At 62.5% G+C, this 112387-nt stretch carries 106 protein-coding genes, 1 other RNA gene and 1 riboswitch (2 of these 108 cut by a window edge); of the genes, 55 read left to right on the forward strand and 52 right to left on the reverse strand.

Features of this window, described 5'->3' with window-relative positions:
• Positions 1–1617 carry the 5' portion of a magnesium transporter gene (gene mgtE, locus O5O48_RS02335; RefSeq protein WP_228245436.1) on the reverse strand. The gene continues 6 nt to the left of window position 1, outside the view, so only the first 1617 of its 1623 coding nucleotides appear in the window; it begins with the start codon at positions 1615–1617; its stop codon lies off the left edge, out of view.
• Positions 1618–1753: 136 nt separating this feature from the next.
• Here mgtE and O5O48_RS02340 point away from each other — a divergent pair, with 136 nt between their 5' ends.
• The 4 genes from O5O48_RS02340 to creC all read left to right on the forward strand — a co-directional run bounded on the left by O5O48_RS02340 (position 1754) and on the right by creC (position 6534).
• On the forward strand, positions 1754–3730 hold the full coding sequence (locus O5O48_RS02340) for a marine proteobacterial sortase target protein (protein ID WP_269688048.1): 1977 nt from the start codon (positions 1754–1756) through the stop codon (positions 3728–3730).
• Entirely contained in the window at positions 3723–4289 is a 567-nt protein-coding gene (locus O5O48_RS02345) for a class GN sortase (protein WP_233048987.1), read from the forward strand. The genes O5O48_RS02340 and O5O48_RS02345 overlap by 8 nt, the downstream gene beginning before the upstream one ends.
• Before the next feature lie 80 nt (positions 4290–4369).
• The gene (gene creB / locus O5O48_RS02350; protein ID WP_269688049.1) at positions 4370–5074 is read left to right on the forward strand and encodes a two-component system response regulator CreB; all 705 of its coding nucleotides are present in this window, start codon (positions 4370–4372) and stop codon (positions 5072–5074) included.
• Positions 5071–6534, forward strand: coding sequence for a two-component system sensor histidine kinase CreC (gene creC, locus O5O48_RS02355; protein WP_269688050.1), 1464 nt, complete (start codon positions 5071–5073; stop codon positions 6532–6534). Before creB ends, creC begins: the two co-directional genes overlap by 4 nt.
• Before the next feature lie 11 nt (positions 6535–6545).
• Here creC and gcvP read toward each other — a convergent pair whose 3' ends face one another.
• From gcvP to O5O48_RS02400, 9 genes are all read right to left on the reverse strand, one after another.
• On the reverse strand, positions 6546–9431 hold the full coding sequence (gene gcvP / locus O5O48_RS02360) for an aminomethyl-transferring glycine dehydrogenase (protein ID WP_269688051.1): 2886 nt from the start codon (positions 9429–9431) through the stop codon (positions 6546–6548).
• Positions 9432–9509: 78 nt separating this feature from the next.
• Positions 9510–9890, reverse strand: coding sequence for a glycine cleavage system protein GcvH (gcvH, locus tag O5O48_RS02365; RefSeq protein ID WP_228245442.1), 381 nt, complete (start codon positions 9888–9890; stop codon positions 9510–9512).
• Positions 9891–9920: 30 nt separating this feature from the next.
• Entirely contained in the window at positions 9921–11006 is a 1086-nt protein-coding gene (gene gcvT, locus O5O48_RS02370) for a glycine cleavage system aminomethyltransferase GcvT (RefSeq protein ID WP_269688052.1), read from the reverse strand.
• A 74-nt stretch (positions 11007–11080) separates the two neighbouring features.
• A complete protein-coding gene (locus tag O5O48_RS02375; protein WP_410172312.1) occupies positions 11081–12652 on the reverse strand; it encodes an ABC transporter permease in 1572 nt (523 codons plus the stop codon).
• Positions 12653–12826: 174 nt separating this feature from the next.
• On the reverse strand, positions 12827–13828 hold the full coding sequence (locus tag O5O48_RS02380) for an extracellular solute-binding protein (RefSeq protein ID WP_228245445.1): 1002 nt from the start codon (positions 13826–13828) through the stop codon (positions 12827–12829).
• A gap of 101 nt (positions 13829–13929) precedes the next feature.
• Positions 13930–15156, reverse strand: coding sequence for an FAD-dependent monooxygenase (locus tag O5O48_RS02385; protein ID WP_269688053.1), 1227 nt, complete (start codon positions 15154–15156; stop codon positions 13930–13932).
• Between the two features lie 15 nt (positions 15157–15171).
• Positions 15172–16329: a 2-octaprenyl-6-methoxyphenyl hydroxylase gene (ubiH, locus tag O5O48_RS02390; protein ID WP_434006958.1), complete on the reverse strand. Its 1158-nt coding sequence runs from the start codon at positions 16327–16329 to the stop codon at positions 15172–15174.
• A gap of 29 nt (positions 16330–16358) precedes the next feature.
• Complete coding sequence (pepP, locus tag O5O48_RS02395; protein ID WP_269688055.1) at positions 16359–17699, reverse strand: Xaa-Pro aminopeptidase; 1341 nt, start codon at positions 17697–17699, stop codon at positions 16359–16361.
• A 10-nt stretch (positions 17700–17709) separates the two neighbouring features.
• Positions 17710–18282 carry a UPF0149 family protein gene (locus O5O48_RS02400; protein WP_228245449.1) on the reverse strand — a complete coding sequence of 191 codons (573 nt, stop codon included), beginning with the start codon at positions 18280–18282 and terminating at the stop codon, positions 17710–17712.
• A gap of 242 nt (positions 18283–18524) precedes the next feature.
• Here O5O48_RS02400 and O5O48_RS02405 point away from each other — a divergent pair, with 242 nt between their 5' ends.
• The 4 genes from O5O48_RS02405 to O5O48_RS02420 all read left to right on the forward strand — a co-directional run bounded on the left by O5O48_RS02405 (position 18525) and on the right by O5O48_RS02420 (position 19861).
• Positions 18525–18734 carry a TIGR02449 family protein gene (locus O5O48_RS02405; protein ID WP_088274507.1) on the forward strand — a complete coding sequence of 70 codons (210 nt, stop codon included), beginning with the start codon at positions 18525–18527 and terminating at the stop codon, positions 18732–18734.
• On the forward strand, positions 18731–19033 hold the full coding sequence (locus O5O48_RS02410; protein WP_088274505.1) for a cell division protein ZapA: 303 nt from the start codon (positions 18731–18733) through the stop codon (positions 19031–19033). Before O5O48_RS02405 ends, O5O48_RS02410 begins: the two co-directional genes overlap by 4 nt.
• A gap of 51 nt (positions 19034–19084) precedes the next feature.
• Positions 19085–19263, forward strand: a non-coding RNA gene (gene ssrS / locus O5O48_RS02415) — 6S RNA.
• 7 nt (positions 19264–19270) lie between these two features.
• Positions 19271–19861: a 5-formyltetrahydrofolate cyclo-ligase gene (locus O5O48_RS02420; RefSeq protein ID WP_269688056.1), complete on the forward strand. Its 591-nt coding sequence runs from the start codon at positions 19271–19273 to the stop codon at positions 19859–19861.
• Here the strand turns inward: O5O48_RS02420 and O5O48_RS02425 are convergent, their stop codons facing one another.
• Entirely contained in the window at positions 19862–19987 is a 126-nt protein-coding gene (locus O5O48_RS02425) for a hypothetical protein (protein WP_266101745.1), read from the reverse strand. It abuts the gene before it with no gap.
• Positions 19988–20137: 150 nt separating this feature from the next.
• On the opposite strand from O5O48_RS02425, the gene O5O48_RS02430 reads away from it, so the two are divergent.
• Positions 20138–20587, forward strand: a complete 450-nt coding sequence (locus O5O48_RS02430) for an EVE domain-containing protein (RefSeq protein WP_269688057.1) — start codon at positions 20138–20140, stop codon at positions 20585–20587.
• Positions 20588–20651: 64 nt separating this feature from the next.
• A complete protein-coding gene (locus O5O48_RS02435; protein WP_269688058.1) occupies positions 20652–22502 on the forward strand; it encodes a sensor domain-containing diguanylate cyclase in 1851 nt (616 codons plus the stop codon).
• A gap of 3 nt (positions 22503–22505) precedes the next feature.
• On the opposite strand, the gene ilvA is transcribed toward O5O48_RS02435, so the two are convergent.
• A complete protein-coding gene (gene ilvA, locus O5O48_RS02440; protein WP_233048977.1) occupies positions 22506–24020 on the reverse strand; it encodes a threonine ammonia-lyase, biosynthetic in 1515 nt (504 codons plus the stop codon).
• Positions 24021–24151: 131 nt separating this feature from the next.
• Between ilvA and rpiA the strand changes: the two genes are divergently transcribed.
• Positions 24152–24826, forward strand: coding sequence for a ribose-5-phosphate isomerase RpiA (rpiA, locus tag O5O48_RS02445; protein ID WP_233048976.1), 675 nt, complete (start codon positions 24152–24154; stop codon positions 24824–24826).
• 9 nt (positions 24827–24835) lie between these two features.
• On the opposite strand, the gene O5O48_RS02450 is transcribed toward rpiA, so the two are convergent.
• The 3 genes from O5O48_RS02450 to O5O48_RS02460 all read right to left on the reverse strand — a co-directional run bounded on the left by O5O48_RS02450 (position 24836) and on the right by O5O48_RS02460 (position 27917).
• Positions 24836–25729, reverse strand: coding sequence for an SdiA-regulated domain-containing protein (locus O5O48_RS02450; RefSeq protein ID WP_233048975.1), 894 nt, complete (start codon positions 25727–25729; stop codon positions 24836–24838).
• Positions 25730–25785: 56 nt separating this feature from the next.
• Positions 25786–26454 carry a fumarylacetoacetate hydrolase family protein gene (locus O5O48_RS02455; RefSeq protein WP_269688059.1) on the reverse strand — a complete coding sequence of 223 codons (669 nt, stop codon included), beginning with the start codon at positions 26452–26454 and terminating at the stop codon, positions 25786–25788.
• 71 nt (positions 26455–26525) lie between these two features.
• Complete coding sequence (locus O5O48_RS02460; protein ID WP_088274491.1) at positions 26526–27917, reverse strand: FAD-binding oxidoreductase; 1392 nt, start codon at positions 27915–27917, stop codon at positions 26526–26528.
• A 181-nt stretch (positions 27918–28098) separates the two neighbouring features.
• Here O5O48_RS02460 and serA point away from each other — a divergent pair, with 181 nt between their 5' ends.
• Complete coding sequence (gene serA, locus O5O48_RS02465; protein ID WP_228245566.1) at positions 28099–29328, forward strand: phosphoglycerate dehydrogenase; 1230 nt, start codon at positions 28099–28101, stop codon at positions 29326–29328.
• 64 nt (positions 29329–29392) lie between these two features.
• Here serA and O5O48_RS02470 read toward each other — a convergent pair whose 3' ends face one another.
• A complete protein-coding gene (locus tag O5O48_RS02470) occupies positions 29393–29872 on the reverse strand; it encodes a DUF523 domain-containing protein (protein WP_233048973.1) in 480 nt (159 codons plus the stop codon).
• Between the two features lie 33 nt (positions 29873–29905).
• Positions 29906–30541 carry a 2OG-Fe(II) oxygenase gene (locus O5O48_RS02475; RefSeq protein WP_228245458.1) on the reverse strand — a complete coding sequence of 212 codons (636 nt, stop codon included), beginning with the start codon at positions 30539–30541 and terminating at the stop codon, positions 29906–29908.
• Positions 30542–30707: 166 nt separating this feature from the next.
• On the opposite strand from O5O48_RS02475, the gene O5O48_RS02480 reads away from it, so the two are divergent.
• Complete coding sequence (locus O5O48_RS02480) at positions 30708–31454, forward strand: DUF2059 domain-containing protein (protein ID WP_228245459.1); 747 nt, start codon at positions 30708–30710, stop codon at positions 31452–31454.
• A 10-nt stretch (positions 31455–31464) separates the two neighbouring features.
• Here O5O48_RS02480 and O5O48_RS02485 read toward each other — a convergent pair whose 3' ends face one another.
• Complete coding sequence (locus tag O5O48_RS02485) at positions 31465–32397, reverse strand: alpha/beta hydrolase (RefSeq protein WP_269688060.1); 933 nt, start codon at positions 32395–32397, stop codon at positions 31465–31467.
• A gap of 182 nt (positions 32398–32579) precedes the next feature.
• Here O5O48_RS02485 and O5O48_RS02490 point away from each other — a divergent pair, with 182 nt between their 5' ends.
• The 3 genes from O5O48_RS02490 (at position 32580) to O5O48_RS02500 (ending at position 35519) form a co-directional block, all read left to right on the forward strand.
• The gene (locus O5O48_RS02490) at positions 32580–34757 is read left to right on the forward strand and encodes a malate synthase G (protein WP_228245461.1); all 2178 of its coding nucleotides are present in this window, start codon (positions 32580–32582) and stop codon (positions 34755–34757) included.
• Positions 34758–34880: 123 nt separating this feature from the next.
• Positions 34881–35186, forward strand: a complete 306-nt coding sequence (locus O5O48_RS02495; protein WP_233048971.1) for a DUF2845 domain-containing protein — start codon at positions 34881–34883, stop codon at positions 35184–35186.
• A gap of 15 nt (positions 35187–35201) precedes the next feature.
• Complete coding sequence (locus O5O48_RS02500; RefSeq protein ID WP_228245463.1) at positions 35202–35519, forward strand: antibiotic biosynthesis monooxygenase family protein; 318 nt, start codon at positions 35202–35204, stop codon at positions 35517–35519.
• Here O5O48_RS02500 and O5O48_RS02505 read toward each other — a convergent pair.
• Entirely contained in the window at positions 35516–36055 is a 540-nt protein-coding gene (locus tag O5O48_RS02505; RefSeq protein ID WP_228245464.1) for a DUF3087 family protein, read from the reverse strand. The genes O5O48_RS02500 and O5O48_RS02505 overlap by 4 nt on opposite strands.
• Positions 36056–36261: 206 nt before the next feature.
• Here O5O48_RS02505 and O5O48_RS02510 point away from each other — a divergent pair, with 206 nt between their 5' ends.
• Together O5O48_RS02510 and O5O48_RS02515 are read left to right on the forward strand one after the other, a co-directional pair.
• Positions 36262–37095, forward strand: coding sequence for a hypothetical protein (locus tag O5O48_RS02510; RefSeq protein ID WP_269688061.1), 834 nt, complete (start codon positions 36262–36264; stop codon positions 37093–37095).
• A gap of 10 nt (positions 37096–37105) precedes the next feature.
• Positions 37106–37801, forward strand: a complete 696-nt coding sequence (locus tag O5O48_RS02515) for a phosphatase PAP2 family protein (protein ID WP_233048969.1) — start codon at positions 37106–37108, stop codon at positions 37799–37801.
• A gap of 63 nt (positions 37802–37864) precedes the next feature.
• Here the strand turns inward: O5O48_RS02515 and O5O48_RS02520 are convergent, their stop codons facing one another.
• Complete coding sequence (locus O5O48_RS02520) at positions 37865–38413, reverse strand: cytochrome b (RefSeq protein ID WP_228245466.1); 549 nt, start codon at positions 38411–38413, stop codon at positions 37865–37867.
• A 198-nt stretch (positions 38414–38611) separates the two neighbouring features.
• Here O5O48_RS02520 and O5O48_RS02525 point away from each other — a divergent pair, with 198 nt between their 5' ends.
• Genes O5O48_RS02525 through O5O48_RS02540 form a run of 4 tightly spaced genes read left to right on the forward strand, consistent with a single transcriptional unit; the run spans position 38612 to position 41887 of the window.
• On the forward strand, positions 38612–39574 hold the full coding sequence (locus tag O5O48_RS02525) for a diacylglycerol/lipid kinase family protein (RefSeq protein WP_228245467.1): 963 nt from the start codon (positions 38612–38614) through the stop codon (positions 39572–39574).
• Entirely contained in the window at positions 39571–40374 is an 804-nt protein-coding gene (locus O5O48_RS02530) for a metallophosphoesterase family protein (RefSeq protein ID WP_269688062.1), read from the forward strand. Before O5O48_RS02525 ends, O5O48_RS02530 begins: the two co-directional genes overlap by 4 nt.
• Positions 40375–40433: 59 nt before the next feature.
• On the forward strand, positions 40434–41207 hold the full coding sequence (locus tag O5O48_RS02535; protein WP_269688063.1) for a sulfite exporter TauE/SafE family protein: 774 nt from the start codon (positions 40434–40436) through the stop codon (positions 41205–41207).
• A 59-nt stretch (positions 41208–41266) separates the two neighbouring features.
• Positions 41267–41887 carry a glutathione S-transferase family protein gene (locus O5O48_RS02540; RefSeq protein ID WP_233048968.1) on the forward strand — a complete coding sequence of 207 codons (621 nt, stop codon included), beginning with the start codon at positions 41267–41269 and terminating at the stop codon, positions 41885–41887.
• Between the two features lie 2 nt (positions 41888–41889).
• On the opposite strand, the gene O5O48_RS02545 is transcribed toward O5O48_RS02540, so the two are convergent.
• Positions 41890–42990, reverse strand: coding sequence for an MFS transporter (locus O5O48_RS02545; RefSeq protein ID WP_434006959.1), 1101 nt, complete (start codon positions 42988–42990; stop codon positions 41890–41892).
• A gap of 305 nt (positions 42991–43295) precedes the next feature.
• Between O5O48_RS02545 and O5O48_RS02550 the strand changes: the two genes are divergently transcribed.
• Positions 43296–43739 carry a YqaA family protein gene (locus O5O48_RS02550; RefSeq protein WP_228245471.1) on the forward strand — a complete coding sequence of 148 codons (444 nt, stop codon included), beginning with the start codon at positions 43296–43298 and terminating at the stop codon, positions 43737–43739.
• On the opposite strand, the gene O5O48_RS02555 is transcribed toward O5O48_RS02550, so the two are convergent.
• Positions 43714–43959, reverse strand: coding sequence for a VF530 family DNA-binding protein (locus O5O48_RS02555; protein ID WP_228245472.1), 246 nt, complete (start codon positions 43957–43959; stop codon positions 43714–43716). The two genes, O5O48_RS02550 and O5O48_RS02555, sit on opposite strands and share 26 nt — an antisense overlap.
• 174 nt (positions 43960–44133) lie before the next feature.
• Between O5O48_RS02555 and O5O48_RS02560 the strand changes: the two genes are divergently transcribed.
• Complete coding sequence (locus O5O48_RS02560) at positions 44134–45288, forward strand: NAD(P)/FAD-dependent oxidoreductase (protein ID WP_269688662.1); 1155 nt, start codon at positions 44134–44136, stop codon at positions 45286–45288.
• A gap of 134 nt (positions 45289–45422) precedes the next feature.
• Positions 45423–47156, forward strand: a complete 1734-nt coding sequence (locus O5O48_RS02565) for an amidohydrolase (protein ID WP_269688064.1) — start codon at positions 45423–45425, stop codon at positions 47154–47156.
• 29 nt (positions 47157–47185) lie between these two features.
• Here O5O48_RS02565 and lnt read toward each other — a convergent pair whose 3' ends face one another.
• Positions 47186–48832, reverse strand: coding sequence for an apolipoprotein N-acyltransferase (lnt, locus tag O5O48_RS02570; RefSeq protein ID WP_269688065.1), 1647 nt, complete (start codon positions 48830–48832; stop codon positions 47186–47188).
• Positions 48833–48983: 151 nt separating this feature from the next.
• On the opposite strand from lnt, the gene O5O48_RS02575 reads away from it, so the two are divergent.
• Positions 48984–49877, forward strand: coding sequence for an acyltransferase (locus O5O48_RS02575; RefSeq protein ID WP_228245476.1), 894 nt, complete (start codon positions 48984–48986; stop codon positions 49875–49877).
• On the opposite strand, the gene O5O48_RS02580 is transcribed toward O5O48_RS02575, so the two are convergent.
• The 3 genes from O5O48_RS02580 to O5O48_RS02590 form a co-directional block, all read right to left on the reverse strand.
• On the reverse strand, positions 49868–50188 hold the full coding sequence (locus O5O48_RS02580) for a TraR/DksA family transcriptional regulator (protein WP_228245477.1): 321 nt from the start codon (positions 50186–50188) through the stop codon (positions 49868–49870). The genes O5O48_RS02575 and O5O48_RS02580 overlap by 10 nt on opposite strands.
• A 61-nt stretch (positions 50189–50249) precedes the next feature.
• Positions 50250–51371, reverse strand: a complete 1122-nt coding sequence (gene ald / locus O5O48_RS02585; protein ID WP_233048965.1) for an alanine dehydrogenase — start codon at positions 51369–51371, stop codon at positions 50250–50252.
• Positions 51372–51457: 86 nt separating this feature from the next.
• A complete protein-coding gene (locus O5O48_RS02590) occupies positions 51458–52528 on the reverse strand; it encodes a GGDEF domain-containing protein (protein WP_233048964.1) in 1071 nt (356 codons plus the stop codon).
• Between the two features lie 261 nt (positions 52529–52789).
• On the opposite strand from O5O48_RS02590, the gene O5O48_RS02595 reads away from it, so the two are divergent.
• The 5 genes from O5O48_RS02595 to O5O48_RS02615 all read left to right on the forward strand — a co-directional run bounded on the left by O5O48_RS02595 (position 52790) and on the right by O5O48_RS02615 (position 58409).
• The gene (locus O5O48_RS02595) at positions 52790–53794 is read left to right on the forward strand and encodes a response regulator (protein ID WP_269688066.1); all 1005 of its coding nucleotides are present in this window, start codon (positions 52790–52792) and stop codon (positions 53792–53794) included.
• A gap of 21 nt (positions 53795–53815) precedes the next feature.
• Entirely contained in the window at positions 53816–54775 is a 960-nt protein-coding gene (locus tag O5O48_RS02600; protein ID WP_269688067.1) for a sensor domain-containing diguanylate cyclase, read from the forward strand.
• Positions 54776–54919: 144 nt separating this feature from the next.
• Positions 54920–55084 (forward strand): hypothetical protein, encoded by a 165-nt coding sequence (locus O5O48_RS02605; RefSeq protein WP_228245481.1) that lies wholly within the window; start codon positions 54920–54922, stop codon positions 55082–55084.
• A gap of 51 nt (positions 55085–55135) precedes the next feature.
• Positions 55136–56512: an ATP-dependent RNA helicase DbpA gene (gene dbpA, locus O5O48_RS02610; RefSeq protein WP_269688068.1), complete on the forward strand. Its 1377-nt coding sequence runs from the start codon at positions 55136–55138 to the stop codon at positions 56510–56512.
• A 28-nt stretch (positions 56513–56540) separates the two neighbouring features.
• A complete protein-coding gene (locus O5O48_RS02615) occupies positions 56541–58409 on the forward strand; it encodes an SLC13 family permease (protein ID WP_228245483.1) in 1869 nt (622 codons plus the stop codon).
• Positions 58410–58421: 12 nt separating this feature from the next.
• Here O5O48_RS02615 and O5O48_RS02620 read toward each other — a convergent pair whose 3' ends face one another.
• Both O5O48_RS02620 and O5O48_RS02625 read right to left on the reverse strand, forming a co-directional pair.
• Positions 58422–58589, reverse strand: a complete 168-nt coding sequence (locus O5O48_RS02620; RefSeq protein WP_088274437.1) for a rubredoxin — start codon at positions 58587–58589, stop codon at positions 58422–58424.
• A complete protein-coding gene (locus O5O48_RS02625) occupies positions 58586–59791 on the reverse strand; it encodes an alkane 1-monooxygenase (RefSeq protein ID WP_228245485.1) in 1206 nt (401 codons plus the stop codon). Before O5O48_RS02625 ends, O5O48_RS02620 begins: the two co-directional genes overlap by 4 nt.
• Before the next feature lie 198 nt (positions 59792–59989).
• Here O5O48_RS02625 and O5O48_RS02630 point away from each other — a divergent pair, with 198 nt between their 5' ends.
• On the forward strand, positions 59990–61018 hold the full coding sequence (locus O5O48_RS02630) for a helix-turn-helix transcriptional regulator (protein ID WP_269688069.1): 1029 nt from the start codon (positions 59990–59992) through the stop codon (positions 61016–61018).
• Between the two features lie 4 nt (positions 61019–61022).
• Here O5O48_RS02630 and O5O48_RS02635 read toward each other — a convergent pair whose 3' ends face one another.
• The 7 genes from O5O48_RS02635 to tkt all read right to left on the reverse strand — a co-directional run bounded on the left by O5O48_RS02635 (position 61023) and on the right by tkt (position 68533).
• Positions 61023–62117 (reverse strand): PQQ-dependent sugar dehydrogenase, encoded by a 1095-nt coding sequence (locus tag O5O48_RS02635; protein ID WP_269688070.1) that lies wholly within the window; start codon positions 62115–62117, stop codon positions 61023–61025.
• 19 nt (positions 62118–62136) lie between these two features.
• Positions 62137–62610: a hypothetical protein gene (locus O5O48_RS02640; protein ID WP_088274429.1), complete on the reverse strand. Its 474-nt coding sequence runs from the start codon at positions 62608–62610 to the stop codon at positions 62137–62139.
• 30 nt (positions 62611–62640) lie between these two features.
• Positions 62641–62925, reverse strand: a complete 285-nt coding sequence (locus tag O5O48_RS02645) for a hypothetical protein (protein ID WP_269688071.1) — start codon at positions 62923–62925, stop codon at positions 62641–62643.
• Between the two features lie 48 nt (positions 62926–62973).
• Positions 62974–64038, reverse strand: coding sequence for a class II fructose-bisphosphate aldolase (gene fba, locus O5O48_RS02650; RefSeq protein ID WP_228245490.1), 1065 nt, complete (start codon positions 64036–64038; stop codon positions 62974–62976).
• Between the two features lie 142 nt (positions 64039–64180).
• On the reverse strand, positions 64181–65341 hold the full coding sequence (locus tag O5O48_RS02655) for a phosphoglycerate kinase (RefSeq protein ID WP_269688072.1): 1161 nt from the start codon (positions 65339–65341) through the stop codon (positions 64181–64183).
• Positions 65342–65400: 59 nt separating this feature from the next.
• Positions 65401–66438, reverse strand: a complete 1038-nt coding sequence (gene epd, locus O5O48_RS02660; RefSeq protein WP_228245492.1) for an erythrose-4-phosphate dehydrogenase — start codon at positions 66436–66438, stop codon at positions 65401–65403.
• 94 nt (positions 66439–66532) lie between these two features.
• Positions 66533–68533, reverse strand: a complete 2001-nt coding sequence (gene tkt / locus O5O48_RS02665; RefSeq protein ID WP_269688073.1) for a transketolase — start codon at positions 68531–68533, stop codon at positions 66533–66535.
• 220 nt (positions 68534–68753) lie between these two features.
• Between tkt and O5O48_RS02670 the strand changes: the two genes are divergently transcribed.
• Positions 68754–69767 carry an ArsR/SmtB family transcription factor gene (locus tag O5O48_RS02670; RefSeq protein WP_088274417.1) on the forward strand — a complete coding sequence of 338 codons (1014 nt, stop codon included), beginning with the start codon at positions 68754–68756 and terminating at the stop codon, positions 69765–69767.
• Complete coding sequence (metK, locus tag O5O48_RS02675) at positions 69764–70948, forward strand: methionine adenosyltransferase (protein ID WP_088274415.1); 1185 nt, start codon at positions 69764–69766, stop codon at positions 70946–70948. The genes O5O48_RS02670 and metK overlap by 4 nt, the downstream gene beginning before the upstream one ends.
• A gap of 166 nt (positions 70949–71114) precedes the next feature.
• On the opposite strand, the gene O5O48_RS02680 is transcribed toward metK, so the two are convergent.
• Entirely contained in the window at positions 71115–71576 is a 462-nt protein-coding gene (locus tag O5O48_RS02680; RefSeq protein WP_228245494.1) for a c-type cytochrome, read from the reverse strand.
• A 103-nt stretch (positions 71577–71679) separates the two neighbouring features.
• Positions 71680–71762: riboswitch (S-adenosyl-L-homocysteine riboswitch) on the forward strand.
• A gap of 20 nt (positions 71763–71782) precedes the next feature.
• On the opposite strand from O5O48_RS02680, the gene ahcY reads away from it, so the two are divergent.
• The 12 genes from ahcY to O5O48_RS02740 all read left to right on the forward strand — a co-directional run bounded on the left by ahcY (position 71783) and on the right by O5O48_RS02740 (position 84596).
• Positions 71783–73186, forward strand: a complete 1404-nt coding sequence (ahcY, locus tag O5O48_RS02685) for an adenosylhomocysteinase (RefSeq protein WP_228245495.1) — start codon at positions 71783–71785, stop codon at positions 73184–73186.
• Between the two features lie 130 nt (positions 73187–73316).
• Entirely contained in the window at positions 73317–74162 is an 846-nt protein-coding gene (gene metF / locus O5O48_RS02690; protein ID WP_269688074.1) for a methylenetetrahydrofolate reductase [NAD(P)H], read from the forward strand.
• A 71-nt stretch (positions 74163–74233) separates the two neighbouring features.
• On the forward strand, positions 74234–74971 hold the full coding sequence (locus O5O48_RS02695; RefSeq protein ID WP_269688075.1) for a substrate-binding periplasmic protein: 738 nt from the start codon (positions 74234–74236) through the stop codon (positions 74969–74971).
• A 421-nt stretch (positions 74972–75392) separates the two neighbouring features.
• Entirely contained in the window at positions 75393–77030 is a 1638-nt protein-coding gene (locus tag O5O48_RS02700; RefSeq protein WP_269688076.1) for a DEAD/DEAH box helicase, read from the forward strand.
• Between the two features lie 133 nt (positions 77031–77163).
• Complete coding sequence (locus tag O5O48_RS02705; protein WP_228245498.1) at positions 77164–77763, forward strand: DUF3617 family protein; 600 nt, start codon at positions 77164–77166, stop codon at positions 77761–77763.
• A gap of 138 nt (positions 77764–77901) precedes the next feature.
• Positions 77902–78333, forward strand: coding sequence for a hypothetical protein (locus O5O48_RS02710; RefSeq protein WP_269688077.1), 432 nt, complete (start codon positions 77902–77904; stop codon positions 78331–78333).
• Positions 78330–78986: a CDP-alcohol phosphatidyltransferase family protein gene (locus tag O5O48_RS02715; protein ID WP_269688078.1), complete on the forward strand. Its 657-nt coding sequence runs from the start codon at positions 78330–78332 to the stop codon at positions 78984–78986. Before O5O48_RS02710 ends, O5O48_RS02715 begins: the two co-directional genes overlap by 4 nt.
• On the forward strand, positions 78986–79942 hold the full coding sequence (locus O5O48_RS02720) for a phosphatidate cytidylyltransferase (protein WP_269688079.1): 957 nt from the start codon (positions 78986–78988) through the stop codon (positions 79940–79942). Before O5O48_RS02715 ends, O5O48_RS02720 begins: the two co-directional genes overlap by 1 nt.
• A 7-nt stretch (positions 79943–79949) precedes the next feature.
• Positions 79950–80615: a lysophospholipid acyltransferase family protein gene (locus O5O48_RS02725; protein WP_269688080.1), complete on the forward strand. Its 666-nt coding sequence runs from the start codon at positions 79950–79952 to the stop codon at positions 80613–80615.
• 205 nt (positions 80616–80820) lie between these two features.
• On the forward strand, positions 80821–81708 hold the full coding sequence (locus tag O5O48_RS02730; protein ID WP_228245503.1) for an SH3 domain-containing protein: 888 nt from the start codon (positions 80821–80823) through the stop codon (positions 81706–81708).
• A gap of 12 nt (positions 81709–81720) precedes the next feature.
• Positions 81721–83562 (forward strand): hypothetical protein, encoded by a 1842-nt coding sequence (locus O5O48_RS02735; RefSeq protein ID WP_269688081.1) that lies wholly within the window; start codon positions 81721–81723, stop codon positions 83560–83562.
• Positions 83559–84596 (forward strand): hypothetical protein, encoded by a 1038-nt coding sequence (locus O5O48_RS02740; protein WP_104738723.1) that lies wholly within the window; start codon positions 83559–83561, stop codon positions 84594–84596. Before O5O48_RS02735 ends, O5O48_RS02740 begins: the two co-directional genes overlap by 4 nt.
• Positions 84597–84655: 59 nt before the next feature.
• Here the strand turns inward: O5O48_RS02740 and O5O48_RS02745 are convergent, their stop codons facing one another.
• The 3 genes from O5O48_RS02745 to O5O48_RS02755 form a co-directional block, all read right to left on the reverse strand.
• Entirely contained in the window at positions 84656–87463 is a 2808-nt protein-coding gene (locus O5O48_RS02745) for an FAD-binding and (Fe-S)-binding domain-containing protein (RefSeq protein WP_269688082.1), read from the reverse strand.
• 12 nt (positions 87464–87475) lie between these two features.
• Positions 87476–88630 carry an FMN-dependent L-lactate dehydrogenase LldD gene (gene lldD / locus O5O48_RS02750; protein WP_228245507.1) on the reverse strand — a complete coding sequence of 385 codons (1155 nt, stop codon included), beginning with the start codon at positions 88628–88630 and terminating at the stop codon, positions 87476–87478.
• Positions 88631–88702: 72 nt separating this feature from the next.
• Positions 88703–90397, reverse strand: coding sequence for an L-lactate permease (locus O5O48_RS02755; protein WP_269688083.1), 1695 nt, complete (start codon positions 90395–90397; stop codon positions 88703–88705).
• Positions 90398–90600: 203 nt separating this feature from the next.
• Between O5O48_RS02755 and O5O48_RS02760 the strand changes: the two genes are divergently transcribed.
• Positions 90601–91377, forward strand: coding sequence for a GntR family transcriptional regulator (locus O5O48_RS02760; protein ID WP_104738719.1), 777 nt, complete (start codon positions 90601–90603; stop codon positions 91375–91377).
• Here the strand turns inward: O5O48_RS02760 and O5O48_RS02765 are convergent.
• Both O5O48_RS02765 and O5O48_RS02770 read right to left on the reverse strand, forming a co-directional pair.
• On the reverse strand, positions 91367–92545 hold the full coding sequence (locus O5O48_RS02765; protein WP_332367349.1) for a CaiB/BaiF CoA transferase family protein: 1179 nt from the start codon (positions 92543–92545) through the stop codon (positions 91367–91369). The genes O5O48_RS02760 and O5O48_RS02765 overlap by 11 nt on opposite strands.
• A 174-nt stretch (positions 92546–92719) precedes the next feature.
• A complete protein-coding gene (locus tag O5O48_RS02770) occupies positions 92720–93904 on the reverse strand; it encodes an acyl-CoA dehydrogenase (protein WP_088274389.1) in 1185 nt (394 codons plus the stop codon).
• Positions 93905–94152: 248 nt separating this feature from the next.
• Here O5O48_RS02770 and O5O48_RS02775 point away from each other — a divergent pair, with 248 nt between their 5' ends.
• Positions 94153–95067 (forward strand): LysR family transcriptional regulator, encoded by a 915-nt coding sequence (locus tag O5O48_RS02775; RefSeq protein ID WP_269688084.1) that lies wholly within the window; start codon positions 94153–94155, stop codon positions 95065–95067.
• A gap of 193 nt (positions 95068–95260) precedes the next feature.
• Here O5O48_RS02775 and O5O48_RS02780 read toward each other — a convergent pair whose 3' ends face one another.
• The 8 genes from O5O48_RS02780 to rpe form a co-directional block, all read right to left on the reverse strand.
• A complete protein-coding gene (locus O5O48_RS02780; protein WP_269688085.1) occupies positions 95261–95836 on the reverse strand; it encodes a YceI family protein in 576 nt (191 codons plus the stop codon).
• Positions 95833–96408: a cytochrome b gene (locus O5O48_RS02785; RefSeq protein WP_269688086.1), complete on the reverse strand. Its 576-nt coding sequence runs from the start codon at positions 96406–96408 to the stop codon at positions 95833–95835. Before O5O48_RS02785 ends, O5O48_RS02780 begins: the two co-directional genes overlap by 4 nt.
• Before the next feature lie 527 nt (positions 96409–96935).
• Entirely contained in the window at positions 96936–97730 is a 795-nt protein-coding gene (gene trpC / locus O5O48_RS02790) for an indole-3-glycerol phosphate synthase TrpC (protein WP_269688087.1), read from the reverse strand.
• Positions 97727–98773 (reverse strand): anthranilate phosphoribosyltransferase, encoded by a 1047-nt coding sequence (gene trpD / locus O5O48_RS02795; protein WP_088274379.1) that lies wholly within the window; start codon positions 98771–98773, stop codon positions 97727–97729. The genes trpC and trpD overlap by 4 nt, the downstream gene beginning before the upstream one ends.
• Before the next feature lie 18 nt (positions 98774–98791).
• On the reverse strand, positions 98792–99388 hold the full coding sequence (locus O5O48_RS02800) for an aminodeoxychorismate/anthranilate synthase component II (protein WP_269688088.1): 597 nt from the start codon (positions 99386–99388) through the stop codon (positions 98792–98794).
• 12 nt (positions 99389–99400) lie between these two features.
• A complete protein-coding gene (trpE, locus tag O5O48_RS02805) occupies positions 99401–100879 on the reverse strand; it encodes an anthranilate synthase component I (protein ID WP_269688089.1) in 1479 nt (492 codons plus the stop codon).
• Between the two features lie 176 nt (positions 100880–101055).
• On the reverse strand, positions 101056–101736 hold the full coding sequence (locus O5O48_RS02810; protein WP_269688090.1) for a phosphoglycolate phosphatase: 681 nt from the start codon (positions 101734–101736) through the stop codon (positions 101056–101058).
• 1 nt (position 101737) lies between these two features.
• Positions 101738–102412: a ribulose-phosphate 3-epimerase gene (gene rpe / locus O5O48_RS02815; RefSeq protein ID WP_088274372.1), complete on the reverse strand. Its 675-nt coding sequence runs from the start codon at positions 102410–102412 to the stop codon at positions 101738–101740.
• Between the two features lie 96 nt (positions 102413–102508).
• Here rpe and O5O48_RS02820 point away from each other — a divergent pair, with 96 nt between their 5' ends.
• Complete coding sequence (locus O5O48_RS02820) at positions 102509–103468, forward strand: DUF3530 family protein (protein WP_269688091.1); 960 nt, start codon at positions 102509–102511, stop codon at positions 103466–103468.
• Between the two features lie 4 nt (positions 103469–103472).
• On the opposite strand, the gene O5O48_RS02825 is transcribed toward O5O48_RS02820, so the two are convergent.
• From O5O48_RS02825 to O5O48_RS02835, 3 genes are read right to left on the reverse strand one after another with little or no spacing between them, the layout of a single operon-like run.
• A complete protein-coding gene (locus O5O48_RS02825; RefSeq protein WP_228245517.1) occupies positions 103473–104261 on the reverse strand; it encodes a DnaJ domain-containing protein in 789 nt (262 codons plus the stop codon).
• 3 nt (positions 104262–104264) lie between these two features.
• The gene (murU, locus tag O5O48_RS02830) at positions 104265–104930 is read right to left on the reverse strand and encodes an N-acetylmuramate alpha-1-phosphate uridylyltransferase MurU (protein ID WP_228245568.1); all 666 of its coding nucleotides are present in this window, start codon (positions 104928–104930) and stop codon (positions 104265–104267) included.
• On the reverse strand, positions 104930–105925 hold the full coding sequence (locus O5O48_RS02835; RefSeq protein ID WP_269688092.1) for an aminoglycoside phosphotransferase family protein: 996 nt from the start codon (positions 105923–105925) through the stop codon (positions 104930–104932). The genes murU and O5O48_RS02835 overlap by 1 nt, the downstream gene beginning before the upstream one ends.
• Before the next feature lie 219 nt (positions 105926–106144).
• On the opposite strand from O5O48_RS02835, the gene O5O48_RS02840 reads away from it, so the two are divergent.
• The 6 genes in view from O5O48_RS02840 to O5O48_RS02865 are tightly spaced (at most 15 nt apart) and all read left to right on the forward strand, a layout consistent with a single transcriptional unit that may run on beyond the window.
• Positions 106145–108811, forward strand: a complete 2667-nt coding sequence (locus O5O48_RS02840) for an LPS-assembly protein LptD (RefSeq protein ID WP_269688093.1) — start codon at positions 106145–106147, stop codon at positions 108809–108811.
• Positions 108801–110090, forward strand: coding sequence for a peptidylprolyl isomerase (locus O5O48_RS02845; RefSeq protein ID WP_269688094.1), 1290 nt, complete (start codon positions 108801–108803; stop codon positions 110088–110090). Before O5O48_RS02840 ends, O5O48_RS02845 begins: the two co-directional genes overlap by 11 nt.
• The gene (pdxA, locus tag O5O48_RS02850) at positions 110087–111079 is read left to right on the forward strand and encodes a 4-hydroxythreonine-4-phosphate dehydrogenase PdxA (protein ID WP_269688095.1); all 993 of its coding nucleotides are present in this window, start codon (positions 110087–110089) and stop codon (positions 111077–111079) included. The genes O5O48_RS02845 and pdxA overlap by 4 nt, the downstream gene beginning before the upstream one ends.
• Positions 111076–111885, forward strand: coding sequence for a 16S rRNA (adenine(1518)-N(6)/adenine(1519)-N(6))-dimethyltransferase RsmA (gene rsmA / locus O5O48_RS02855; RefSeq protein ID WP_269688096.1), 810 nt, complete (start codon positions 111076–111078; stop codon positions 111883–111885). Before pdxA ends, rsmA begins: the two co-directional genes overlap by 4 nt.
• Positions 111882–112265, forward strand: a complete 384-nt coding sequence (gene apaG, locus O5O48_RS02860; RefSeq protein WP_088274363.1) for a Co2+/Mg2+ efflux protein ApaG — start codon at positions 111882–111884, stop codon at positions 112263–112265. The genes rsmA and apaG overlap by 4 nt, the downstream gene beginning before the upstream one ends.
• A gap of 15 nt (positions 112266–112280) precedes the next feature.
• A protein-coding gene (locus tag O5O48_RS02865; protein ID WP_228245523.1) for a symmetrical bis(5'-nucleosyl)-tetraphosphatase crosses the window boundary here: on the forward strand, positions 112281–112387 show its start. The gene runs 706 nt beyond the window's last position; the window shows 107 of its 813 coding nt (coding positions 1–107); it begins with the start codon at positions 112281–112283; its stop codon lies off the right edge, out of view.

Genomic DNA, 112387 nt, shown 5'->3' on the forward strand with positions numbered 1-112387 from the left:
CAGAAACAGCGTTGCCAGGCCAAGGAAGGCCAGAAAGCCCACCACGTCGGTCACCGTGGTCAGGATGACACTGCCGGCCAGCGCCGGGTCGACACCAACACGGCGCAACAGCAGCGGGATAAGCAGTCCTGATACCGCCGCGCACAGCAGGTTGAGCAAAATGGCGGCGGCAATCACTGCTCCAAGTTGCCAGCTGCCAAACCAGGCCACGGCCAAGGCGGCGACCACCAGCGCCCAGAGCACCCCATTGAGGCAGGCAATGCCGATCTCCTTGCCCAGCAGCAGCCGCGCGTTACCACCCTCAACCTGACCCAGCGCCATGCCGCGCACCACCAGCGTCAGCGTCTGACTGCCGGCAATGCCACCCATACTGGCGACAATCGGCATCAATACCGCCAACGCCACCAGCTGCTCCAGCGTGCCCTGGAACAGGCCGATAACCCAGGCCGCCAGAAACGCAGTAACCAGATTGATCCCCAGCCACACCGCCCGTCGCCGGCTGCTGGTCAGGACCGGCGCAAACATGTCGGCCTCGTCGTCCAGACCCGCCATGTTCATCATGGTGCGCTCGGAGTCTTCGCGGATCAGGTCCATTACGTCGTCCACAGTGATGCGCCCGAGCAACAGGCCGTCTTCATCGACCACCGCAGCGGAGAGAATATCCAGGTCCTCAAACCGGCGAGCCACATCGTGGCTTGGCAACATCACATCCAGCGGTTGAAAGTCGCTGTCCATCACCTCGCTGACAGCCAGTTCGGGGGCGCTGGTGACCAGTCGGCTCAGCCGCAGAACGCCCTGATAACGATTTTTGCGGTCTACCACCATCACCTTGTCGGTGTGGTCCGGCAGATCTTCAAGCAGACGCAGATAACGCAATACCGACCCCACCCGAACATCGGCGCGCACCGAAATATGGTCGGTGTTCATCAGGCCACCGGCCGAGTCCTCGGGGTAGGAGAGCATCGACAGCAACTGCTGGCGCTTGCGCACATCCATCGCCTGCAACAGCTGCCGGCCGCTGTCACTGGGCAGCGCCTGAATCAGGTCAACCAGATCATCCAGGTCGAGCTTGCGGGCGGCGGCGACGAGCTCGTCCTCGTCCATTTCCAGCGCCAGCCGGGCGCGGACCTCATCATGCAGGTGGACCAGGATCTTGCCAGCACGCTCGGCATCGAGCATCTCCCACACGGTGCTGCGCTCGGCCGGCGGCAAGGCTTCGAGCAGGCCGGCAGCCTTGGCCGGGTGCATCTGCCGGAACGCCTTGCCGACCCGTTTGAACTTGCCGGCCTCCAGCGCGTCACGGACCCGAGCGATCTGGGTAGCAGCACCCTCGCCTTCCTCATCTTCGTCGGTCAGGTCGGAGGTATCGGGCTCACGGCGCAGCTGGGCGCCGAGCAGTGGCGTCAGATGCTTCAGCACCTGCTCTTCGCGGTCATCATCAATATGCTGCCAAAGGGCAAGGCGCTCGGCGCCATCAAGCGCCTCCAGCAGACTGGCGACCTTACCGGGATGCATGCCACGCAACAGCTTGCGCACCCGCTTGCGCTTGTCCCGATGCAACGCCTCGATAATGGCGTCCAGCTCGGTGCGGGTGGTCTGGCTGTCGGTGTCGGTCATAGGCAGGCATGCTCCAGCAGCGTTTAACGTGATCGTTAATGTACCGTTCAGAGACGCCCCAAACCACACACAAACCACATAATCAGCACAAACAGGGTCGCCACACTGCCGGCATCGTCCATCAGGGAGGCCCGACATGAAAACCGCAATCACCTGGCTGCTGCTGTGTATCAGCCTGTTCAGCAACGCCACTCAGGCATCAACAGAAAACCCCGAGACAGGCATGTTCCTGCTTCGCTCGGACGACGGCAGCTGGCAACCGGCGCTGCTGCTCAATACCGACATGCAGGTGCAGATCAGCGGCCCGGTAGCCGAGGTGCAGATTCGCCAATCCTTCACCAACCCCGGTGGCGCCTTTGCCGAGGGTCGCTACGTGCTGCCGACCAGCGAGAGCGCCGCCATTCATGCCATGACCCTGGAAATCGGTGAGCGCCGGATCAACGGCCAGATTCAGGAGCGCGAGCAGGCCCGCAAGACCTATCAGCAAGCCCGTGACAACGGCCAGCAGACCGGCCTGGTCGAACAGCAGCGTCCCAACCTGTTCAGCACCTCGGTCGCCAATATCGGCGCAGGTGAAACCATCAGCGTCATCCTCAGCTACACCGAACTGCTGCAGCCGGATGCAGGACGCTACAGCCTGCGCCTGCCGCTGACCATGACGCCGCGCTACAACGCCCGCCCGCAGCCGGTCGACGGGCAGCAACGCAAACCGAACGCCAGCTCTGCCAGCCCGGAAGGCCCGATTGTCGCCAGCCTCTGGCGCAACGGCCCATCCCATCAGGCCGACATCCAGATCACCCTCGATAGCGGCTTTGCCCTGCACAGCCTGAGCAGCCCCAGCCACGCCATCAGCAGCCACTTTGACGGCCGCCGATACCGCGTTCAACTGCTGGAAAATCCGGTGGTTATGGATCGCGACTTCGTCCTCAACTGGCAACTGCCGAGCGAGGCCGGCAATCAGGTCGCCGTGTTCACTGAGCAGGTGGGCGAAGATCACTACGCGCTGATGATGCTGTCGCCTGCTGCCCAACCGGTCAGTCGCCAGCGCCAGCCGCGCGAAGTGTTTCTGATTCTCGACACCTCCGGCTCGATGCAGGGCGAGCGCATTCGCCAGGCGCGCAGCAGTCTGATTCACGCACTGAGCCGCCTGCAGCCCGAAGACCGTTTCAATGTGCTCGAATTCAACAGCGAGTACAGCATGCTCTATCGCGAACCGGTGCCGGCCAGCGAAGAGAACCTGAGTGAGGCCCGCAGTTGGGTCGCCGGGCTGCCGGCCGGTGGCGGCACCGAGATGTTGCCGGTGCTGCGTGCTGCACTGACCCAGCCCAATGAGGCAGGCTACTTGCGCCAGCTGATCTTCATCACCGACGGTTCGGTCAGCAACGAGCGCGAGGTCCTGCAGATGATCCAGCAGCGCCTGCGTCAGGCGCGGATCTTCACCGTCGGCATTGGCGCCTCCCCGAACAGTTTCCTGCTGCGCAAGGCAGCCGAAGTCGGCCGCGGCCAGTTCACCTCGATTGATGATCGCAGCGGCATTGAACAATCCATGGAGCGGCTGTTCGAGAAACTGGAGTCACCGGTACTGACCCACCTGCAGCTGGAACTGCCGGAAGGCATCGATGCCGAAATCTGGCCGCAAAAGCTGCCCGACCTGTACTCGGACCAGCCGTTGCTGATCGCCATGAAACTGAACCAACTGCCAGAGAAAGTAGCCCTGCACGGCCGCCAACCGGCGCTATGGGAGCAGCACCTGCAAATTCCCGAACCACAGCAGGGCAACGGCATCGCCCGGATCTGGGCACGCCGCAAGATCGAAGCCGCCATGGATCGCCTGAACGAGGGCGCTGGCGAGGACGAAGTGCGCGATCTGGTCCTGCCGGTGGCGCTGGAGCACCAGTTGATGAGCCGCTTCACCAGCTTCGTCGCCGTCGAGGAGCAACCGGTACGCGCCGCTGACGAGCCGCTCGACAGCCAACTGGTGCCCAACCTGAACCCGGTCGACCACCGCCTGTACCCGCAGACCTCGCTCGGCCTCAATGGCCTCTGGGCGCTGGCAATCGCGCTATTGCTGGCTGGCCTGCTGATCCTGAACTGGAAACCGCGCCATGCGTAAGCTGATTGCCGCTGCCCTGCTACTGGGTGCCGCGGCCGTCGCAGCCCAGGGCAGCTGGCTGCAGGCCAAGGCGTGGCTTGCCCAATGGTTGATTGCCGACGCCTGGGCCGAGCAACTGCAGGCTGGGACCCCGAGCAAGCCCTGGCCCTGGGCCGATACCTGGCCGGTTGCCAAACTGACCACGCCCGACGGCGAAGCCCGCTACGTGCTGGACAGTGTCAGCGGCCAGGCCCTGGCCTTCGGCCCGGGGCAACTCGATAACGGTGTGGCGCCCGGGCAGACCGGCACCCTGCTGCTGGCCGGCCACCAGGACAGCCACTTCGCCTTTGTCGAACACCTGCAGACCGGCCAGGTTCTCACCCTGCAGGACGCCAGCGGCCGCGAGTACCGCTATCGCGTGGCGACCCAGCGTATCGTCGACAGTCGCAAGGAGCCGATGGTGCTGCAGTACGACCGCGCCGAACTGCGGCTGGTCACCTGCTATCCGTTCCGCGCGCTGACCAGCGGCGGTCCCCTGCGCTATGTCGTCACCGCCTGGCTGGAGGAGCCTGCCTCGTGATTGCCGCAGGCCCCTGCATGATTGCACTGCCCCCGGCGAAACCGCCACAATCGGCGGACGATTCACGGACAGAGCAGACCATGCCGGACAGGATTCTGATTATCGAGGACGAGCCCGCCATCGCCGATGCGCTGGTCTACGCACTGGGCACCGAGGGCTTCGACGTGCACTGGTGCGCTCTGGCTGGTGATGGCATGCAGTGGCTGCGCGACAACCCGGTCGACCTGCTGGTGCTGGATGTCGGTCTGCCCGACGAAAGCGGCTTTGAAGTCTGTCGCCGCATTCGCCAGTTTTCCGCCCTGCCGATCATGTTTCTGACCGCGCGCAAGGAAGAGGTCGACCGCATCGTCGGGCTGGAAATCGGCGCCGACGACTACGTGGTCAAACCCTTCAGCCCGCGGGAAATCTCCGCCCGGGTGCGTGCCATCCTGCGCCGCACCCGAGCCGAGCCTGTCGCCAGCGAGCCGTCAGCGCCGGCCGAGCTGTTTCTGCACGACGCCGAGCGCCGGCGCATTCGCTACCACCAGCAGTGGCTGGAGCTGACCCGCTACGAGTACCTGATTCTCAGCACCCTGCTGCGCCGCCCCGAGCACGTGCTTAGCCGTGATCAGCTGATGGAGGCGGTCTGGGCCGACCCCGGTGCCAGCCTCGACCGGGTGATCGACACCCACATCAAGGGCATCCGCACCAAGCTCAAACGCATCCTCCCGAGCCACGACCCGATCGTGACCCACCGCGGACTGGGCTACAGCATCAACCCGCAGCTGCCGGGTGCAGACGGATGAGCCTGAGCACCCGGCTGCTGCTCGGGTGGTTCGTCATCGCCGGGCTGGCCACCGTGCTGTTTCTCAACAGCATCCTCAATCAGGTGCCCTCGTCGGTGCGCCAGGCCAGCGAGGAGGTCATGGTCGACAGCGCCAACCTGCTGGCCGAAATCGCCGAGCAGCACTGGCCGCAGGGTTTTGCCGCGGACAGCCCGTTTGCCGTCGCCGTTGACCGCTATCTGGCACGCCAGCTGAATGCCCAGATCTGGTCACGACACAAGACCGGCACCGAGCTGGTGATCTACCTGACCGACCTCAATGGCAGCGTGCTCTACCACACCGACCCTCAGCAGGTCGGCGAGGACTATTCACAATGGCGCGACGTGTCGCTCACCCTGCGTGGCGAGTACGGTGCGCGTACCACACGCATCGACCCCGAAGACGACACCAGCAGCCTGATGTACATCGCCGCACCGGTGTATCAGGGCGATCAGTTGGTCGGCGTGCTGACCCTCGGCAAACCCAACGCCAGTCTGCATCCGTTCATCACCCTCGCCCACGGCTATTTCTGGCAGCGCGGCGGCGTGATTCTGCTCGGCGCCCTGCTGCTCGGCGCCGGCATGGCCTTCTGGCTGAATCGCTCGGTCAGACGGTTGGTGGACTATGTCGAGCAAGTGCGCCACGGCGAGCGAGTCAGCCCGCCGCAGCTGGCGGACAAGGAGCTGGCCCGGCTGGCCGCCGCCACCGAAGCGATGCGCCGCGAGATCGACGGCAAGGCCTACGTCGAGCAATACGTGCACACCCTGACCCATGAGATGAAGTCGCCGCTGTCGGCCATCCGCGGCGCCGCCGAACTGCTGCAGGAAGGCAACGTGCCCGAACCCATGCGCGCACGCTTTCTGGCCAATATCGACGGCGAGTCGCTGCGTCTGCAACGGCTGGTCGATCGCCTGCTGTCACTGGCGGGGGTCGAGAAGCGCCAGCAACTGGAACAGACCGAAACCGTTGATCTGGCTGCAATTGCCGCCATCGAGCTGGAGGCCAAGCGCCCGCTGGCCGAACGCAAGGGCCTGACGCTCACACTGGAATGTGACGCTGACTGCTCACTGGCGGGGGATCGGTTCCTGCTGGAGCAGGCGATCAGCAATCTGCTCGACAACGCCATCGAGTTCAGCCTGCCCGATGGTGCCGTTGCGCTGCAGATCAGCGGCAGCGGCTCGACCCTGAGTCTGCGCGTGCGCAACGACGGGCCGGCGGTGCCGGACTATGCATTGGGACGGGTGTTTGAACGCTTCTATTCCCTGCCGCGGCCGGACGGCCAGCGCAAGAGCACCGGGCTGGGGCTGAGTTTTGTCAGGGAAATCGCCAGACTGCACCGCGGCCGGGTGAGCCTGTATAACCGCGCGGAAGGCGGCGTGGAAGTGGAGATGATGCTGAACAGAAACCACCAGGAGAGAGAGGACGCTGCCTCTCTCTCCTGACTGGGTCGATCTTAGCCTTCGTAGGCCTCGATCGGCGGGCAGGCGCAGAACAGGTTGCGGTCACCGTACACGTTGTCGATCCGGTTCACGCTCGGCCAGAACTTGTTGGCCGCGACCCAGGGCTGCGGGAATACCGCTTCTTCACGGCTGTAGGCACGCTGCCAGTCGCCGGTGATATCAGCCAGGGTGTGCGGCGCGTTGTGCAGCGGGTTGTCCTCTGCCGTCCACTCGCCCTGCTCGACCTTGTGGATCTCGGCGCGAATGGTCAGCATCGCGTCGATAAAGCGATCCAGCTCGGCCTTGGACTCACTCTCGGTCGGCTCGATCATCAAGGTGCCGGCTACCGGGAACGACATGGTCGGCGCATGGAAACCAAAGTCCATCAGGCGCTTGGCCACATCTTCTTCGCTGATACCCGAGGCTGCCTTGAGCGGACGGATGTCGATGATGCATTCGTGCGCCACCCGGCCGTTGCGACCGCTGTACAGCACCGGATAGGCATCACCCAGACGCTTGGCCAGATAGTTGGCGTTGAGGATCGCGACCGAGGTGGCCTGACGCAGACCGATGGCACCCATCAGGGCGATGTAGGTCCAGCTGATCGGCAGAATGCTCGCGCTGCCCCACGGCGCCGCGCTGACTGCGCCGTTTTCCGGGTTCGGGCCATCCAGCGGTACCACCGGGTGGTTGGCAACGAACGGCGCCAGATGCGCCTTGACGCCGATCGGGCCCATGCCCGGGCCGCCGCCGCCATGCGGAATGCAGAAGGTCTTGTGCAGGTTCATGTGCGATACGTCGGCGCCGATGTCGGCCGGACGGGTCAGGCCCACCTGTGCGTTCAGGTTGGCGCCATCCATGTACACCTGACCACCGTGCTGGTGGATGATCTCGCAGATCTCGCGGATACCTTCCTCGTAGACACCGTGGGTCGACGGGTAGGTGATCATCAGGCAGGACAGGTTGTCGGCGTTGTCTGCAGCCTTCTGACGCAGGTCAGCCACATCCACGTTGCCCTGATCGTCACAGTTGACCAGCACCACGCGCATGCTTGCCATCATCGCCGAAGCCGGGTTGGTGCCGTGCGCCGAAGTCGGGATCAGACAGACGTTGCGGTGACCTTCGTCGTTGCTTTCATGGAACTTGCGGATCGCCAGCAAACCGGCGTACTCGCCCTGCGCGCCGGAGTTCGGCTGCATGCAGATGGCGTCAAAGCCGGTGATGGTGCGCAGCATCGCTTCCAGCTCGTCGATCATCTGCTTGTAGCCCTCGGCCTGCGCCAGCGGGGCAAACGGGTGCAACTGACCGAATTCCGGCCAGGTGATCGGGATCATCTCGGTGGTGGCGTTCAGCTTCATGGTGCACGAGCCGAGCGGGATCATCGCGTGGTTCAGCGCCAGATCCTTGTTCTCCAGCGACTTGATGTAGCGCAGCATCTCGGTTTCCGAGTGGTAGCTGTTGAACACCGGGTGAGTCAGATAGGCGGACGTGCGACGCAGAGCCGCCGGAATGCCCATCTCGGTGGCGCTGACCTTGGCGTCCAGCGCGGCAATATCCTGACCGCGCGCGGCACCGGCGAAGGCAGCCAGCAGTTGGTCGATGGTAGCGCGGGTGGTGGTTTCATCCAGGCTGACGCCCAGGTGATCGGCATCGATCACGCGCAGGTTGATACGGGCGGCGCGGGCGCGTTCCAGAATCTCGCGGGCCTTGCCCGGCACCTTCAGGGTCAGGGTGTCGAAGAAGGTCGCGTTGCGACGCTCGATGCCCTGCGCACTCAGGCCTTCAGCCAGAATCGCGGTAAAGCGCTGCACCCGCTCGGCGATCTGCTTGAGACCCTGCGGGCCGTGGTAGACCGCGTAGAAGCTGGCGATATTGGCCAGCAGCACCTGTGCGGTACAGATGTTCGAGTTGGCCTTCTCGCGGCGAATGTGCTGCTCACGGGTCTGCAGCGCCATACGCAGGGCGCGGTTGCCACGGGTATCGACAGACACACCGATGATGCGACCCGGCATCGCACGCTTGTACGCGTCGCGGGTGGCAAAGAACGCCGCGTGCGGTCCGCCGTAGCCCATCGGCACGCCAAAGCGCTGCGCCGAGCCGAAGACCACGTCGGCGCCCAGCTCACCCGGCGGGGTCAGCAGGGTCAGGCCGAGCAGGTCGGCGCCCACGCAGGCCAGACCTTTCTGCGCCTGAACCTGTTCGATCAGCGGCTTGAGGTCGCGGATCTCACCCCAGGTTGTCGGGTACTGGAACAGCGCCCCGAACACCTCGTAGTCGCCCAGCGTAGTAACGTCGTCGACCACCACGTCAAAGCCGAAGGCCTCGGCGCGGGTCAGCACCACGGAGATGGTCTGCGGATGGCAATCCTGATCAACAAAGAACAGGTTGCTCTTGCTCTTGGCAACCCGCTTGGCCAGGGCCATGGCTTCGGCTGCGGCAGTGGCTTCGTCCAGCAGCGAGGCGCTGGCCAGCTCCATGCCGGTCAGGTCGATGGTCAATTGCTGGAAGTTCAGCAGCGACTCCAGGCGACCCTGGGCAATCTCCGGCTGATACGGGGTGTAGGCGGTGTACCAGCCCGGGTTTTCCAGCACATTGCGCAGGATCACGGTCGGCGTCAACGTGCCGTGGTAACCCATGCCGATGCAGGAGGTGAAGATCTGGTTGCGGCTGGCAACCTGCTTCAGATAGTCCAGCACCTCGGCCTCGCTGCGCGGGCCGTCCAGCGCCAGCAGATCAGTGCGCAGAATGCTCTGCGGCACGGTCTCGGCAACCAGCGCTTCCAGCGAGGAGGCGCCCAGGGTCGACAGCATGGCTTGCTGCTCTGCGGCGTCCGGGCCGATGTGACGACGAATGAAGGCGTCGGTCTGTTCCAGCTCGACGAGGCTCGGGGTGTGGCTCATGGGGTGTACCTGTGCAAAGTGTGAAAGCAAAAAGCCCCGACGCGAATCAGGGCTTCAGCACTACAGCAAAAAAACCGGTCAGATGGAGGCGCCGTAGGCTGCGGCGTCCATCAGCTTGTCCAGTTCGGCAGCGTCACTCGGCTTGATCTTGAAGAACCAGGCCTCACCGTACGGTGCGCTGTTGACCAGCTCGGGGGAGTCGGCCAGGGCGTCATTGACGGCGATGATTTCGCCACTGATCGGCGCGTAGATGTCGGAAGCGGCCTTGACCGACTCGACCACCGCGCACTCTTCACCGGCAGCGACTTCGCGACCTACCTCGGGGCACTCGACAAAAACCACGTCGCCCAGCAGGTCCTGCGCATGGTCGGTGATACCAACGGTCACGGTGCCATCGGCTTCCAGACGGGTCCACTCGTGGCTGGCGGCGTAACGCAGATCGGCGGGAATGTTGCTCATGGGAATATCCTCGGGGGTTGAACTTGATACTTATTCGATGACCGACTGGCCGTTGCGAACGAAGCAGGGCTTGACCACGCGCACCTTCAGCAGCTTGCCGCGAATCTCGACCTTGGCGCTGCTGCCGGTCGCACGTGGCACACGGGCCAGCGCGATGGAGTAACCCAGGGTCGGGGAAAAGGTACCGCTGGTGATTTCGCCCTCGCCGACACCGTCGACGATAACCTTCTGGTGGCCACGCAGCACCGCGCGTTCTTCCAGCACCAGACCCACCAGCTTGGGCTGATCGCCGGCGGCTTTCTGAGCTTCGAGCGCCTGACGGCCGATAAAGTCGCGCTCAGCCGGCTCCCAGGCGATAGTCCAGGCCATGTTGGCGGCCAGCGGCGAGATGCTTTCATCCATATCCGAGCCGTACAGGTTCATGCCGGCTTCCAGGCGCAGGGTGTCACGCGCACCCAAACCACAGGGTTTGCAGCCGGCGGCCAGCAGGGTTTGCCAGAATTCGGCTGATTGCTCGGCGGGCAGCATGATTTCCAGACCGTCTTCACCGGTGTAACCGGTACGACCGATAAACCAGTCACCCGAGGCCAGGCCCTGGAACGGCTTGAGGTCACTGATCAACGCCGCGCGATCATCGTTGACCACCGATTTGACCAGCTCCAGGGCCTGCGGGCCCTGTACCGCGATCATTGCCAGGTCGGCGCGCTCGGTCAGCTTCACGGCAAAAGACTCGGCCTGAGTGTTCATCCAGGCCAGATCCTTCTCGCGGGTTGCCGCGTTAACCACGACCCGGTAACCGTCGCTTGCCAGATAGACGATCAGATCGTCAATCACCCCGCCCGCCTCGTTCAGCATACCGCTGTAAAGCGCCTTGCCGGGCGTCTTCAGGCGGGCAACGTCGTTGGCCAGCAGGTACTGCAGATAGGCCTGAGCCTCGCTGCCAGCCACATCGACGACGGTCATGTGGGACACATCAAACATGCCGACAGCACGGCGTACCTGATGGTGTTCTTCGAGTTGGGAGCCGTAGTTGATCGGCATTTCCCAGCCGCCAAAATCGACCATCTTGGCACCAGCAGCAAGGTGCTGGTCGTACAGAGGGGTCCGCAAGGCCATTGCGCCGTCCTTCAATCAGGGGGTTGCAAAGGGCGAATTGTAGCCGCAAACCTGCGCTCTGTGCAGCCCGTCGATCAGCGCGTGCGGCGACTGACCGGCTGCGCGGAGCGACGTATCAAGATAATCACCGGCAGCAAGCCGGTCGCCACCAGTGTAATCGCCGGCAGCGCCGCCCGGGGCCAGTCGCCCTCTGCGGTCAGGCTGTGGATGCGCACGGCCAGGGTATCCCAGCCAAAAGGCCGCATCAGCAGGGTTGCCGGCATTTCCTTGAGCACATCGACAAACACCAGCAGACCGGCGCTGAGCAATCCGGGCACCAGCAGCGGCAAATAGACGCGCCAGAATACGCTGAAGCCGGAATGTCCCAGGCTATGTGCGGCTTCGGGCAGGGCCGGCCGAATGCGCGCGAGCGACGTATCGATCGGACCGCTGGCAACCGCCATGAAGCGAATCAGGTAGGCCAGCAGCAGCGCAAACAGACTGCCCAGCAACCAGGGCCGTGGCTCCTCAACGCCGAACCAGCCCTGTAGCGGAACCAGCAACTGATTATCGGCAAAACTGAACGCAAACATGATGCCGACCGCCAGCACAGATCCGGGCAGGGCATACCCCAGATTGGCCAGCGCGACCGCCGAGCGCACCCGACGCATCGGTTGCAGACGCCGCGCCAGCACCATCAGCAGCGCAACAGACACCGTCAGGAACGCAGCGATGGCACCCAGGCTCAGGGTATTGCGAATCAGCGACCAGTAGCGGTCATCGAAGTCATTGCGATCACTGGTCAGCAGCCAGTAGAACAGCTGTAACAGCGGGATCACGAACGCGATTGCCAGTACCAGCAGACAGTAACCGGTCGCCAGCCAGCCACGCGCCCCCCGCAGACGAAACAGTGCCCCCTGGCGCGGCTTGTCAACGCCGGGGAAACGCCGACTACCCTGCGCCCGGCGCTCGGCATAGAGCGCCAGCAGAACGAACAGCAGCAGCAGACTGGCCAGTTGGGTGGCTGTCTGCAGGCTGTAAAACCCGTACCAGGTCTTGTAAATAGCGGTGGTGAAGGTGTCGTAATTGAATACCGAGACCGCGCCGAAATCCGCCAGCGTCTCCATCACTGCCAGCGCGGCACCAGCGCCGATCGCCGGCCGCGCCATTGGCAGTGCAACCCGCCAGAACGCATGCCATGGGCTGTGACCCAGAATGCGCGCCGCCTCCATCAGCCCTCGCCCCTGCGCCAGAAAGGCACCGCGCGCCAGCATGTAGACGTAGGGATAAAACACCAGCACCAGTACAAAGATCACACCGCCGGTGGAGCGAATCGAAAACATCCGAAAATCGTTGCCCAGCCAGCTGCGCAACAGGCTTTGCAGCGGCCCGGCAAAGTCCAGCAGGCCGATCATCACAAAGGCGAGCACGTAGGCGGGCACCGCAAACGGCAGCATCAACGCCCAATCCAGCCATCGTCGCCCCGGAAACTCGCACAGACTGGTCAGCCACGCCAGGCTGACGCCGAGCAGCACCACACCCGCGACCACGCCAACCGACAGCACCAGAGTGTTACCGAGCAGGCGCAGCATCTGGGTTTCCAGCAGGTGGCGCCAGATACTGGTATCCAGACTGCTCCAGCTCAGCGCCAGTACCAGCAACGGCATCAGTACCAGCGCGGCACCTGTGTAGGCTACGGCGCGCCAGTGGGGCTTGGACACAACGGACGGAAGCGGCACTCAGACTCCTGCGAGCTCAACCAGTGGAGCAAAAACAACAACGCCCGGCCGGGGCATATGACCCCGGCCGGGCGTGCAGTATATCGGCAAAATCGCGCCGGATCAGTTCCAGCCAACGCGATCCATCAACATGATGGCCTCGGCCTGACGGCGACCGGCCACTTCCACATTGACGTCGTCACGTTTGAACGAGCCCCAGGAGGCAACCTCTTCGGACGGCGCAACCGATTCGTTGGCCGGAAATTCCTGGTTGACGTCGGCAAACACGCGCTGGGCTTCTTCGGTGGTCAGCCACTCAAGGAAGGCAATCGCGCCGCGACGGTGCTTGGCGTAATGGGTCACACCGGCGCCGGAGATGTTGACGTGAACGCCACGGTCATCCTGATTCGGCCAGAACAGCTTGATCGGCAGGTCGGGATTGGCTGCTTCCAGGCGACCGAAGTAGTAGCTGTTGACGATACCGACATCGCACTGCCCGGCCTCGATGGCGTTCAGCAGAGCGGTATCATCCGGGAACACCGGCGTTGCCAGGTTGCTGACCCAGCCCTGCAGGACTTCAGTGGTGCGCTCGACACCGATAGTTTCCATCATGGTGGCGGTCAGGGACTGGTTGTACACCTTCTTGGCGGTACGCAGACACAGACGGCCGGCCCAGGCCTCATCCGCCAACGCTTCATAGGTGCTCAGTTCGGCCGGATCAACCCGCTCGGTGGAATAGGCAATGGTGCGGGCGCGCAGCGACAGACCGGTCCAGTAACCGTTGGCGGAACGGTACTTGGCCGGAATGTTGGCATTGATGATGTCGGACTCGACCGGGCGCAGCACACCCTGCTGTTCGGCCTGCCAGAGGTTACCGGCGTCCACGGTGATCAGCAGATCAGCCGGCGTATTGGCACCTTCGGCCTTCAGACGCGCCAGCAGCGGCGCCTCGCTGTCGGTGATGAACTGAAAGGTGGTACCGGTCTTCTCGGTGTAGAGGTCGAATACAGGCTTGATCAGGTGGTCCTGACGTGCCGAATAAACAACCAGTTCCTTGGCCTGAGCGACACCACTCAGGGTACTGATGGCCAGGCCAAAGACTGCCAGCTTGCGGATCACAGACATGAAAACGCCTCTCCGTTGAAAAAATGAGAGGAGATGATAATCATTCCCCATTGCACTGGCAATGCTGCGTACTGCCCCAGTCCGTCGCGAGATGTTACCGATCAGCCGCGCGCAAGACTGGGCAGTTCTCCGCTCAGCCCCATGGCCTGACGCATGACGCCACTTTTAAGTAGCGGAGCGCGATCAAACAGCGCCATACCGGTATTGCGCAGCCAGCGCAGTGGCAAGGCGTCGGCATGGAACAGACGTTCAAAGCCTTCCATTGCCGCCATCACGGCCAGATTGTTGCCCATGCGCGCACGCTCGTAGCGCTCCAACACCGTCAGATCCGCGATATTCTCGCCACGCTCGCGGGCGGCCAGCAACACATCGGCCAGCTGGGCAGCATCGAGAAAACCAAGATTGACGCCCTGCCCCGCCAGCGGGTGAATGCTGTGGGCGGCGTCGCCCAGCAACGCCAGGCCCGGCATCACGTAGCGTTTGGCATGTCGTTGGCGCAGCGGAATGCAGACCCGCCGATCCGCCGCCAGAACAGGCCCCAGACGGCATTCCAGCGCTTCGGCAAGCGCAATGCAGAAACCCTTGTCATCCAGCGCCATGACCTGCTCGGCAGCCTCGGGCAGCAGCGACCAGACAATCGAACAGTAGTGTTTGCCGTCGCGCGACGGCAATGGCAGAAAGGCCAGCGGGCCGGACGGCAAAAACCGTTGCCAGGCGGTCTCCTGGTGCGGCTCGGACAACTCCACCGTGGTGACCACCGCGTGATGCAGGTAATCCCACTCGCGCATGGCAAAACCGGCCAGGTCACGCAGCTGAGAACGGGCACCATCCGCGGCGAGAATCAGCGGCGCGTGCAACTGACGGCCGTCATCGAGATTGAGTCGCCAGCCGTCGTCCTCCTGCACCAGTCCTTGCACGCGACTGTCACCGAGCAGCTCGACCGGGTGCCCCTGCAGAACCGCCAGCAGCGCATTCTGAACCTGCCAGTTCTCGACAATATGCCCCAGGCGCAACTCATTCAGTGAACGGGCGTCAAACCGCACCTCACCGGTACCTTCGGCATCCCAGACACACATATGACGATAGGCGCAGCGCCGCGACGAGGGAATCTGCTGCCAGGCGCCGAGGCGGCGCAGAATCTGCTCGGACGCTGCGCTCAGCGCACTGACCCGCGGATCGTACCCGGAGCCACTGAGCGGCTCTGGCACAGGCTGCAGGGACTGCGCATCCAGCAGCGCCAGCTTCAGGCCACTATCGGCCAGCGCACAGGCCAGCGCCGAGCCGACCATGCCGGCCCCCACCACAATCAGATCAAAACGCTGTTGCATCTGTGCGCTCCAGAGTTATCCCTTAAGGCCCATTGCCTGCCGGGCAAACACCGACTTGAGCGGTGCCACGATATCCATCCCCAGCAGGCCCAGATTACGCCCTGCCGCCAGCACCGGGCGACGGTTACTGAACAGCCGGGTCAATCCGTCACTGAACGCAATGGTCTGCTGCTGGTCCTGGCGCTGGCGATCAAGGTACCCCTCAAGCAGGCGCAGATCACCAGGCGCGCCGTGCGCCGGGGCATCAATCAGGGTATCAGCCAGTGCCATGGCATCGCGCAGGCTGAGATTGAAGCCCTGACCGGCGATAGGGTGCAGGCTGTGTGCGGCATTACCCAGCACAACCAGGCCGGTTCGCACCTGCTCTTCAGCCTCGATCAGGCTGAGCGGATAGGCATGCCTTTGCCCCACGCGGGTCAGTGCACCCATACGAAAGCCAAAGGCATCCTGCAACGCCTCAAGAAACGCCGCATCGGAGAGTGTCATGACCTCATCCACCTGCGCGTCAGGCTGCGTCCACACCAGCGCACTGCGCCCGGCGGACATCGGCAACAGCGCCAGCGGGCCGTTGGGGGTAAAGCGCTCGTAGGCGACGCCATCATGGCCCTGCGAGCTGGTGATATTGGCGATAATCGCGGTCTGCCCATAGGGGCGCACCTGACGATGAATGCCCAGTTGCTCCAGCAGGCCCGAGCGGCCGCCGTCAGCGACTATCAGCAGATCAGTGGCCTGCTCGTGCAACTGCTCATGCTCCTCAACCTGCATCAGCCAGCCACTGCGGGCAGGCTCGGCGCGCACCACCCGGGCCGGCGCCTGCCAGCGCACTACCGCAGGGTCCAGTGCAGCCAGCAGCACCTTCCCAAGCGCGGCATTTTCGACCACATAGCCAAGCGCGGGCACCCGCTCTTTTTCGGCAAACAACCGGGTAACCCCGGGATGGCCGCGATCGGATACATGAATCTGGCGGATGGGCTCTGCCTGTCCGGCCAGTTCGGCCCATATACCGAGCTGCTCAAACAGCAGGTAACTGCCGTGCGACAGCGCGGTCGAACGCGCGTCAAAACTTGGCTGAGTCTGTCCTCTGGCCGGCGGTTGCGCCTCAATCAGATTGATTCGCCAGCCGCGACGGGCTGCATGCTGCTGCAGGGCCAGGGCCAGGCTGGCACCCACCATCCCGCCACCGACGATACTGATGTGCTGGCTCACGCCGGCTCGGCCTCGGGCTGACGCGCGGCAGCCATCAGCGCCTCGATTTCATCCGGATCTTTCGGCACCTTGCCAGTCAGCACCTGATAACCGGTCTTGGTAACAACCACATCATCTTCAATACGAATGCCGATACCGCGCCACTTACGTGGCACCGTCTCGTCATCCGGCGCAATATAGATGCCGGGTTCCACGGTCATCACCATGCCCGGTTCCAGCTCGCGCCAGACACCGCCCACCCGGTATTCGCCCACATCGTGTACATCCATACCCAGCCAATGACCGAGACGGTGCATATAGAAACGGCGGTAGGCTTCGCTGGCAATCAGCTCGTCGACATCGCCCTTGAGCAGCCCCAGATCGACCAGCCCTGCGGTGATCGTCCGCACGCTGGCATCATGGGACTCATTCCAGCTGTGCCCGGGACCAATTACCGCCATGGCGGCTTCCTGCGCGGCCAGCACGATCTCGTAGATCGCCCGCTGCTCCGGGCTGAACTTGCCATTGGCAGGGAAGGTACGGGTGATATCGCTGGCGTAGCAATCGAGCTCGCAGCCGGCGTCGATCAGCACCAGATCGCCATCGCGGACCTGTGCCGTATTCTCGGTGTAATGCAGGATGCAGCCGTTGACGCCGGCCGCCACAATCGACGAATACGCCGGAGAGCGGCTGCCGTGGTGCATGAAGCAATGCTGCAGCTCGGCCTCGAGCTGATACTCGTATACGCCGGGACGGCAGAACTGCATGGCACGCACATGGGCCTGGCAGGAAATATCGGCGGCGGCCTGCATGACTTTCAGCTCGCCCGCACTCTTGTACAGTCGCATGTCGTGCAGCAGATGGTCCAGCGCCAGAAACTCCTTCGGCGGCTGGGCACCGAGACGCGCCTTGCTGCGAATCAGGTTGATCCAGTTGGTCAGCCGACGGTCAAAGTCGGCATTGGCGCCCATGGCGTAGTAGACGCGCTCCCGCCCTTCAATCAGCCCAGGCAGGATGTCATCTATATCACTGATCGGGAACGCATCATTGGCACCGTATTCGACAACAGCGCCTTCCTGCCCGGCGCGATAGCCATCCCACAACTCGCGTTCCTTGTCGCGTTCGCGGCAGAACAGCACGTACTCGCCGTGCTCACGCCCGGGCACCAGCACGGCCACCGCCTCCGGTTCGGGAAAACCGGTCAGGTACTGAAAATCACTGTCCTGGCGATAATTGTGTTCAACATCACGATTACGGATAAAGACCTGCGCCGCCGGCAAAATGGCGATGCTGTTGGGTTCCATCTGACTCATCAGCGCCTTGCGGCGGCGCGCATATTCGGCCTTGGTGATTCGCATGCTTACCTCTTCAATGCAGAGCAGCGGGGGGCGTATCCTGTTTCGGGTCGGCACTCTGGCACTCGCTGAACAGCATCAGGGTTGCCATGCGCACGTATTCCATCACTTCCATAAAGTCCACTTCGTTGGCCTCGGACTCGTCGAGGTCGGTCTGAACCTGCGAGATGGCAGCGAAGTCACGCAGGACGCCATCGGCCTCCTCGCTCAGCTGGGCACTGCGCTCGACCATGCCGAAACCGGCCAGAAAACCCTCGCACCACTGCCCCAGCGCGGCAGTCCGGTGATCGATGGCGGCGCTGTCATCGGGCAACACCAGCGTCAGATCGAACCCGCTACCCGACAACTCGGCCAAACTGGCGTCGTACAACTGGATCAGCGCCACCTTGCCGGCCTCGGTCAGAGCACCGCGACCATCCAGCAACTCCTGCGCCACACTCAGCCAGGTGGTATGGTCCAGCCGCGCACCCGCACTCAGACGACCGACCAGATGGCCATGCAGCTCGGCCGGCTGACCCACCGCGCCCACGTCGCTGCAGATCTGCGCATAACGATCAAAATCAAACACTGCCGGCATCAAGGCCATAAACATACTCCAGACTGCTGACTGAGGCTGCCGCAAACTCGCAAATACCGGTATCCTGCGCCCGACAAAGCGACCCGCGCAGCGGGTAAACCCAATGGACTCTATTGTGCCTGCCCGGACCCGGTTAAATCTACCGCCGGGACCGCCAATCGGCCCGCCCGACAGGCCAGCGGCGAGGGGTTTGACCGCCCTGCGGGCCGCCTCTATAGTGGCTCAACCCCCGGGACGACAGAATGGCGGCAATGGACCAATCCGATATCAACGCACTGACTCAGCGCATCAGCCAGCTGATCGACCTGTGCGACCAGCTGAAATTGCAGAACCAGCACTTGCAGGCACAGGAGCGCCTCTGGCGCGACGAGCGTGTTCAGCTAATCGAAAAGAACGATTTGGCCCGTCAGAAGGTCGAAGCCATGATTTTGCGACTCAAATCCCTGGAGCACGACTCATGAGCCAACCCCTGACAGTCACCCTGCACATTCTGGACAAGGAATACCGCGTTGCCTGCCCGCCGGAAGAGCGCAGCAATCTGGAGCAGGCCGCACGCCACCTCGACACCACGATGCGCGACATCCGCAACAGCGGCAAGGTGATTGGCGTTGAGCGCATCGCCGTCATGGCGGCACTGAATATCACCCACGAAATGCTGACCGGCAGTCACCAGCAGGACAGCACGCTCAGCGCACAGCAGGCGCAGATCAGCGAGCTGGTCAAACGGCTGGATCAGGCACTGGAAAGCCACAAGGCCTGACATCAGCCCATTCAGGCATCGAAGTCCCTGCCGCTTTTCTGTATAGTGAGACCATCCCTGGGGTGTTGGCCAGCCGGAGATGTCCCTGAGCCGATACTCCTGTACCAGGAGAGGACGCGCTGATACCAGTGTGCATGTCCGCATGACGGAAAGCCTGAGGTATCGCCGTAATCTCCGCCTTGAACTTTCGGGTTCAAGGGCTAACCCGGCAGCGGCACTCTGGGGACCTTCTTTGATATGACTCTCACTGCGTCACGCACCACCCTTCGCAAGCAGCTGCGCCAGGCTCGCCGGGCACTCAGCCCCGCCCAGCAGCGCAGGGCAGCCATACGACTGGCGGCCAACCTGGCCCAGGACAAGCGCTTTCTGCGCGCCCGGCATATCGCCTTTTACCTGGCGAATGACGGCGAGATTGACCCAACCCCACTCATGCTCCTTGCCCGCCGCCATCGCAAGCACTGTTACCTGCCTGTGCTGCAGCGCTGGCCAGCCACGGCGATGGTGTTTCAGAAACTGACCAGGGGCCAACGCTGGCAGCGCAATAGATTCGGTATTCGCGAGCCACTACGCAGCCGCAAACAACAGGTCAAGGCCTGGCGCCTGGATCTGGTGTTGGTGCCACTGGTCGGATTTGACCCGCAGGGTAACCGCCTCGGCATGGGCGGAGGATTCTATGACCGCACCTTCGCCTACCGCGGACGTCGGAAGCACACCAGCCGTCCCTGCCTGATCGGACTGGCACACGAATGTCAGCGGGTCGAGCAACTGCCGTGCGCAGGATGGGATATCCCGCTTGATGGCGTGATTACGGACTGCAGACGCTACTGATCAGGGCACCTGTTCAACAACAGGCTCTGCGTTACGATCCAGGTAGCTCTGGGTATACCCCGTAGTGACCACCCCCAAACCAAACACAATGACCAGTACCCACAGCAAATCCGGTTTGCGTCTCACGAGTTGCCTCCTAATTGATACGGCAATCTAATAATCAGTGCGAGACGGATATACGCCTTTCCCATCCCCCGATGAGACAAGTCATATCCGTGTATCACACGCTGTCTTACACTCATGCAAAAATTGCGTCAACTCACCCAGGAGAGTGTCATGGCCTATTGGCTGATGAAATCCGAGCCCGATACCTTTTCCATTTCCGACCTGGAGCGCCTGGGGCAGGCTCCCTGGGATGGCGTACGCAACTATCAGGCGCGCAACTTCATGCGCAACATGCAGCCGGGTGACCAGTTTCTGTTTTACCACTCCAGCTGCCAGCCACCCGGCATTGCCGGTATCGGTCGCATCATTGGCGAACCCTACCCGGACCGCACCGCCATCGATCCCGACAGCCCTTACTACGACCCGAAAGCCAGCACTGAAAATCTGCCATGGACGGCAGTGGACGTGGCATTCGAGAGAAAGTTCCCAACCCTGTTGACACTCACCAGGCTGCGCTCGCTGAACGGGCTGGAGGCGCTGGCATTATTACAGCGAGGCAGTCGGCTGTCGGTGATGCCGGTCACGGAGCAGCAGTGGCAGATTGTGCTGGGAGCAGCATAACTGACGCCCTCTGGCCGGCAACCCGGCAATGTGCTATCAGTAGGCATCGGCCTCGGGAATATCTATGCCAGTACCCGTTATAGACCGCCATGCAAAGAAGCTTCCTGCGCTGATCGTCGTTCTTTGTTGCGCCCTGGCGATCGCGCTGTTCGTTGTCTGGCGCGCACTTTATCTTGCTGAACAGGAGCAGGCCCGCGCGCGCCTTCAACTTGAGTCCGACGCACTGGCGCACCAGATTGAGGCCCATTTCGGCAATCAAACCGAGGCCCTGCTTCGGCTCGCCAAGCGATGGCCACTGCACAGCAGCCGCCGAGATCTGTGGAATAGCGATGTCGAGCAGTTGCTGCACGACTTTCCGAGCTTTCAGGCCATCGAGTGGCTGGATCGTAACTACCGGATGCAATGGGTCGAGCCACTGGCAGGCAATGAAGCCGCCGCCAATCTGGTGTATCAGCCGACCCATCCCAATTACCCGGTTCTGCTCAGCTCAGGTAGCAGCGGCCGGCCACAGCTGAGCAACGCCTTCACTCTCGCTCAGGGTGGTCTCGGCCTGGCCTATTATGTGCCGCTTTATCTGAAGGATGGGGAGTTCGACGGCTTTCTGATCGGCATCTTCCGTGTCGAGGTGCTGCTGAACGACCTGGTGCAGCACCTGCACACCGAACCGATGAACCTGCGGCTACTCGAGAACGAAAAGATGCTGTTCAGCACCGGCGCAACCAACCTGCCCGGCGCGAACTGGAACGTCGGCAGCCCGGTTCGCCTGGGCGGTAACAACGATTTCCGGCTGCTGATCTACCCAAGCCAGCAATTGCTTGAACGCACCACCACCTCCCTGCCGGCACTGGTAACCGGCACCAGCACACTGATTGCCATCTTGCTCTGCTGCTCGCTCTGGCTGGCGGTGCGCGGCGCGCAGCGCAACCGCCTGGTAAACGAAAGCAACCGCAGGTTGCAAGCCGAGATCACCCGGCGACAGAAAACCGAGGAGACCCTGAAGCAAAGCCAGGCGCACATGAGGCTGGTCAATGACATGACCGACAACAGCCACGATGCACTTTTCATTATCAGCCTGGCGCCTCTGGAAATTGTCTATCTGAACCGCACCTGCTGGCAGGGGCTCGGCTACACCGAACAGGAGCTTCGTAATCTGGTGCAGGTTTCCCCCACCGACGTGATACCCGACGCAGCACAGTGGCTGGCAGACCTGCGCAAGATGCTCGAGCGCGAGGGTGATGCGATCTTCCAGAGGCGGGTTATGCATCGTGACGGACACAGCGTACCGCTTGAGGTCAGCGTTCGCCACATCCGCCGCATGGGCAGGGACTACCTGATCTGCGTCGGCCGCAACAACAGCGAGCAACTGCAGATTGCAGAGCAACTGCAACGCCTGTCTCACCAGGACGGCCTGACAGGGTTGTTCAACCGCCGCCACTTCGACGACACCATGCTCAGAGAATGGCGCCGACTGCGCCGCGAGCAGGCTCCACTAGGACTGCTGATGCTGGATGTTGATTATTTCAAGCGATTCAACGACGAACTGGGTCACCAGGCTGGCGACGACGCCTTGCGACAGCTGGCAGCCGCCCTGAATAGAGCCCTGACCCGTGAGGGAGACTGCATTTGCCGTTACGGCGGCGAGGAGTTCGCGGTCATCCTGCCCGGTGCCGACGCCAGCCAGTGCCTGCAGGCAGCCGGACGGGTACACGAAGCCGTGGCCAAAATCGCCATTCACCACCCGAAAACCTCAGTGGCATCCGGCCTGCTGACAGTCAGCATAGGCGCCGCCAGCCTGATTCCGGCCTCCGACAAAACACCGGATGACCTGATCCGCCAGGCCGACCTGGCGCTCTATCAGGCCAAGACCAACGGCCGCAACCGCACCGAACTGGGTGATGAGACAACCACCTTGTAACACTCAGCCCAGATAGAGACGATAGGCCGGATTGTCGGTCTCGTCCCAGTACGGATAACCAATGGCTTCCAGCGCCGCAGGGATCAGATGCCGCTCGGACTCGGGCACCTGCAGTCCGGCAACCACACGGCCATAGGCCGCGCCGTGGTTACGGTAATGGAACATGGAGATATTCCAGCGTCCGCCCAACTTGTTGAGGAAGTTGAACAAGGCACCGGGGCGCTCCGGAAACTCGAAACGGAACACCTGCTCGTCAGTCACGTGTTCGGCATGACCGCCGACCATGTGACGCACATGCAACTTGGCCAGCTCGTTGTCGGTCAGATCCAGCACCGGAAAACCGTCCGCAGCCAGTTGGCTGACCAGCTTGTCGCGCGGATCGAGCTCCGGATGGGTCTGCACCCCGACGAAGATGTGCGCCTCGCTGCCAGTGTGATAGCGGTAGTTGAACTCGGTGATCGCCCGTTTACCGATGGCCTCGCAGAACTGCTTGAAGCTGCCGGGCTTTTCCGGGATGGTCACCGCCAGCAGCGCCTCGCGCTTCTCGCCGATTTCCGCACGCTCGGCAACGTGGCGCAGACGATCGAAGTTGATATTGGCGCCCGAGTCGATGGCCACCAGCACCTGGCCGCTGCACCCTTCGCGCTCCACATATTTCTTGATGCCGGCAACACCCAAACAGCCGGCCGGCTCGCAGATCGAGCGGGTGTCGTCGTAGATATCCTTGATCGCTGCACACATCTCGTCGGTGGTGACGGTAATCACTTCATCAACATACCGGCGACAGACCTCGAAGGTGTGCTCACCGATCTGCGCCACCGCCACGCCGTCGGCAAACAGACCAACCTGGCCGAGCACCACCCGCTCATCGGCGGCCATGGCGGCCTGCAGACAGGCTGAATCCTGCGGTTCGACGCCGATCACCTTGATGTCCGGGCGCAGATACTTTACGTAGGCGGCGATACCGGCGATCAGGCCACCCCCACCGACCGGGACGAAGATCGCATTCAGCGGGCCCTGCACCTGACGCAGAATTTCCATTGCCACGGTACCCTGACCGGCAATGGTGTCCGGGTCGTCGTAGGGGTGGATATAGACGAAGCCCTTTTCCTTAACCAGCTTCTGCGAATAGGCCAGCGCCTCATCAAAGGCATCACCGTGCAGAACCACCTTGCCGCCCCGGGCCCGCACCGCCTTGACCTTGATCTCGGGCGTGGTGCGCGGCATCACGATGGTCGCCTTCACGCCCATATGACGCGCAGCATAGGCCAGGCCCTGGGCATGGTTGCCGGCTGAGGCAGCGACCACGCCACAGGCGCGCTGCTCGTCGGTCAGCTGGGCCAACTTGTTGTAGGCGCCGCGAATCTTGAACGAGAACACCGGCTGCAGGTCTTCGCGCTTGAGCAGCACGGTATTGCCCAATCGCTCGGAGAGAAAGGGTGCGGCGTGCACCGGGGTTTCCACCGCCACATCGTAAACCGGGGAGCAGAGAATCTTCTTGACGTAGGTTTCCAGCATGGGTGAGGTCAACTGATCGCAGGGGATGGGAAAGGCGCCAGTCTAGCGAATCACAGCCCGCGCGACTACACGCGCGCCCCTGCAACCCCGTATAATCGCACTCTTTGCCCAGCCAACGATGAGGAGCCGAGATGACCCAGGACGAAATGAAACAGGCGGTAGGACAGGCCGCCGTTGAGCGCCTGCTGCCACATCTGGATGCCAACAGCATCGTCGGGGTGGGTACCGGCTCCACCGCCAACTGCTTCATCGACGCACTGGCCAAGCACAAACTGGCGTTTGACGGCGCCGTCGCCAGCTCCGAAGCCACCGCCGAGCGTCTGAAAAGCCACGGCATCGCAGTCTACGATCTGAACAGCGTGCCGCAGCTGGACTTCTATGTTGACGGCGCCGACGAAAGCAACGAAAACCTCGAACTGATCAAGGGCGGTGGCGCCGCCCTGACCCGTGAAAAAATTGTCGCCGCCGTAGCCAAAACCTTCATCTGCATCGCCGACGAGAGCAAGCTGGTGCCGGTGCTGGGCGAGTTCCCGCTGCCGGTCGAAGTCATCCCGATGGCGCGCAGCCACGTGGCCCGCGAGATCGTCAAGCTCGGCGGCGATCCGGTCTACCGTGAAGGCTGCGTGACCGATAACGGCAACGTCATCCTCGACGTCTACAACATGTCGATTGTCAACCCGAAGCAGCTGGAGGCCGACCTCAACGCCATCGTCGGAGTGGTCTGCAACGGCCTGTTCGCCGCCCGTCCGGCTGACGTGCTGCTGCTGGGGACACCACAGGGCGTGCGTACTATCGAGCGCAGCTGAACCGCTGCGCTACTGGCCGGGTACGAAGCGATAGAGCAGGTTCGGCTCGCTGACCATATACAGCCGCCGCTGCCGATCTATCGCCAGCCCCTCCGCCTGCGGCACCGTTTGCCGCAGGCCGCCCATGCCTCTCCAGAGGCCAAGCAGGCTGCGCGGATGCCCCTCTTCGTCATACTCAACCACCATGTTGGACTGATCGCTCAGCAACAGCAGATGGCCGGTTTCATCATGCAGACTCAGCGAAGACAGATCACGCATAAACAGCCGCGGCGAGCCCGGGGGTTTCAACTCGGTAATGTGCACGCTGATGACCGCTCCAGGCTCGGCTCCAACGAAGCCGGTTACCGCCAACACCCTTAGCGGATCACGCTCCTTGACCACCAGCAGGCGGCGCTGACGCGCATCCCAGGACAGGCCCTCAAACCCCTTGTTGCCGTTAAGGTCGAGACCGATCACCAGGCTGGGTGCGCCAGCCACATCAATCTGCTCAGCTCCGCTGGGCACCTCGATCTCGATCAGACGCTGGGTCCGCTCTTCCGCAATCACAAAGCGGTCATCGACGACATGGGTCAACCCCTCCATGTCCACCACCCCGTTGATCCGCACCTTACGCAGCAACTGACCGTCCGTCGACAACTCGACCAGCAGCGGCTCGCCATTAAGCACCGCAAACAGCGTTCCCGTTTCAGGATTGAAGGTCAGCGCAGAAACATCGTCGTCCAGCCCTTGAATAGGCTGAGCCTGGATATCGGCCCGGTAGTGATCGAGCTCCAGCGAATCGACATGAGGAGGAGCCTGATGCATCCGCCAGCTATGCCACCAGATGGCATCAAGATGAAGATAATGAATACCCGCTGCAGCACCCAGCAGCAAAAGGACCACGGCAAGCAAAAACTTCTTCATATTTGGCTTCCGACAGCGGAACGGCGCAGCGTCAGACCGCTGCCGGTGCCATAGGTTCATTCGGCGATGCGTGTCTGCACCTGCAGCTTACCGGCAATGGCCAGGGTCAGCTCATCACCGGGGTTGAGTACGCCAACACCAGCCGGGGTACCGGTGATAACAACGTCGCCCGGCAGCAGACTGAACTGGTTCGCGATATGCCGCACCAGCGCCACAATCGGCGTAATCATTTCCGCTGCGCTACCCTGCTGCCGGCGCTCGCCATTGATGTCCAGCTGCAGAGACAGCGCGTGCAGATCACCCGCCTGGGCCTTGGGCACGAATGGCGACAGCGGGCAGGCGCCGTCAAACGCCTTGGCGCGCTCCCAAGGGTGACTGTTGGCCTTCAGCTGATCCTGCAGCTCACGCAGAGTCAGATCCAGTGCCAGGCCCACGCCAATGATCGCCGCCTCGGCTTCTTCCTCGCTGACCAGACCGCTCAGCGGCGCACCGATCAGCAGCGCAATCTCCGTCTCGTAATGCACCGGGCCGCGCCCCTGCACCAGCTTGATCGGCGGCGTCATCGGCACCACCGAGGTCGCCGGCTTGATGAACAGCAGCGGCTCGGTCGGTACCGGGTTGTTCAGCTCGCGGGCGTGCTCGGCGTAATTACGACCGACACACACCACCTTGCCCATTGGCAGATCAATCACACTGCCGTCTACATACTGATGCTGGTAGGTCATATACCCTGCTCCCGCTTTTGCCTTTGCTTGCCGCTTGAAGCTTGAAGCTTGAAGCTTGAGGCTTGAAGCTGTCAGTTAAATATCTTGCCGGGGTTCATGATGCCGTTGGGGTCGAACACGGCCTTGATTGCTTTCATCACTGCGATTTCCTCCGGGCTGCGGCTGTAGGTCAGATAGTCGCGCTTGGTCATGCCGACGCCGTGCTCGGCAGAGATCGAGCCGTTGTACTTCTCGACGATCTCGAACACCCACTTGTTAACCGTCGCACACTTGGCGAAGAACTCGTCCTTGGACAGATTCTCGGGCTTGAGGATATTCAGGTGCAGGTTGCCGTCACCGATGTGGCCGAACCAGACGATCTCGAAATCCGGGTAATGCTCTCCAACGATATTGTCGATGTCATGCAGGAAGGCCGGCACCTTGCCGACGGTCACCGAGATGTCGTTCTTGTAGGGCGTCCAGTGGGAGATGGTTTCCGAGATGAACTCGCGCAGCTTCCACAGATTTTCCAGCTGCTGCTGGCTCTGGCTCATCACGCCATCGAGCACCCAGCCCTGCTCCACACAGTGCTCGAAGGTCGCCAGCGCGTCGTTGGCAATGTCCTCGCTGATCGCTTCGAACTCCAGCAGCGCGTAGAACGGGCACTCGGTTTCGAACGGCGCGGGCACATCGCCACGGCCCATGATCTTGGCCATCGCCTTGTCGGAGAAGAACTCGAAGGCCGTCAGATCCAGCTTGTCCTGAAACGCGTGCAGCACCGGCATGATGGAATCGAAATCCGGCGTACCCAGCACCATCGCAGTCAGATTCTTCGGCGCACGTTCCAGACGCATGGTCGCCTCAACCACAAAGCCCAGCGTGCCTTCAGCGCCGATAAACAGCTGACGCAGATCGTAGCCGGTGGCGTTCTTGATCAGGTCACGGTTCAGCTCCAGCAGCTCGCCGGTACCGGTGACGACCTTCAGGCCGGCCACCCAGTTGCGGGTCATACCATAGCGAATTACCTTGATACCGCCGGCATTGGTGCCGATATTGCCGCCAATCTGGCTGGACCCGGCGGAGGCGAAGTCCACCGGGTAGTACAGCCCCTTTTCCTCGGCAAACTGCTGCAGCTGCGCGGTCACCACGCCCGGCTGGCAGACCACGGTGCGGTCGTAAGCGTTGAACTCGCCAATCTGATTCATGTAGTCAAACGACACCACGATCTCGCCGTTGGCAGCCACCGCCGCCGCCGACAGGCCGGTACGGCCACCGGAGGGCACCAGCGCCAGCTTCTGTTCGTTGGCAAAGCGCACAATCGCCTGCACCTGCTCAACGGTCTTTGGAAACACAATCGCCAGCGGAGCCGGAGCAAAGTGCTTGGTCCAGTCCTTACCCCAGTTGTCGAGGGATTCGGCGTCGGTCCGCACCTTGTCCGGATCAACCAGCGTCTTGAGGGTTGCAATCACAGCGTCTGGGGTCATGGCGAGCTCTCAAAGGGAATTCATGCAGCGCCTGAACACATTTCATGCGCAGCCAGGCATCAAAAAAGGCAGATTATGCTAGCATACGCGACTTCCGAAACAGGACCCCTCCGTCGCATTCCGGGGCAGACGGGTTGCTCGGCCTTCCTTCATCAGCATTTTGGGTAACTGCACCATGACCATGGCCAAAACCTCGCTGGACAAAAGCAAGATCAAGTTTCTGCTCCTCGAGGGCGTACACCAGACTGCGGTCGATACTCTGAACGCCGCTGGCTATACCAACATCGAGTACCACACGGGTTCGCTGCCGGAAGAGCAGCTGAAAGAATCCATTGCCGACGCTCACTTCATCGGCATCCGTTCCCGCACCCAGCTGACTGAAGAGATCTTCAGCCACGCCAACAAGCTGGTCGCGGTCGGCTGCTTCTGCATCGGTACCAACCAGGTTGATCTCGACGCCGCCATGCGTCAGGGCGTAGCGGTATTCAACGCGCCGTACTCCAACACCCGTTCGGTTGCCGAACTGGTGCTGGCCGAAGCCATTCTGCTGCTGCGCGGGATTCCCGAGAAAAATGCCTCCTGCCACGAAGGCGGCTGGATCAAGAGCGCTACCGGCTCCTATGAGATCCGCGGCAAGAAGCTCGGTATCATCGGTTACGGCTCGATCGGTACCCAGCTGTCGGTTCTGGCCGAAAGCCTTGGCATGCAGGTGCTGTTCTACGACGTCGTCACCAAGCTGCCGCTGGGCAACGCCACCCAGGTAGGTTCGCTGAACGAGCTGCTGGCAGAGGCCGACATCGTCACCCTGCACGTGCCGGAAACCGCCGCCACCAAGTGGATGATCGGCGAGAAGGAAATCCGCACCATGAAGAAGGGCGGCATTCTGATCAACGCCGCTCGCGGCACCGTGGTCGATATCGACGCACTGGCTGCAGCGCTGCGCGACAAGCACCTGAACGGCGCTGCCATCGACGTATTCCCGGTTGAGCCGCGTGCCAACGGTGAAGAGTTCGTCAGCCCGCTGCGCGAGTTCCAGAACTGCATCCTGACCCCGCACATCGGTGGCTCGACCATGGAAGCTCAGGCCAACATCGGTCTGGAAGTCGCCGAGAAGCTGGTTCGCTACAGCGACAACGGTACCTCCATTACCTCGGTCAACTTCCCGGAAGTCGCTCTGCCGTCACATCCGGGCAAACACCGCCTGCTGCACATCCACGAGAACGTGCCGGGCGTCATGAGCGAGATCAACCAGGTGTTCGCTGCCAACGGCATCAACATCTGCGGTCAGTTCCTGCAGACCAACGAGAAGGTTGGCTACGTCGTCATCGACGTCGATGCCGAGTACTCCGATCTGGCTCTTGAGAAGATCCAGCAGGTCAAAGGCACCATCCGCGTTCGCGTGCTGTTCTAAGCAGCTCGCTGCAACGCCAAAAGGCGCAACCTCGGTTGCGCCTTTTTCGTTTTATGCGCGCCCTCTAGCTCTGAAGCAGCGCAGCCAGATCAGCAAGCTGCTCTTCGTTGAAAACCCGCACACCCGCCTGTCGCAACGCCGCCGCGGCCACGCCCTCACCCGACACGCGCACGCCGCTGAAGCTGCCATCATAGGTTTCGACATTACCGCAGGACGGGCTCCGTGCCTTGAGCAGCGCGTAACGGATACCGTGCCTGCGCACCAGCGCCAGCGCCTGCTCGGCGCCGCGAACAAAGGGCGCAGTGACATCCTCGCCCTGATCGGTATGCACCGGCAACCGTCCGGCCAGCACCTCTGCGCCCTGCCCACCGGGAATTTCGGCAGGCGGGCGTGGCGTCGGCAGGCCTCCGGCGACTTCCGGGCACACCACGACCAGTCGCCCCTGCGCCTGCCACTCCAGCAATTGCTGCAACGGATCAAAACCGCCACCGTCATAACGTACCCGCTGACCCAGCAGGCAGGCACTGACCAGAATCCTCTCCATGCGTACTCCCAGAGTGGCTACGCGATGGAGCGATCAGCGCAGCAGCGGGTTATCCGGCCGACGGCGGAACCAGCCGGTCAGGCTGGCGCGCTCAAAGCGCGACGCCAGCACTTCATGCTCGACATCGGCACTGGTAAAAATCACCACGGTGCCGGCCCGCGGGGCAACATCGCGCTCGCCATCCGCCAGAAACAGCCGCAGCTCACCGCCATCGCCCGGCTGCCATACCGAGTTCAGATAGGCTACCACCGATATGGTGCGCAGCGGGCTGTCCTGAAAACGATCGAGATGGCGCTGATAGCCGGCCCCGGGCGGATATAGCGCATAGTGGGTTTCAAAGGTATCGAGCCCGAGAAACAGGCTGCGGTTGAGCGCTTCACGCAGCCCGTCCATCAGCGCCATGTACGCTCGACCGGCTGCCGTTGGCGGGCACTCATCCAGCCAACGGGTGTAGTCACCGCGAATACCTGGCACGACCAACTGACTGTCACCGCGGCCGATGGCTGCGGGCGTGAGGTCATCCTGCTGCCAGAGACTTCGGCAGTCTCGCTCCAGCGCCTGCGCCAGCGATTCGGGCAGAAACTGCTCCTGCACGGACCAGCCACGCTCGGCCAACTCATCAGCCACGCACGCATAACGTGAGGCCGGTACCAACGGGAACTCGGACATAGTGACACTACTCAAAGGGAGGGACGTCTACTCGTCGCTGTTGGCGGAGGGCTGGTACGCGGCAGGAGAAGAACATCTGCTACCGTGCGCAGCAACGAGACCCGCATTTTAGGTGATCACCCCCAACAGGCAAGCAATTTTGCGCACCGCCAATCCAGAGAAAATCATGCCCCAAACATTGCTCCGCGCCGCACAGGGCGCACTCTTCGCCGGACTTGTCTGCCTTGGCCTCTCGGTTCAGGCAGAAACCCACCAGTTGTACCAGGCTTCCGGCATGAAAACACATCAGGAACACTTCCAGCAGGCCTTGAGCAAGGCTAGCAGCCGGTACGCTGCCCAGCTGCCCGCAGCACTGGCCGACAGCCTGATGCGCAAAAGCAGCGAACGTTTTGCACCGGACCGCATGGAAGCGCGCGCCATGGCGAGCCTATCCGTCAATCTGTCAGACCAGCAGCTGAGCGAAGCCCTGCGGTTCTACCGCAGCGATCTTGGCCGGTTGATCACTGCCGCCGAAACCCGCGCCACCTCCCCCGCCGAGGTCAGCCGGATGCAGGCCGGCTTGCCTGCGCAGAACCCGAGCGCACAGCGGGCAGCACTGCTGAATCGGCTTGGCAAACAGCTTCCGGCACTGGACATGGGCGAGGAAGTATCGCTCGCGCTCGCCAGTCTGGCGACCCAAAGTGCGAACGATATGCTGGGCGGCCTGCTGACCATTCCCGACGGGCTGGCGGACCAGCGCCGCGGCACACTGCGCGCCCAGATGGAACCCAACCTGCCGCAGACCCTGGCCTACGTCTACCGTGACCTGACGGATCAGCAACTGGGGCGCTACGCCGACTGGAGCGAGTCCGATGCGGGCCGCGCCTTTTTCCAGGCCGCCAGCGCCGCCGCGCGCGATGCACTGAACCCCTAAGCCAGGCGACTTAACCTGCCAGCCGCGGCGCCAGCCAGTCCAGGTACTGCTGGCGCAACGTCTGGTGCTCGTTGGCCAGGTGGTGGCGCGCCGTCGGCAAGTAGAAGGTGTCCGGGCGGGTGAACTTGCTCTCCAGCACCTGCAAATTGTGCTGCCAGTCGACCGTGCCGTCTTCCTGGCCCTGAATGATCAGCGGCCGATGGGCGACCGAGGCCGCTGACTCGATGCGCGGAATCCAGCGCTCCAGAGCCTGCACCCAGGCTACCGGCAACACCTGCGGCTGCAACGGGTCCTGGCTGCGAATGAAATCGAGAAACGCCTGATCGGTGGAGTTGTCGGTGAAACGCCGACTGAGCTGCTGGACAAAGCCGCCAAACAGCTTCAACCCCATTTGCGAAAAGGCCCACTGTTTCGGACGGACCAGCGGCGCCATCAGCACCGTCTGCCCCAGCTCCGCCGGCAGCGGTCCATGCAGCAGGCGGTCGATCAGAATCGCGCCACCGGTGCTTTGCCCGAGCATGTGCCAGGGCGCCGGCAGCTTCCAGCGCAGCGCCTGCTCCAGTACGCCATCAAGCACTTTCTGGTAACGCAAAAAACAGTCGATACTGGCCCGTTCGCCACTGGACAGGCCATGCCCCGGCAAATCGAACGCCAGCACCGCGTAATGCTGCTCCAGTGCCCACTCAATCAGATGGCGGTAAAGCCCCATGTGATCGTAGTAGCCATGCAGGATCAGCAAGGTGCCGCGCGCCACAGGCGGCTTCCATATCTGAGTGGCCACGCTGAAGCCATCGACATCGATTCGGCCCAGGTGTTGTTCAGCCCGGTCACGAAAATCGATGCCGTAATAGCCAGCGTAACGGCGGGCCGCCTCGTCCGTCGCCAACCCCGGGTCAAATGCCGGGAGGCGTTCAGCGAGGGATGAGAAAAAAGCCTGATCCATTCGGTATCCAGTCAGCTGGGGGGAAGCAGATCCGCGGGTCACGCCCTGATCTGCCGCAGACCCGGGACATTTGCGCCTGTCGGGCATGCTTTGCAACACATCATCGTGTAACATACCGCGTCTCCAATTTCCACGTCCTGATGCGCGTAGCGCGCAGGTTGTCAGCACAGTGAGGGTGTAACATGACAGATCGCGTCCAAGTTGGCAGTTTGCAAGTAGCCAAGGTTCTCCACGACTTTATCAACGAGCGTGCCATTCCCGGTACCGGTGTCGAGGCCAACGCCTTCTGGGCCGGTGTCGAAGCGCTGATCAAGGACCTGGCTCCCAAGAACAAGGCACTGCTGGCCAAGCGCGACGACTTCCAGGCGAAGATCGATGCATGGCACCAGGCACGCGCCGGTCAGCCCCACAATGCTGCCGAATACAAAGCCTTCCTGCAGGAGATCGGCTACCTGCTGCCCGAACCCGCTGACTTCCAGGCCACCACCCAGAACGTTGACGAGGAAATCGCCACCATGGCCGGCCCGCAGCTGGTTGTGCCGGTGATGAACGCCCGTTTCGCCCTGAACGCTGCCAACGCACGCTGGGGCTCGCTGTACGATGCATTGTACGGTACCGACGCGATCTCTGAAGAAGGCGGCGCCACCAAGGGCCCGGGTTACAACGAAATCCGTGGCAACAAGGTTATCGCCTTCGCCCGCGCCTTCCTTGATGAGGCAGCACCGCTGGCCAATGGTTCCCACGTTGACTCCACCAGCTACACTGTCAAGGACGGCCAGCTGAGCGTTAGCTTGAAAGACGGCAGCACCACCGGCCTGAAAGACGCCGCCCAGTTTATCGCCTTCCAGGGCGACGCTGCGGCGCCGACTGCCGTCCTGCTCAAACACAACGGCCTGCACTTCGAAATCCAGATCGATGCGACCAGCAACGTCGGCCAGACCGACGCTGCCGGCGTCAAAGACGTGCTGATGGAATCTGCGCTGACCACCATCATGGACTGCGAAGACTCCGTCGCCGCCGTTGATGCCGACGACAAGACCGTTGTCTACAGCAACTGGTTGGGCCTGATGAAAGGTGACCTGGCCGAGTCCGTCAACAAGGGCGGCAGCACCTTCACCCGCACCATGAACCCGGACCGCGAATACACCAAGGCCGACGGCACCACCCTGACCCTGCACGGTCGCTCCCTGCTGTTCGTTCGCAACGTCGGCCATCTGATGACCAACGACGCGATCCTCGACCAGGACGGCAACGAAGTGCCGGAAGGCATCATGGACGCAGCGGTAACCAGCCTGATCGCCATGCACAACCTGAACGGCAACACCAGCCGCAAGAACACCCGCACCGGTTCGGTCTACATCGTTAAGCCGAAGATGCACGGTCCGGAAGAGGTGGCGTTCACCACCGAGCTGTTCGGCCGCGTTGAAGACATGCTGGGCCTGCCGCGCAACACCCTGAAAGTCGGCATCATGGACGAAGAGCGTCGCACCACCGTCAACCTGAAAGCCTGCATCAAGGCCGCCAGCGAGCGCGTTGTGTTCATCAACACCGGCTTCCTCGACCGCACCGGTGACGAGATCCACACTTCCATGGAAGCCGGCGCGTTCATCCGCAAGGGCGAAATCAAGGGCGCAGTCTGGATCGGTGCCTACGAGAACAACAACGTCGACATCGGTCTGGCCACCGGCCTGAAAGGTCGCGCGCAAATCGGTAAAGGCATGTGGGCCATGCCCGACCTGATGGCTGCCATGCTGGAGCAGAAGATCGGTCACCCGATGGCCGGCGCCAACACCGCCTGGGTTCCGTCCCCGACCGCCGCTACCCTGCATGCCCTGCACTACCACAAGGTGAACGTCGCCGAGCGCCAGGAAGAGCTGGCCAAGCGCACTCCGGCCTCCGTTGACGACATTCTGACCATTCCGCTGGCGCCGAACACCAACTGGTCCGCCGAGGAAATCCAGCAGGAACTGGACAACAACGCCCAGGGCATCCTCGGCTACGTTGTACGCTGGATCGATCAGGGCGTCGGCTGCTCCAAGGTACCGGACATCAACGACGTGGGCCTGATGGAAGACCGCGCAACCCTGCGTATCTCCAGCCAGCACATCGCCAACTGGCTGCGCCACGGCATCTGCACCGAAGAGCAGGTCATGGAAACCATGAAGCGCATGGCTGCAGTGGTTGACCGTCAGAACGAAAGCGACCCGGCCTACAAGCCGATGGCGCCGAACTTTGACGACAGCGTTGCCTTCCAGGCCGCCGTTGAACTGTGCGTTGAAGGCACCAAGCAGCCGAACGGCTACACCGAGCCGGTCCTGCACCGCCGTCGCCGTGAGTTCAAGGCCAAGTTCGGCCTGTAAGACCCGCAGCAAGCAAGAAGCCCGGCCATCGCGCCGGGCTTTTTTGTGCCTGACGTTCGACCTGTGCAAATGACACAGGCATGATGTAAACATCAAGCGTCCTGCTCCAAGGGAGGGCAACCAATGCACGGCCGACTGCTACTACTGACCCTGCTGACCGTGGTCAGCGCCACCTCCACCGCACAGGCCGCCTCACTGCGTTGCGATAAGGGCATCGTCGAGACCGGTGACTCGCAGGATGACATATTGGCACTGTGCGGCGAGCCAGATCAGCGTGAGCACACACCCCGCCTGATCGATCCGAATGGCTATCCGGCCGAAGGCAGCGTCACGGTAGACATCTGGACCTACGGCCCCGACAACGGCATGGTCCGGCGCTTGCGCTTTATTGATGGGCGGCTGGTGAATATCGACAGCAGCCGGCACTGACTCCGGGAGCCAGCGATGAAATACATCTTCGAGGTGACGATAAAGCCGGGCTTTCAGCCCGAGGACTACGCCGATGCCTGGGTGCGCGCCAGCAGCCTGATTCAGCAGGCTCCCGGCGCCCTGGGCACCGAACTGCATCGCAGCCTGAGCGACCCGGCCAAGCTGATTGCCATAGCCCACTGGGAGAGCAAGGCCGCGCGGGATGCGATGGAAGGCACGCCTGACCCGGCCGTCGCGGAGATTATCCGCAGCGCTGCAGACTGCTGCGAGATTCGCTTCGTCGGGGAGTTTGACGAACCCGAATGGGTAGTTATGCCGCCGAAAGCCGGCTAGCCCTTGGTGCGGCCGGCAAGATGCTCCAGCCATTCACTGCGCAGCACCATCTGATCCTCCGCGAGGCCACGCTCGACCAGCGCCTCACGCAACTGCTCGCGCTCGGCCACCAGCTCCAGCATGTCGCTGGTGTTGCCATCAAGGTGGTGCATCTGCTGCAGACCAAGGTGGTAGAAGCGCAGCAGCAGCATCGCCTGCTCGTCACCCGCCTTCACCGCGTCCTTGACCTGATGCATCTGGTTGGTCACCCGCATCAGGGCGCGCTTCAGGCGCCAGCCGTAAGCCGCAGCGTCCATCCAGGATTGTTTGAGAAACACGGTACGGACCAGGGTCGCGGTGATCGCTGCCGCCAGCAGCACACCGGTCAGATTCAGGCCAAAGTTGCTGCCATCGGCGCTGCCGAACAGGCCGATCAGCAGCGCCGGCAGTGCCATGCCGAGCAGAGCAAAGAGCACCACGACAATCAGCGTGCTGCGCCGGGTCTGCCTTCTGAAAGTTTCGGGATCACGCTGTTCGATACGAAAAAGCTCGCTCACTGGTTACCACCCCTGATGCATGCAAAGACCCACAGTGTACGTGCTCGCCCCGGCATCGCGCAGCAGGCGGCCGCAAAGCCGAGAAAGATTCTGTCGCCGATTGTTGCCCTGCGCTCAACGCGATACCATGCGCGGTTCGCAGGCCCCGCTGCCACAAGGCTGCCGCGCGGGACCGCCCACCCTTATTCCGAGGAACCGCTACGCCGATGAATCGACGTATTCTTGTGTCCCTGCTCGCCCTTGGCCTCGCCATTGTGCAAGGCTGCGCCACCTACACCACACCGGCGGCCGGGGTAAACATGTCTACGCTTGGCGATGACGATATCGTCGAGCTGATGGCGCTGGAGCCCGCAGCGCAATTCCCCGCACGACTGGCCATGGTCCGCGTGCAGTCTTCCGGCTACCGCTCGCTGACCGCCGACAGCTACGGCACCGGCAGCTTCAGTGTGGTGACCACCCGCGACGTCGAGAGCGAAGAAGATGTGCAGCGCATCGCCGCCCTGGACAATGTTGCCGCAGTGGCGCCAATCACCCGCCTGATCCTGCCGCAGGAGCTCAATACCATCAAGGATCTGCGCCTGGGGGCCGCCCGCCTGAAGGCCGATATGTTGCTGATCTACACTCTGGATACACGCTTCAACGTCGAAAGCACCTCGCTCGGTCCGCTGTCGGCGGTGACCCTGGGTTTTCTGCCGAACAAGGAAGCGTTCGTCAGCGCAACCACGTCCGCACTGCTGGTTGATGTGAGAACCGGCTTCATCTACGGCACCGCCGAATCCACTGCGCGCGAGTCCCAACGCGCCAGCATGTGGAATTCCGAGGCGGCTATCGATAACGCTCGCCAACTGGCAGAGCGCAACAGCTTCAGAGACTTTGTCGGCAAGTTTGAGACCCTTTGGCAGGCAATGCTGGCCGAGCACGTCAAGGTCGACGCTCCCAGGCCGCTGACACCACCCGCCCCCCGCCCCGTACCGGAACCGACAGTCAAGCCGCCGGTACCGCCGGCTCTGGAGCCGCAGCCCGGCACTTATACGTTCTGAGGACGCTGCCATGCAGCCGCTGCCGCTGCTTTTGTTGAGCACCGCAGTCGCGCTCGGCTTGCTGTACGCCAGCCGGATGTCGACGACCAGCGCTCCACCGCCACGCCACCTGCTGCTGGGCCCGCTCGCCCTGTTGATGATTGCAGCCACGCTGACCGCTCTGGTGAGCAACGACGCAACAGCAGGTGCCGACCGGGCCCTGCTGCTTCAGGTCGGTCAACACACTCCCTCCGCGCTGTCGCAGTTACTGGCGTTTGCAACGCACACCGGTTCGGCACTGTTCCTGACGATACTGATCAGCTGCTGGGTGATTGGCATGCTGGTCCGGCGCGACCTTGCCAATGCCCTGCTGCTGGCGCTGTCCGGACTGGGCGGCGCCCTGCTGGTGGTCATCAGCAAGCTGCTGATTGCCCGCCCGCGGCCGGAGCTGTGGGACACCGCAGCATTAAGCACCTACAGCTTTCCCAGCGGCCATACACTGGGCACCGCCGCCTGCGCCGGTGCGCTGGTCATTGTGCTGGCTCGTCGGCACCCCCGACAGCGCTCGCTATGGGTGACGCTCGGCCTGAGCTGGCTGCTGCTGGTCGGGCTGTCGCGGCTGACACTGGGCGTGCACTGGCCAAGCGACGTCTTGGCCGGAGCCTGCGCCGGGCTGGCGTTACCGCTGCTGTTGAGCCGGCTGCCAGGCTGTCGCCAGCCGGCATGAACACCGACGCCGGAGCTCGCGAGCCCCGGCGCCTGACACCCTTTCAACAACCAGTTGCGGCACTCAGTTGGCGCGGCGCCCCGGCAGCATGCGCACCAGCGTGTTGTCGCGCAGCACGTAGTGATGGGCAATCCCAGCGGCGGCGTGCAGACCGATCAGCCAGTAGCCGGCGATGCCCAGCCATTCATGCACTTCCTTCAGCTGCCCTGCCAGCGCACGGTCAGGCGCGACCAGTGACGGCAAGGTCAACCAACTGAAAATCCGGGTCTTGTCGCCGGCACTGAGAATAAGCCAGCCAATCAACGGCAGGCCGATCATCAAACCGTACAACGCCCAGTGCATGGCGCTCGCCAGCGCACGCTGCCAGGCCGGCGGCGTTGGCGTAATGGTCGGGGCAGGAAACAGCCACCGCCCGATCAGGCGCAACCAGACCAGCACAAACACCGCCATGCCGAGAGCGAAGTGCCAGTGCTTGAGCAGCTCGCGCGGATCGCTGCCCTTGGGAAAATTGGTACGAAGTTCAATGCATGCATACACCGCTGCAATCAGCAGCAGCATGAGCCAGTGCAATGATACGTTGAGTGAGTGGTACCGCTGGGTAGACGCCGACATGATCACAAATCCCTGAGCCGAAGTGGAGAGTGGCTGTAGTTTAGGGAGCGAGTCTTAATCCAGCCTTAAGAGCCGCGACACAGCGCTCGGTGCGAACAACACGGATGGAACCTTCGGCGACAACCGCCTGACTAAAACCGAAACCAGCCAGGATCTGCGTCACCCGTATCCGATACACACGCAGCCGCGAGGTACCGCATGCCCCTATCCGCCGGACAGCCCTTGCCCGCCGAGGCCCCGCTGTTCATCGTGCTCAACGCCAGCTCCGGTCGCCACGACGGCGAGACCGTGCGTCAGACCATAGAACGCGTCCTTACTCAGGCAGGCCGCACCTTTACCCTGCTCGAGGCGGGCAAAGGCAGCGAGCTGGCCGACAAGACCCGAATCGCACTGGAACAGGCACGCCGGCACCAGGGCGCGGTGATCGCCGCAGGAGGCGATGGCACACTCAATGCCGTCAGCAACGCGGTGCTGGGCAGCGATGTCCCGTTCGGCATCCTGCCGCAAGGCACATTCAACTATTTCGGTCGCCGCTATGGCATTCCACAGAATACCGAGCAGGCCTGCCGCTGCCTGCTGGACGCGATAATCGAGCCGGTCCAGGTCGGCCTGCTCAACGGCCAGGTATTTTTGGTCAATGCCAGCCTTGGCCTCTACCCCGCATTACTCGAGGATCGCGAGGCCTGGAAGCAACGCTACGGTCGCAGCCGCCTGGTCGCATTCTGGGCCGCTCTGGCAACCCTGCTCAGGGCTCATCGCCAGTTCAGCGTACAACTGGAGACTGCGGGCCAGCTGAAACGCTTCCGCACCCAGACCATCGTGGTCGGCAACAACGCGCTGCAGCTTGAGCACGTGGGCATTGCCCAGCGTGAAGCGCTCGACAACGGCAATCTGGTCGCCATGACCGCCAGACCAATGGGGACGCTGGCACTTTACGGCCTGCTGTTGCGTGGTCTGCTAAGCCGGCTCGGTGATGCAGAGCAAGTCAGCAGCTTCGGCTTCCGGCAGATGCGCGTGCGCCTTGGCAAGCGGGGTCGTCGGGTCAAGGTAGCCATGGACGGCGAGATCAGCTGGATGCATTCGCCGCTGTTATTCCAGGTAGCAGGCCATCGACTGCCGCTGCTGGTGCCCCGCGATCAGCATCTGCGGGAGTACGCATGATCCGGTTACTGCACCTGTCCGACCCGCATTTCGGCACCGAGCAGCCAGAGGTCATGGCCGCCCTGCTCGCCTTCGCGGCGGAACGACGGCCGGACCTCACGCTGCTCACCGGCGACATCACCCAGCGCGCGCGCGCCGAGCAGTTCCGCCGCGCCAGGGCCTTTGCCGATCAACTGCCGGCCCCGGTACTCTCGGTGCCGGGCAACCATGATCTGCCGCTGTTCAATCTGGTCGGCCGACTGTTCAACCCCTACGGTCACTACCGCAACCACATCAGCAACGAACTGGAGCCGGTGTACGAGAGCAGTCGACTGCTGGTCATCGGCGTCAACTCCACCCGCCCGCAGCGCCACAAGAACGGTGAACTCAGCGAGCGTCAGATCGAGCGGGTCTCACGCCTGCTGCGAAGTGCGCGCAGCGACCAGTTACGCATCGTTATCCAGCACCATCCGGTACGAGCCATTGAAGCGTCGGACAAGGCCAATCTGCTAATCAATCACGAGCGGATCGTGCCGCGCTGGATTGATGCCGGGATGGACCTGCTGCTGGCCGGCCACATCCACCTGCCCTATGTGCGACCGCTGAACGGCCATGGTCAACGGCAAGCCTGGACCGCCCAAGCCGGCACCGCCCTGTCGTCCCGGGTGCGGGGCAACATACCCAACTCGGTCAACCTGATCGAACACAGAACCGACGGCCTGTTTCACCACTGCGCTGTCGAACGCTGGGACTATGCCGAAACCAGCGGCGATTTCCGCCTCTACAGCCACACCGATCTGACGCTCGACCGCAATCGCTGAACCACCGCGCCAGCGCGCTCGGGTACACTATCGCGCCACACTGACCCGGAGACGCTGCCATGACTGATCTGACCCTGACGCAGTATCTGCTGATCGGCCTGATCTTCGTCTGGAGTGGCTTTGTCCGGTCCGGGCTGGGCTTCGGCGGGGCCGTACTGTCACTGCCGTTTCTACTGCTGGTACACGACGATCCGCTGGTATTCCTGCCGCTGATCGCCGCACATCTGCTGCTGTTCTCGTCGCTCACGGTCTTTCTCAACAACCGCGCGGCGTCGCGCCCGGCTGGCGGCGGCACGGTCGACTGGCGCTATCTCGGCCACATGCTGACAGTGATGATGGTGCCCAAGCTGATCGGCGTGTTCGGCCTGCTGACCCTGCCGGCCGACGTGATGAGCATGATCATCTTCGTCATCGTCTCCGGCTACGCGATCTCCTACATTCTCAACCGGCCGTTTCGCAGTAACAGCCGATTGGTTGATACCCTGTTTCTGATGCTGGGCGGCTATATCAGCGGCACATCGCTGATCGGCGCGCCCCTGATCATCGCCGTTGCGGCGCAGCATGTTGCCCGGGAAAAGCTGCGCGACACCCTGTTCGTACTCTGGTTCGTGCTGGTTGCCATCAAGATGGCCGCCTTCGTCTGGGCCGGAGTAGACCTGCAACTGATTCATCATCTCTGGCTGCTGCCCTGTGTAACAGTCGGCCACCTGATTGGCCTGCGCTTCCACAACCGCATGCTGGCAGACAGCGGCGGCCGCTTCTTCCGCGTACTGGGCCTGACTCTGCTGGCCGTCAGCAGCATCGGCCTGCTCAAGGTAGTGCTGGACTGGTGACCCGACAAACAGCGACTATGCTTGCAAGACACTGAATGAGCGGTAATGGAGAACCACCCATGCATGGACTCACCCTTTACAGCAATCCGCAGTCGCGCGGCCGGATGGTGCACTGGATGCTCGAGGAGCTGCAGGTTTCCTACGAAACGGTCTGGATTCGTTACGGCGATGAGATGAAAGGCGACGCCTATCGTGTGATTAACCCGATGGGCAAGGTACCCGCCCTGATGCACGGAGACCTGCTGATTACCGAGTGCCCGGCCATCTGCGCCTACCTTGCCGACCGTTTCCCGCGGCACCGGCTGGCACCGCCGGTCGACGATCCGCGCCGTGCCGCCTATCTGCGCTGGTTCTTTTTTGCAGCCGGCCCGCTGGAACAGGCCATTACCGCCCGCAAGCTGGGTTGGGAAGTTCCACCGGAGCGCGCGCGCATGGTCGGCTTCGGCAGCTTCGAAGACACCCTCGATACCCTGCAACAGGCGATGCTCGGCGGCCCCTGGCTGTGCGGCGACAACTTTACCGCCGCCGATCTGTATCTGTCATCCCAGCTGGGCTGGGCCATGCAGGAGGGGATCGTCCCCGAACGCCCCGGCTTTGCCGACTACGTTGCCGCCGCCTTCGCGCGCCCGGCAGCAGAGCGCGCCAACGCCTTCAACGACGCAAACATCGGCGAGGCCTGAGATCAGCTCCCGGGACGCATGTCCTCCGGGTGCTGGCGCTGGTGCCGCCAGGCGAGCAAAAACAGCAGCATGCCCAGTGCTGCCGTGACGGCACCGACATAGCCGGTCACCGTCCAGCCCAGACCGGCGCTGATCGCCACTCCGCCCAGCCAGGGGCCAAGGGCATTGGCCACATTGAACGCCGCATGGTGCGAGGCCGCTGCCAGGGTCTGAGCATCGGCCGCCACATCCATCAAGCGGGTCTGCAGGGGCGGCGACAGGGCAACCATGGTGCCGACCAGAAAGGCTGCCAGCAGCGCGCTCCACAGCGTCTGTACGGCAAACGGAAAGAACAGCAGCACCAGCACACTCCAGATCAGCACCACAGCAACGGCCCTGAACTGCAGACGCTCGAACAGCCAGCCGCCCAGCAGATTGCCGGCAAGGGTGCCTGCACCGAAGGTCGCCACCGCTATCGGTACCACCAGCGGCGATACCCGGGTGACCTCCAGCAGGGTTACCGCAAGATAACTGAACACGCAGAACATGCCGGCAAAACCGATTGCACCGATACCCAGCGCGTACCAGACCTGAATGCGCCGAAACGCCTGCAGTTCGCTCAATGGGTTGCTGCGATGCTCGCTGCGATCCAGCGGCAGAACCCAGGCAACCAGCAGCATGGTCAGCAGCGCAATGAGCGCCACAGCGACAAAGGCATAACGCCAGTCAATCGACTGGCCCATCAGGGTTACCAGAGGATTGCCGATCAGAATCGCGATGGTCAGCCCGAGCATTACCTGGCTGACCGCCGCCGCACGCTTGTGCGATGGCACCATTGACGCGGCCACCAGCGCCGCAACTCCGAAATAGGCGCCGTGCGGAAGGCCGGTAACGAAACGGGCAAGTATCAGCGAGTGATAACCCGGCGCCAGCGCCGTCGCGGCATTACCAAGGGCAAAGAACCCCATGAGCAGCAAAAGCAGGTGTCGCCGGTACAGGCGAGCACCCAGCACAGCCAGAATAGGCGCACCGACGACCACGCCCAGAGCGTAGGCACTGATGACGTGCCCGACCTGCGGCTCGCTGACACCCAGATCCGCGGCCATGGTCGGCATCAGGCCCATGATCACAAATTCACCGGTACCGATACCGAAGCCTCCGACAGCCAGGGCAAGCAGTACCAGCCAGGAAAGGGAACGATGGGGGGTATCTGAAGACGCCGACGACAGGTCGGCAGACAGCTCTGACAAGGAAACTCCGGCACGGTAGAAGATCGGGGCGGGGAATTATTCACGTTTTGCCCAGGCGCGTGAAGGCATACTTCGGCTTTTCTGGAAATTCAGAACAAAGCGCTGAAATTCAGGTCAACTCAGGCAATATCGGCTACGCGGGTTATCATGCAGGCCAACACCGCAGTCGAGACGAATAGATGTGGGAACTTAGCGGGTATGCAGGGCTGTTCCTGGCCGCACTGGGTGCCGCCACCCTGCTGCCGTTGCAGTCCGAGGTGGTGCTGGTCGGCATGCTGCTGACCGAGCGCTACGACCTGACCCTGACGCTGATGGTGGCGACCGCCGGCAACCTGCTGGGCGCCATGATCAACTGGTGGATGGGGCGCTATATCGAACACTTCCAGAAACGGCGCTGGTTCCCGCTGACACCCGAGCGTCTGCATCGCACCCAGCAGGCCTATCATCGCTGGGGCTTCTGGTCACTGCTGCTGAGCTGGGCGCCCTTCATCGGCGACCCTTTGACCATCGTCGCCGGGGTCATGCGCGAACCGCTCTGGCGCTTCACCCTGATCGTACTGGTCGCCAAGGGCGGGCGTTACCTGATTCTGGCAGGCGTTACTCTCGGCTGGCTGGCAGACTAGCAATATACAGCGCCTCTACCTTCTCGCGCGCCCACGGGGTACGCCGCAGGAATTTCAGACTGGAGTTCAGACTGGGCTCGTGCACAAAGCAGTTGATCGGAATCCGCCGCCCCAACTCGTCCCAGCCATAGCGATCAACCAGCCACTGCAGCAGCACCTTGAGAGTAACGCCGTGCAGCGGATCAGCATTGCGGTGGTCCGGCGGGACACTGGAAGACATGCGACAAGCCTCGATAACGGGATAAACCGCCATTCTACGCCAGCCCGGCGCAGACACCCCAACAATGCTAGAATTCGCCGTTTCCAGCCACCCTGCCCTTGCGGATAGTTCAACGTGCCCCAGCCCGCTTTCGACTTTGACGTAATCGTACTCGGCGCCGGCGCCTCGGGCCTGATGTGCGCCGCCACCGCAGGCCAGCGTGGCCGCCGGGTGCTGGTACTCGAGCGCGCCAACCGCATCGGCAAGAAAATCCTGATGTCCGGTGGCGGGCGCTGCAACTTCACCAACTACAGTGTCGAGGCAGACAACTTCATCTCCGCCAACCCGCACTTCTGTAAATCAGCCCTCAAGCGCTACAACCAGTGGGACTTCATCTCCATGGTCGGCCGCTACGCCATCGACTATGAAGAGCGCAAACACCAGCAGTTGTTCTGCCGTGACTCGGCCAAGCCGATCCTCGACATGCTGGAGAACGAATGTCTGCAGGCCGGCGTGGAAATTCGTACCCACTGCGAGTTGAGCACCGTAGCCCGGGCAGAGGATGGCGGCTTCGTCCTCAGCGTCGAACAGCAGGGCCGCCCCGGCACACTGCGCTGCCAGTCGCTGGTGGTGGCCACCGGTGGTCTGTCGATCCCGACACTCGGCGGCAGCGGCATTGGCTATCAGCTGGCCGAGCAGTTCGGCCTCAAACTGGTCCCGCGCCACGCCGGGCTGGTGCCCTTCACCTTCAGCGACCAGCTCAAGCCGATCTGCGAGCGGCTGGCCGGCCTGGCGCTGGATGTCGAGGTCAGCTGCAACGGCCAGCACTTCAGTGAGGCCATGCTGTTTACCCATCGCGGTCTGAGCGGCCCGGCCATGCTGCAGATATCCAACTACTGGCAGGCGGGCGACACCCTCAGTGTCGACCTGCTGCCCGGCCTCGATGCCACAGCCTGGCTGCTCGAGGAAAAACAGCAGCAACCACGCAGCCGGCTGAAAACCCGCCTGGCCATCCATCTGGCCAAGTCGCTGGTAGCCGAATTGCAGGCGCTCTGGTGGCCGGCCGACGACGATACAGCGCTGGCCGAAATGCCGGATCGACAGCTGCGCGAGATCGGGGCGAAGCTCAACAGCTGGCAGCTCAAGCCCTCCGGCACAGAAGGCTATCGCACCGCCGAGGTTACCCTCGGTGGCGTCAGCACCGACGACGTCAGTTCCAAGACCATGGAAGCCAAGCACTGTCCCGGGCTGTTCTTCATAGGCGAGGTGATCGACGTCAGCGGCCATCTCGGCGGCTTCAACTTCCAGTGGGCCTGGTCATCCGGCTACACCGCGGGTCAATTCGCCTGAATCGGTCCATGGCCCAGTGGCCACGGCAAACCCGACCCGTTCCGGTATCCTTGCCACAGAGCCGTCTACACTCCAACTGATCACCCTCGGTGCCGCCCCATTGAGACGGCTAACCAAATGGAGCGAGACACGCCATGAGCGCACGTTACACAGCCCTTGCCCTGACGCTTTTTGCCAGCATCCCGACAACCGCTGCCACTGGGCAAGTCGCCGACAGCATTTACCTGGGCGGTCCGATTCTGACCATGGATGACCAGCAACCGCGCGCCGAAGCGGTTGCCGTTGCCGATGGAAAAATTATCGGCGTCGGCTCGCGTGCCGAGATCGAACGTGCCCACCGGACGGCACAGACTGCATTGCATGACCTGCAAGGTCACGCGTTGCTGCCCGCGTTCTTCGATGCGCACAGCCATTTCAGCATGGTTGGCCTGCAGACCATCTCGGCCAACCTGCTGCCGCCGCCCGATGGTCCGGGAAGCTCAATCGCCGAGCTGCAGACTGCGCTTCGGGAGCACCTCGCAGCCCATCCCGAGGCGCGCGAGATGAACCTGTTGATCGGCTTCAATTACGACGACTCGCAACTGGCGGAAAAACGCCACCCAACTCGCCAGGAGCTCGATGCAGTTGCCACCGACATTCCGATTGTTGCCATCCACCAGTCGGGGCACCTGGGGGTCTACAACAGCCTGGCGCTGAAGCAGGCCGGTATCGACGCGACCACCGTCAATCCCGAAGGCGGCGTCATTATCCGGGAGGCGGACGGTGTCACGCCCAATGGCGTCATGGAAGAGAACGCGCATATCGCCACACTGATCAGGCTGATACCCCGTTTCACTGCGGCTCAGCACGCCGACATGCTCAACCGGGCCCAACAGATTTATCTGGCCAACGGCTTCACTACAGTGCAGGAAGGCCGCGCCTCCGCCGATACCGTGGTCGGCATGCAACAGGCCGCCGACGCCGGTCTGCTCAAGCTGGACCTGGTGATCTATCCGGACCTGGAGCAAACCCTCGACAGCCCGGTACTCACCGGCCCGCTGATGTCCCACGACTATCGGAGTCACCTGCGTCTGGGCGGTGTAAAGCTCACCTTTGACGGCTCTCCGCAGGGCAAGACTGCCTGGTTCACCCAGCCCTACGCCCAGCCCCCTGAACATGAACAGGCCGGTTACCGCGGCCGTCCGATTTTTGCCGACGACGCCGTACCGCTGGCGATGATGCGCAAGGCCTACGCCCACGGCTGGCAGTTGCTGATTCACACCAACGGTGACGCCGCCATCGATCAGATGATCCGGCTGGTGCGCATGGCTCAGCCCGGCAACCCGCCCTCGTCCGGACCGCATACGGTGATGATCCACGGACAGTATCTGCGAGCCGACCAGATACCGCCGCTCAAGGCGCTGGGTATCTTCCCCTCACTGTATCCGATGCATACATTCTACTGGGGCGACTGGCACCGCACCTCGGTTGCCGGACCGGAGCGGGCCGCTTTCATCTCTCCCACCCGCGCGGTTCAGCAGGCTGGGATGACCTTCAGCATCCACTCCGATGCGCCGGTTATCTTCCCCGACTCGATGCGTTTGCTGCACAGCGCGGTCAACCGCGTTACCCGCAGCGGCTATGTGCTTGGCCCGGACCAGCGGCTGGATGTGGAAACTGCCCTCAAGGCAATGACTCTCTGGCCCGCCTGGCAGCATTCTGAAGGGGACAGCAAGGGCTCGATCAGCAGCGGCAAGCTGGCAGACCTGATCATCCTGGATCGTGACCCGAGCACCGTGGCTAAAGAGGACCTGCTCTCGCTCCGGGTGCTGGAAACCATCAAGGAAGGACAACCCCTCTACCGCAGCGAGAAGCTGCCAGGTAGCTGACACGCTGAGCTGCATACTCCGCGTGCAGGTTAGCGAGTGCCGTGAACCTCTGCCGTGCCGGCGTCACGCCCCTGCCGCCGGACCAGCAGGATTGCCAGCAGTATCAGCGCGGCCAGCATCGCCAGCCACAGCCGCCCCAGCAGATGTGCATGACGGCCATAGAAGCTGGCCTGCGCACTGACGGAATAGGGCAGATCAACCAGCAACTCGGCCCGCGAAAAGGCCGGCGTACCCGCCAGCGGCCGACCACTGGGTGCCGCCGCAACCGAAGGGCCATTGTTGATCAGGTGCACCATGGGAACCCGATTTTCAACCGCTCGCATGATCGATATGGCCCGGTGCTGAAAGGGTTGCGAGGTCTCGCCAAACCAGTTGTCCTGGGAGACAAACAGCAGCACAGCGCCGCTCACCTCATCCCCGATCGCGTCGGCAATAAACTCGGGGAAGGCGGTCTCGTAGCAAATTTTCGGTACCACCTGCATCCCGTCGATCGCAAAACGGGTATGCACGTCCCCCGCCCCTACGGGCCGGAGATAGTCCCCCAGCACGGCGTGGGTCAAGGTGCTGATGCCGGGCAGTTGCCAGAACGCCGGCAGGTACTCACCAAAGGGCACGCGCAGCATCTTGCGGTATCGCTCTGCCAGTTCGCCGTCGCGGCGCAGCCAGCCCATCGTGTTGTAACTGATCGGCTCGGCGTGGCGATTGCGGGTCTCCACATCATGGAACAACAGATCGGCGCCCATCGCCAGCACCTGGTCGGCGTAGGCCTGACGGACACTCTGGTGATCAAAGTAACCCTTGTAACGGGCCTCCGGCCAGACAACCCAGCGCGCGCCGGCGGCGACCAGGCGACGGCTTGCTTCCATCTCCTCGGGATATTGCCGGGAATATCCGGCGGGCGGCGCAGGAATCCGCCGGGTCGGCGCGTCATTGGGCTGCACCAGCCCGACACGCATACGCTGCCAGTTGGCAACCTCGGCATCCCAGTGGGCCAGCGCCTGCCAACCGTAAACAAACCAGACCAGCACCAGCACCGCGCCCGTTGCCGCCAGTGCCGACGCTACCCGACCGCGCACACCCGCAAGCAGCTGAAACAGCAGTCCGTTGACCAGCAGGATCAGCAAGTCCATGCCCTGAGCGCCGACCACATCAGCGCCCTGAATCGCGATCAGGAACGCTGCCTGGGTCTCACTGAAACGAATATCGAACAACCCGGGAAACAGGGCGCAGACGCCGACGATGGACAGCGGAAAGCTAAGCAGTACCAGTTGCGGCAGACGCCGAGCCAACCAGCGATAGAGCAGGCAACCGAGTCCGATTGCAGCCCCGCAATAGATCCAGAACAGCGCTGCCAGAAGCACACTGAGCGGCAGTGACAAGCCCTTGAGGTGAATGGCAAAGTGGACCATCCAATAGGCTGTGCCCAGATAGAACAGGCTGCCGGTCAGCCATCCCAGCAGCGCCGCACGAAGCGGCGACACGCCCTGCAGGGCACAGAGCAGCGGAAGCCAGCCAAACCAGGCGGTCCAGTACAGACTGCCATCGACCCAGGGCAGGCACAGCAGTACGCCGGACAGCATGGCAAGCAATACCTGCTGACCACGTCGACGCACTATCGGCCCCCCCGCTGCCCGACGGTAGAGAAAACAGATATCCAGCTTGCCGGCAGAACCCATGCCCACTCCAAGGCTGCAACGTAAACCCGTCAGGCCCCCGACGATAGAAGCGCCCCGGGCGCCTGCACATCACCCTTACGGGTGAACACAGACTGGTCGCGGCCGCAGAAAACTCGCTATGCTTGGAACTGAATTACCCAAGGGACATGCCATGCCGCACTGGATCACAGGTATCCTTACCTGCCTGCTCATATTGCTCAACACGCTGACAGGAATCGGCCCGATGCTGCTGATCGGCATCGTCAAGCTGCTGCCATGGCCCCCGTTGCAACGACTGTGCTCCGCCGCCGTCATGTGGATCGCCGAAACCTGGGCAGAGGGCAACAAGGCGATCTTCGCACTGCTGACGCCGACCCGTTGGGACATCCGTTGCGATGCCAATCTCAGCCAGCAGCACTCCTATCTGGTCATCAGCAATCATCAGTCCTGGGTCGACATCCCCGCGCTGGTCAAGGCCTTCAACCGCAAGACACCCTACTTCAAGTTTTTCCTCAAACGCGAGCTGATCTGGGTGCCGTTTCTCGGCCTCGCCTTCTGGGCGCTCGACTACCCCTTCATGAAGCGCTACAGCAAGGCCCACCTGGCGAAACATCCGGAGGATCAAGGCAAGGATCTGGAAATAACCCAGCGTGCCTGCGAGAAGTTCCAGGGGCTGCCGGTTACCGTGGTCAACTATCTGGAAGGCACGCGCTTCACCCCGGCCAAACACGCTCAGCAGCAGTCGCCCTACCGTAACCTGCTGAAACCCAAATCCGGTGGTATCGCCTTCGTCATCGCCGCGCTGGGCAAACAGATGCACACCGTTCTGGATGTCACCATCGTCTACCCCGGTGCACGACCTCCGGGATTCTGGGCGCTGGTCAGCGGTCAGGTCCCGCATGTAATCGTCGACATTCACGAATGCGAGCTGCCAGAGGCCCTGCTGGAAGGCGACTACAGCGGCGATCCGCATTACCGGGAGCACTTCCAGCGCTGGGTCTCAGATCTGTGGCAACGCAAGGATCAGCGTATCGACCAGTTGCGCAGCGAGAGCGATCAGGCCTGATCGGCGCAGCCGGCACACCAGGGCGTCGCCGGCAAGGCTTCAAGACGCGCGGACGCGATCTGCTCGCCGCAGCGCTGACATTGCCCGTAATGCCCTTCACGCAGACGTTGCAGCGCTGCTTCCACCTCACGCAGCGCCGCTTCGGCCTCCAGCTTGAGCCCCCGCATCACATCGTCATTCTCGCGCTCCTGGGCCTGCTCGGCCCAGTCGGTAGAATGGCTGCTACGCAGGTCCCGCTCCAGCGCATCAAGGCGCCGGGCATATTCGTCGTACAGGGTCCGCAGGTTTGCCGCGGCAGTCTGGTTGTCCACGTTATAGAGCCCCCATCGGTTTACAAGCGTTGTTGTCGTTACCCCTTGGCGGCCAGCCAGGCTAGGCCATCGCGCTCAAGGCCTCCTGCAGAGACTGCACCGGCAGGCCGAGCGCCGCTCCGACTTCGCGATTGCACAACGCCCCCCGACTGACATTCAGGCCGTTAGCCAGGTGCTGATTGGAGCGCAACGCCGCCGCCACACCCTGCTCTGCCAGTGCCAGCACAAAGGGCAATGTCGCATTATTCAGCGCCTGCGTCGCCGTCCGGGCGACCGCGCCCGGCATGTTGGCAACGCAGTAATGCACCACGCCATCAACAATATAGGTCGGATCTGCATGGGTCGTGGCATGAGAGGTCTCGGCGCAGCCGCCCTGATCGATGGCAACATCCACCAGCACACTGCCCGACGGCATCCTGGCAACCATCTCGGCAGTGATCAGCTTTGGCGCAGCCGCACCCGGTACCAGCACCGCCCCCACCACCAGATCTGCCTGCAGCAGCGCTTCTTCGATAGCGCTATTGGTCGCATACAGGGTTTGAATCCGGTTGCCATACCGGTCATCAAGACGACGCAGCACGTCGGCACTCTTGTCGAGAACCAGGACCTGGGCTCCCAGTCCGACCGCCATCGCCAGCGCATTACTGCCAACAACGCCACCTCCGAGGATGACTACTCGCCCCTGTGGCACGCCCGGAACACCACCCAGCAGAACGCCGCGGCCGCCATGGGCCTTTTCCAGGCAGCTGGCACCGGCCTGAATGGCCATACGGCCGGCAACCTCAGACATGGGCGCCAGCAGCGGCAAACGGCCGGCCGCGTCCGTCACGGTTTCATAGGCGATGCAGGTTGCCCCGGATGCAAGCAGGTCCCGGGTCTGGGCCGGATCCGGCGCCAGATGCAGATAGGTAAACAGCGTCTGCCCTGGACGCAGGCGTTGCCGCTCCTCGGCCTGCGGCTCCTTGACCTTGACGATCAGGTCGCTGTCACTGAAAACCTGCTCACAGGCAACCAGTTGGGCGCCAGCCTGCCGGTATGACGCGTCATCGTAACCAATCGCGTCACCGGCACCTGACTCGACCAGCACCACGTGACCGTGGCCGACCAGCTCCTGCACAGATGCAGGAGTCAGTCCGACCCGGTATTCATGATTCTTGATTTCTCGTGGTACGCCGATACGCATGGCTCGCTCTCCTGTCCGTTAGTCAACCTCTGTAAACAGTGTAGAAGAGCCCACGTCATCGGCAATTAATCTGAACGACTTGTTCTTTATTCAGAACACGCATCAGAGGCGCAGTCCGGCTTTGCCAGCGCATAGCGCTGCCCGGCCGCCACCACCTGATTACGTCCACCGCCCTTGGCCTCGTACATTCGTCGGTCAGCGATCCTGAGCAGCTCGCTCAGGCTGTCTCCGTCCTCACCGAGGGTGGCAACCCCGGCACTGAAGGTTACATTCAGTCTTTCCCGGCCGACTGCAACCGGGCTCTGAGCCAGCAGCACACGGACAGCGTCGGCCAGATCAGCGGCCTGCTCCAGCGTTGCACCCGGCAGCAGCATGGCGAACTCCTCTCCCCCCAGCCGACAGGGCAGATCAGAGTCTCGCAGCCGGCGCTTGAGCAACTGCGCGGTGTGCAGCAAGACGCTATCGCCAACCTCATGGCCATAGCGGTCATTGACCTGCTTGAAATGATCCAGATCCAGCACCACCAGCGACAACGGGGTATTGCTTCGGTCCGCCTGACTGCGCATCGCACGAAAGGCCTCCGACAAACGCATGCGATTGGCCAATCCTGTCAGGCTGTCAGTGCCGGCCAGTTCGATCAGCCGCTGCTCGTTATCGTCACGGCTGCGCTCGTAGATATGCGAAAACAGCATCACCGCCAGAGCGCTGAAGCCCACGTTTGCCATCACCGCCATATTGACCAGGCTCAACTCGGTCACATAGCGCGCGTTGAAGGCCAGTACACCGAGGCTGATGAAGATCAACGCCATCCAGAAGCCTCCGCGCTTACCCAGCAGCAGGTAGGAAATGATCGGGATGGACTGAATCCAGGCAAAGACCGTAAACGAGCTTTGCGGCAACAACAGGGCAATTACCATGATGCAGAAAAACGGCACAAGAAAAGCCAGGGTCCAGGCTTTGAGATGCGGCGTAGTATCAACAAAGCGCAGCATGAAAGCGGCGAAGGCGGCGTAGATCAGCTCCAGCGACGCCAGCAGATAAAGCTCGCGCTTGATGTTGATCAGGGCAAAGCTGGCACCCGCGATCAGGGTCATCCACAACAGCGCCCGCAGCACCCGCCGCCGATGCTGCAGGTTGCGCTCGAGACTGTCAGTCATGCCAGATCACCGTTTGAACACCACAGCCAACGGACCACTCCTGGTAGTGGATCATCCTTTAATCCCTGTTTGCCGGACATGGTCAGCAAAATACCCGAATTCTCGCGGAAAAACCCGAAACATATACCCTGATATCCCTTCTCAACAGGTCGATAAGTTGTCATGCTTGGCCAATAGACTTATTGATGGCTATCTGCCTTCTATCGGCCACCCTGCCCTCAACTGAACTCTGCCGGACAGCTTAGCAACAAGGATCATGCCGTGAGTGCCATTCCTCTGCTTGTATGCGACGACTCGAACATGGCTCGGAAGCAGCTTATCCGTGCGCTGCCGGCCAACTGGCCGTTCCGCATCAGCCAGGCCGCCAACGGTGTCGAGGGCCTTGAGGCCATCCGCCAGGGCAACGGACAGATCGTGCTGCTTGACCTGACCATGCCGGAGCTGGATGGCTTTGGCGTGCTGGCGGCATTACGCGAGGAAGGCCTGACGCCTGAAGTCATCGTGGTTTCCGGCGACGTACAGGATGAAGCAGTACGCCGAGCCAAGGCACTCGGTGCACGCGCTTTCATCAAAAAGCCGGCTGACCCGATGCAACTGGCCGAGGCATTGAACACACTCGGCGTTGATGTCCCGATGGCGACAGCACCGACGGCAGAAGAAGACGTCTACCGCACGCTGCCCAATGTCTCGTTCCGCGACGCCTTCCGCGAGGTGTCCAACGTCGCCATGGGCCGCGCCGCCGAGTTGCTCGCACGCGTGCTGGGTGTATTCATCAAACTGCCGATCCCCAACGTCAACATTCTCGAGGTGGGCGAGTTGCACATGGCCCTGGCAGACGCCCAGCGCGACGCCCGGCTGTCCGCCATCTGCCAAGGCTATATTGGTGGAGGTATTGCCGGCGAGGCACTGCTGATCTTCCACGACTCGGAGATCGATGATGTTGCCCGACTGCTGAACACCCAGCGCGATGAGGGTGCCCAGCTTGAAATGCTGCTGGACCTGGCCAGCATCATCATCGGTGCCTGCCTCAACGGTCTGTCCGAACAGCTCAACATTACGCTGTCGCAGGGGCATCCACTGGTGCTCGGCCAGCACTGCCCGATCGAAGACCTGATTCGTATCAATCAGCGGCGCTGGAAACGCACGCTGGCTGTCGAAATCAGCTACGGTCTCGAGAACCTGGACATTCATTTCGATCTGCTGCTGCTGTTTACCGAAGATTCGGTACCCAAGTTGCGGGAGCGGCTCGACTACATGATCGACTGATCAAGGAAGAAGACGCAGCACATGGCCGACACTTTCGATATCAATGAACTTCACTGGCTGCTCGATATCGTCCAGAGCATCGACGTCGGCGTGGTCGTACTCGACCGCGACTACAACGTCGAAGTCTGGAACAGCTTCATGGAGAACCACTCCGGTGTCAGCGCCGAGCAGGCTTCGCGCCACTCGCTGTTCGAGCTGTTTCCGGAGATCGACCAGAGCTGGTTTACCCACAAGGTCGAAACGGCCGTGATGCTAGGCACCCGCGCCTTCACTATCTGGGAGCAACGCCCCAATCTGGTTCATTTCAAGAGCTACCAGCCGATTACCGGCCTGGCCGACGAGATGTACCAGAACGTCACCATCCTGCCACTGCGCAGTGCCACCGGCAAAACCGACCATGTCTGTCTGATCATCTACGATGTAACCGGCGTTGCCGTGAACAAGCGTCAGCTCGAGTCCGCCAATACCAAGCTGCAGGAGCTGGCGTTGCGCGACGGACTGACCGGACTGCTCAACCGACGCTACTGGGAGAGCTGCCTGGAGCGGGAGTTCGCCCGTCACCAGCGTTACGACAGCCCGGTGAGCCTGGTCATCTTCGATATCGATCACTTCAAACGGGTCAACGATACCTATGGCCATCAGACCGGCGACGAAGTCATCCGCTCGGTGGCCGAAATCACTTCCCGGCTGGCCCGCGAAACCGACTTCGCCGGACGCTACGGCGGCGAGGAGTTTGTCGTCTTGCTGCCGGGCACCCATCTGGAAGGCGCAGCCCAGTTCGCCGAACGCTTGCGTCAGGCGGTTGAGCAGCAGGTACTCGACTATCAGGGCTCACCGCTGAGCTACACCATCAGCCTCGGTGTAGCCACTATCAGCGATGACATGGCCAACTACCAGATACTGCTGGAGCGCGCAGACAAAGCCCTGTATGCCTCCAAGGAGCAGGGACGAAACCGGGTCACACTGGCTCCTCAGGCATAGCAGGCGATCACTGACAACAGCGGTTGTCAGTGATATCAAAATACCGTTATTCTCCGGCAGCCCGGGCACGACAGAGCCGGGCCTGATTACCATTAATCCTGCAAAACAGCTCCGTTTTGCACCGTACGATACTGGCAAACGACCATGGACGATCGAAAACGCGGCTGGCGCTGGGCCTATGCCAAGGCCCGCAGCTATCACACCGGCAAACTGCAAGCGGCCTACCGGGCGACGCGATTCTGGCTGACCGGCGACACCGGCACCTTTCCCAGCCACGGCGGTTTTCGCAAGACCCGCATCCGTCGCTGAGTACCAGTCATCTCTGCTACACTGCAGCGCCCGGTCCAAAGGGCGCCTGCCGTGACTTCCGATCAGTTCAATACCCTGCCACTGCCGCAAAGCATGCTGGCGACACTTACCCAGCTTGGCTACGAGCGCATGACGCCGATTCAGGCACAGGCACTGCCACCGATTCTGGCCGGTCAGGACCTGATCGCCCAGTCGCCTACCGGCAGCGGCAAGACCGCCGCCTTCGGCATCGGCCTGCTGACGCCGCTGAACCCGCGCTTTTTCGGCTGTCAGGCACTGGTACTCAGCCCGACCCGCGAACTGGCGGGCCAGATCACCGATGAGCTGCGCAAGCTGGCCCGCGGCATGGGCAATATCAAGATCGTTACCTTGAGCGGTGGCGTTCCCTTCGGCCCGCAGGCAGCATCACTGGAACAGGGCGCCCACGTCATCGTCGGTACGCCGGGCCGGGTTCAGGATCACCTCAAACGCGGCACCCTGAGCCTCGACAAGCTGAACTGTCTGGTGCTCGATGAGGCCGACCGGATGCTCGACATGGGCTTTGTCGACGCCATTCGCGAGATCATCCAGCAGACCCCGAGCCGCCGCCAGACCCTGCTGTTTTCGGCTACCTACCCCGAGAGTCTGGAGCAGTTGACCGGCGAGTTTCAGCGCAATCCGGCGCAGGTGCGGATTGCGCAGTCCGCGCCGGAAAACCCGATCGAGCAGCGCTTCTACGAGATTCAGCCGGAGCAGCGCTTCGCATCCGTCTTGCGCCTGCTCGCAGCCAACCGCCCGCAACCCTGCATCGCCTTCTGTCATACGCGCCAGCAGTGTCAGGAACTGGCCGATTATCTGAACAAGGAAGGTATCAGCGCCCAGGCCCTGCACGGCGACATGGAGCAGCGCGAGCGCGATCAGGTACTGGCGCTGTTCGCCAACCAGAGCTGCAGCGTGCTGACCGCCACCGACGTCGCCGCACGCGGCATCGATATCGCCGGCGTCGCCGCGGTGATCAACGTCGAGCTGGCTGCCGACCCGGCCGCCCATGTTCACCGCATCGGTCGCAGCGGTCGTGCCGGCCAATCCGGTCTGGCGCTGAGCCTGGTCGCCCCGCGCGAACTCAAGCGTCTGAAGCCGATCGAGGAAGCCTACGGCGAGCTGAACTGGCAGGACATCGAACGCCTGCCGGAGCGCCCGGACCGCCCGCTGATTGCCCCCATGCGTACACTGGCAGTAGCCGGTGGCCGCAAGGACAAACTGCGCCCCGGCGATCTGCTCGGCGCCCTGACCGGCGAGGCCGGCCTGACTGGTGATGCGATCGGCAAGATCAGCATCAGCGACTATCAGGCCCTCGTCGCCATCCGCCGTGATCAGGCCAAACTCGCGCTGCAGCGCCTGGAAGACGGCAAGATCAAGGGGCGCCGCTTCAAGGTGCGGCTGATCTGAACAACCAACCCGGGAGGCCTGCCCACGCATGGACGCCAGCCAGCAACTGATTCTGCTGATCCTCGCCTGTACCGTCGGGCTGTTCCTTTGGGGCCGCTGGCGCCACGATGTGGTCGCGCTGGCGGCGCTGATGGCCTGCGTGGTGTGCGGCCTGACACCGGCCACCGAGGCCTTTGTCGGTTTCGGTCATCCGGCGGTCATCACCGTGGCCGCGGTATTGATCCTCAGCAAGGGGCTGCAGACCACCGGCGCAGTCGAAGCGCTGGCACAGCGCGCGCTGCCCCAGCGCGGCGGCATGTTGCTCGGCCTCGGCGTGCTGACCCTGCTGGGCGCCACCCTCTCCGCCTTTATGAACAACGTGGGCGCCATGGCACTGCTGATGCCGATCGCCCTGCAGCTGGCCGGTCGTAACAATATTCCGCCCGGCAAGGTGCTGATGCCGCTGGCCTTCGGCACCATTCTTGGCGGCATGACGACCCTGATCGGCACACCGCCCAACCTGATCGTATCCGGGTTCCGCGCGCAGACCGAGCTGGGTGCCTACGGCATGTTCGACTTCACGCCGGTGGGCCTCGCCATCGCCATCGGCGGGGTGCTGCTCGCGGTCATCGCCGGGCGCTGGCTGGTGCCGAACCGCCCGCAGACGGATGCCGGCAACTTCGACACCGGCACCTATCTCACCGAGGTCCACATTGATGCCGACAGCAAGGCCGACGGCAAACAGCTGCGCGAAGTCGAACAGATGCTGGACGACGGCGACGCCCAGATCGTCGGCATGGTACGCAACGATTTTCGCGTCATCGCGCCGCAACCCGGCCGCAGACTGCACGCCGGCGACATCTTGGTCATTGAGGCCGAGCCCGACGCGCTGGGCGCCTCGCTGACCCGCCTGGGGCTGAAACTCGAAGAAGCGGTCGAGCCAGACAAGGACAGCAAGGATGAAGCAGACGAAGCCGAGGCGGACCGCGCCGCCGACACTGCGGCGCCGTCGGAGCCAGAGCGGGATAAGGAGCAGGAGAAACCGGCAGCCCGCCACAGCGACGATATCGCTCTGCAGGAACTGGTTGCCCAGCCCGGCGCCGCGATTCTGGGGCGTAGCGCATCGGACATCGCCCTGCGCACCCGCTTCGGCATCAACCTGCTGGCGATTTCGCGCCAGGGCCACCGTTCCATTCGCCGCCTGCGCTGGACGGAAATCGAAGCCGGCGACGTGCTGCTGATGCAGGGCGACGCCGAATCCATTGCCGGCTTTGCCGCCGAGTACGGTTGCGTACCGCTGGCCCAGCGCAGCATCCTGATTCCCGACCGTCGCCGGGCAATCACCGCAGTCGCGATAATGATTGCCGCCGTGGCACTCGCCGCCTTCGGCGTGCTGCCCGCCGCCGTGGCGTTTACCGCTGGCGTCCTGGGTTACATGCTGACCCGCGTGATTCCGCTGCGGCGCATCTACGAGGCGATCGACTGGCCTATCATCATTCTGCTCGGCGCGTTGATGCCGCTGGCGGCGGCGATGGCCGACACCGGCGCCGCCGACGTACTGGCTCGCACCCTGCTGGAGCATGTTGCCCAGGGCAATCCGGTCATTGCGCTGACGTTGATGCTGGTGGTCACCATGACGCTGTCCGACTTCATGAACAACGCCGCCACCGCGGCAGTGATGTGTCCGATTGCGCTCAGCATTGCCAGTCAGCTGGGGGTCAATCCGGACAGCTTTCTGATGGCGGTCGCCATCGGCGCCTCCTGCGCCTTCCTGACGCCGATCGGTCATCAGAACAACACTCTGATTCTTGGCCCCGGCGGTTTCCGCTTTGGCGATTACTGGCGGCTGGGGCTGCCGATGGAACTGCTGGTAGTCGCCATCGGCATTCCCATGCTGCTGTGGGTATGGCCGCTGTAGGCGGCCGCGGCATCACTCTTCAACCGGCTTGAAGTCTTCCTTGTAACGCACGGCACAATCCGGGCAGGTAAAACTGTCCGGCAACGCCTCCCAGCGCGTGCCGGCCGGATAACCCTGATGCGGGTCACCCGCCGCCTCGTCGTACTCGTAACCACACTCCGGACATTGATAGCGGCTCATGCGGCCACCTCCGCACCCTCCGGCGCTGCCGCATCGACCAGCCCGTAACGACGCATCAGCATCTCGCGCTTGGCCGGCAGAAAGTTGATGCGCGAAGGGTCACGGCCGACTGCATCCAGCAGGCGCTTGTCCATCACCTTGAACCACAGCGGCGGGAAGTAGGTCAGCAGATACATGCCGAAGTAGCCGCTTGGCAGCCGCGGCAGATCCGGAAAGTCCCGCAGCGACTGATAGCGCCGGGTCGGATGGGCGTGGTGATCAGAGTGACGCTGCAAATGGAACAGCGCCCAGTTCGAGAACAGATGATTACTGTTCCATGAATGATGCGGCTGGCAGCGCTCGTAACGCCCACTTGGCTCCTTGCGCCGCAGCAAGCCGTAATGCTCGATGTAATTGGCGAGCGTCAGCTGGAACGCGCCCCAGAAGGCAATCAGCAACATCACCGGCAGGATCTCGATACCCAGCCAGGCAATCAGGCCGCCATACAGCACCGCGCTGATCAGCGCCGGTTGCAGCACCTCGTTATCCAGACTCCAGACCGACTTGCCGCAGCGTTCAAGGCGCTGCGCTTCCAGATCCCAGGCACGAAAGAAGGCACCGGGCATCTCACGGAAGACAAAGCGATAGATGCTCTCGCCCATGCGCGATGAGGCAGGGTCTTCCGGGGTTGCCACATCACGGTGGTGGCCGCGGTTGTGCTCGACAAAGAAGTGACCGTAAAAACCCAGAGCCAGGGTAATCTTGGCCAGCCAGCGCTCCAGCCCGGTCTTCTTGTGGCCCATTTCATGGCCGAGATTAAGGCCAAACCCCAGACTGCCGCCGGTTGAAATGATCACCGCCAGCGTGCCGTACCAGGGCAGCTCGTAATAGCCGAGAAAGATGATGTTGACCAGAAAGCTGACCCACAGAATCGGCACCAGCGCATAGGTTACGTAACGGTAGTAGGGGTCAGCTTCCAGCGCGGGTACCGCCTCTTCCGGCGGATTGCTCAGGTCTTCACCGAGCACAGCGTCCAGCGCGGGAATGACAACGTAGGCAAAGATGGTCGAAACCCACAGCCAGATGACCTGCGGCGAAACCAGCACATAAAGCAGCGGCCCAACGAGTGCCAGCATCGGCACCCCCAGGGAAAACAGCCAGAGCCGGCGCTTGCGATCAACATAGCCAGCCAGGCCGCTTGGAGCAGCAGCGGTAGACGTCATGCTTTTACCCTCTTGTTGTTGTGTTTTCAGGGATACGGCACCGGCATGGATTGCGGCACAGGCAACGGCAACCGGCAAATACCTCGACACATCATGCGCCTGCGGTCATCGACGGCCACCCGTTGCAAGCGGCAATAAACCGTCATATTGTGACAGCCATTGGACGCGACCCTACCAACAACAACAGCAAGGCCGACCATGCCCCCCGATCAGTCCTGGCTGAGTCCAGCAGCACATACCGTCTACGCCCGTCTGGTCCATGCCGAGCTGCGTCGCCTCGGCTTCAGCCCCGACGCCATTCGCAGTGCCAGCGACGTCGACTGGGACATCCTCCAGCAGGACAGTCAGTTCCTCAGCCTGGAAACCCTGACCAAACTGCTCGACAGCGCCATCGCCCTGACCGGCCATCCCGGCCTGGGATTCGCGGTCGGCATGCACACCGACGTCTCGGCCCATGGTCCCGGTGGCTATGCCGCCGTCACCGCACCGACCATCAGGGCCGCCGTCGAAGTGGTTGAACACTACTCCAGTCTGCGCCAGCATCTGGGCCATTTCGTCATCGAACAGGTCGAGCCGCCAGTGCTGCGCCTTGATGAAGAGCAGACCCCGTCGCAGGTTCGCGAATACCTGCTGGGTCACTTTGCAACCGGCATGCTGCGACTGCTGGAAACGGTCAGCGGCTTGCCACTCCATCAGGAGGTTACCCTTGAATGGCCGCTACCGCGGCCGGACTGGGCCGATCAGGTGGCCGGCCATGCCGGGAAATGGATATTCGGCAGCGATGCGTTGCGCCTCCATCTGCCTGCAGGATTGTTTGCCCAGGCGTGCCTTGGAGCCGATCCGGATGCCCATCGTCAGGCTCTGCGCGACTGCGAACACCAGCTGCAGCACCAGCTCCGGGGCGGCGACCTGAGTGAGAGGATCAAGAAACGCCTGCTCGGTTGCGAGTACCACTACCCAACCCTGGCCCAAATGGCTGCGCAGGAGCATATGACTGCGCGCACCCTGATTCGCCACCTGGGCAACGAGGGCGTGCGTTATCAGCAACTATTGGATGAGGTACGCAGCGAGCAGGCCTGCTGGCTGCTGGAACACACGGACTTGAGCGTGGAGCTGATTGCCGAGCGGCTCGGCTATCAGGACACCAGCAATTTCAGCCGCACCTTCCGGCGCTGGCTGGGTTGCCCGCCGCGCGCCTACCGGCAGCACAGCCAGGCAACCCGCTAGGGCGTCAGTTGGCCGGCACTACCCGCAGCACCTTGCCAGCGGGGCTGTCGGTCAGCAGATAGACAGCACCGTCCGGACCGCTGCGCACATCACGAAAGCGCTGGCCCAGCTCGGTGAACAGGGACTCCTGCGCGCTGACCGTATCGCCATCCAATGCCACGCGGCGGACTTCCCTGCCCGCCAGCGCCGAGATCAGCAGGTTGCCCTGCCATTCAGGGAACAGATCCCCCTGATACAGCGCCATCCCGGACGGCGCAATCGACGGCACCCAGTAGGTCAGCGGCTGCTCCAGCCCGGGCAATTCGGTGTAGGGCGAGATCTGCGAGCCGTTATAGTCGACACCGTAGGTGATCTTCGGCCAACCGTAGTTGTGACCGGCCTGAATCAGGTTCAGCTCGTCGCCACCGCGCGGGCCGTGTTCGTGGCTGAACACGCGACCTGCGCCGTCTACCACGATCCCCTGCACATTACGGTGGCCGATGCTGTAGAGCTCCGGCAGCGCCCCCTGTTGGGCAACGAAGGGATTGTCAGCCGGCGCCGAGCCATCACGATTGAGGCGCACGATGCTGCCCAGATGATTGCCAGTGTTCTGCGCCTGCTCGCGGTAATCAAAGCCATCCCCAAGCGTCAGCAGCAGGGTATTGTCCGGCAGAAAGGCGATGCGCCCACCATAATGCGCGCTGCCGCGCTTGGCTGGCTGAACACGAAAGATCTCGTGGGTATTCTCCAGCGCCGTACCATTGAAGGTCGCCGCCGCCAGACAAGTATGGTTGGCTTCCAGCGTGCCGCAGCTGTAGCTGAGGAACAGCTCGCCAGATTCAGCGAAATCAGGCGCCAGCGCCACATCCATCAGACCCGCCTGACTGTTGACGAAGGCCTCGGGCACACCGGCTACCGGTTCGGCACGCAGCGTTCCGTTAGCGCCAATCAGGCGCAGGTGGCCGGCACGCTCGGTGACCAGCATGCCGCCATCCGGCAGAAACGCCAGTGACCACGGATTGCTCAGTCCCTCGGCGACCGTTTCGATCTGATAGTCAGCCGCCGCAACCGGGCCTGCACAGAGCGCCAGGGCGGCGCCGACCAGAGTGAACCTGTTCATTAACTGTCTCCTTGCAGGATTAACCGAGCACACGCAGCCCGCGCCGCGCCTTGGGTTTGGTCAAACGGCCGAACAGCGCGCTGCCCAGACCGACTGCCGCCATCATGCTCAACAGGCCGGACGTTTCGCGAGTCGCCGCGATAAAGGTCGGCATCGGCAGCAGCGTGTTTGCCAGGGTGAAGGCCGCCCAGATGCCGACAAAACCACCCAGAAAATACAGCAGCCAGCGCCAAGGCTTGAAGATGCGCCCCAGTGCCTCGGCCAGCGGCAGCGCCAGCAGCAGGGTCGCCGCAACCATGACGACGAAAATCGGGGTAAAGGTCAGCAGGTCATGCAGACTGCTCTGCGCACGGGTCGCCAGATCAACCGGCACGTCCATGGCCTGCAGTGCGGCCAGATTGAACTGGGTCTGGACCAGCGAGCCCAGCAGGGTCGCCACCAGCACGGCCAGCAGATAGAGGAAGACGATCCGCAGTACGGTCATCAATTTCATTGTCGTTATCCTGTTACGCAGTGCGAGCACTCAGCTCGCGTCAGTTCCATCGGGCAGGGTCGGCAGATTGCGCAAGGCCTGCTCGTAGGCGGGAGTATCAAAGGCAGCGTCCTGCTCCAGCATCTGGTTGATGCTGTGGGCCAGAACCTGCGCCATCAGCTCGAGAATATCCTCGCGCGCATAACCGACCAGCGTCAGCTTGTTCATAGTCGCCTGCGCAGCAGGTGGCTCACCGGCAGTCAGCTGATTCTCGATCGCTTCGATCAGGCGGGCCTCGGCGAAGGACTCGTCGTCCTGTTCGTCCTGATTGCTCATATCTCTGTCCTGTTGCAAAAAGGGCGGCTTGCGCCGCCCCTTCAGTGCTCAGTTAACCTTGGCTTCCAGCTCGCCACTGGCGTAACGCTGGAACATGCCTTCCAGGGAGATCGGCTTAATCTTCGAGGCATTGCCGGCGGTGCCAAAGGCTTCGTAGCGGGCGATACAGATGTCGCGCATGGCGTCGATGGTCTTGGCGAAGAACTTGCGCGGGTCGAACTCGCTCGGGTGCTCGGCCATCATGCGGCGCATGGCACCGGTGGACGCCAGACGCAGGTCGGTATCGATGTTGACCTTGCGCACGCCGTGCTTGATGCCCTCAACGATCTCTTCGACCGGCACGCCATAGGTTTCCTTGATGTCGCCGCCGAACTCGTTGATCACCTTCAGCCACTCCTGCGGAACCGAGGAGGAACCGTGCATTACCAGGTGGGTGTTGGGGATGCGCTTGTGGATTTCCTTGATGCGCTCGATTGACAGCACATCGCCCGTCGGCGGCTTGGTGAACTTGTAGGCGCCGTGGCTGGTACCGATGGCAATCGCCAGAGCATCAACCTGAGTGGCCTTGACGAAGGCCGCGGCTTCTTCCGGGTCGGTCAGCAGCTGGCTGTGATCCAGCACGCCCTCGGCGCCAACGCCGTCTTCCTCACCCGCCATGCCGGTTTCCAGACTGCCCAGGCAACCGAGCTCGCCTTCCACGGACACACCGCAGGCGTGGGCGAACGCCACGGTCTGCTGGGTCACGCGGACGTTGTAGTCGTAGTCGGCCGGGGTCTTGCCGTCTTCCCTCAGCGAGCCGTCCATCATCACCGAGCTGAAGCCCAGTTGAATCGAGCGCTGGCACACGTCCGGGCTGGTACCGTGATCCTGGTGCATGCACACCGGAATATGCGGAAACTCCTCGATGGCAGCCAGGATCAGGTGACGCAGGAAGGGCGCACCAGCGTACTTGCGGGCGCCGGCAGAGGCCTGCACGATCACCGGGGAATCGGTCTTGTCGGCCGCTTCCATGATGGCGCGCATCTGCTCCAGGTTGTTGACGTTGAAAGCGGGCACGCCGTAACCGTATTCGGCGGCGTGGTCGAGCATCTGGCGCAGGCTGATAAGAGCCATAATCAATCTCTCCGTTAAAAAAGTCGTTGCGGCAAGCGACAAGCCCCAAGCGGCAAGCTGTCCGGGCGATCCCGACAGTCTACCCGCCTGACCTGAGGCTGGTCACCCCTTGCCGCTTGCAGCTTGAGGCTTGCAGCTGTGCTTAGCGCGCACGCTGCTCCAGAATCTCGACAGCCGGCAGTACCTTGCCCTCGACGAACTCGAGGAAGGCGCCACCACCGGTGGAGATGTAGGAAATCTGTTCGGCAACACCGTACTTGTCGATGGCAGCCAGGGTGTCACCACCACCGGCGATCGAGAAGCCCTCACTGGCAGCGATGGCGTGCGCCAGCGCCTTGGTGCCTTCGCCGAACTGGTCGAACTCGAAGACACCAACCGGGCCGTTCCAGAGGATGGTGCCGGAGGCCTTGAGCATTTCACCGAACAGCGCAGCAGTCTGCGGGCCGATGTCGAGAATCATGTCATCGTCAGCCACGTCAGCGACGGCCTTGACAGTGGCAGTAGCGGACTCGGCAAATTCCTTGGCAACCACCACGTCAACCGGCAGCGGCACACTGACCTTGGCGGCAATGGACTTGGCGGTATCAACGAGGTCGGCTTCGTACAGCGACTTGCCAACCTTGTAACCGGCGGCCGCGAGGAAGGTGTTGGCAATACCGCCACCAACGATCAGCTGGTCGCACTTGTCCGACAGCGCGGTCAGTACGTCCAGTTTGGTCGAAACCTTGGAGCCGGCAACAATGGCCACCATCGGGCGGGCCGGCTTGTCCAGCGCCTTGGCCAGCGCGTCCAGCTCGGCGGCCAGCAGCGGACCGGCGCAGGCGACCTTGGCAAACTTGGCAACGCCGTGGGTCGAACCCTGGGCGCGGTGGGCGGTGCCGAAGGCATCCATCACGAACACATCGCACAGCGCCGCGTACTGCTGAGCCAGCTCGTCGGTGTTCTTCTTCTCGCCCTTGTTGAAGCGGACGTTTTCCAGCAGCACCAGCTCGCCCGGCTGGACCTCGACACCGCCGAGATAGTCGCGCACCAGCGGCACTTCACGACCCAACGCTTCGCTCAGGTAAGCAGCAACCGGTGCCAGGCTGTTCTCTTCGCTGAACACACCCTCTTCCGGGCGGCCCAGGTGTGAGCAGACCATGACTGCAGCGCCTTTCTCCAGCGCCAGCTTGATGGTAGGCAGCGAGGCAACGATACGCGCGTCGCTGGCGACCTTGCCGTTCTTGACCGGCACGTTGAGGTCTTCACGAATCAGTACACGCTGGCCGTTCAGGTCCAGCTCATTCATGGTCAGTACGGTCATAGCCCGCTCCTTCGTTCAATAAGGGTTAATCAGTTGCGCCGCCGTTGGCCGCGCTCAAGTCATTCGACAGGTTGCGCCAGCCAGTACTGGGCAACATCCAGCATGCGGTTGGCAAAACCCCATTCGTTATCAAACCAGACCAGCAAGTTCACCAGTCGCGGACCGGACACGCGGGTCTGACTGCCATCGACAATCGCCGAATGCGGGTCGTGGTTGAAGTCGCAGCTGGCGTGGGGCAGCTCGGTGTAATCGAGCAGTCCCGCATAGTCGCCTTCGGCGGCGGCCCGCAGCAGCGCATTGACTTCAGCAGCGCTGGTGTCGCGCGCGGTCTGCAGGGTGATATCCAGCGCCGAGACATTGACCGTCGGCACCCGGATCGCCTTGGCCTGAATGCGCCCGGCCAGCTCCGGCAGCAGCCGCTCGATGCCGCGTGCCAAACCAGTCGAGACCGGAATAACCGACTGGAATGCCGAACGGGTGCGGCGCAGGTCAGCGTGATGGTAAGCGTCGATCACCGGCTGATCATTCATCGCCGAATGAATGGTGGTGATGGAAACGTACTCCAGCCCGATCACTTCGTTCAGCAACTTGAGCAGCGGCACGCTGCAATTGGTGGTGCAGGAGGCGTTGGACACCAGACGAGCGTCGCGCGGCAGGCTGGCGTGATTGACGCCATACACCAGCGTGGCATCGACCGCCTCTTCGCTTGCCATCGGCTGCGAAAACAGCACCCGCGGCACCCCGGCGTGAACAAAGCGCAGCCCCTGTTCACGGGTGGTGTACTGGCCGGAACACTCCAGCAGCAGATCGATATCCAGCCCGCGCCAGTCAACCCCTTCCGGTTCCGCCTCGCGCAAAACCTGAATCGCCTGCCCGTTGATCTGCAAGCAGTCACCGCTGACCCGCACCTCGCCCGGAAAGCGGCCGTGGGTGGAGTCAAAACGGGTCAGGTATTCAATACTGTCGCGGTCGGCCAGATCATTCAGCGCTACCACCTGCACGTCCAGATCACCACGCTCGTGCAGCGCGCGCAGCACGCAGCGACCGATCCGGCCGTAGCCGTTCAGAGCGATTTTATAGGGACGCGGGTGGGACATAACAGCAGGCTCCGCCTGGCTGCAAGCTGCAAGCTGCAAGCTGCAAGCAGGCAGAGCGCCACTTGCAGCTTGAGGCTTGAGGCTTGCCGCTGGTTTAGTCTTCCAACAGCTCTTCAGCCGCTGCCAGCACGTTGTCGAGGGTGAAACCGAACTCCTCGAACAGCGCCGCAGCCGGAGCGGATTCGCCGAAGCTCTGCATGCCGATGATGCGGCCGTCGAGGCCGACGTACTTGTACCAGAAGTCGGCGTGGGAGGCTTCAATGGCGATACGGGCACCCACTTCCAGCGGCAGGACCGACTGTTTATAGGCGGCGTCCTGCTGGTCGAACACGCTGGTCGATGGCATGGACACCACGCGAACCTTGCGGCCCTGTTCGGTCAGGGCGGTCCAGGCGTTGACCGCCAGACCGACTTCGGAACCGGTCGAGATCAGGATCAGTTCAGGCTCGCCGTCGCAGTCCTTCAGCACGTAACCGCCGCGGGTAACGTTGGCCAGTTGCGCGGCATCGCGCTCCTGGTGCGGCAGATTCTGACGCGAGAAGATCAATGCGCTCGGGCCGTCGGCACGCTCCAGCGCGTACTTCCAGGCAATCGCCGACTCAACCGCGTCGGCCGGGCGCCAGGTGTCCAGATTCGGCGTACCGCGCAGGCTGGCCAACTGTTCGATCGGCTGGTGGGTCGGGCCGTCTTCACCCAGACCGATGGAGTCGTGGGTGTAGACGTGGATCACGCGCTGCTTCATCAGCGCCGACATGCGCACCGCGTTACGGGCGTATTCCATGAAGATCAGGAAGGTAGCGCCGTAGGGCACGAAGCCGCCGTGCAGGGCGATACCGTTCATGATTGCGGTCATGCCGAATTCGCGCACACCGTAGAACAGGTAGTTGCCGGACGCGTCTGCAGACTCGACGCCCTTGCAACCCTTCCACAGGGTCAGGTTGGAGCCGGCCAGGTCAGCGGAGCCACCGAGCATTTCCGGCAGCAGCGGGCCAAAGGCGTTCAGGGTGTTCTGGCTGGCCTTGCGGCTGGCGATGGTTTCACCCTTGGCAACCACTTCGGCGATGTAGGCATCGGCCTTCTCGCTGAAGTCAGCCGGCAGATCGCCAGCCAGACGACGCTGCAGCTCGGCAGCCAGTTCCGGGAAGGCAGCCTGATAGGCGGCAAACTTGTCGTTCCAGGCGGCTTCGGCCTTGGCGCCGGCCTCGTGGGCGTCCCACTCGGCCTTGATGTCAGCCGGAATTTCGAACGGGGCGTGCGGCCAGTTCAGCGCTTCACGGGTAGCAGCGATTTCCGCCTCGCCCAGTGCTGCGCCGTGGCACTCTTCCTTGCCCTGCTTGTTCGGCGAACCGAAACCGATGATGGTCTTGCAGCAGATCAGGGTCGGCTGCTCGGTATTCTTGCGTGCGGTCTCAATGGCGGTCTTGATCTCGTCGGCATCGTGGCCGTCGACATTGCGGATCACCTGCCAACCGTAGGACTCGAAGCGCTTGGGCGTGTCGTCGGTAAACCAGCCTTCGACTTCACCGTCGATGGAGATGCCGTTGTCGTCGTAGAACGCAACCAGCTTGCCCAGACCCAGAGTGCCGGCCAGTGAACAGACTTCGTGGGAGATGCCTTCCATCATGCAGCCGTCGCCGAGGAACACGTAGGTGTTGTGGTCGACAACCTCGTGACCTTCACGGTTGAACTGCGCAGCCAGCACCTTCTCGGCGATCGCCATGCCCACGGCATTGGCAATGCCCTGCCCCAGCGGGCCGGTGGTGGTTTCAACGCCCGGGGTGTAGCCGTATTCCGGGTGGCCCGGCGTTTTGCTGTGCAGCTGACGGAAGTTCTTGATGTCGTCAATGCTGACGTCGTAGCCAGTCAGGTGCAGCAGCGAGTAGATCAGCATCGAGCCGTGACCGTTGGACAGCACGAAGCGGTCGCGGTCGGCGAAATTCGGGTTGGCCGGGTTGTGCTTCAGATAGTCGCGCCACAGCACTTCGGCGATATCCGCCATACCCATGGGCGCACCGGGGTGGCCGCTGTTGGCTTTCTGCACGGCATCCATGCTGAGGGCACGAATGGCATTGGCACGGTCACGACGACTGGGCATGAACAACTCCTGTGGTTGGCAAGGCATGGGGCGTTTGCCGCAACACGCGGCTGGCCGGGAAAAGAAGGCGGGCATTTTCGCGCAAACGGCCGTTTCGGGCAATGAAAACACCGTTCCGAGTGCGGTTATCGTTCGCTCGCCGGACGAACGGAGGGGCCTATATCAAAGTTTTTTGATATAGCCGTTGCGGCGACGCCCGATCAAAACTAAACTGCGCCGCATGAACCAGATTGCGCACCTTCCCGCCACCCCCAGTCAGACCGACGACCTGGCCGCCTTTTGCAAGGCCGCTGGCGATGTGTTGCGGCTGGATATCCTGCGGGTGCTGCGCAGCGACTCGTTCGGCGTGCTGGAACTGGCGCAGATCTTCGGCATGCGCCAGTCCGGCATGAGCCACCACCTCAAGGTGCTGGCAAACGCAGGGCTGGTGAGCACGCGCCGCGAAGGCAACTCGATCTTCTACCGCCGCAGCCTGCCGGTCACTGAACAGCCCTGGCATCGGCTGCACAGCCAACTGCTGAACGAACTCGACAGCCAGCCGGATGACGCCCAACTGCAGCAAGCCATTGCTGCAGTGCACGCCCAGCGTGCAGAGCTGTCACGCCAGTTCTTTGCCCGTTTTGCCGATGGCACCCCGGCGCAGCAGGACCTGATCGCCCACTTTGGCATCTACCGCGAGCCGCTGCTGACCCTGATCGACGCCCTGCCGCTGCCGGCCCGGCAACTGGCCATCGAGATTGGTCCGGGCGAAGGCGGCTTTCTGCCCAGCCTGGCCAGCCGCTTCGAGCGCGTGGTCGGACTCGACAACGCCGAGGCCATGCTTGAGCGCGCGCGCCAGCAGTGTCAGGACGCGGGCCTCGACAACGTGGACTGCCTGCTCGCCGACGCCCTGCTGCCGCAGCAATTGCCGCTGGCTGACTGCGTGGTCTGCAACATGGTGCTGCACCACATGCCGGCGCCGGCTGAAGCGCTCAAGCGCTTTGCCGCACTGCTCAAACCCGGTGGCAGCCTGGTGCTGACCGAGCTGTGCAGCCACGACCAGAGCTGGGTGCGCGACAGCTGCGGCGATCTGTGGCTAGGCTTTGACCAGGATGATATTGCGCGCTGGGCCGAGGCTGCCGGACTGCGTCCGGGCAACAGCCAGTACATCGGCCTGCGTAACGGCTTTCAGCTGCAACTGCTGCAGCTGGCCAAACCCGAATCCCCTTCTCCCGAGGACAGGAAAGACCCATGAGCGATTACTCGATTTTCACCTCCGAATCCGTGTCCGAAGGCCATCCGGACAAACTGGCTGACCAGATTTCCGACGCCGTTCTGGACGCCATCCTGAGCGAAGACAAATTTGCCCGGGTCGCCTGTGAAACCATGGTCAAGACCGGTGTTGCCATCGTCGGCGGTGAAATCACCACCAGCGCCTGGGTCGACCTCGAAGACCTGGTGCGCGGCGTCATCTGCGACATCGGCTACACCTCCTCGGACGTCGGCTACGACGGCGCCACCTGCGGAGTGATCAACATCATCGGCAAGCAGTCGCCGGACATCGCCCAGGGCGTTGACCGCCAGAAGCCGGAAGATCAGGGCGCCGGTGACCAGGGCCTGATGTTCGGCTACGCCAGCAACGAAACCGACGTGCTGATGCCGGCCCCGATTACCTTCGCTCACCGTCTGGTCGAGCGTCAGGCTGAAGCGCGCAAGGACGGCAGCCTCGGCTGGCTGCGCCCGGACGCCAAGTCGCAGGTCACCTGCCGCTACGAGAACGGCATCGTCACCGGTATCGACGCCATCGTGCTGTCGACCCAGCACAACCCGGACATCAGCCAGGCGGACCTGCGCGAAGCGGTGATGGAAGAGATCGTCAAAAAGGTGATCCCGGCCGAACTGCTGCACGCCGCCACCCAGTACCACATCAACCCGACCGGCAAGTTCGTCATCGGCGGCCCGGTGGGCGACTGCGGTCTGACCGGTCGCAAGATCATCGTCGACACCTACGGCGGCATGGCGCGTCACGGTGGCGGCGCGTTCTCCGGCAAGGATCCGTCCAAGGTTGACCGCAGCGCCGCCTACGCCGGCCGCTACGTCGCCAAGAACATCGTCGCTGCCGGCCTGGCCGACAAGTGCGAGATTCAGGTTTCCTACGCCATCGGCGTGGCGCAGCCGACCTCGGTATCGATCAATACCTTCGGCACCGGCAAGATCAGCGACGAGAAGATCATCCAGCTGGTGCGTCAGCACTTCGATCTGCGCCCGTATGCGATCACCCGCATGCTCGACCTGCTGCACCCGATGTACCGCGCGACCGCCGCGTACGGCCACTTCGGCCGCAACCCGTTCGAGATGACCGTCAAGGGTGACACCTTCACCGCCTTCCCGTGGGAGAAAACAGACAAGGCCGACGCGCTGCGCGCGGACGCCTGACGGCGTAGCGGCTGGAAGCTGGAAGCTGGAAGCTGGAAGCTGGAAGCTGGAAGCCAAGTCAGCGTGGATCTACGCCCAGCACTATCAAGCGCCGGGCAGACCGATAGAAGCAGCCCAATACAACTCGGACTGCTTGAAGCTTCCAGCCTAAGGCTTCCAGCTGGGTTTATTGGCGATAGCTGTCATGACAGCTTTTGCAGGACTGCTGGACCGCACGCAGCTCATCAGCTGCCTGGTCCAGGGATTTGATGCCGACAGAGGTAACGGCATGCAGGTCGGCGACCTTGGCCTTGAAGTCATCAATGGCCAGGGCAAAGCCTTCGGGATCGGACCAGACGGTGTCCTTGGTGCGGTTCGGCTCGGGGTCATCGCCCGGGGTCGGGAAGTGCTCCCAGGGCTGATCGGCGAGCTGGGCCAGGGTATCGGCCTTGTTCATGAACTCGCCCATGCTGGGGGTGACGCGCCCGGTCAGCATGCCGCTCATGGGCTCGGTCTGGCGCAGCATCTGCTTGAACAGCGCCTGGCGCTTGCCTTCGTGCGAGTTGGGGTCAGGCTCATTATTGCAGCCAGCCAGGGCCGCGCCGAGCAACAGGGCGACAACGAGTTTTCGGTATGGAACAGCGATCATGTTTCATCCAGACGACATACAGGAGGGGCGACAGTATCGCCTCTGAACCGATTCCGGCCAAGGCGTGTTCCTGTGCGAACAGCCTGACCGGGTAACTTCAGCCCCGGACGAGGGGCGCTGCAGCAGCGGCTCCAGCCGCTGCCAGGCTCGTCCGGGGCGTGCGACATTTAACCGCGCCCATTCGCAACCACGAATGGAGAAATCAGATGAGTGCCGTGATCAATAACGCCTTTACCGACTACAAGGTCGCCGACATCAGCCTGGCCGACTGGGGCCGCCGCGAGATCATCATCGCCGAGTCGGAAATGCCCGCGCTGATGGGCCTGCGCCGCAAGTACGCCGGCGAGCAGCCGCTCAAGGGTGCCAAGATTCTGGGCTGTATCCACATGACCATCCAGACCGCCGTACTGATCGAAACCCTGACTGCCCTGGGCGCCGAAGTACGCTGGTCTTCCTGCAACATCTTCTCAACCCAGGATCAGGCCGCTGCTGCGATCGCTGCCGCCGGCATCCCGGTATTTGCCTGGAAGGGTGAGACCGAAGAAGAGTACGAATGGTGCATCGAGCAGACCATCCTCAAGGACGGTCAGCCGTGGGACGCTAACATGGTGCTGGACGACGGCGGCGACCTGACCGAAATCCTGCACAAGAAATACCCGGCGATGCTGGACAAGATCCACGGCATCACCGAAGAAACCACCACCGGCGTGCACCGCCTGCTCGACATGCTGAAAGCGGGCACCCTGAAGGTCCCGGCAATCAACGTCAACGACTCGGTCACCAAGAGCAAGAACGACAACAAGTACGGCTGCCGCCACAGCCTGAACGACGCGATCAAGCGCGGTACCGACCACCTGCTATCCGGCAAGCAGGCGCTGGTCATCGGTTACGGTGACGTGGGCAAGGGTTCTGCACAGTCGCTGCGCCAGGAAGGCATGATCGTCAAGGTCACCGAAATCGACCCAATCTGCGCCATGCAGGCCTGCATGGACGGTTTCGAAGTCGTCTCCCCGTACCACAACGGCATCAACGACGGCACCGACGCCTGCATCGACGCCGCGCTGCTGGGCAAGATTGACCTGATCGTCACCACCACCGGTAACGCCAACGTCTGTGACGCCGGCATGCTGAAAGCACTGAAGAAACGCGCGGTGGTCTGCAACATCGGTCACTTCGACAACGAGATCGATACCGCCTTCATGCGCGCCAACTGGGGCTGGGAAGAGGTCAAGCCGCAGGTGCACAAGATTCACCGCACCGGCAAGACCGTTGACGCCACCAACGACGACTACCTGATCCTGCTGGCCGAAGGCCGTCTGGTGAACCTGGGTAACGCCACCGGCCACCCCTCGCGGATCATGGACGGCTCCTTCGCCAATCAGGTGCTGGCACAGATCCACCTGTTCGAGCGCAAGTTCGCCGATCTGTCTGCAGCCGACAAGGCCGCCGCGCTGACCGTTGAAGTGCTGCCGAAGAAGCTGGACGAAGAAGTCGCACTGGAAATGGTCAAGGGCTTCGGTGGCGTCGTCACCCAGCTGACCAAGACCCAGGCCGACTACATCGGCGTCACCGTCGAAGGCCCGTTCAAGCCCGACAGCTATCGCTATTGATAGCTGTCAGCCGCAAGCTGCAAGCCTCAAGAGCCCTGCCCGCCTCGCTGGCGGGCACGGGTTTCCGGGGGTTGCTTGCCGCTTGCAGCTTGAGGCTTGAAGCTGACGCCCTTCCAAGAGTAGAGAGATAATGACGACCAACGCCCCCATCAGCTTCGAGTTCTTCCCGACCAAGACCGAAGCCGGCCACGAGAAACTGCTCGCCACCGCCCAGACCCTGGCTGCGGCAGGCCCTGAATTCTTTTCCGTCACCTACGGTGCCGGTGGCTCCACCCGTGACGGCACCCGCCGCACCGTTCTGCAGCTGGACGGCGAGGTTAAGGTCCCGACCGCACCGCATCTGTCCTGCGTCGGCGACTCGCGCGAAGACCTGCGCACCCTGATCAACGACTACCGTGCCAACGGCATCCAGCGCATCGTTGCCCTGCGCGGCGACCTGCCCTCCGGCATGGGTCACGCCAGCGGCGAGCTGCGCTACGCCAACGAGCTGGTCGAGTTCATCCGCGCCGAGACCGGTGATCATTTCACCATCGAAGTCGCCGCCTACCCGGAATCGCACCCGCAGGCGCCAAACTTTGAAGCCGATCTGCAGAACTTCATCCGCAAGGCCCGCGCCGGTGCCGACAGCGCGATCACCCAGTACTTCTTCAACGCCGACTGCTACTTCCACTTCGTGGACCGGGTGCGCCAGGCAGGGATCGACATCCCGATCATTCCAGGCATCATGCCGATCACCAACTACACCAAGCTGGCACGCTTCTCCGACGCCTGCGGCGCCGAGATTCCGCGCTGGATCCGCAAGCAGCTGGAAGCCTACGGTGACGACAGCGACAGCATCAGCGCCTTCGGTACCGAGGTGATCAGTCAGCTGTGCGAGCGCCTGCTCGATGGCGGTGCGCCCGGCCTGCACTTTTACACCCTCAACCAGGCCGAACCCAGCCTTGCCGTTGTGCGCAATCTGCAGGGCGATCGCTGAGCCGGACGGGCTACCGGCGACCCCGGCAGCCCGAACATGCAAGCACCGCAAAAGCACGCTAGACTGCGGCCATGAACCGATTTCATGGCCTTCTGGCCGTCGCCCTGGCTCTGTTAGCCAGCCCACTCAAAGCCGAACAGCTGACCATTGTCAGCGAGCCATGGCCACCCTACGTATTTGAAGAGAACAACACTATCCGTGGCATCGACTACGAGGTCAGCGACAGGCTGCTGCGTGAGCTGGGCTATGACCCCAAATGGCGAATGATGCCCTGGAAGCGGGCCCAGCATGAGGTGCGCGAGGGCAATGCCGACGCGATTCTCGATATAGGCATCAACGACCAGCGCCGCCAGACGTACCACTATCCCAGCGAGCCGCTTTCCCACAGCGAGACAGTGCTGTTCTATCGCAAGAGCCAGCCATTTCCGTTCACCCGAATCGAAGACCTGCGCGGTCTGCGTATCGGTATCTCCGCCGGTTACAGTTACGGAAACGATGAGTTCAAGGCCGCCAACTACTTCGAGCGCTGGCCCTGTCCTGCAATCGAAGCCTGTCTGCTGATGCTGGAGCATGGTCGCATCGACATGCTGCCGATCAACCGCAGGGTCGGCCTGTACACCATCAGACAACTCGGACTGAATGATCGGATCGCCCACCATGACACTCAACTGAGCAGCGGCGAGCTCTACCTGGCATTCGCGCGAACGCCGGCGCTGGCCGACCTCGCAAAGCGCTTCAGCGAGGCATTGCAGCAATTCAAGCAGTCGGACGACTACCTGCACCTGCTGTATCGCTATGGTCTGCAATAGTCAGGCAGCGCCTGCCAGTCGGCACTATGCGGCGGCTCCCTTTCTGTTATACTCGCCGGGCTTCAGGAAGCACTGAACAACTCCGCATGCTCTCTGGCCTTCCGATCAACTGCGCATCAGGCGCACTATCGAAGACATGCCAGGACCCGTCGCACCACCGCCACGCAGAGAGCGGTTGACCGCGACAGTCACTCAGGGCGAGCGCTCAAGCACCAATCGACTGTTCGGCACGGTCTGTCCGGGGCATTTCCCGTACGCCATTGCCAAGCGCCGGTGTCGCTGAGCCCTTGTAGCGCGCGTGCGACGTCACACACTGCTTTCTTTCATTCCAGGCCGCACGGACACGCGGCAGCCGCACGGTGCCAGACACCTGCCCGCTGCCCTCTGCACGTTCGCAACGGCCATCACAGGGTTATTCTGAATGTCCTTTGCCTCCTTGGGCCTGTCGGACGCGTTGGTACGCGCCGTGGCAGCCACTGGTTACACCACGCCCACCCCGGTTCAGCTGCAAGCGATTCCGGCTGTTCTCGAAGGCCGCGACCTGATGGTTGCGGCACAGACCGGTACCGGCAAGACCGCCGGTTTTGCACTTCCGGTTATCGAACGTCTATTCCCCGCTGGCGAGCCCGCCGGCAAGCGCCCGGGCGCCAAACAGGTTCGCGTGCTGGTACTTACCCCGACCCGTGAGCTGGCAGCTCAGGTGCACGACAGCATTCGCGCCTATGCTACCGAGCTGCCACTCAAGTCCACCTGCATCTTTGGTGGCGTTGGCGCCAACCCGCAGATGAAAGCCATCGCTCCCGGCCTCGATATTCTGGTTGCCTGCCCGGGCCGCCTTCTTGACCTGGTCGGTCAGAAGGCTGTCGATCTGTCGCAGGTAGAGGTACTGGTGCTGGACGAAGCCGACCGCATGCTCGACATGGGCTTTGTCCATGACGTTAAGAAGGTCATCGCCAAACTGCCGGCCAAGCGTCAGAACCTGCTGTTCTCCGCGACCTTCTCGAAAGACATCACCGATCTGGCCAACAAGCTGCTCGACAACCCGGCGCGTATCGAAGTCACGCCGCCGAATACCACCGTCGAGCGCATCAATCAAAAGGTCTACCGCGTTGCTGCCGGCCACAAGCGTGCGCTGGTCGCCCATCTGATCACCCAAGGCGCCTGGGAACAGGTGCTGATCTTTACCCGCACCAAACACGGAGCCAACCGTCTGGCCGAGTACCTGGTCAAGAACGGTCTGCCGGCGGCGGCGATTCATGGCAACAAGAGCCAGAGCGCACGCACCAAGGCACTGGCCGACTTCAAGGCCAACACCCTACGCATTCTGGTAGCTACCGATATCGCCGCCCGCGGCCTGGACATTGATCAGCTGCCTCACGTGATCAACTTCGAACTGCCCAACGTCTCGGAAGACTACGTCCACCGCATCGGCCGCACCGGCCGTGCCGGTCGCAGCGGCGAAGCGGTGTCGCTGGTCAGCCCGGACGAGGACAAGCTGCTGCGTTCGATTGAGCGCATGACCAGGCAGCGCATCGAGGAGGGCTCACTGGAGGGCTTCGAGCCGCCGGCCCAAGCCGAACTGAACAGTGATCGCCCGGAGCGTGAGCGTGGCGAACGCAGCGAGCGCCCGCGTGGCCAGAACGCGCGCAGCAACAGCAATGGCGGTGCGCGCAACAACCGCGGCCAGGGTGGCCAGACCGCCAAACGCACCAGCCAAGGCCAGGGTCAATCGCAAGGCCAAGGCCAGGGCGCCCGCGCGAACGGCGGGAATGCCGGCAACGGCGGCAAGGGTAACGGCGGAAACGGCCAGCCACGCGGCCAGCGTCGCGACGACCGCCAGCGCGGCGAGCAACGCCCGCATCAGCAACGACAGCGCGCAGCCGGCCAGCCACGCGTCATGCCCGGCATTCATGCTCCGGAAGATCCGGTTGCGATTGAACGCCGTCGTCAGGCACTCGGCAATCGCATCGAGCCGGAGGTTGAAGAGCGCAAGCCAAGCAATCGCAAATCGGGTGGCCGCCCGCAGCGCGAAAAGCCGGCACTGCTCGGCCCACGCTGAGGTCGAAAACGAAACGGGGGCCATGCGCCCCCGTTTTTTTGTGCAACGATCACGCCCCGCATCATCAACGCTGCACAGCAGCTTCATCAGCGGCTATAGTCCTTGAAGGTATTTACGTCACAAGGACCGTTTCATGACTCTGCCACGGCTTGCACTGCTCTCCACCCTCGCCCTTGCTCCTGCCCTGCTCTGCGCCCAGCAGCTCGACACCTCGCCAAAACCGGGCCTGTGGATCAGCGAAAGTACCACCCTGATCAACGGTGTCGATATGCAGGCGCGTATGCGCGAGATGCGCACCAACATGCTCAACAGCCTCCCTCCGGAGCAACGGGCCATGGCCGAGGAAATGCTCGGTACTGAAGAACAGGTTGGGGAGCGCCAATGCATTACAGCCGACATAGCAAAAACCCTGACCGACCCGCAAGCCCTGCTGCGCGATGCACGGGAGAATATGCCCAAATGCGACTTCAAGATCAGCCAGTCCAGCGCTGACGCCCTGCAGTTCACCGGTCGCTGCAACGATCCTGACGGGTTCACCGGCGACATGAGCGGCACAATTGAAATGCTCTCCAGCACTGAAATGCGCTCTACTTTCAATGGCCAGGGCGCCTATGCGCTGCCGGCCGGCTTACTCGGCCCGGATGCCGGCCCCGGCGATGGCGAGGTAACCCTGTCTCATCGGCAGATCAGCCGCTGGCAATCCAGCGATTGCGGCAACGCCCCGCCCTACTGAGCTGCGTCAACCGTGCCCACCACAAAGAGTCTTGCGCTGCTTCACATCAGTGCAGAGCAGGGCTCGCCTGCCTGACGTCATCGGGTTATTCTCCCCCACCCGGCCTGTGCCGGCGTCGTGCAGTGACAGGGAGCGTACATGTCTGCAACAACCCCGGATAACGCCAACAGCTGGCGCGGCCGTCTGGTCGCAGCGCTGCTCGCCTTCCTGATCTGGGGCGCCTGGGCCCTGTTTGCCAATTGGCACAACGATACGTCACATGCGCTGATGGCCGGCCTGCTGCAAGGTACCTTCAGCGGCATCCTCACCCTGCTGATGGCCATGGCCGTCACTACACTGTTTCGCCGTCTGCCGGATAATCCACTGCGCGTACTGCTGCCGGCGCTGATCATCGTCAGCGCCAGCTTTGCCCTGCTCTTCCTGCTGCACCGCTGGCATCAAACGCCCGCGCTCTGGCAAACCATCATTCCTCCGAGCAGCATGGCCTTTGCCTACTGCCTGTTTCTGAGCGTGCGCCTGCATCACCAGGCCCGCGCCCTCACCCTCACCCTCAACAACGAGACACCATGACCAGCAATCGCCGCCCACTGAAGATCCGCGATCAGCGGATCATGACCCGCTTCGCCGCCTGGCTCAGCCAGCGCAGCGTTACCCCCAATCAGATTTCCGTGCTCAGTGTGATCTGCGCACTGGCCGGTGCGGCTGCGCTCGTCTGGTCCGGTCAGCAGGCGGGCGGCGAGCGCTCGATCTGGCTGATCGTCGCCGCCCTGTGCATCCAGCTGCGCCTGTTGTGCAACCTGTTCGACGGCATGGTGGCGATGGAGGGCGGCAAGCAGACGCCGGCGGGCGAGCTGTTCAACGATGTCCCGGATCGCATTGCCGATCCGCTGCTGATCGTTGCCTGCGGCTTTGCCCTGCCCGGTTTCGAGTCGGCCCAGTGGCTGGCCTGGCTTGGCGCACTGCTGGCCTTGATGACCGCCTATGTACGCGTACTCGGTGTCTCGCTCGGGCTGCCAGCCGACTTTCGCGGGCCGATGGCCAAGCAGCAACGCATGGCCCTGCTGACCGGCGCCTGCGTACTGTCGGTATTCGATCCGCTGTGGCAGCACCCGGGGCTGATTCTGTGGGTCAGCTTGATCATCATCGCCGTTGGCAGTGGCCTGACGGTGCTGCGCCGTCTGATCGGCGCCTATCTGCGACTGGAACGCCGGGGGATTGAATAATGGATATCGGCCTGCCCTTTATGCTCGACCTCACACCCAATACCCTGAACGCCATGCTGGTGGTGGTCGCCATGCTGGTGATCGCCAGCATCACCCAACTGATCCTGCGCCCGCGCCTGAGCGACGACGGCTATCTGGAGCTGAAACAGCGCATCAACTCCTGGTGGGTAATGGTCGGCGTGGTGTTTACCGCACTGATGATTGGCCCCACCGCCTCGCTGGTCTTCTTCACCATCCTGAGCTTTATCGCCCTGCGTGAATTCTTCTCGATCCTGCCGGTCCGCGTCACCGACCGCCGCCTGATCCTCGCGCTGTATCTGGCCGTACCGCTGCAGTATTACTGGGTTGGCCTTGGCTGGTACGGGATGTTTATCGTCTTCATTCCCGTCTACCTGTTCCTGCTCATTCCCTTCGGCCTCTTGATGCTGGGTGAAACCAAGGGCTTCATTCGCGCGGTCGGCTCCTATCAGTGGGCAACCATGACCACGGTGTTCGCGATCAGCCACGTCGCCTACCTGCTGATGCTGCCAGCCGATGAAAACCCGGCGGGCGGTGGCGTTGGACTGGTGCTGTATCTGGTGTTCCTGACCCAGTTCAACGATGTCGCGCAGTACATCTGGGGCAAGAAGTTTGGCAACCGCAAGATCGTCCCGGCGATCAGCCCGAACAAGACCTGGGCTGGCTTTCTCGGCGGCGTTGCAACCACTACCGTGCTCGGCGCCGTGCTCGCTCCCTGGCTCACGCCACTCGGCTGGGGTCTCGGCTTGGCGGCGGGCCTGCTGATCGGGCTGGCCGGTTTCATTGGCGATCTGACCGTGTCGGCGGTCAAACGCGACCTGCGCATTAAGGACACCAGCCAGCTGATTCCGGGCCACGGCGGCATCCTCGACCGTATCGACAGCCTGATGTACACCGCGCCGCTGTTCTTCCACTTCCTCGTCTACACCACTTACTGAGGCCGCCATGTCCTTGATCAAGCGCCTGCCCAAACAGCTGTTCTTTCTGCTGATCGTCAAGCCGGTGGTGTACCTGCTGCTTGGCCTGAACATCTACAACAAGCAACGCCTGCCCAGCCACGGCCCGGCGATTCTGGCCGCCAACCACAACAGCCATCTGGACACGCTGGTGCTGATGGCCCTGTACCCGCTGGGCGAACTGCATCGAGTGCGCCCGGTAGCGGCGGCGGACTACTTCCTGCGCAACCGCTTTACCAGTTGGCTGTCCCTGAACCTGATCGGCATCATCCCGCTCGACCGGCAGGGTCAGGTCGACAAGGATCAGGTCTTCGAACAGTGCCAGCAGGCGCTGGCCGATGGTCAGATTCTGCTGCTGTTCCCCGAGGGCAGTCGCGGCGACCCGGAGCAACTGCAACCGCTGCGCAAGGGTGTCTATCATCTGGCACGCAGCCATGCCGGCACCCAGGTGGTGCCGATTGCCATGCACGGGCTGGGACGCGCGCTGCCCAAGGGCGGCTCGATGATCGTGCCGTTCAACGCCGACGTGGTGATTGGTGAAGCGCTGCAACCGGGTGAAGACAGCAACGCCTTCATGCAAGACCTGCAGACCTCGCTGGAAGGCCTGCTGGCTCAGTGCATCACCAAACGGGATGCGCGTTGGGAGGATGAGTAAGCCTCGCGCGCCGATAGCGACTGCGCGAGGCGCGGCCGTCAATAAACAAGCGACTTCAGCCGGGGACGCCATAGTGTTGACGCCATTGTTTTGCCACTACATTTTATAGATAATAATGCCGCGCTCAGGGATGATCGCCGGCAGCAGGAGCCTGCCTATCCTTCCCCTGTTCGCATTGATCATACATACGCACAGGACCAGGCCTTTGAAAGCAAATCGGATTTCCCTCGCCATCACCCTCGGCACTGCAATCGCCACCAGCGCAGGCTGCGCAAACCTGTCTGAAAATCAGTGGGCCAACAAGGAAAACATTGGAACACTCATTGGCGTAACCGCCGGAGCGCTGCTTGGCAGCCAAGTGGGCGATGGCAACGGTCGCACCGCCGCAATCATTGCGGGCGCACTTGCCGGTGGCTATCTTGGCAAAACAATTGGCTCCAAGCTGGACGAGCGGGATCGTCAGGCACTCGCGCAACAGACCCAGCAAGCCCTCCAATATTCAGCTGATGGCCAAAGCCGTCAGTGGACCTCCAGCCACAGTGGTGCTAGCGCAACTATTACTGCCGTCAGTAGCGAGACTGTCGAGCGCCAAGTTGCAGTGAAACGGGCGCCCAGCGTAGCGGCCGTACCAAACATGTCGCTGATCAATCAGCCGTATCGCTCCACCAAATCGGCTAATGTTCGCAACGCACCGGACATTAATGCGGAGCGCGTCGCCAGTTTGCCCACAGGCACTACATTTACCGCGATAGGCAGGACCGATAATAACTGGATCATGGTTGGCCGCCGCGGTGTCACCGTAGGCTACGTCTATGCACCACTTGTTGAGCAGGTGCCCGCCACAACGACCGACAGCACCAACCCATCGGTCGCCGACACAGCCACCGATCTGGACAGCCTCGATGTTGCTACCGCAGCAAGCAAAGGCATCGATCTTGACGCTTTCGACCTGGACGCCGTGCCAGTTGAGCAACAAGTCGCAGCACAAACTACCTGCCGAACTCTCAACTACAACATTCGAACAGCCGAAAGCACTGACTCTCAGACCGTAAAAGCGTGCCAGGCCGATGATGGCGCTTGGGAACTGATCTAAAAGGAAGGCCGCATGAGACGCATCGTTATCCCGAGTCTGTTGGCACTGGCGTCAACAGCCCATGCCGCGGACTACCGCCTGGCATACTCGAAGGCAGAAAACCTTGAAGTATTCGTGGTACATGCTGACAACGCGCAATGGTGCAGCGACGCACTGCAACTGCGCTTTGCCTTTACCAGCGACGTAACCGACCCCAGCGCAGTAGGCCGCCTGCTGCCTAAACTTGGCGGGCTGCTGGCAAGCCAGTGTCCGGCTGCGAGCCAACTCAGCTGGGTCAGCACCGACAGCAGCGGCAGTACATTAAACAACGGCAGCGCATCGCAGGCCGGAGGCTGGATCGCGCAAACCACCGCACCCGCGCCGGACCCGGTCGCCTCTGCGGCCACTCCAGCCGTTGAAAGTGCAACCACGGCCACCGCCAGTCCGCCACCAGTATCCAAGGCTCCTATTGTTCCTGTCGCGGCACCGGTTGCCGAACCGACACCGAGTCCGGTCGCAGAAGCGGCGTCCGCCACTGAGCCAGCACCTGAGTCGCCCACCGAACCAGCAACAGCCACCGCAGTTGCCGCGCCACCGACTGTTTTCAGCGTGGCAGGCTGGACGCCGCCACTGCAGAAGGACGCGTTTGCTCAGGTCGATTTCCTGACCGAGGTGCGCGATCAGAACGGCTGCCGCTTCCGCCTTGCCGATAAGCTTGAAGATGGCACCGAGAACGTCAGGGCGGTGTCTTCCGGCGTCACCTGCGACGCTGATGGTTATGCCTCAGGCCCCGGTTCGCTGACGCTGACCCGCAGCGACGGTGTGCTGCTCAGTAGAACTGGTGACGCTCATTTCTTGGCTGGTCTGGCGTTCGATGCTCCCCCACCGGCTCTACCCATCGTCGGCTTCGATCAGGATAGGAACCTGCTGCAGCTACTGCACAGCGAGCCCGCCAGCCAGACCTACTACCTGCTCCGACTGAACCGCAGCTACAACGGTCAATGGCAATCCAACAACGCCACTGTGATTGCTTTGACGGAAAACCGCGACCTTTTCCGCGAACTGGACTCGATCAAGACCACGGTCGATCTAGCCGCCACTCGCCTTGACCAGGTCGCACCAGGCATTCGAAACACCCACCTGTACGCCATGCGCGACCTGAACAAAGGGCTAATGGAAAGAAACAGGGACTTCTGGCTTTACGATATCAGCCTGTCGCGCCACTACCGCAGCAAAAAGTGGGAATACAACCCGCAGCGTGCCACCAACCACTTGTTTGCTTTCGAACGTAAGGAATCGGAAGAACAACGCAGAGCCGAGGCAGAACGCTTGCGCGAGGAGCAGCGCCAGCGTGAACTGATGGCCCAGCAGGCAGAGCAACAACTTCGCCTGTACAGTCAGCTGCGAAACGACGTTCGCCGGCCCGAAGAACTGTACGCAAGCATGACCGAGGACGCCAGCTACAGCCCAACCGGGTCTGGCAGCTACCTGCGGATGATGCGCGGCGGAACAGCCACCTATAGCCAGATAGTAGAGATCGGCAAGGAACAGGATGATGGCTGGCTAATTGGGTATCCCTATCAAGCGGTGCTATTGAGCAATGAGCATACCGACCAGATCGAACAAGGATGGCATCTGATCAAGGGCAGCGCCCAGCTGGATCCCGAGCGCAAAGACGACCAAAACCTACCGCTGACCCTGATTACAGCTGACAGCATCCAATCTTGCTCAGAAGAACAATGTGCAGACTTGAAAGACCCATTGGCACTCACCCGCTACCGGATCGGGAACCCTGACTGGACTCCCGAAGAAGCGGAGGAGCTGATCAAGCGCGCAAGACCGGATCAAGCCGCGACCACAGGAGCAGCACGATGAACAAAAAGATCTTTCTGATTGCCGGAGGAGCCGCTGCTCTGATTGCCGCCACCTACGCCGGGCTATCCGTATACGCCGGCAATAAGGCAGAAAAGAAACTGGAAGACTGGGCCTATGATGCACAAATAGAAAATAGGCTGCACTGGTCCAAAGTATCCTCCAGCCCATTTGGCGGGCGCGTCAGTATATTCGACGTGGAATTGGACATCGGCGACAGTAACGCCGCCATCCGAGCAAAGGAAATCATTGTTAGCGACCTGCTCGACGAGGATGAACGCACCCGAATTCGCCTACAATTCCGTGGTGTCAACGCCGAGCAAGAGGCCTTCTCTGACTTCAGGCAGTTCAGCGCGATAGCCGGGCGAAATATCGACCGCGGTTTCGCTAACGCAGTAGGCGGATTCCAACCTGCGCTCAATAGTGGACTAACTTTCGTCCCACCGTTCGACGTGGACCTGTTTGTCGATGTCGATGATGATGCGGGCGTCGTGGAAACCGCAATCAACGTTGCTCTGCCAGAACTTTTTGACAGCCAAATCAGCTACCGGCTGGCAGGCCAGCGGGGCTTGAATCGCCAGCTGCGAGGCTTGCAGCGCACACTGACATCTGCAGAAAATGGCTACCAGATACTGCAGAGCCTTGAAGAGCTTGGACAGACCATTGACAGGATTGAGATTGAAGCGATCCGTTTTACCATGAAGGACAGAGGGCTTGTCTCCCGCAGCATCGCCTTACAACAGCGCTATAACACACCACTTGACCCAACACGCGGCGACGCGGATAAGCAACGCAGCGAGCACTACGAACGGCAGGTCGAGCAACAGGTAAAGCAATGCGAGCGCGGAGACCTGGCCAGAGACCTGGAAGATGTATGCGAATTGATTAGCGACATTTTGCTGGGCAAGGAGGATGGTTTTGAGCTCAGCATCGAGCCGAAGGAGACCGTTCGGCTTCGTGACCTGAGCAAACTCGACGACTCAAGGACCAGCAGTCGGATGCTAGCGCGCATGAATCTTCAAATTGATAGCCTCTAGTCATAAGCGCTTCCGTCACCCTCGGTGACGGAAGCATTCCACCAAAACACTTAATGACCTCAGTCACTCTTCGGACAGGTAACCCGATCCACCAGATAGACCAGACTGTGATAGTCCACGCCGCTATGGCTGGACAGCCCGATCTCGCAGGTACGGCTGGTTGATACCCCCTCGCTGCAATGCTGCACCACCGGCTTGAGCGTGCGCAGTGCATGATCATTCAGCTCGGGCAGGTTGAAGCCCTTGTCGCCGGCAAAGCCGCAGCAGTGAATCCCTTCCGGCACCACGACGTTGGTACTGCAGCGCCGGGCGATCTCGATCAGCGCCTGCCCCTCGCCCAGATGCTGGGTACTGCAGGTTACGTGCACCGCGACCGCCCCGGCCTGGGGAGTGAACTCCAGCCGCTGGAACAGATGGGTGCGGATAAAGCGCACCGGATCAAAGATATCCAACCCATCGGCCTCGCCATTGATCAGACTCAGCGTACAGGGGCTGGTGTCGCAGTAGATCGGATCCTGACCGTTGCGGCTAGCCTCGCGCAGCGCTGCAAGCAGCTCGTTGCGCTTGGCCTCGGCCTGCTCGGGATAGCCCTTGGAGGCAAACGGCTGGCCGCAGCACAAGCCATCGAGCTGCGCCGGCAGTACGACTTCATAGCCCGCCTTTTCCAGCAGCGCCCAGGTCTTGTCGATCAGCGGCATCTGCTCGCTGTCGCTGCGCGCCGGCCCCATGCTGCGCGAGATACAGGCCGGCAGGTAAACCACCCGCGGCTTGCCGCTTTGCCATTGATCAAGCGGCGGAATCAGTTTGACCGGCTGCGGCATTGCCGGCGTCCAGCTCGGCAGGCTCGCACCAGACAGCTTGCGCGCGCCCTCGCTCCAGCGCTGCAGACGCGGTGCGCCGAGCAGGCGGTGGGCCAGATCTGCGGCGCGCAGGGTAAACCGCACGCCCTTGAGTGCACCGGCAAAGTGCTTGGCCAGCCAGTTGGCGCGATCCGGGTAAGCCGCTTGCGAGGCGCGCAGCTCACGCACCAGATCGCCGGTATTGATGCCCACCGGGCAGCGCTCGGCGCACAGGCCGGTCGCGGCGCAGCTGTCGATGCCCTGATATTGGTAGGCGGTTTCCAGCTCACGGGTATCGATACCCGCGCGCTTTTTTGCCTGAATATCGCGCCAGATGACGATGCGCTGGCGCGGCGTCAGGGTCAGGCCGTTGCTCGGGCAGACTGGCTCACAGAAGCCGCACTCGATGCACTTGTCGACGATGTCGTTCGCGGCCGGCAGCGGCTTGAGGTTTTTCAGGTGAATCTGCGGGTCATCGGACAGCACCACATCCGGGTTCAGGATGCCCTGCGGGTCAAGCAGCCGCTTGATGCGCCACATCAACTGATAGGCGTCGCTGCCCCACTCCTTTTCAACGAACGGCGCCATATTGCGGCCGGTGCCGTGCTCGGCCTTGAGCGAACCACCGAACTCGATCGCGACCAGTTCGGCCACATCGCCCATGAACGCTTCGTAACGGGCGACCTGCGCCGGGTCCTCGAAGCCCTGGGTAAACACGAAGTGCAGGTTGCCCTCCAGCGCGTGGCCAAAGATGATCGCCTCGTCGTACCCGTGCTTCTCGAACAATTCGATCAGCCGGTGTACACCGGCCGCCAGTTGCTCGACCGGGAAGGTGACGTCTTCGATGATCACGGTGGTTCCGGTCGCGCGCACTGCACCAACCGCCGGGAAGGTGCCCTTGCGAATCGCCCACAGCTGTCCGGAGACCGCCGGATCTTCGGTAAAATCCACCTGCTGCTCGACCGGGAACGGGGCCAGCGCCGCGCGGATCTGCGCCAGTTGCTCGTGCAGCAGCGACTGACTGGCGGCGCGCGACTCGATCAGCAGCGCACAGGCGCCATCCGACAGCGCAGCCACCCAACCCGGCAGCCCCGGCTGATCCTGCACCGAGCGCAGACTGCGGCGATCCAGCAGCTCCACCGCTGCCACCGGCTGCTGCTTGAGCACCGGTACTGCGCGGCAGCAGGTGTCCACATCCGGAAACACGATCAGCGCACTGGCCTTGTGCGGGTATTCGGGAACGGTGTTGTAGGTCACCGAGCTGATAAAACCGAGGGTGCCTTCAGAGCCGACCATCAGGTGGGTGAGGATATCCAGCGGATCGTCAAAATCGACCAGCGCGTTAAGCGACAAACCGGTGGTGTTCTTCAGCCGATACTTGTGGCGAATCCGCTCGGCCAGCGCGGTATTGGCGCGGGTTTCGCGGCCCAGCTCGGCCAGTTGCTCAAGCAGCGCGCCGTGACTTTGGCGGAAGGCCGCCACACCGCGTTCGTCCTCACTGTCCAGCACGGTGCCATCAGCCAGCACCAGACGCATACCAGCCAGCGTCTGGTAGCTGTTCTGCGCCGTGCCACAGCACATGCCGCTGGCGTTGTTGGCAACAATGCCGCCGATCTTGCACGCGTTGATCGAGGCCGGGTCCGGCCCGATCTTGCGCCCCAGCGGCGCCAGTACAGCGTTGGCCTGCGCGCCGATTACGCCAGGCTGAAGGCGAATCTGATTACCACCGTCGCGAATCTCCCGACCGCTCCAGTAATCGCCCAGCACGATCAGTACCGAGTCACTGATCGCCTGTCCGGACAGACTGGTGCCCGCCGCACGGAAAGTGACCGGCACCTTATGCCGGGTGGCCAGATGCAACAGACGCACCACCTCTGCCTCCGACTCGACCCGCACCACCAGCTTGGGAATCAGCCGATAAAAGCTGGCGTCGGTGCCAAACGCCAGGGTCGACAGCGGATCGACGAACAGACGCTCGGGCGGAATCAGGCGACGGGCGCCGGTCAGAAAGTCGGCAGGCAGGCTCATGCTATCTCCGTATTACTTGCTCAGATGCTGCAGTTCACGCACCAGCAGATCGGCGTTGATCTCACTGATGGATTTGGCACCGGTCAGCACCATTGCCACCCGCATCTCTTTTTCGATCAGCTCCAGCAGATTGCTCACGCCCGCCTCACCATCAGCCGCCAGCGCGTAGATAAAGGCGCGGCCGAGCATGGTGCAGTCGGCGCCGAGCGCCAGCATACGGACGACGTCCAGACCTGTGCGAATACCCGAGTCGACCAGAATCTTCAGGTCACCTTTAACCGCATCGGCAATCGCCGGCAGCGCTCGCGCGCTGGACAGTACGCCATCGAGCTGACGGCCGCCGTGGTTGGATACCACTATACCGTCGGCACCAAAGCGCACCGCATCGCGGGCGTCTTCCGGATCGAGAATGCCCTTGATCACCATCGGGCCGTCCCAGAAGTCACGAATCCACTGCAGATCTTTCCAGGAGATGGACGCATCGAAGTTGGCACCCAACCAGCCCATGTAGTCTTCCAGGCCTGTCGGATTGCCCCGGTAGGCGGAGATATTGCCCAGGTCGTGCGGTTTGCCGAGCAGCCCCACATCAAAGGCCCAGCGCGGATGGGTCACAGCTTGAAGGTAACGACGCATCGCGGCGTTCGGGCCGCTCATGCCCGAGTGCGCGTCACGATAGCGCGCACCGGGCACCGGCATGTCGACGGTGAACACCAGGGTGGTCACGCCGGCGGCCTTGGCGCGCTCCAGCGCATTCTTCATGAATCCGCGATCCTTCAACACATAGAGCTGAAACCACATCGGGCGACTGATCGCCGGTGCAACTTCTTCAATCGGACAGACCGAGACGGTCGACAGGGTAAAGGGAATGCCCTTGTCAGCTGCTGCGCGCGCCGCCTGCACTTCACCGCGACGGGCGTACATGCCGGTCAGGCCGACCGGTGACAGCGCCACCGGCATGCTCAGGGCTTCATCGAACAGACGGGTTTCCAGGCTCAGCTCCGACATGTTCTTCAGCACCCGCTGCCGCAGAGCAATACCGGCCAGATCCTCGACGTTCTTCTTCAACGTGTGCTCGGCATAGGCCCCACCGTCGATATAGTGAAACAGAAAGGGAGGCAGTCGGCGCTGAGCGGCGGCGCGGTAATCGGTCGAGGCAGAAATGATCATCAGCAAACTCTCATCGGTTCTTCAACGGGCAACGCCCCGGCAGCCAGGGCCGGGGCGCGAGCAGTCAACACATCAACCAGCCATCAGCGGATCGCTGACACCCAGCACATAGGCAGCAAACAGCGCAATCACACCAGTCATCAGCACATAGTACAGAGTCGGCCAGACAGTCCGGCGCAGGGTGGTGCCCTCACGGCCGAGCAGGCCCACAGTTGCCGAGGCAGCCACCACGTTGTGGATCGCCACCATGTTGCCGGCAGCGGCCCCCACGGCCTGCACCGCCACGATCAACGCGGTCGACAGGCCAAGGTTGCTGGCCACGCCAAACTGAAACTGGCTGAACATCATGTTCGAGACGGTATTGGAGCCCGCGAGGAACGCGCCCAACGCACCGATGGTCGGCGCCAGCAACGGGTAGATGCCACCGACGCTGTCGGCCACATAACGGGCCATCAGAATCGGCATGCTTGGCAGGTCAGCCGCGTTCACTCCGGAGTTGATCAGGATACGCACCATCGGCACGGTAAACAGCAGCACAAAACCGGCACTCAGCAGCACGCCACCGGACTCGCCAAGCGCCTTGCCCAGCTCACGGACCTTCATGCGATGCAGGAAGAAGGTCGCGATCACCACCATGACCAGGATGCCGCCAGGCAGATAGAGCGGCTGAACCCCACCGCTGACACCGGTCTCACCAAGAATATCGGTAAAGTTGATGGCCACCGACTTGAACGCGGTGCTGACCTCGGGGAACACCCGGCTGATCACCAGCAGCACACCGACCAGCAGGTAGGGCAGCCAGGCACGGAAGCTGCTCATGGGGCGCGCAGTCAGCTCTTCCAGCTTCATCTCGATCGTGCCCATCCAGGCCTCCGGCCAGCTGTCGCGGGGCGCAAAGTCCCACTGACGCTTGGGTACCAAAAAACCGAAACGCGCGGCGCTGGTCACCACTGCCAGACCGACCAGACCACCGATCAACGACGGAAACTCGGGGCCGAGCAGCAGGCCGCTGATGAGATAGGGAATGGTCATCGACAGGCCGGCAAACAGAGCAAACGGCAGCACCTCGAATACCGCGCGCCAGCTTTTGTCCTTGCCGAAGAAGCGCACCAGCATGATGACCATAACCAGCGGCATGACCGTACCGACCAGCGCATGCACGATGGCTACCTGGCTGGTGATCAGCTGCAGGTAGGCGTCCCAGCTTGAGCCGTTGGCGGCCAGCTGCTCGCCGATCGCGGCGTGATCCAGCCCGGTGTTGACCCCGACAATGATCGGCGTACCGACCGCACCAAAGGACACCGGCGTGCTTTGCACCAGCATGCCCATCAGCACCGCAGCCATCGCCGGGAAACCGATCGCCACCAGCAGCGGCGCGGCAATCGCCGCCGGGGTGCCGAAGCCGGACGCACCTTCGATAAAGCAGCCAAACAGCCAGGCGATGATGATCGCCTGAATGCGGCGGTCAGGGCTGATGGTAGTAAACCCGGCACGAATCGCGGTGATACCGCCCGAATGCTTGAGGGTGTTCAGCAGCAGAATCGCGCCAAAAATGATCCACAGCACCCCCACGGTGACGACCAGGCCCTGCAGGGTCGACGCCAGCACCCGGTTGAAACTCATATCCCAGACAAACAGCGCGATCCCGGCGCTGAGCAGATACACCAGCGGCATGGCGCGACGCGCCGGCCAGCGCAGACCGATCAGCAATACACCTGCAAGCAGGATCGGGGCAAAAGCCATGAGGGCAAGGAAACCGGAAGACATGGAGCGCTCCTGTAGTTGTTATTGGCGGTCGAGCACCAATTGGTAAGACCAATTTACAAAAATGGATGACCAGATTAAAAAAGCACCAGAGCCATGTCAAACCCATAACGCTAGACTTTGGTATAGATCAATCCTGACGGGTTGCCTGTAAAGGTCATGCTGGTTACCCTCTACAGGCGATTGGTCAGACCAAAGGAACAACAATGGAAGTAGGTCAGATTCGACAGCGCAGACTGTCGGACAACATCGTCGAGCAACTGGAAACCATGATCCTTGAGGGCACGCTGCAGCCGGGGCAGCGCCTGCCGGCCGAGCGCGCGCTGGCCGAGCAGTTCGGCGTGTCCCGCCCGTCGCTGCGCGAGGCAGTACAGAAACTGGTCGCCAAGGGCTTGCTGATCAGCCGCCAGGGCGGCGGCAACTATGTCAGCGATTCACTCGGTTCAAGCTTCAGCGATCCCCTGCTCAGCCTGCTCGAAGGTCATCCGGAAGCGCACCGAGACCTGCTGGAGTTCCGCCACACGCTGGAAGCCGACTGCGCCTATTACGCCGCGCTGCGCGCTACCGATCTGGACCGCCAGCACCTGCAGAGCGCCTTTGACGCCCTGCAGGCCTGCTACGCCCGCGAGGGCAAGGCGTCACGCGCCGAGGAAGGCGCCGCCGACGCGCGCTTTCACCTGGCAATTGCCGAAGCCAGCCACAACCTGGTGCTGCTGCACACCATTCGCGGCCTGTTCGACCTGCTCAAACGCAATGTGGTAACCAATATCGGCGGCATGTATGCGCTGCGCAGCGAAACCCGGCGGATGCTGGTCGCGCAGCATCAGGCGCTTTTCGACGCCATCATGCAGGGCCGCGCCGACGATGCCAGACGCATCGCCAGCGAGCACATCAGCTACGTGCAGGACGTGCTGGAAGAGCGGGAGGAGGAAAGCAGACGGCTGGCCCGCGCGCAGAGACGCGAGCGGCCGATCAGTCGCTGAGCCAGTCAGCGAACACCTCGCTGTTGTGCTCACCCAGCAGCGGCGGCGGGCGCCGGTAGTCAACCGGCGTGCGCGACAGTCTGATCGGGTTGGCGACCAGGTCCACCTCACCGGCCAGCGGGTGGGCCATGCGAATGCGCGTACCCCGCGCCTGCACCTGCGGATCGGCAAACACCTGCGCCAGATCATTGATCGGCCCGCAGGGCACACCCGCCTGCTCCAGCGCCGCAATCCATTCGGCGGTGGTGCGAAATACCGTCACCTGGCGGATCAACGGAATCAGCTCGGCGCGGTTGGCAACCCGAGCAGCGTTGCTGACAAAGCGCGGATCAGTCGCCCACTCCGGGTGCCCCGCCACCTCGCAGAACTTGCGGAACTGGCCGTCGTTACCCACCGTCAGGATGAAGTCACCATCGGCGGTCGGAAAATCCTGATACGGGACGATGTTCGGATGAGCGTTGCCCAGCCGCTTGGGCGGCACGCCCGTGGTGAGATAGTTCAGCGCCTGGTTACCGAGGCAGGCAATCTGCACATCCAGCAGCGCCAGATCGATGTACTGGCCCTGACCGCTTCGCTCACGCTCAGCCAGTGCGGCGAGAATGGCATTGCTGGCGTAGAGCCCGGTGAGAATATCGGTCAGCGCCACGCCGACCTTGACCGGCCCGGCACCATCCTCCCCGTCTGCCTTGCCGGTGATGCTCATCAGGCCACCCATGGCCTGAATCATGAAGTCATAGCCTGCGCGTTTGGCATACGGCCCCTGCTGGCCGAAGCCGGTCACCGAGCAGTAGATAAGGCGCGGATTGAGCGCCTGCAGGCTCTGGTAATCCAGCCCATAGGCCGCCAGCCCGCCAACCTTGAAGTTCTCGATCAGCACATCTGCGCGCTGCACCAGCTCACGCACCCGCTGCTGCCCCTCGGGCTGGGTAAAGTCGATGGTAATCGAGCGCTTGTTGCGGTTGGCCGACAGAAAGTACGCCGCCTCGGAGGTATCGCGACCATCGGCATCACGCAGATACGGCGGCCCCCAGGCACGGGTGTCATCACCCGCCCCCGGCCGTTCGACCTTGACCACATCCGCCCCCAGATCAGCCAGCATCTGCCCGGCCCATGGGCCAGCCAGCACGCGGGACAGGTCGAGGACGCGCAAACCGGATAATGCACTCATGTCTTTAGCTCCAAGCTTCAAGCGGCAAGCTTCAAGCCACAAGCTGGCCGTGCGGGATACGAAGATAAGGGTACTAGCGGTACGCCAATGCAGCGTGAGGAGAACGCGACAAGCCGAACCAACTCAGAACGGCTTGTCGCTTGCAGCTTAAAGCTTGCAGCTGCCTGCCCGCCTTCAGAAGAAGGCTTGCAGGCCAGTCTGCGCACGGCCGAGGATCAGCGCGTGTACGTCGTGGGTACCTTCATAGGTGTTAACCACTTCCAGGTTGACCACGTGACGGATCACACCGTATTCGTCGGAGATACCGTTGCCACCCAGCATGTCGCGGGCAACGCGGGCGATGTCCAGCGACTTGCCGCAGGAGTTGCGCTTCATGATCGAGGTGATTTCCACCGCAGCAGTACCTTCGTCCTTCATGCGGCCCAGACGCAGGCAGCCTTGCAGAGCCAGGGTGATTTCGGTCTGCATGTCAGCCAGCTTCTTCTGTACCAGCTGAGTCTGCGCCAGCGGACGACCAAACTGCAGACGGTCCAGGGTGTACTGACGGGCGGTGTGCCAGCAGAACTCGGCGGCACCCAGCGCGCCCCAGGAGATACCGTAACGGGCGGAGTTCAGGCAGGTGAACGGACCTTTCAGACCGGTCACGTGCGGCAGCATGTTTTCTTCCGGAACGAACACGTCTTCCATCACGATCTCACCAGTGATGGAGGTACGCAGGCCAACCTTGCCCTTGATCGCCGGCGCGCTCAGACCTTTCCAGCCTTTCTCCAGAATGAAGCCACGGATGACGTCGTCGTCGGTTTTTGCCCAGACCACGAACACGTCAGCAATGGGGCTGTTGGTGATCCACATCTTGGCACCCTTGAGCAGGTAACCGCCCTCGGTCTTGCGTGCACGGGTGACCATGGAGCCCGGATCGGAGCCATGGTTCGGCTCGGTCAGACCAAAGCAGCCGATGAACTCACCACTGGCCAGCTTGGGCAGATACTTCTGCTTCTGCTCTTCACTGCCAAATTCGTTGATCGGCACCATCACCAGCGAGGACTGCACACTCATCATCGAACGGTAACCGGAATCAACGCGCTCGACTTCACGGGCGATAAGACCGTAGCAGACATAGTTCAAGCCGCTTCCGCCGTACTCGGTCGGAATGGTTGCACCCAGCAGGCCCAGCTCGCCCATTTCGCGGAAGATTTCCACGTCGGTCTGCTCGTTACGGAACGAGTTCAGCACCCGCGGCATGAGTTTGTCCTGGCAGTACTGGCGTGCACTGTCACGCACCATGCGCTCTTCTTCAGTCAGTTGCTGATCCAGCAGCAGCGGATCTTCCCAGTTGAAACTTGCCTTGGATGCGGCCATGAGCTCTCCGATATTCGTTTTACGGGTGATGGGGTTCCACTGGGGAACCATAATGTGTCAGTGACTCTACGCACAGAGAAACCAGCAAACAAGCGTCTTTTATGCAGATACCTGTGCTAAATTGGAACTCCGACCAATTGCATAGCGACAAGCCGCAAGCTTCAAGCTGCAAGCAACCCCGGCTCAGCGCACGGACAGCTTGCCGCTTGATACTTATAGCTTATAACTGCTCCGAAGGAGCCCGCCCCATGCGCCGCAAGATCCCTCCGACCCAGGCCCTGATCTGCTTCGAGTCGTCCGCTCGCCATGAGAGCTTCACCAAGGCTGCCGAGGAACTCTCGCTGACCCAGAGCGCGGTGTGTCGCCAGATCGCCAACCTCGAAGCATTCCTTGATATTCAACTGTTTCGCCGTACCCGCCGCGGTGTGAAACTGACTGACGCCGGACAGATATACAGCCGTCGAATCGCCAGCCGGCTGGATGCTGTCGAGCGCGACACCCTGTCGGTGATGGGTAATCAGGGCACCGCCACCCTGGAGTTGGCCCTAGTCCCCACCTTCGGTACCCAGTGGCTGCTGCCGCGGCTCAGTCACTTCCTGCGCCAGCATCCGCAGATCACCGTCAATATGACCAACCGTACGCGGCCGTTCCTGTTCGCCGATACCGAATTCGATGCCGCCATCTATTTCGGTGATGGCGACTGGTCCGGTACGCAAACCCACTACCTGATGCCCGAAGCGCCGATTCCGGTGTGCAGCCCGGCGCTGATCGCCCCTGCGCGCGAGCTGACGCCCGAGGACATCGCCCAACTGCCACTGCTGCAGCAGACCACCCGCCCCTATGCCTGGCGCCAGTGGTTCGCCGCCGCTGACATGCGCGTCGAACACGACCTCAACGGTACCCGGCTGGAACTGTTCTCGATGCTCGCGCAAGCCGCGATGCACGGCATGGGCATCGCGCTGATCCCGCCATTTCTGATCCGCCAGGAACTGGCAGACGGCCGCCTGATCAGCCCCTGCCCACGCAGCTTCGAGACCGACAACGGTTACTACCTGGTGATCCCCGAGCGCAAGGCCGAATCGGCTGCGCTGCTGGCGTTCCGCGACTGGATTCTGCAGCAGGCGCGCGCCTGGGTTAAGGAGGCGGCAAGCTTCAAGATGTAAGTTGTTAGCGGCAAGCTGCAAGCAGAACCGGATGGGCGGCGTCCTGAGAGTGTCCGTAGCGTCGAGCAGCTACCTCCGCCTGAATACCCCCCGCGATGGAGCCCCGCACGGGTTTTGCTTGCAGCTTGAAGCTTGCAGCTCAAAAAAAAGGGGCCCGAAGGCCCCTGAAGCACACATGAACTAGTTACCGCGATTACTGGCGAATACCTTCGACAGTAATGATCAGGTCGACGGTTTCAGACGCCGGCCCGAGGTTGTACGTGATACCGAAATCGGCCAGCTTCAGCGTTGTGGTCGCATCGAAGCCGGCGCGGTAGCCACCCCAGGGGTCGTCGCCTTCACCGATGAAGCGCGCGTCCAGCACCACCGGCTTGGTGACGCCGTTCAGCGTCAGATCACCGGTGACCTTGGCGGTGTTGTCGCCAGTCATTTCCACCCCGGTGGAGGTAAAGGTCGCAGTACCGTGCTCTTCCACATTCAGGAAGTCGGCGCTGCGGATGTGCTTGTCACGCTCGGCGTGGTTGGTGTCCACGCTGGCGGTGTTCAGCGTCACGTTGACGCTGCTCGCCTCAGGCTCGGCAGCATCCCAGCTGAAGGAACCGTCAAAGTCGTTAAAGCGGCCATAGATCCAGCTGTAACCCAGGTGGCTGATCTTGAAGTTGACCGAGGCGTGCTGCCCCTGCTTGTCGATCTGGTAGTCCGCGGCCTGCGCCAGACCACCTGCCATCATCAGACCACCGAGGGTGGCTGCAACCATCAGTTTCTTCATTTGCCATTCTCCGTCGAGTTGCGCAGCCGCATGCCGAGCATGCGCCGCAGAGTATTATCCTTGTCGATCAGGTGATGCTTGAGCGCGCCCAGCGCATGCAGCCCGGCGAGCCCCAGCAACCCGAGCGCCAGCCAGTAGTGCACGGCACCCGCCCGATCGGCCTGCTGCGGCAAGCCGCTGATCAGCGCCGGCACGTCGAACCAGCCAAACAGGCTAACGCCGCTACCCTTGGCGGTCGAAATCAGATAGCCGCTGATCACAATGATCAGCATAGCGGCGTACATCAGCCACTGCGCAGTGCCTGCTGCCATTCGCTCGACGCGCGAGTGAGTGGGCAACGCTGCCGGCGCCGGAGACAACCAGCGCCAAAGCAGACGAACCAGCAACAGAGCCGCAAACACCAGCCCTACGCTTTTGTGCCAGAACGGCGCACTGGTATACCAGGGGCTGTAATAGTTGAGGCTGGTCATCCACAGACCGACAGCTGCAAGCCCTGGGACCATCACCACCATGACCCAGTGCAGGCTCATTGCCAGCCAGCCGAATCTGTCCTTGCTGTTACGCCACTGCATAGTCACCTCACCTGCGATGGGCGAGATATTCCCATCGACTGAATAAGATAAAAAGCGCAAAAATTGGTTCCCACCAAACAGGTTTCTCGATATTTCAGCCTGGCAGTATGCTTTGTCGTCGCCACGAAAAAGGTGCCCTGCGGAGATCAGGGGCAATGCGAAAGAACACTATGTGAAGGGCGTTAACCGAGTACTCAAATAATGGAGTGTGCACCCGGGGTTCATCCCGTTTACGCGGGCGAGTAGCGCAGGATTGGCAGGAAAAAGGACGGCAGCCTGTTTGAGGCTCGAAGAGCCGAGTTCTGCCGGCCCCTGCCAAGCCGAGCAACGCAGCGAACCCGCAGGGCCGCGTAGCCGGGTGCCCGGGGGGATCGCCAAGGGGGGCTGGGCAAGCAGCCCCCCTTGGCTCGCCGTGGAGGCGAAAAGCTGGCTTGGTATCAGCGCAAAAAATGCATCTCCAATTACGTGGTGATAAACCACAAAAAACCTCCCGAAGGAGGCTTTTAGTCAGCACCTGGCAACCTGCCTCAAAAGAACAGTCGCTTGAGCTCCTGCCCCGGATTGGCCGCGCGCATAAAGGCCTCACCAACCAGAAAGCCGTAGACCTCATGTGCGAGCATCAGCTCCACATCGGTGCGATGCAGGATGCCACTTTCGGTGACCAGCGTCTTGTTGCGTGGAATCTGCGGGATCAGCTCCAGAGTGGTGTCGAGCGTCACCTCGAAGGTATGCAGGTTACGGTTGTTGATGCCGATCAGCGGGGTATCCAGCTTGAGGCCGCGCTCGAGTTCGGCGGCATCGTGCACCTCGACCAGCACATCCAGACCGTGCTGCCTTGCGGTCGCTGCCAGCTCGCCCATCTGCACGTCGTCCAGGCAGGCAGCGATCAGCAGCACACAATCGGCACCCAGCGCACGGGCTTCGACGATCTGATACGGATCGACCATAAAGTCCTTGCGGATCACCGGCAGCGAACAGGCGGCACGGGCCTGCTGCAGGTAATCGTCATGGCCCTGGAAGAAGTCGACATCGGTCAGCACCGACAGGCAGACCGCACCACCTGCTTCGTAGCTGGCAGCGATCTCGGCGGGCTGGAAATCCTCGCGCAGCACGCCCTTGCTCGGTGACGCTTTCTTGATCTCGGCAATCACACCCGGACGCTGCGCCGCAGCGGCGTCCTGAATGGCCTTGGCGAAGCCTCGGGCAGGCGAGGCTGCAGCAGCCAGCTGCTCCAGCTCGGCCAGGCTACGCTGCTGAAGACGCTCTGCCACTTCCTCGTGCTTGCGCGCGACGATGTTCTGCAAGATGGTCGGCACGCTCATTGTGCTGCTTCCTCCCGGAATACTTCGGTGAAGGCGATAAGTTCGTTGAGTTTTTCCCGAGCCAGACCTGAATAAAGCGCATCGGAGGCGAGCTTTACGCCTTCGAGCAGACTGGTCGCATGATCTGCCGCGTACAGCGCCGCACCGGCATTGAGAATGATGATATCGGCCGCTTTTTCACCGGCCTCGGTTTCGCGCTTGCCGAGCGCATCGCGGATCAGCTTGAGCGAGCCCGCCGCGTCATCGACCGTCAGACCGATCAGCGAGCGGCTCTTGATGCCGAGTTCTTCCGGGCTGACGTCGTACTCGCGGATTTCACCGTCTTTCAGCTCGGCGATATGACTGGTCGCCGCCAGACTCAGCTCGTCCAGCCCATCCTTGGAGTGCACCACCAGCACGTGCTCGCTGCCGAGGCGCTTGAGCACCTCGGCAATCGGCCGGCACAACGCCTGGGTAAATACACCGATGACCTGATGCTTGACCCCGGCAGGATTGGTCATCGGGCCGAGCATGTTGAAGATGGTGCGCATGCCCAGCTCGCGGCGCGGGCCGATGGCATGCTTCATCGCACCGTGATGGGCTGGCGCAAACATGAAGCCGACGCCGACACTTTCCACGCAGCGGGCGACCTGCTCGGGCGTCAGATTGAGGTTCACGCCTGCCGCCTCCAGCAGGTCGGCGCTGCCGCTCTTGCCGGATACCGCACGGTTACCGTGCTTGGCGACCTTGCCGCCAGCAGCGGCTACCACCAGCGCGGCGGCGGTCGACACGTTGAAGATGTTGGCGCCGTCACCGCCGGTGCCGCAGGTGTCGACCAGGCGCTCGGCGTTGATCTTCACCCCGGAGGCCAGCTCGCGCATGACCAAGGCCGCGCCGGTAATCTCGTCGAGGGTCTCGCTCTTCATGCGCAGGGCAACCAGAAAGCCGCCGATCTGTGCGTCGGTGCACTGGCCGGTCATGATCTGGCGCATGACGTCCTGCATTTCCTCGGTGGACAGATCCAGTTGATCGACCACCTTGCCGAGGGCTGTCTTGATATCCATACCGTCTCTCCTTGCTGGTCAGCGGCGCATGCCGCCCTGCTGCTTGAGGAAGTTGGCGAGCATCTCGTGCCCCTGCTCGGACAGGATCGACTCGGGATGAAACTGCACGCCCTCGATCATGTATTCGCGGTGGCGCACGCCCATGATTTCGTCAACGCTGCCGTCTTCATGCTGGGTCCAGGCCGTCAGCTCCAGGCAGTCGGGCAGCGTGTCGCGGCTGATTACCAGAGAGTGATAACGGGTCACCGTCAGCGGATTATTGAGGCCGGCAAACACGCCCAAGCCTTCATGGTAGACCGGACTGGTCTTGCCGTGCATGACCTGACGGGCACGCACCACATCACCGCCAAAGGCCTGGCCGATACTCTGGTGGCCGAGGCAAATGCCGAGAATCGGCAGCTTGCCGGCAAAGTGCTTGAGCACCGGCACCGAGACTCCCGCTTCGTTGGGCGTGCACGGACCGGGCGAGACGACGATGCGCTCGGGATTGAGGGCTTCGATCTCGGCGACGGTCAGCTCGTCGTTGCGCACCACCTTGACGTCGGCACCCAACTCGCCGAGGTACTGCACCACGTTGTAGGTAAAGGAGTCGTAGTTATCGATCATCAGCAGCATGGCGTTTCTCCTTTACCGGGCCGATTGTTCAGCGAGGGCAATCGCACGGAACATGGCGCGACGCTTGTTGATGGTCTCTTCCCACTCCAGCGCGGGCACCGAGTCAGCAACAATGCCGCCACCAGCCTGTACGTGCAGCTCGCCATCCTTGATCACCGCGGTACGAATCGCGATGGCCGTGTCCATATTGCCGTTCCACGCCCAGTAGCCGACCGCGCCGCCGTAGACGCCGCGTTTGACCGGCTCCAGCTCGTCGATGATTTCCATCGCGCGAATCTTCGGCGCGCCGGACAGGGTGCCCGCCGGCAGAATGGCGCGCAGCGCGTCCATCGCGGTCAGTTCCGGCTTGAGCTGGCCCTGCACGTTGGAGACGATGTGCATGACGTTGGAATAACGTTCGATGACCATCTTCTCGGTTACCTTGACCTTGCCGATCTGCGCCACGCGGCCCACGTCGTTGCGGCCCAGATCGATCAGCATCAGGTGCTCGGCGATTTCCTTGGCGTCGGACAGCAAGTCCTGCTCCAGCGCCAGATCGGCTTCTTCGGTCGTGCCGCGCGGGCGGGTACCGGCGATCGGACGTACCGTCACTTCACCCTCTTCGACACGGACCAGCACTTCGGGAGAGCTGCCAACCACGTGGAAGTCGCCGAAGTTGAAGAAGTACATGTAAGGCGTCGGATTCTGGCTGCGCAGCGCCCGGTACAGATCAATCGGCTCGGCCTTGAAATCGATGCTCATGCGCTGGGACGGCACCACCTGCATGCAGTCACCGGCAAGGATGTATTCCTTGATGGTGTCAACCGCCCGCTCGTAATCCTCACGGGTGAAGCTGGCGCGGTATTCCAGGTCGGTATCGACCGGCGCAGCCAAATCAATCAGCTTGCGCGCCGGGGTCGGCAGGCGCAGCTGCTCAAGCAGTTGATCGAGCCGGGCATTGGCCTGTTCGAAGGCATCATCGGCACTTGGGTCGGCCAGCACGATGGCGTGCAGCTTGCCGGCCAGGTTGTCGAATACGACAATCTCATCGGACACCATCAGCAGGATGTCCGGGGTACCCAGCACATCCGGGTTAACGGTCGCGGCCAGACGCGGCTCAACATAGCGCACACAGTCGTAGCCAAAATAACCAACCAGCCCGCCATTGAAGCGCGGCAGACCCGGAATGCTCGGCACCCGGTAACGGGCCTTGAAGGTCTCAACGAAATCCAGCGGATCGGCGCACTCGTGGCGCTCCTGCTCGACGCCGTCGACCAGCACGGTTGCGGTATGGCCATCGACGCGCAGCACGGTACGCGCCGGCAGGCCGATAATGGAATAACGCCCCCATTTCTCGCCGCCCTGCACCGACTCCAGCAGGTAGGAGTAGGCACCGTCGGCCAGTTTCAGATAGGTGGACAGCGGGGTTTCAAGATCTGCCAGCACCTCGCGTACAACGGGTACACGGTTGCAATCCTGGGCAGCCAGGCGAAGGAATTCGTCTCGGGTCATGATCAGCCTCAAAGGCAGGGTAAGTCATACGCAAACAGGGGTGCTCGCACTCGGGAGCGAGCGAGGACAGTTCAGGTACGCCAACGCCAGCGGGCGAGCGCCTTGATAACTCTCATCAGTTTGCGATTGCTGACAAACACGGCTGATCCATCACTGGTCGGGACACCCGAGCAAGCCTATATGAGCGCGTCAAGCGAATCAACCAGCAAATCCGGGTTCTCCGAGGCAATCGGCCGGCCGTGATTGTAGCCGTAGCTGACCGCCACCACCGGCACCCCGGCCGCCTTCGCCGCCAGTACGTCACTGCGGGAATCGCCGACAAACAGCGCCTGCCCAGCCTCAACACCAGCCTGCTGCATGACCCAATGAAGCGCAGCCGGGTCGGGCTTCTGCACCGGCAGGGTGTCGCCGCCAACCAGCCAGCGGAAATAACCGTCCAGTTGTTTGTCCGCCAGCAGCTCCGGCACGAAGCGACTCGGCTTGTTGGTGATCAGTGCCAGTGGCACCTGCTCACCCTGCAGCCGGTCAAGCAACGCGCGAACGCCCGGGTAAACCGTGCTGCGCGAGTGATCGCCGGCGTAAGCCTCGAGAAACAGCGCCAGCGCCTGCTCGGTCTCAGCCTCGCCGATGTGCGCGTGCTCGATATCGCCGGCCAGCGCCCGACGCACCAATACTCGCGCACCGTTGCCGACCCAGTGACGGACCTGCTCGACGCCCGCGGCGTCACGACCAAGCTGACCCAGCATCACATCCACCGCCGCCGCCAGATCCGGCACCGAGTCAATCAGAGTACCGTCCAGATCAAACATCACCAGGTTCGGCAGCTCGCCACCGAACAGCTCGCGCAGCAACGACATCTCAGCGCTTGGCCTGTGCCAGCTCCGCACGCATGCTGTCGATGACCGCCTTGTAATCCGGCTTGTTGAAGATCGCCGAACCGGCGACGAAGGTATCGGCACCGGCTTCGGCGATGGCGCGGATGTTCTGCTCGTTGACGCCACCGTCGATCTCCAGACGAATTTCGCGACCACTGGCATCGATCAGCGCACGCGCCTCACGCAGCTTGTCCAGGGTGCCCGGGATGAACTTCTGGCCACCAAAGCCCGGGTTGACGCTCATCAGCAGCACCATGTCGACCTTGTCCATCACGTACTTGAGCGCATCCAGCGAGGTCGCAGGATTGAATACCAGACCGGCCTTGGCGCCGCCGTCCTTGATCAGTTGCAGGGAGCGGTCGATGTGTTCGGAGGCTTCCGGGTGGAACGTGATGTAGCTGGCACCCGCCTCGAGGAAATCACCAATGATGCGATCGACCGGCTTGACCATCAGATGCACATCGATCGGCGCGGTGACGCCATACTTACGCAGCGCCGAGCAGACCATCGGCCCGATTGTCAGGTTCGGCACGTAGTGGTTGTCCATCACATCGAAGTGGACGATGTCGGCACCGGCGGCCAGCACCCGATCAACGTCCTCACCCAGGCGGGCAAAGTCGGCGGACAGAATGGACGGCGCAATGGCGTAATCGAGCATGGGAGAACCTCGGCAGGGGCAGACACGGAAATGCCGGCCAGTTTACCCTATCCGTCGTGGTTATACTCATCAGGACTTCGGACCGAGACGGACCCCATGCGCGCGCCAATCCTCATTGCCCTGCTCTGCCTTGCCGGTATCGCCCAGGCCCAGGAGCCAGCAACGCCGCCACCGGAGGCAACTGCCCCCGAGCGATCGCACGCGTTGTCCCGCGACCTTCAGTACCAGCAGACACTCAAGCGCGAAACGCCAATCAGCGAACAACGGCAGCTCGAGTTCGCCGGCGAGTCACGGCTGGGACTGTTTCTGCCTGCCGCACGCCCCGAGCCACTCGGCGGCATTTTGCTGATTGCCGGGGCTGGAGAGCACGCCAACTGGCCCGAGCTGATCGCCCCCGCCCGCATCAGTCTCAGCGACGCCGGCTGGCACACCCTGGCCATCAGCCTGCCCGAAGCGCCGCGCGAGCCCGTTGTTGACGTCCCGCCGGAACCGGTCGAGTCGGCCGCACCGAGCGAGGAGGCGACGCCGGAGATCGTGCCGGCCGATGCCTTGCTGGCCGCCAGCGATCAGGTCGATGCCGCGCCAGAGCCGCCGCCCGAGGCGCGCTACAGCGAACGGGTCACGGCGCTCATCCGCGCCGGCCTGCAAGTGCTGGAGGGTGAAGGCGCCCATCAGGTACACCTCATTGCCCGCAACGAATCAGCCTATTGGGCGCTACTGACCGCCAGCACCGGCGCTGCCGATCAGCCACCAGCGACCCTGATGCTGTATCAGACCCGGCAGCCGGCATCAGTCCCGGAGCCGACCCTCGACAGCTTGCTGGAAACGAATACGCGCCCGCTATTGGACATGCTGAATCTGGAAATCACACCCGACCGGCTGATGGCAGGTGAGCATCTGCGCATCGCCCGCCGCAAGGGGCAGCAGACCTACCAGCAAATGGATCTCGCGCCACTGGAGCGATCCGCCTTTGCCGCCGACATGCTGGACAAGCACCTGCGCACCTGGCTCACCAGCCACTATCAGCCGCCGCCACCGCCAGTGGCCGCTCCCTGAGCGCTCAGCGAAAGCCGCGATGACGACGCAATGTCTCGTAGGCCTGCTGAATCTGTCGTATTTTTTCACCCGCCCCGCGCTGCTGGGCGGCGCTGCCCCCACGGGCGGCCAGCTTGTCCGGATGGTGCAAGCTGAGCTGACGACGATAGGCGCGCTTGATCGCCTCCGGTGAGTCATCGGGGCTGACCTTGAGTATGCTGGCCGCCTGCTGAATGCGGTCCTCCTGCGCAACCGCTGCACGACCGCCCTGAGTCTGGCGGCTGTATTGATGACGCTGATGCATGCGCTGCTGCTCGGCCTGCCCCAGCCCGGCAACCTTTGACCACCCTGCCAGCAGCCCCTGAACCTCGTCGTTCAGGCGACCAGGCAGCACCGCCATCCGCCAGCAACAATCCATCAGTTCCGCCGCGCGCCCCGGCTCACGGCGACACAGGGCGCGTACCAGTTTGACCAGATCATCACTACGCTTGCCTTCGTTGAAGTCGTGCATGGCTCGCAGCCTGGCGTCACCGTCCAGCCGATACTGCTGCATCAGATCCCGCGCCAGCTGCAGATGGGCCTGGGTCACACGGCCACTGGCCTTGGCCAGCCGCCCCACGCACAGAAACAGCACACGCTCGAAACTGTTACCGGCGCCACGTACCTGAGCCAGACGCTCCGGCAGATCGCGCCAGTGACGCAGCTGCCAATGACGATCCAGCGCGTGCCCGACTACCGCGCCAAGGACAGCGCCGGGCACAGCGCCGCCGAGACCGCCCACCAGCGCACCCAATACGGTTACCGGCCACAGCATCGCTCAGCCCCTCGCCACACGCTCAGCATCGGCCAGCCGCTCCGGCGTGCCGACATCAATCCAGGCACCACGAAAATGCTCGCCACTGACCCGCCCCTGCGCCGCTGCCGCACGCAGCAGTGGCGCCAGCGCAAAGGCCCCTTCCGGATGCCCCGCCAGCAACTCGGGGTGCAATACCGCAATGCCGCTGTAGGTCAGGCCCGCCTGCCCGGCAGCCGGGTTGCCGACCATGCCATCGGTAAGCAAAAAGTCGCCACTCGGGTTGTGCACGGGATTATCGATCAGCACCAGATGCGCCAGCATGCCTTCGGGCAGCGCCAGCTGCGCAAAGTCATAGCGGGTCCAGACATCGCCATTGACCAGAATAAAGGGTGCATCACCCAGCAGCGGGAGCGCCTTGCGAATCCCCCCTCCGGTCTCCAGCGGCTCCCCCTCGGCAGACCAGCGAATATTCACGCCAAGGCGCTTGCCATCCTCGAAATAACGCTCGATCTGCTCGCCCAGCCAGGCGTGATTGATCACCAGCTCACTCACCCCGGCCGCGCGCAAGGCCTCAAGGTGCCACTGCAACAGCGGCTTACCGGCTACCGGCAGCAGCGGCTTGGGCGTATGCAAGGTCAGCGGCCGCATCCGTTCGCCCTTGCCGGCCGCCAGCACCATGGCTCTCATCATGGCTCCAGCCCAAGACTGTCGAGCAGCGCAGCCAGCGGGGCCAGCCGAGTGTCGGCGGCACAGGCATCACGCAGGTAACGGACAAAGCGCGGTGCATCCTGCAGGTAATGCGGCTTGCCGTCGCGGTGGCAGATCCGGGCAAAGATACCCAATACCTTCAGGTGACGCTGCACGCCCATCAGGCGCGCCTGGGCCAGGAACGTATCCAGCTCATCCGGCACCGGCACCCCGGCGGCCCGCGCCTGCTGCCAGTAGCGCGATAGCCATTGGCTGCGCTCCGGCGCGGGCCAACTGAAAAAGGCATCGGCAAACAGCGAGGTAGCGTCGTAACTGACCGGGCCGTACAGCGCGTCCTGAAAGTCGAGCACACCCGGCTCACCCTCGGCGGTCATCAGGTTGCGCGGCATATAGTCGCGGTGAACGTAGACCCTGGACTCGCCAAGATTGCTGTCGAGCAGCAGCGCCTGTACCTGATCCCACAACGATTGCTCTTCGGCAGACAGGCTTCGCCCCAGTTCGCGCCCGACGTACCAGTCCGGAAACAGGGCCAGCTCACGGCGCAGCACCGCTTCGTCGTAGTCGGGCAACACACCGGGGCGGCTGGCGAGCTGCCAGCGAATCAGGCTGGTGATCGCTGCGGCAAACATCCGCTCAAGCTCTGCCGGCGCAACGCCCTGCTCGATGGTCTGCAGGTAGGTTTTGGCGCCCATGTCCTCCAACAGCAGAAAGCCCTGCGGCAGGTCCTCGGCGAATAACCGCGGCACCCGCACGCCCGCGTCCTGCAACAGCCGGGTAATGCGCACAAAGGGCTCGGTATTCTCGTGCTCGGGCGGCGCATCCATGACAATCAGGCTGCGCTCACCGGCCTGCCAGCGAAAGTAGCGGCGAAAACTGGCATCGGCACTGGCCGCAGACAGCACGCCGGCGGGCAGGTCTGTCCATCCAAGTGCAGCGGCAGCCTGCGGCAATACCTGATCCAGCCAAAGTTGCATCTGTTGCTGTCGTGAATCCATCGCTCTCCCACTTCTGCGTCTTCGCCACCGCCGGCGAAGCCGGAAAGCAGCATCATTAATTCAGTCCATTCCTAGATCAGGCATCGCTTGATGCTTTATTATCCGTTATCTTGCTCGACTGACACAGCATGCAGATTGCATTCTCCTCGCACAAGGCGTCGCGAGCACGCACCGACTGGAAGCCCGGACAATTACATAATGGCCTACCGTACTCCTCCCTTTCGCTCCTCCTTTCCGATGTTGCTGGCCAGCTCGTTGCTGCTGTTGCAGCCGCTGAGCTCTGTAGCAGCCAACCAGGTTCAATGCCGGCCAGCCGGCAACAGCTGGGCCTGCGAGCCGCTGCAGGCACCGGGCAACCTGCCCCCAAGGCCGCCCAGACCGGCACCTGCGCCGGCCCCGGTCACCGACAGCGTGGTCAAGGCAGCTGAACCGGCAGCGACGCTGAGTGGCGGCCCGGCCACCCCGAGTACGGACTTCAGTCGCCTTGACTGGGTACCCCGTGAGCAGTTGAGCAGCGAGCAGCTGGCCGCCATCGCCCCCTACTGTGGCGGCACCTATGTGGAGCCGGAACGCAGCGGCCGGGACGACTCTACGCCGTTCGACCAGCTTCCGGTCTACGCCTCCGCCGATTCCAGCCGCTTTGAACAGGGTAATCAGACCGGCGTACTGCAGGGCGATGTGCTGCTGCGCCAGGGCCGCCTGCAGGCCCGCGCAGATCAGGCCAGCTTTGACCAGGCCAATGCCCAGGCCGTGCTCGAGGGCAACGTCCGCCTGCGTGACCAGGGCGTACTGGTTCTCGGCGACAGCGCATCGATGCGCATCGACAATGGCGAAACCCGCATTGACGGCGTCGAATACGTGGTTCACGACGCCCGCGCCCGCGGCACCGCCGACACCCTGCGTCGCCGCGATGATGCCGTCATCGTCATCAGCGACGGCAGCTATACCACCTGCGAGCCGGGACAGAACACCTGGTCCCTGCACGGCAAGGACATCGAGCTGGACCGCGAAACCGGCTGGGGTGAAGCCAAGCACGTTACCCTGCGGGTCAAGGACGTACCGGTGTTCTATACCCCGTACATGTACTTCCCGATCGACGACCGCCGTCAGACCGGTCTGCTGGTGCCCTCGTTCAGCTACTCGTCCGACAACGGCACCGAGATCGAGACGCCGTACTACATCAACATCGCACCGAACTACGACGCCACCCTGTATCCGCGCTATCTGTCCGAGCGCGGCTTGCAGATGGAAGGCGACTTCCGCTATCTGCACGACGACAACGAAGGCACCCTGACAGCCGCCTTCCTCAACGACAGTGACTATGGCGAGAATCGCTGGCTGTACGGCTGGCAGCACGAAGGCGGACTGCAGAGCCGCTGGAGCACCGAAGTCGATTACACCGACATCAGCGACCCGTTCTACTTCCAGGACCTGAACACCGCGCTGGATGCCCGTTCCGGCACCTACGTCAATCAGCGGGCAGGCCTGACCTATCGCGGTGACGGCTGGCGCTTCCAGGCTGCCGTTCACGGCTACGAGCTGGCCACCATTACCTCGGTTACCCCGTACGAGCGCCTGCCGCAACTGCGCCTCGACGGTGCCAACTGGCTGGGTGATACCGGCCTGCGCTTTGGCTATAACGCCGAATACGCCTACTTTGATCGCAATCTCGGCAGCGGCCTGCTGACCGGCAAGGATGGCATCCAGCTCGACAGCGCCGGCCAGCCGATCCTGACTCCGGACGAGAACCTGGTCGGTCTGCAGCGAGCGACCGGCCACCGCGTAGTGGTCAGCCCCAGCATCAGCTACCCCTGGCGCAACAGCTGGGCCTTCATCACACCGAAGCTGCGCACCCAGAGCACCTATTACGATCTGAACTTCGACTCGCGGGCCGACGGCTTCGACTACGACGGTGCCAATAACACCCCGTCCAGCACCATCCCTGTCGCCAGCCTGGATACCGGGCTGTACTTTGATCGCGCCACCAGCTGGTTCGGCCGCAACCTGCGCCAGACGCTGGAACCGCGCGCTTTCTACCTGTACGCAGCAGACGAGGATCAGGACGATCAGCCGCTGTTCGACACCAACCAGAACACCTTCAGCTACAGCTCGCTGTTCCGCGACAACCGCTTCAGCGGCAACGACCGGGTCGCCGACGCCAATCAGCTGTCTCTGGGCCTGACCAGCCGCGCCCTGGAGGCAAACGGCACCGAGCGCGCCCGAGCCAGTTTCGGTCAGGTGTTCTATTTCCGCGACCGCAACGTGCAGCTGCTTGATACCGACGGCGTAGCGCGTGAAGCAGACAAATCCTCGTCCTCAGCCTACGCGGCTGAAGCCATGTACCAGGTCAGTGACGCGTGGCGCGTGAACGCCGACGTCATCTGGGATCCGGACGACAGCACCAGCGATGCAGGAAGCGTATTTGCCCACTATCAGCCAGAGCCCCGCAAGGTGCTGAACATGGGCTATCGCTACCGCAACAACATCAACACCTACAACGCACTGACCGGCACCTTCCAGCGCGACCCGGACAGCCGTATCGACCAGTCCGACCTGTCGTTCATGTGGCCGCTGAACCCGCAGTGGAGTCTGATCGGTCGCTGGCAGCATGACTTCGACCAGGATCGAACCCTCGAAGCGTTTGGCGGTCTGGAGTACGACAGCTGCTGCTGGAAGCTGCGTGTCATCAACCGCTACTGGGTTGATTACAACGAGTTTGAATCCGTCGCCACTGACGATGCCAACCGCGGCATCTTCCTGCAGCTCGTCCTCAAGGGGCTTGGCAGTGTGAGCGGCAATGAGGTGGACAGCCTACTTGACGATGGTATCCCCGGTTACAGAGAGCGTGAAGATAATGCATTTTAAGTTGATGACGGCCCTTAGCCTGTGCGCGGGCATTTTCCTCAGCAGCACAGCCCAGGCCGCCGTAGAACCGCTGGATCGCGTTGCCGCGATCGTCGATAACGACGTGGTCATGGCCAGCCAGGTTGAAGAACGCATGGCCACCGTGCGCCAGCAGTTCGCCCAGAACAATACCCCGGCACCAACCGAGAGCGAGCTGCGCTCGCAGGTGCTTGACCGCCTGATTCTGGAGAGCATCCAGCTGCAGATGGGCGAACGTGCCGGCATTTCCATCGATGATGCCTCGCTCGACCAGGCGGTGCAGCAGATTGCCGCCCGCAACGGCGTGACACTGGAGCAGTTCCGTGAAGCCCTGACCCGTGACGGCGTCAACTTCAATCAGGTCCGCGAGCAGATCCGCCGCGAGATGATCATCAACCGGGTTCGCCAGCGTCGGGTACGGGACAACATCCAGGTGACCGATCAGGAAGTGCGCAACTTCCTCAATTCCGAAGTCGGCAAGTATCAGACCTCGGCGGATTACCGCCTGGCGATGATCGTTCTGCCGCTGGCCGAAAGCGCCAGCCCGGGCGAAGTGGAAAAGGTTGGTCGCGCGGCCAGCGATATCTACCGCCAACTGCAGAGCGGTACCGACTTCAACACCCTGGCTGCCAGCCGCTCCGCCGGTGACACCGCACTGGAAGGCGGCGAACTGGGATGGCGCAAGGCAGCGCAGCTGCCGCCCGCATTCGCCCGTGCAGTCGATGCGCTGGAGGTTGGTGGTGTGACCCAGCCGATGCGTTCTCCGGCCGGCATCCACATCCTCAAGCTGCTGGACCGCCGTGGTGGCGAAGGTCAGATGGTCGAGGAATTCCACGTCCGTCATATCCTGATCAAGCCGAGCGAAATCCGCAGCGAAGGCGAGGCCGCGCAGTTGACCCAGCGCCTCTATGATCGCATCAGGGCTGGCGAGTCCTTTGCCGCGCTGGCCAAGGCCTACTCGGAAGATCCGGGCACCGCGCTCAATGGCGGCGACCTCGACTGGGTTACCCCGGATGCCATGACCCCCGAGTTCGGCGAAGTCATGACCACCACCCCGGAAAACACCCTGTCCCGTCCGTTCCAGACCCAATACGGCTGGCACATTCTGGAGGTGCTTGGCACCCGCAGCGTCGACATGACCGACGACATGCGCGAGCAGCAGGCGATCAACCTGATCCGCAGCCGCAAGTACGAGGAAGAACTGCAGACCTGGTTGCTGCAGATTCGCGACGAGGCCTACGTCGAGATCAAGAACGGGTGAGCACAGCGCGCCTTGCCATAACCGCCGGCGAGCCGGCGGGTATTGGCCCCGATCTATGCCTGATGCTGGCGCAGCGCCCATCGCCCTGCGAACGGGTCATCATCGCCGACCCGCAACTGCTGCGTGATCGCGCCCAACAGCTCGGCCTCCCGGTCGAGCTGTTGCCGTTTGATCCCGACGCGCTGCCCGTTGCCCAGGCCGCAGGCCAGCTTCACGTTTTACCGGTCACCCTCGGCACAGCCTGTACCCCGGGCCAGCTCGACGCAGGCAACTCGGCCTACGTGCTGGAAACCCTGCGCCTCGCTGGCGAAGGCGCTCTGAGCAGTCTGTTTGACGCCATCGTGACCGCACCGGTACACAAGGGCATCATCAATGAGGCTGGCGTGCCGTTTTCCGGCCACACCGAGTTCTTTGCCGAGCAGACCGCGACCGACCAGGTGGTGATGATGCTCGCCTGCCCCGGCCTGCGCGTCGCCCTGGCAACCACGCACCTGCCGCTGCGGCAGGTCGCCGATGCCATTACCGGGCCGCTGATCGAACGCGTGGTGCGCATCCTGCACAGCGACCTGGTCAACAAATTCGGCCTGAGCGCCCCGCGTATCCTGGTCTGCGGCCTCAATCCGCATGCCGGCGAAGACGGCCACCTGGGGCGCGAGGAACTGGATATCATCATTCCGGCGCTCGAGCGCCTGCGCAACGAGGGCATTGAGCTGGTCGGCCCCCTGCCGGCGGATACCCTGTTCACCCCCAAGCATCTTGATCAGGCCGATGCGGTGCTCGCGATGTATCACGATCAGGGCCTCCCGGTACTCAAGCACAAGGGCTTCGGCAACGCCGTCAACATTACCCTGGGCATGCCGATCATCCGCACCTCGGTTGATCACGGCACCGCCCTGGATCTGGCCGGGACCGGTCAGGCCAACCCGGGCAGCCTGCAGGTTGCCCTCGATACCGCCATCCAGATGATCAACGCCCGGAGGGCTGTATGAGTCAATTTCCCCAACACAAGGCGCGCAAGCGCTTTGGTCAGAACTTCCTGCACGACGCCGGCGTGATCGACCGCATCATTCGCTCGATCCGTCCGCGTGAAACCGATCATCTGGTCGAGATCGGTCCCGGTCAGGGCGCCATCACCTCGGGCCTGCTGGCCAGCGGCGCGCGCCTTGACGTGGTCGAGCTGGACAAGGATCTGCACCCGATCCTGATGGGCCAGTTCGGTTTTCTCGATCGCTTCCGCCTGCACAAGGGCGATGCCCTCAAGTTCAACTTCCGCGAGCTGGCCGCCGACGGCGAAAAGCTGCGCATCGTCGGCAACCTGCCCTACAACATCTCAACGCCGCTGATGTTCCACCTGCTGGAGCAGTCGGACTGCGTCGAAGACATGCACTTCATGCTGCAGAAGGAAGTGGTGCAACGGCTGGCTGCGACCGCCGGCATGAACCACTACGGCCGCCTCGGCATCATGGTGCAGTACCACTGCCGGGTGGAGCACCTGTTTGACGTCGGCCCCGGCGCCTTCAACCCGGCGCCCAAGGTCGATTCAGCGATCGTCCGGCTGATTCCGCACGCCACCCTGCCGCATCCGGCCGACGACGTGGAAGTGCTCGAAATCCTGGTGCGTGACGCCTTCAACCAGCGCCGCAAGACCCTGCGCAACACACTCAAGTCGCTGCTCAGCGCAGAAGAGATCGAAGCCGAAGGCATCGACCCGGGCACCCGCCCGGAACAGGTCGACCTGGCCGGCTTCGTGCGTCTGGCCAACCGCCTGACTCGCAAGCGGGCAGGCGACGCATGAGCGGCGAGCCGCAATATGCCGTCGAGGTGACGGTGCAGACCCGCTACCTGCCGGAGCAGTCCGATCCGCAGAAGAAGCGCTTTGCCTTTGCCTATACCATCAGCATCCGCAATCAGGGCTCGGTGGCCGCGCAGCTACTGCATCGTCACTGGCTGATCACCGACGGCAACAACAAGCAGCAGCGTGTTGATGGCCCCGGCGTGGTCGGCGAGCAACCGCTGATCGAGCCCGGTAACGAGCACACCTATACCAGCGGCTGCATGCTTGAGACCCCGGTTGGCACCATGGAAGGTAGCTACGACATGCGCGCCAGCGATGGCCACACGTTCAGCGCCAGCATTCCGCGCTTTCGTCTGGCCCAACCCAACGCACTGAACTGATCGACTCGTACGCCCATGACCATCTACGCCGTTGGCGACATCCAGGGCTGCCTAAAGCCGCTCCAATGCCTGCTCAGCGAGGTAGGCTTCAACCCGTCCAGGGACGTGCTCTGGTCCGTTGG

Source organism: Halopseudomonas sp. MFKK-1 (genome assembly GCF_027474385.1).
Classification (GTDB): domain Bacteria; phylum Pseudomonadota; class Gammaproteobacteria; order Pseudomonadales; family Pseudomonadaceae; genus Halopseudomonas; species Halopseudomonas aestusnigri.

What these genes read in the sequence shown, in the direction of transcription:
- O5O48_RS02635 (WP_269688070.1), bottom strand. Translation starts at nt 62,117, where the DNA reads ATGAACAGGTTCACTCTGGTCGGCGCCGCCCTGGCGCTCTGTGCAGGC.
- O5O48_RS02605 (WP_228245481.1), top strand. Translation starts at nt 54,920, where the DNA reads ATGGACGATCGAAAACGCGGCTGGCGCTGGGCCTATGCCAAGGCCCGC.
- O5O48_RS02500 (WP_228245463.1), top strand. Translation starts at nt 35,202, where the DNA reads ATGAAATACATCTTCGAGGTGACGATAAAGCCGGGCTTTCAGCCCGAG.
- O5O48_RS02550 (WP_228245471.1), top strand. Translation starts at nt 43,296, where the DNA reads ATGTGGGAACTTAGCGGGTATGCAGGGCTGTTCCTGGCCGCACTGGGT.
- trpD (WP_088274379.1), bottom strand. Translation starts at nt 98,773, where the DNA reads ATGGATATCAAGACAGCCCTCGGCAAGGTGGTCGATCAACTGGATCTG.
- O5O48_RS02495 (WP_233048971.1), top strand. Translation starts at nt 34,881, where the DNA reads ATGCACGGCCGACTGCTACTACTGACCCTGCTGACCGTGGTCAGCGCC.
- O5O48_RS02555 (WP_228245472.1), bottom strand. Translation starts at nt 43,959, where the DNA reads ATGTCTTCCAGTGTCCCGCCGGACCACCGCAATGCTGATCCGCTGCAC.
- O5O48_RS02670 (WP_088274417.1), top strand. Translation starts at nt 68,754, where the DNA reads ATGAACCAGATTGCGCACCTTCCCGCCACCCCCAGTCAGACCGACGAC.
- O5O48_RS02625 (WP_228245485.1), bottom strand. Translation starts at nt 59,791, where the DNA reads ATGACGTCTACCGCTGCTGCTCCAAGCGGCCTGGCTGGCTATGTTGAT.
- O5O48_RS02385 (WP_269688053.1), bottom strand. Translation starts at nt 15,156, where the DNA reads ATGCAACAGCGTTTTGATCTGATTGTGGTGGGGGCCGGCATGGTCGGC.
- trpC (WP_269688087.1), bottom strand. Translation starts at nt 97,730, where the DNA reads ATGAGCGTGCCGACCATCTTGCAGAACATCGTCGCGCGCAAGCACGAG.
- O5O48_RS02710 (WP_269688077.1), top strand. Translation starts at nt 77,902, where the DNA reads ATGTCTGCAACAACCCCGGATAACGCCAACAGCTGGCGCGGCCGTCTG.
- murU (WP_228245568.1), bottom strand. Translation starts at nt 104,930, where the DNA reads ATGAGAGCCATGGTGCTGGCGGCCGGCAAGGGCGAACGGATGCGGCCG.
- pepP (WP_269688055.1), bottom strand. Translation starts at nt 17,699, where the DNA reads ATGCGAATCACCAAGGCCGAATATGCGCGCCGCCGCAAGGCGCTGATG.
- O5O48_RS02755 (WP_269688083.1), bottom strand. Translation starts at nt 90,397, where the DNA reads ATGTCTTCCGGTTTCCTTGCCCTCATGGCTTTTGCCCCGATCCTGCTT.
- O5O48_RS02435 (WP_269688058.1), top strand. Translation starts at nt 20,652, where the DNA reads ATGCCAGTACCCGTTATAGACCGCCATGCAAAGAAGCTTCCTGCGCTG.
- O5O48_RS02590 (WP_233048964.1), bottom strand. Translation starts at nt 52,528, where the DNA reads ATGACTGACAGTCTCGAGCGCAACCTGCAGCATCGGCGGCGGGTGCTG.
- O5O48_RS02745 (WP_269688082.1), bottom strand. Translation starts at nt 87,463, where the DNA reads ATGAGCCTGCCTGCCGACTTTCTGACCGGCGCCCGTCGCCTGATTCCG.
- O5O48_RS02480 (WP_228245459.1), top strand. Translation starts at nt 30,708, where the DNA reads ATGCCCCAAACATTGCTCCGCGCCGCACAGGGCGCACTCTTCGCCGGA.
- metK (WP_088274415.1), top strand. Translation starts at nt 69,764, where the DNA reads ATGAGCGATTACTCGATTTTCACCTCCGAATCCGTGTCCGAAGGCCAT.
- O5O48_RS02540 (WP_233048968.1), top strand. Translation starts at nt 41,267, where the DNA reads ATGCATGGACTCACCCTTTACAGCAATCCGCAGTCGCGCGGCCGGATG.
- O5O48_RS02345 (WP_233048987.1), top strand. Translation starts at nt 3,723, where the DNA reads ATGCGTAAGCTGATTGCCGCTGCCCTGCTACTGGGTGCCGCGGCCGTC.
- O5O48_RS02460 (WP_088274491.1), bottom strand. Translation starts at nt 27,917, where the DNA reads ATGACCCCAGACGCTGTGATTGCAACCCTCAAGACGCTGGTTGATCCG.
- O5O48_RS02565 (WP_269688064.1), top strand. Translation starts at nt 45,423, where the DNA reads ATGAGCGCACGTTACACAGCCCTTGCCCTGACGCTTTTTGCCAGCATC.
- O5O48_RS02820 (WP_269688091.1), top strand. Translation starts at nt 102,509, where the DNA reads ATGCGCGCGCCAATCCTCATTGCCCTGCTCTGCCTTGCCGGTATCGCC.
- O5O48_RS02380 (WP_228245445.1), bottom strand. Translation starts at nt 13,828, where the DNA reads ATGTCTGTGATCCGCAAGCTGGCAGTCTTTGGCCTGGCCATCAGTACC.
- O5O48_RS02430 (WP_269688057.1), top strand. Translation starts at nt 20,138, where the DNA reads ATGGCCTATTGGCTGATGAAATCCGAGCCCGATACCTTTTCCATTTCC.
- O5O48_RS02725 (WP_269688080.1), top strand. Translation starts at nt 79,950, where the DNA reads ATGTCCTTGATCAAGCGCCTGCCCAAACAGCTGTTCTTTCTGCTGATC.
- O5O48_RS02475 (WP_228245458.1), bottom strand. Translation starts at nt 30,541, where the DNA reads ATGTCCGAGTTCCCGTTGGTACCGGCCTCACGTTATGCGTGCGTGGCT.
- O5O48_RS02630 (WP_269688069.1), top strand. Translation starts at nt 59,990, where the DNA reads ATGCCCCCCGATCAGTCCTGGCTGAGTCCAGCAGCACATACCGTCTAC.
- ilvA (WP_233048977.1), bottom strand. Translation starts at nt 24,020, where the DNA reads ATGCTGGAAACCTACGTCAAGAAGATTCTCTGCTCCCCGGTTTACGAT.
- ahcY (WP_228245495.1), top strand. Translation starts at nt 71,783, where the DNA reads ATGAGTGCCGTGATCAATAACGCCTTTACCGACTACAAGGTCGCCGAC.
- gcvT (WP_269688052.1), bottom strand. Translation starts at nt 11,006, where the DNA reads ATGGCCTTGCGGACCCCTCTGTACGACCAGCACCTTGCTGCTGGTGCC.
- O5O48_RS02645 (WP_269688071.1), bottom strand. Translation starts at nt 62,925, where the DNA reads ATGAGCAATCAGGACGAACAGGACGACGAGTCCTTCGCCGAGGCCCGC.
- O5O48_RS02640 (WP_088274429.1), bottom strand. Translation starts at nt 62,610, where the DNA reads ATGAAATTGATGACCGTACTGCGGATCGTCTTCCTCTATCTGCTGGCC.
- O5O48_RS02785 (WP_269688086.1), bottom strand. Translation starts at nt 96,408, where the DNA reads ATGCAGTGGCGTAACAGCAAGGACAGATTCGGCTGGCTGGCAATGAGC.
- metF (WP_269688074.1), top strand. Translation starts at nt 73,317, where the DNA reads ATGACGACCAACGCCCCCATCAGCTTCGAGTTCTTCCCGACCAAGACC.
- O5O48_RS02470 (WP_233048973.1), bottom strand. Translation starts at nt 29,872, where the DNA reads ATGGAGAGGATTCTGGTCAGTGCCTGCCTGCTGGGTCAGCGGGTACGT.
- ald (WP_233048965.1), bottom strand. Translation starts at nt 51,371, where the DNA reads ATGCGTATCGGCGTACCACGAGAAATCAAGAATCATGAATACCGGGTC.
- fba (WP_228245490.1), bottom strand. Translation starts at nt 64,038, where the DNA reads ATGGCTCTTATCAGCCTGCGCCAGATGCTCGACCACGCCGCCGAATAC.
- O5O48_RS02510 (WP_269688061.1), top strand. Translation starts at nt 36,262, where the DNA reads ATGAATCGACGTATTCTTGTGTCCCTGCTCGCCCTTGGCCTCGCCATT.
- rpe (WP_088274372.1), bottom strand. Translation starts at nt 102,412, where the DNA reads ATGCTCGATTACGCCATTGCGCCGTCCATTCTGTCCGCCGACTTTGCC.
- O5O48_RS02775 (WP_269688084.1), top strand. Translation starts at nt 94,153, where the DNA reads ATGCGCCGCAAGATCCCTCCGACCCAGGCCCTGATCTGCTTCGAGTCG.
- O5O48_RS02560 (WP_269688662.1), top strand. Translation starts at nt 44,134, where the DNA reads ATGTGCGCCGCCACCGCAGGCCAGCGTGGCCGCCGGGTGCTGGTACTC.
- O5O48_RS02620 (WP_088274437.1), bottom strand. Translation starts at nt 58,589, where the DNA reads ATGAGCCGCTATCAATGTCCGGAGTGTGGTTACGAGTACGACGAGGCG.
- epd (WP_228245492.1), bottom strand. Translation starts at nt 66,438, where the DNA reads ATGTCCCACCCGCGTCCCTATAAAATCGCTCTGAACGGCTACGGCCGG.
- trpE (WP_269688089.1), bottom strand. Translation starts at nt 100,879, where the DNA reads ATGACCCGAGACGAATTCCTTCGCCTGGCTGCCCAGGATTGCAACCGT.
- O5O48_RS02705 (WP_228245498.1), top strand. Translation starts at nt 77,164, where the DNA reads ATGACTCTGCCACGGCTTGCACTGCTCTCCACCCTCGCCCTTGCTCCT.
- O5O48_RS02525 (WP_228245467.1), top strand. Translation starts at nt 38,612, where the DNA reads ATGCCCCTATCCGCCGGACAGCCCTTGCCCGCCGAGGCCCCGCTGTTC.
- O5O48_RS02810 (WP_269688090.1), bottom strand. Translation starts at nt 101,736, where the DNA reads ATGTCGTTGCTGCGCGAGCTGTTCGGTGGCGAGCTGCCGAACCTGGTG.
- O5O48_RS02740 (WP_104738723.1), top strand. Translation starts at nt 83,559, where the DNA reads ATGAACAAAAAGATCTTTCTGATTGCCGGAGGAGCCGCTGCTCTGATT.
- O5O48_RS02520 (WP_228245466.1), bottom strand. Translation starts at nt 38,413, where the DNA reads ATGTCGGCGTCTACCCAGCGGTACCACTCACTCAACGTATCATTGCAC.
- O5O48_RS02760 (WP_104738719.1), top strand. Translation starts at nt 90,601, where the DNA reads ATGGAAGTAGGTCAGATTCGACAGCGCAGACTGTCGGACAACATCGTC.
- O5O48_RS02735 (WP_269688081.1), top strand. Translation starts at nt 81,721, where the DNA reads ATGAGACGCATCGTTATCCCGAGTCTGTTGGCACTGGCGTCAACAGCC.
- gcvH (WP_228245442.1), bottom strand. Translation starts at nt 9,890, where the DNA reads ATGAGCAACATTCCCGCCGATCTGCGTTACGCCGCCAGCCACGAGTGG.
- ubiH (WP_434006958.1), bottom strand. Translation starts at nt 16,329, where the DNA reads ATGGTGGGTGCCAGCCTGGCCCTGGCCCTGCAGCAGCATGCAGCCCGT.
- O5O48_RS02420 (WP_269688056.1), top strand. Translation starts at nt 19,271, where the DNA reads ATGACTCTCACTGCGTCACGCACCACCCTTCGCAAGCAGCTGCGCCAG.
- O5O48_RS02375 (WP_410172312.1), bottom strand. Translation starts at nt 12,652, where the DNA reads ATGCCGTTGCTGGTACTGGCGCTGAGCTGGAGCAGTCTGGATACCAGT.
- O5O48_RS02530 (WP_269688062.1), top strand. Translation starts at nt 39,571, where the DNA reads ATGATCCGGTTACTGCACCTGTCCGACCCGCATTTCGGCACCGAGCAG.
- O5O48_RS02770 (WP_088274389.1), bottom strand. Translation starts at nt 93,904, where the DNA reads ATGGCCGCATCCAAGGCAAGTTTCAACTGGGAAGATCCGCTGCTGCTG.
- O5O48_RS02575 (WP_228245476.1), top strand. Translation starts at nt 48,984, where the DNA reads ATGCCGCACTGGATCACAGGTATCCTTACCTGCCTGCTCATATTGCTC.
- O5O48_RS02340 (WP_269688048.1), top strand. Translation starts at nt 1,754, where the DNA reads ATGAAAACCGCAATCACCTGGCTGCTGCTGTGTATCAGCCTGTTCAGC.
- O5O48_RS02835 (WP_269688092.1), bottom strand. Translation starts at nt 105,925, where the DNA reads ATGCAACTTTGGCTGGATCAGGTATTGCCGCAGGCTGCCGCTGCACTT.
- O5O48_RS02485 (WP_269688060.1), bottom strand. Translation starts at nt 32,397, where the DNA reads ATGGATCAGGCTTTTTTCTCATCCCTCGCTGAACGCCTCCCGGCATTT.
- rsmA (WP_269688096.1), top strand. Translation starts at nt 111,076, where the DNA reads ATGAGTCAATTTCCCCAACACAAGGCGCGCAAGCGCTTTGGTCAGAAC.
- O5O48_RS02515 (WP_233048969.1), top strand. Translation starts at nt 37,106, where the DNA reads ATGCAGCCGCTGCCGCTGCTTTTGTTGAGCACCGCAGTCGCGCTCGGC.
- O5O48_RS02715 (WP_269688078.1), top strand. Translation starts at nt 78,330, where the DNA reads ATGACCAGCAATCGCCGCCCACTGAAGATCCGCGATCAGCGGATCATG.
- O5O48_RS02615 (WP_228245483.1), top strand. Translation starts at nt 56,541, where the DNA reads ATGGACGCCAGCCAGCAACTGATTCTGCTGATCCTCGCCTGTACCGTC.
- O5O48_RS02765 (WP_332367349.1), bottom strand. Translation starts at nt 92,545, where the DNA reads ATGAGTGCATTATCCGGTTTGCGCGTCCTCGACCTGTCCCGCGTGCTG.
- lnt (WP_269688065.1), bottom strand. Translation starts at nt 48,832, where the DNA reads ATGGGTTCTGCCGGCAAGCTGGATATCTGTTTTCTCTACCGTCGGGCA.
- O5O48_RS02840 (WP_269688093.1), top strand. Translation starts at nt 106,145, where the DNA reads ATGGCCTACCGTACTCCTCCCTTTCGCTCCTCCTTTCCGATGTTGCTG.
- creC (WP_269688050.1), top strand. Translation starts at nt 5,071, where the DNA reads ATGAGCCTGAGCACCCGGCTGCTGCTCGGGTGGTTCGTCATCGCCGGG.
- creB (WP_269688049.1), top strand. Translation starts at nt 4,370, where the DNA reads ATGCCGGACAGGATTCTGATTATCGAGGACGAGCCCGCCATCGCCGAT.
- serA (WP_228245566.1), top strand. Translation starts at nt 28,099, where the DNA reads ATGGCCAAAACCTCGCTGGACAAAAGCAAGATCAAGTTTCTGCTCCTC.
- O5O48_RS02695 (WP_269688075.1), top strand. Translation starts at nt 74,234, where the DNA reads ATGAACCGATTTCATGGCCTTCTGGCCGTCGCCCTGGCTCTGTTAGCC.
- apaG (WP_088274363.1), top strand. Translation starts at nt 111,882, where the DNA reads ATGAGCGGCGAGCCGCAATATGCCGTCGAGGTGACGGTGCAGACCCGC.
- O5O48_RS02410 (WP_088274505.1), top strand. Translation starts at nt 18,731, where the DNA reads ATGAGCCAACCCCTGACAGTCACCCTGCACATTCTGGACAAGGAATAC.
- O5O48_RS02845 (WP_269688094.1), top strand. Translation starts at nt 108,801, where the DNA reads ATGCATTTTAAGTTGATGACGGCCCTTAGCCTGTGCGCGGGCATTTTC.
- O5O48_RS02825 (WP_228245517.1), bottom strand. Translation starts at nt 104,261, where the DNA reads ATGCTGTGGCCGGTAACCGTATTGGGTGCGCTGGTGGGCGGTCTCGGC.
- gcvP (WP_269688051.1), bottom strand. Translation starts at nt 9,431, where the DNA reads ATGAGCCACACCCCGAGCCTCGTCGAGCTGGAACAGACCGACGCCTTC.
- lldD (WP_228245507.1), bottom strand. Translation starts at nt 88,630, where the DNA reads ATGATCATTTCTGCCTCGACCGATTACCGCGCCGCCGCTCAGCGCCGA.
- O5O48_RS02600 (WP_269688067.1), top strand. Translation starts at nt 53,816, where the DNA reads ATGGCCGACACTTTCGATATCAATGAACTTCACTGGCTGCTCGATATC.
- O5O48_RS02535 (WP_269688063.1), top strand. Translation starts at nt 40,434, where the DNA reads ATGACTGATCTGACCCTGACGCAGTATCTGCTGATCGGCCTGATCTTC.
- O5O48_RS02490 (WP_228245461.1), top strand. Translation starts at nt 32,580, where the DNA reads ATGACAGATCGCGTCCAAGTTGGCAGTTTGCAAGTAGCCAAGGTTCTC.
- O5O48_RS02680 (WP_228245494.1), bottom strand. Translation starts at nt 71,576, where the DNA reads ATGATCGCTGTTCCATACCGAAAACTCGTTGTCGCCCTGTTGCTCGGC.
- O5O48_RS02800 (WP_269688088.1), bottom strand. Translation starts at nt 99,388, where the DNA reads ATGCTGCTGATGATCGATAACTACGACTCCTTTACCTACAACGTGGTG.
- O5O48_RS02655 (WP_269688072.1), bottom strand. Translation starts at nt 65,341, where the DNA reads ATGACCGTACTGACCATGAATGAGCTGGACCTGAACGGCCAGCGTGTA.
- O5O48_RS02720 (WP_269688079.1), top strand. Translation starts at nt 78,986, where the DNA reads ATGGATATCGGCCTGCCCTTTATGCTCGACCTCACACCCAATACCCTG.
- O5O48_RS02455 (WP_269688059.1), bottom strand. Translation starts at nt 26,454, where the DNA reads ATGACCTACCAGCATCAGTATGTAGACGGCAGTGTGATTGATCTGCCA.
- O5O48_RS02405 (WP_088274507.1), top strand. Translation starts at nt 18,525, where the DNA reads ATGGACCAATCCGATATCAACGCACTGACTCAGCGCATCAGCCAGCTG.
- O5O48_RS02700 (WP_269688076.1), top strand. Translation starts at nt 75,393, where the DNA reads ATGTCCTTTGCCTCCTTGGGCCTGTCGGACGCGTTGGTACGCGCCGTG.
- O5O48_RS02400 (WP_228245449.1), bottom strand. Translation starts at nt 18,282, where the DNA reads ATGGCCTTGATGCCGGCAGTGTTTGATTTTGATCGTTATGCGCAGATC.
- tkt (WP_269688073.1), bottom strand. Translation starts at nt 68,533, where the DNA reads ATGCCCAGTCGTCGTGACCGTGCCAATGCCATTCGTGCCCTCAGCATG.
- rpiA (WP_233048976.1), top strand. Translation starts at nt 24,152, where the DNA reads ATGACCCAGGACGAAATGAAACAGGCGGTAGGACAGGCCGCCGTTGAG.
- O5O48_RS02780 (WP_269688085.1), bottom strand. Translation starts at nt 95,836, where the DNA reads ATGAAGAAACTGATGGTTGCAGCCACCCTCGGTGGTCTGATGATGGCA.
- O5O48_RS02450 (WP_233048975.1), bottom strand. Translation starts at nt 25,729, where the DNA reads ATGAAGAAGTTTTTGCTTGCCGTGGTCCTTTTGCTGCTGGGTGCTGCA.
- O5O48_RS02545 (WP_434006959.1), bottom strand. Translation starts at nt 42,990, where the DNA reads ATGGGCCTGATGCCGACCATGGCCGCGGATCTGGGTGTCAGCGAGCCG.